The sequence below is a fragment of the Micromonospora sp. NPDC006766 genome (assembly GCF_040636055.1).
In the GTDB taxonomy this organism is placed as follows: Bacteria; Actinomycetota; Actinomycetes; order Mycobacteriales; family Micromonosporaceae; genus Micromonospora.
The window spans coordinates 1-107,611 of the sequence record NZ_JBEYIX010000005.1 but is presented as its reverse complement, the minus strand read 5'-3'; the positions used below and the strand labels follow the sequence as shown (position 1 = coordinate 107,611).

The 107,611-nt window shown below is 72.2% G+C and carries 115 protein-coding genes and 4 pseudogenes (1 of these 119 cut by a window edge); 59 read left to right on the top strand and 60 right to left on the bottom strand.

Annotation, left to right across the window (positions count from 1 at the left end; genetic code table 11):
* Both ABZ671_RS08845 and trmB read right to left on the bottom strand, forming a co-directional pair.
* A protein-coding gene (locus ABZ671_RS08845) for a DUF3516 domain-containing protein (protein WP_357853565.1) crosses the window boundary here: on the bottom strand, positions 1–1,958 show its 5' portion. 547 nt of this gene lie to the left of the window's left edge; only the first 1,958 of its 2,505 coding nucleotides appear in the window; its start codon is at positions 1,956–1,958; the stop codon falls past the left edge of the window.
* 91 nt (positions 1,959–2,049) lie between these two features.
* Positions 2,050–2,766 carry a tRNA (guanosine(46)-N7)-methyltransferase TrmB gene (gene trmB / locus ABZ671_RS08840; protein ID WP_357853562.1) on the bottom strand — a complete coding sequence of 239 codons (717 nt, stop codon included), beginning with the start codon at positions 2,764–2,766 and terminating at the stop codon, positions 2,050–2,052.
* 123 nt (positions 2,767–2,889) lie between these two features.
* Here trmB and ABZ671_RS08835 point away from each other — a divergent pair, with 123 nt between their 5' ends.
* Together ABZ671_RS08835 and ABZ671_RS08830 are read left to right on the top strand one after the other, a co-directional pair.
* Positions 2,890–3,483 (top strand): hypothetical protein, encoded by a 594-nt coding sequence (locus ABZ671_RS08835; protein ID WP_357853559.1) that lies wholly within the window; start codon positions 2,890–2,892, stop codon positions 3,481–3,483.
* Between the two features lie 8 nt (positions 3,484–3,491).
* On the top strand, positions 3,492–4,205 hold the full coding sequence (locus ABZ671_RS08830) for a class F sortase (RefSeq protein ID WP_357853556.1): 714 nt from the start codon (positions 3,492–3,494) through the stop codon (positions 4,203–4,205).
* 84 nt (positions 4,206–4,289) lie between these two features.
* Here the strand turns inward: ABZ671_RS08830 and ABZ671_RS08825 are convergent, their stop codons facing one another.
* Both ABZ671_RS08825 and ABZ671_RS08820 read right to left on the bottom strand, forming a co-directional pair.
* On the bottom strand, positions 4,290–4,610 hold the full coding sequence (locus tag ABZ671_RS08825; RefSeq protein ID WP_357853553.1) for an antibiotic biosynthesis monooxygenase: 321 nt from the start codon (positions 4,608–4,610) through the stop codon (positions 4,290–4,292).
* 74 nt (positions 4,611–4,684) lie between these two features.
* Positions 4,685–4,921, bottom strand: a complete 237-nt coding sequence (locus tag ABZ671_RS08820) for a hypothetical protein (protein WP_357853550.1) — start codon at positions 4,919–4,921, stop codon at positions 4,685–4,687.
* 10 nt (positions 4,922–4,931) lie between these two features.
* Here ABZ671_RS08820 and ABZ671_RS08815 point away from each other — a divergent pair, with 10 nt between their 5' ends.
* Positions 4,932–5,798 carry an ABC transporter permease gene (locus tag ABZ671_RS08815; protein WP_357853547.1) on the top strand — a complete coding sequence of 289 codons (867 nt, stop codon included), beginning with the start codon at positions 4,932–4,934 and terminating at the stop codon, positions 5,796–5,798.
* Between the two features lie 153 nt (positions 5,799–5,951).
* On the opposite strand, the gene ABZ671_RS08810 is transcribed toward ABZ671_RS08815, so the two are convergent.
* Both ABZ671_RS08810 and ABZ671_RS08805 read right to left on the bottom strand, forming a co-directional pair.
* Complete coding sequence (locus ABZ671_RS08810; RefSeq protein WP_357853544.1) at positions 5,952–6,749, bottom strand: exodeoxyribonuclease III; 798 nt, start codon at positions 6,747–6,749, stop codon at positions 5,952–5,954.
* Between the two features lie 92 nt (positions 6,750–6,841).
* Positions 6,842–7,762, bottom strand: a complete 921-nt coding sequence (locus ABZ671_RS08805; protein ID WP_357853541.1) for a PAC2 family protein — start codon at positions 7,760–7,762, stop codon at positions 6,842–6,844.
* A gap of 404 nt (positions 7,763–8,166) precedes the next feature.
* Here ABZ671_RS08805 and ABZ671_RS08800 point away from each other — a divergent pair, with 404 nt between their 5' ends.
* The gene (locus ABZ671_RS08800) at positions 8,167–9,108 is read left to right on the top strand and encodes a peptidase M23 (protein ID WP_357853538.1); all 942 of its coding nucleotides are present in this window, start codon (positions 8,167–8,169) and stop codon (positions 9,106–9,108) included.
* A 129-nt stretch (positions 9,109–9,237) separates the two neighbouring features.
* Here the strand turns inward: ABZ671_RS08800 and ABZ671_RS08795 are convergent, their stop codons facing one another.
* Positions 9,238–10,107, bottom strand: coding sequence for a GDSL-type esterase/lipase family protein (locus ABZ671_RS08795; RefSeq protein ID WP_357853535.1), 870 nt, complete (start codon positions 10,105–10,107; stop codon positions 9,238–9,240).
* Between the two features lie 107 nt (positions 10,108–10,214).
* Complete coding sequence (locus tag ABZ671_RS08790) at positions 10,215–10,808, bottom strand: antibiotic biosynthesis monooxygenase (protein ID WP_357853532.1); 594 nt, start codon at positions 10,806–10,808, stop codon at positions 10,215–10,217.
* A 196-nt stretch (positions 10,809–11,004) separates the two neighbouring features.
* On the opposite strand from ABZ671_RS08790, the gene ABZ671_RS08785 reads away from it, so the two are divergent.
* Positions 11,005–11,268 (top strand): DUF6343 family protein, encoded by a 264-nt coding sequence (locus tag ABZ671_RS08785; protein WP_357853529.1) that lies wholly within the window; start codon positions 11,005–11,007, stop codon positions 11,266–11,268.
* 15 nt (positions 11,269–11,283) lie between these two features.
* Positions 11,284–12,696: an NADP-dependent succinic semialdehyde dehydrogenase gene (locus ABZ671_RS08780; RefSeq protein ID WP_357853526.1), complete on the top strand. Its 1,413-nt coding sequence runs from the start codon at positions 11,284–11,286 to the stop codon at positions 12,694–12,696.
* A 57-nt stretch (positions 12,697–12,753) separates the two neighbouring features.
* Here the strand turns inward: ABZ671_RS08780 and ABZ671_RS08775 are convergent, their stop codons facing one another.
* The 11 genes and pseudogenes from ABZ671_RS08775 to ABZ671_RS08725 form a co-directional block, all read right to left on the bottom strand.
* Positions 12,754–13,281 carry a GNAT family N-acetyltransferase gene (locus ABZ671_RS08775; RefSeq protein WP_357853523.1) on the bottom strand — a complete coding sequence of 176 codons (528 nt, stop codon included), beginning with the start codon at positions 13,279–13,281 and terminating at the stop codon, positions 12,754–12,756.
* Between the two features lie 101 nt (positions 13,282–13,382).
* Positions 13,383–13,889, bottom strand: coding sequence for a hypothetical protein (locus ABZ671_RS08770; protein ID WP_357853845.1), 507 nt, complete (start codon positions 13,887–13,889; stop codon positions 13,383–13,385).
* Positions 13,890–14,100: 211 nt separating this feature from the next.
* Positions 14,101–14,418: pseudogene (locus tag ABZ671_RS08765) on the bottom strand (serine hydrolase); the annotation flags it as partial.
* On the bottom strand, positions 14,357–14,773 hold the full coding sequence (locus ABZ671_RS08760) for a hypothetical protein (protein WP_357853520.1): 417 nt from the start codon (positions 14,771–14,773) through the stop codon (positions 14,357–14,359). The pseudogene ABZ671_RS08765 and the gene ABZ671_RS08760, both read right to left, overlap by 62 nt.
* A gap of 83 nt (positions 14,774–14,856) precedes the next feature.
* Positions 14,857–15,459 carry an HAD family phosphatase gene (locus tag ABZ671_RS08755; RefSeq protein ID WP_357853517.1) on the bottom strand — a complete coding sequence of 201 codons (603 nt, stop codon included), beginning with the start codon at positions 15,457–15,459 and terminating at the stop codon, positions 14,857–14,859.
* 56 nt (positions 15,460–15,515) lie between these two features.
* The gene (locus ABZ671_RS08750) at positions 15,516–16,037 is read right to left on the bottom strand and encodes a hypothetical protein (protein WP_357853515.1); all 522 of its coding nucleotides are present in this window, start codon (positions 16,035–16,037) and stop codon (positions 15,516–15,518) included.
* Complete coding sequence (locus ABZ671_RS08745) at positions 16,034–16,609, bottom strand: hypothetical protein (RefSeq protein WP_357853513.1); 576 nt, start codon at positions 16,607–16,609, stop codon at positions 16,034–16,036. The genes ABZ671_RS08750 and ABZ671_RS08745 overlap by 4 nt, the downstream gene beginning before the upstream one ends.
* Before the next feature lie 640 nt (positions 16,610–17,249).
* Positions 17,250–17,570 carry a multidrug efflux SMR transporter gene (locus ABZ671_RS08740; RefSeq protein ID WP_357853510.1) on the bottom strand — a complete coding sequence of 107 codons (321 nt, stop codon included), beginning with the start codon at positions 17,568–17,570 and terminating at the stop codon, positions 17,250–17,252.
* Between the two features lie 72 nt (positions 17,571–17,642).
* The gene (locus ABZ671_RS08735; protein WP_357853507.1) at positions 17,643–18,206 is read right to left on the bottom strand and encodes a putative immunity protein; all 564 of its coding nucleotides are present in this window, start codon (positions 18,204–18,206) and stop codon (positions 17,643–17,645) included.
* An 11-nt stretch (positions 18,207–18,217) separates the two neighbouring features.
* Positions 18,218–18,409: a DUF397 domain-containing protein gene (locus tag ABZ671_RS08730; protein ID WP_357853827.1), complete on the bottom strand. Its 192-nt coding sequence runs from the start codon at positions 18,407–18,409 to the stop codon at positions 18,218–18,220.
* On the bottom strand, positions 18,406–18,654 hold the full coding sequence (locus ABZ671_RS08725) for a Scr1 family TA system antitoxin-like transcriptional regulator (protein WP_357853504.1): 249 nt from the start codon (positions 18,652–18,654) through the stop codon (positions 18,406–18,408). Before ABZ671_RS08725 ends, ABZ671_RS08730 begins: the two co-directional genes overlap by 4 nt.
* A gap of 315 nt (positions 18,655–18,969) precedes the next feature.
* Between ABZ671_RS08725 and ABZ671_RS08720 the strand changes: the two genes are divergently transcribed.
* Positions 18,970–19,245 carry a flavin reductase gene (locus ABZ671_RS08720; RefSeq protein ID WP_357853501.1) on the top strand — a complete coding sequence of 92 codons (276 nt, stop codon included), beginning with the start codon at positions 18,970–18,972 and terminating at the stop codon, positions 19,243–19,245.
* 172 nt (positions 19,246–19,417) lie between these two features.
* Here ABZ671_RS08720 and ABZ671_RS08715 read toward each other — a convergent pair whose 3' ends face one another.
* Positions 19,418–22,027, bottom strand: a complete 2,610-nt coding sequence (locus tag ABZ671_RS08715) for a glycoside hydrolase family 9 protein (protein ID WP_357853499.1) — start codon at positions 22,025–22,027, stop codon at positions 19,418–19,420.
* 211 nt (positions 22,028–22,238) lie between these two features.
* Between ABZ671_RS08715 and ABZ671_RS08710 the strand changes: the two genes are divergently transcribed.
* On the top strand, positions 22,239–22,964 hold the full coding sequence (locus ABZ671_RS08710) for a protein phosphatase 2C domain-containing protein (RefSeq protein WP_357853496.1): 726 nt from the start codon (positions 22,239–22,241) through the stop codon (positions 22,962–22,964).
* A gap of 7 nt (positions 22,965–22,971) precedes the next feature.
* Here the strand turns inward: ABZ671_RS08710 and hrpB are convergent, their stop codons facing one another.
* Complete coding sequence (hrpB, locus tag ABZ671_RS08705) at positions 22,972–25,635, bottom strand: ATP-dependent helicase HrpB (protein ID WP_357853493.1); 2,664 nt, start codon at positions 25,633–25,635, stop codon at positions 22,972–22,974.
* A gap of 93 nt (positions 25,636–25,728) precedes the next feature.
* Here hrpB and ABZ671_RS08700 point away from each other — a divergent pair, with 93 nt between their 5' ends.
* Both ABZ671_RS08700 and ABZ671_RS08695 read left to right on the top strand, forming a co-directional pair.
* Positions 25,729–26,613 (top strand): polysaccharide deacetylase family protein, encoded by an 885-nt coding sequence (locus ABZ671_RS08700; RefSeq protein ID WP_357853490.1) that lies wholly within the window; start codon positions 25,729–25,731, stop codon positions 26,611–26,613.
* A 2-nt stretch (positions 26,614–26,615) separates the two neighbouring features.
* The gene (locus ABZ671_RS08695) at positions 26,616–26,957 is read left to right on the top strand and encodes a PadR family transcriptional regulator (RefSeq protein WP_357853824.1); all 342 of its coding nucleotides are present in this window, start codon (positions 26,616–26,618) and stop codon (positions 26,955–26,957) included.
* Positions 26,958–27,113: 156 nt separating this feature from the next.
* On the opposite strand, the gene ABZ671_RS08690 is transcribed toward ABZ671_RS08695, so the two are convergent.
* Positions 27,114–27,938, bottom strand: coding sequence for a SigB/SigF/SigG family RNA polymerase sigma factor (locus ABZ671_RS08690; protein WP_357853487.1), 825 nt, complete (start codon positions 27,936–27,938; stop codon positions 27,114–27,116).
* A 333-nt stretch (positions 27,939–28,271) separates the two neighbouring features.
* Between ABZ671_RS08690 and ABZ671_RS08685 the strand changes: the two genes are divergently transcribed.
* Together ABZ671_RS08685 and ABZ671_RS08680 are read left to right on the top strand one after the other, a co-directional pair.
* Positions 28,272–28,979, top strand: coding sequence for a hypothetical protein (locus ABZ671_RS08685; RefSeq protein WP_357853484.1), 708 nt, complete (start codon positions 28,272–28,274; stop codon positions 28,977–28,979).
* Positions 28,980–29,107: 128 nt separating this feature from the next.
* Complete coding sequence (locus tag ABZ671_RS08680; protein WP_357853481.1) at positions 29,108–29,236, top strand: hypothetical protein; 129 nt, start codon at positions 29,108–29,110, stop codon at positions 29,234–29,236.
* A gap of 52 nt (positions 29,237–29,288) precedes the next feature.
* Here ABZ671_RS08680 and ABZ671_RS08675 read toward each other — a convergent pair whose 3' ends face one another.
* The 3 genes from ABZ671_RS08675 to ABZ671_RS08665 form a co-directional block, all read right to left on the bottom strand.
* Positions 29,289–30,275: a pirin family protein gene (locus tag ABZ671_RS08675; RefSeq protein ID WP_357853478.1), complete on the bottom strand. Its 987-nt coding sequence runs from the start codon at positions 30,273–30,275 to the stop codon at positions 29,289–29,291.
* Positions 30,276–30,285: 10 nt separating this feature from the next.
* The gene (locus ABZ671_RS08670; protein WP_357853475.1) at positions 30,286–30,768 is read right to left on the bottom strand and encodes a MarR family transcriptional regulator; all 483 of its coding nucleotides are present in this window, start codon (positions 30,766–30,768) and stop codon (positions 30,286–30,288) included.
* 118 nt (positions 30,769–30,886) lie between these two features.
* Positions 30,887–31,468, bottom strand: a complete 582-nt coding sequence (locus tag ABZ671_RS08665) for a general stress protein (RefSeq protein WP_357853473.1) — start codon at positions 31,466–31,468, stop codon at positions 30,887–30,889.
* A 114-nt stretch (positions 31,469–31,582) separates the two neighbouring features.
* Between ABZ671_RS08665 and ABZ671_RS08660 the strand changes: the two genes are divergently transcribed.
* Positions 31,583–32,557 (top strand): FAD-dependent oxidoreductase, encoded by a 975-nt coding sequence (locus ABZ671_RS08660; protein ID WP_357853470.1) that lies wholly within the window; start codon positions 31,583–31,585, stop codon positions 32,555–32,557.
* A gap of 47 nt (positions 32,558–32,604) precedes the next feature.
* Here ABZ671_RS08660 and ABZ671_RS08655 read toward each other — a convergent pair whose 3' ends face one another.
* Both ABZ671_RS08655 and ABZ671_RS08650 read right to left on the bottom strand, forming a co-directional pair.
* On the bottom strand, positions 32,605–33,282 hold the full coding sequence (locus ABZ671_RS08655; protein WP_357853466.1) for an HAD family hydrolase: 678 nt from the start codon (positions 33,280–33,282) through the stop codon (positions 32,605–32,607).
* 41 nt (positions 33,283–33,323) lie between these two features.
* The gene (locus ABZ671_RS08650; protein WP_357853463.1) at positions 33,324–35,465 is read right to left on the bottom strand and encodes a SpoIIE family protein phosphatase; all 2,142 of its coding nucleotides are present in this window, start codon (positions 35,463–35,465) and stop codon (positions 33,324–33,326) included.
* A 130-nt stretch (positions 35,466–35,595) separates the two neighbouring features.
* Here ABZ671_RS08650 and ABZ671_RS08645 point away from each other — a divergent pair, with 130 nt between their 5' ends.
* Entirely contained in the window at positions 35,596–36,045 is a 450-nt protein-coding gene (locus ABZ671_RS08645) for a hypothetical protein (RefSeq protein ID WP_357853460.1), read from the top strand.
* Here the strand turns inward: ABZ671_RS08645 and ABZ671_RS08640 are convergent.
* The 5 genes from ABZ671_RS08640 to ABZ671_RS08620 form a co-directional block, all read right to left on the bottom strand.
* Positions 36,042–36,254 (bottom strand): hypothetical protein, encoded by a 213-nt coding sequence (locus ABZ671_RS08640; RefSeq protein WP_357853457.1) that lies wholly within the window; start codon positions 36,252–36,254, stop codon positions 36,042–36,044. The genes ABZ671_RS08645 and ABZ671_RS08640 overlap by 4 nt on opposite strands.
* A gap of 84 nt (positions 36,255–36,338) precedes the next feature.
* Entirely contained in the window at positions 36,339–36,599 is a 261-nt protein-coding gene (locus ABZ671_RS08635) for a hypothetical protein (RefSeq protein WP_357853453.1), read from the bottom strand.
* 55 nt (positions 36,600–36,654) lie between these two features.
* Entirely contained in the window at positions 36,655–37,116 is a 462-nt protein-coding gene (locus ABZ671_RS08630; protein WP_357853450.1) for an SRPBCC family protein, read from the bottom strand.
* Positions 37,117–37,167: 51 nt separating this feature from the next.
* Positions 37,168–37,584 carry a DUF2795 domain-containing protein gene (locus tag ABZ671_RS08625; protein WP_357853821.1) on the bottom strand — a complete coding sequence of 139 codons (417 nt, stop codon included), beginning with the start codon at positions 37,582–37,584 and terminating at the stop codon, positions 37,168–37,170.
* A gap of 86 nt (positions 37,585–37,670) precedes the next feature.
* Entirely contained in the window at positions 37,671–38,648 is a 978-nt protein-coding gene (locus ABZ671_RS08620; RefSeq protein ID WP_357853447.1) for a YihY/virulence factor BrkB family protein, read from the bottom strand.
* Positions 38,649–38,791: 143 nt separating this feature from the next.
* Between ABZ671_RS08620 and ABZ671_RS08615 the strand changes: the two genes are divergently transcribed.
* A complete protein-coding gene (locus ABZ671_RS08615; RefSeq protein WP_357853444.1) occupies positions 38,792–39,211 on the top strand; it encodes a ChaB family protein in 420 nt (139 codons plus the stop codon).
* A gap of 49 nt (positions 39,212–39,260) precedes the next feature.
* Here the strand turns inward: ABZ671_RS08615 and ABZ671_RS08610 are convergent, their stop codons facing one another.
* Both ABZ671_RS08610 and ABZ671_RS08605 read right to left on the bottom strand, forming a co-directional pair.
* The gene (locus ABZ671_RS08610) at positions 39,261–40,694 is read right to left on the bottom strand and encodes an aldehyde dehydrogenase family protein (RefSeq protein ID WP_357853441.1); all 1,434 of its coding nucleotides are present in this window, start codon (positions 40,692–40,694) and stop codon (positions 39,261–39,263) included.
* A 74-nt stretch (positions 40,695–40,768) separates the two neighbouring features.
* The gene (locus tag ABZ671_RS08605) at positions 40,769–41,548 is read right to left on the bottom strand and encodes a polyprenol monophosphomannose synthase (protein WP_357853438.1); all 780 of its coding nucleotides are present in this window, start codon (positions 41,546–41,548) and stop codon (positions 40,769–40,771) included.
* 296 nt (positions 41,549–41,844) lie between these two features.
* Here ABZ671_RS08605 and ABZ671_RS08600 point away from each other — a divergent pair, with 296 nt between their 5' ends.
* From ABZ671_RS08600 to ABZ671_RS08565, 8 genes are read left to right on the top strand one after another with little or no spacing between them, the layout of a single operon-like run.
* Positions 41,845–43,434: an HAD-IIIA family hydrolase gene (locus ABZ671_RS08600; RefSeq protein ID WP_357853818.1), complete on the top strand. Its 1,590-nt coding sequence runs from the start codon at positions 41,845–41,847 to the stop codon at positions 43,432–43,434.
* Positions 43,431–44,405 (top strand): glycosyltransferase family 1 protein, encoded by a 975-nt coding sequence (locus tag ABZ671_RS08595; RefSeq protein WP_357853435.1) that lies wholly within the window; start codon positions 43,431–43,433, stop codon positions 44,403–44,405. The genes ABZ671_RS08600 and ABZ671_RS08595 overlap by 4 nt, the downstream gene beginning before the upstream one ends.
* Complete coding sequence (locus ABZ671_RS08590; protein ID WP_357853432.1) at positions 44,390–45,607, top strand: glycosyltransferase; 1,218 nt, start codon at positions 44,390–44,392, stop codon at positions 45,605–45,607. Before ABZ671_RS08595 ends, ABZ671_RS08590 begins: the two co-directional genes overlap by 16 nt.
* The gene (locus ABZ671_RS08585) at positions 45,607–46,296 is read left to right on the top strand and encodes an SIS domain-containing protein (protein WP_357853429.1); all 690 of its coding nucleotides are present in this window, start codon (positions 45,607–45,609) and stop codon (positions 46,294–46,296) included. Before ABZ671_RS08590 ends, ABZ671_RS08585 begins: the two co-directional genes overlap by 1 nt.
* An 11-nt stretch (positions 46,297–46,307) precedes the next feature.
* Positions 46,308–47,741, top strand: a complete 1,434-nt coding sequence (locus ABZ671_RS08580) for a PfkB family carbohydrate kinase (protein ID WP_357853426.1) — start codon at positions 46,308–46,310, stop codon at positions 47,739–47,741.
* On the top strand, positions 47,738–48,436 hold the full coding sequence (locus ABZ671_RS08575; protein WP_357853423.1) for an SDR family oxidoreductase: 699 nt from the start codon (positions 47,738–47,740) through the stop codon (positions 48,434–48,436). Before ABZ671_RS08580 ends, ABZ671_RS08575 begins: the two co-directional genes overlap by 4 nt.
* Positions 48,433–49,335, top strand: coding sequence for a glycosyltransferase family 9 protein (locus tag ABZ671_RS08570; RefSeq protein ID WP_357853420.1), 903 nt, complete (start codon positions 48,433–48,435; stop codon positions 49,333–49,335). Before ABZ671_RS08575 ends, ABZ671_RS08570 begins: the two co-directional genes overlap by 4 nt.
* Complete coding sequence (locus tag ABZ671_RS08565; protein ID WP_357853417.1) at positions 49,319–50,305, top strand: DNA topoisomerase IB; 987 nt, start codon at positions 49,319–49,321, stop codon at positions 50,303–50,305. The genes ABZ671_RS08570 and ABZ671_RS08565 overlap by 17 nt, the downstream gene beginning before the upstream one ends.
* A gap of 101 nt (positions 50,306–50,406) precedes the next feature.
* On the opposite strand, the gene ABZ671_RS08560 is transcribed toward ABZ671_RS08565, so the two are convergent.
* Together ABZ671_RS08560 and ABZ671_RS08555 are read right to left on the bottom strand one after the other, a co-directional pair.
* Positions 50,407–51,438 carry a helix-turn-helix domain-containing protein gene (locus ABZ671_RS08560; protein ID WP_357853414.1) on the bottom strand — a complete coding sequence of 344 codons (1,032 nt, stop codon included), beginning with the start codon at positions 51,436–51,438 and terminating at the stop codon, positions 50,407–50,409.
* Between the two features lie 48 nt (positions 51,439–51,486).
* Positions 51,487–51,990: a hypothetical protein gene (locus ABZ671_RS08555; protein ID WP_357853411.1), complete on the bottom strand. Its 504-nt coding sequence runs from the start codon at positions 51,988–51,990 to the stop codon at positions 51,487–51,489.
* A 22-nt stretch (positions 51,991–52,012) separates the two neighbouring features.
* Here ABZ671_RS08555 and ABZ671_RS08550 point away from each other — a divergent pair, with 22 nt between their 5' ends.
* Positions 52,013–52,765 (top strand): class I SAM-dependent methyltransferase, encoded by a 753-nt coding sequence (locus ABZ671_RS08550; RefSeq protein ID WP_357853409.1) that lies wholly within the window; start codon positions 52,013–52,015, stop codon positions 52,763–52,765.
* Positions 52,766–52,787: 22 nt separating this feature from the next.
* Positions 52,788–53,609: a hypothetical protein gene (locus tag ABZ671_RS08545; RefSeq protein WP_357853406.1), complete on the top strand. Its 822-nt coding sequence runs from the start codon at positions 52,788–52,790 to the stop codon at positions 53,607–53,609.
* A gap of 424 nt (positions 53,610–54,033) precedes the next feature.
* On the opposite strand, the gene ABZ671_RS08540 is transcribed toward ABZ671_RS08545, so the two are convergent.
* Complete coding sequence (locus tag ABZ671_RS08540; RefSeq protein WP_357853403.1) at positions 54,034–54,984, bottom strand: TIGR03557 family F420-dependent LLM class oxidoreductase; 951 nt, start codon at positions 54,982–54,984, stop codon at positions 54,034–54,036.
* Between the two features lie 91 nt (positions 54,985–55,075).
* Positions 55,076–55,198: a hypothetical protein gene (locus ABZ671_RS08535; RefSeq protein WP_357853400.1), complete on the bottom strand. Its 123-nt coding sequence runs from the start codon at positions 55,196–55,198 to the stop codon at positions 55,076–55,078.
* Between the two features lie 141 nt (positions 55,199–55,339).
* Between ABZ671_RS08535 and ABZ671_RS08530 the strand changes: the two genes are divergently transcribed.
* A complete protein-coding gene (locus ABZ671_RS08530; RefSeq protein WP_357853397.1) occupies positions 55,340–56,842 on the top strand; it encodes a glycoside hydrolase family 3 N-terminal domain-containing protein in 1,503 nt (500 codons plus the stop codon).
* A 33-nt stretch (positions 56,843–56,875) separates the two neighbouring features.
* Here ABZ671_RS08530 and ABZ671_RS08525 read toward each other — a convergent pair whose 3' ends face one another.
* Complete coding sequence (locus tag ABZ671_RS08525) at positions 56,876–57,163, bottom strand: GNAT family N-acetyltransferase (RefSeq protein ID WP_357853394.1); 288 nt, start codon at positions 57,161–57,163, stop codon at positions 56,876–56,878.
* 89 nt (positions 57,164–57,252) lie between these two features.
* On the opposite strand from ABZ671_RS08525, the gene ABZ671_RS08520 reads away from it, so the two are divergent.
* The 5 genes and pseudogenes from ABZ671_RS08520 (at position 57,253) to ABZ671_RS08500 (ending at position 60,281) form a co-directional block, all read left to right on the top strand.
* On the top strand, positions 57,253–58,449 hold the full coding sequence (locus ABZ671_RS08520) for a mechanosensitive ion channel domain-containing protein (protein WP_357853391.1): 1,197 nt from the start codon (positions 57,253–57,255) through the stop codon (positions 58,447–58,449).
* A gap of 220 nt (positions 58,450–58,669) precedes the next feature.
* Positions 58,670–59,104: a phage holin family protein gene (locus tag ABZ671_RS08515; RefSeq protein ID WP_357853388.1), complete on the top strand. Its 435-nt coding sequence runs from the start codon at positions 58,670–58,672 to the stop codon at positions 59,102–59,104.
* Positions 59,101–59,325: pseudogene (locus tag ABZ671_RS08510) on the top strand (DUF3618 domain-containing protein); the annotation flags it as partial. The gene ABZ671_RS08515 and the pseudogene ABZ671_RS08510, both read left to right, overlap by 4 nt.
* A 197-nt stretch (positions 59,326–59,522) precedes the next feature.
* A complete protein-coding gene (locus tag ABZ671_RS08505) occupies positions 59,523–59,795 on the top strand; it encodes a DUF4235 domain-containing protein (protein ID WP_357853385.1) in 273 nt (90 codons plus the stop codon).
* A gap of 282 nt (positions 59,796–60,077) precedes the next feature.
* Positions 60,078–60,281 carry a cold-shock protein gene (locus ABZ671_RS08500; RefSeq protein ID WP_091424054.1) on the top strand — a complete coding sequence of 68 codons (204 nt, stop codon included), beginning with the start codon at positions 60,078–60,080 and terminating at the stop codon, positions 60,279–60,281.
* 88 nt (positions 60,282–60,369) lie between these two features.
* Here ABZ671_RS08500 and ABZ671_RS08495 read toward each other — a convergent pair whose 3' ends face one another.
* Positions 60,370–60,567, bottom strand: a complete 198-nt coding sequence (locus ABZ671_RS08495) for a hypothetical protein (RefSeq protein ID WP_357853382.1) — start codon at positions 60,565–60,567, stop codon at positions 60,370–60,372.
* Positions 60,568–60,658: 91 nt separating this feature from the next.
* Positions 60,659–61,642 carry an aldo/keto reductase gene (locus tag ABZ671_RS08490; protein WP_357853380.1) on the bottom strand — a complete coding sequence of 328 codons (984 nt, stop codon included), beginning with the start codon at positions 61,640–61,642 and terminating at the stop codon, positions 60,659–60,661.
* Between the two features lie 235 nt (positions 61,643–61,877).
* Here ABZ671_RS08490 and ABZ671_RS08485 point away from each other — a divergent pair, with 235 nt between their 5' ends.
* On the top strand, positions 61,878–62,687 hold the full coding sequence (locus ABZ671_RS08485; protein ID WP_357853377.1) for an RNA-guided endonuclease TnpB family protein: 810 nt from the start codon (positions 61,878–61,880) through the stop codon (positions 62,685–62,687).
* Positions 62,688–62,813: 126 nt separating this feature from the next.
* A complete protein-coding gene (locus ABZ671_RS08480) occupies positions 62,814–63,839 on the top strand; it encodes an adenosine deaminase (protein WP_357853374.1) in 1,026 nt (341 codons plus the stop codon).
* A 261-nt stretch (positions 63,840–64,100) separates the two neighbouring features.
* Here ABZ671_RS08480 and ABZ671_RS08475 read toward each other — a convergent pair whose 3' ends face one another.
* Positions 64,101–65,489 carry a HAMP domain-containing sensor histidine kinase gene (locus ABZ671_RS08475; RefSeq protein ID WP_357853371.1) on the bottom strand — a complete coding sequence of 463 codons (1,389 nt, stop codon included), beginning with the start codon at positions 65,487–65,489 and terminating at the stop codon, positions 64,101–64,103.
* A gap of 29 nt (positions 65,490–65,518) precedes the next feature.
* Complete coding sequence (locus ABZ671_RS08470) at positions 65,519–66,208, bottom strand: response regulator transcription factor (protein ID WP_357853368.1); 690 nt, start codon at positions 66,206–66,208, stop codon at positions 65,519–65,521.
* A 73-nt stretch (positions 66,209–66,281) separates the two neighbouring features.
* Between ABZ671_RS08470 and ABZ671_RS08465 the strand changes: the two genes are divergently transcribed.
* Positions 66,282–67,205 carry an ADP-ribosylglycohydrolase family protein gene (locus tag ABZ671_RS08465; protein ID WP_357853366.1) on the top strand — a complete coding sequence of 308 codons (924 nt, stop codon included), beginning with the start codon at positions 66,282–66,284 and terminating at the stop codon, positions 67,203–67,205.
* 171 nt (positions 67,206–67,376) lie between these two features.
* Here ABZ671_RS08465 and ABZ671_RS08460 read toward each other — a convergent pair whose 3' ends face one another.
* From ABZ671_RS08460 to ABZ671_RS08450, 3 genes are read right to left on the bottom strand one after another with little or no spacing between them, the layout of a single operon-like run.
* A complete protein-coding gene (locus tag ABZ671_RS08460; protein ID WP_357853363.1) occupies positions 67,377–67,541 on the bottom strand; it encodes a hypothetical protein in 165 nt (54 codons plus the stop codon).
* Positions 67,538–68,965 carry an AAA family ATPase gene (locus tag ABZ671_RS08455; protein WP_357853360.1) on the bottom strand — a complete coding sequence of 476 codons (1,428 nt, stop codon included), beginning with the start codon at positions 68,963–68,965 and terminating at the stop codon, positions 67,538–67,540. Before ABZ671_RS08455 ends, ABZ671_RS08460 begins: the two co-directional genes overlap by 4 nt.
* A gap of 32 nt (positions 68,966–68,997) precedes the next feature.
* The gene (locus ABZ671_RS08450) at positions 68,998–70,068 is read right to left on the bottom strand and encodes an N-6 DNA methylase (RefSeq protein WP_357853357.1); all 1,071 of its coding nucleotides are present in this window, start codon (positions 70,066–70,068) and stop codon (positions 68,998–69,000) included.
* A gap of 247 nt (positions 70,069–70,315) precedes the next feature.
* On the opposite strand from ABZ671_RS08450, the gene ABZ671_RS08445 reads away from it, so the two are divergent.
* Positions 70,316–71,200 (top strand): restriction endonuclease, encoded by an 885-nt coding sequence (locus ABZ671_RS08445; protein ID WP_357853814.1) that lies wholly within the window; start codon positions 70,316–70,318, stop codon positions 71,198–71,200.
* Here the strand turns inward: ABZ671_RS08445 and ABZ671_RS08440 are convergent.
* A pseudogene (locus ABZ671_RS08440) lies at positions 71,201–71,508 on the bottom strand (hypothetical protein).
* A 256-nt stretch (positions 71,509–71,764) separates the two neighbouring features.
* On the bottom strand, positions 71,765–72,052 hold the full coding sequence (locus tag ABZ671_RS08435; RefSeq protein WP_357853354.1) for a hypothetical protein: 288 nt from the start codon (positions 72,050–72,052) through the stop codon (positions 71,765–71,767).
* 222 nt (positions 72,053–72,274) lie between these two features.
* Here ABZ671_RS08435 and ABZ671_RS08430 point away from each other — a divergent pair, with 222 nt between their 5' ends.
* The 4 genes and pseudogenes from ABZ671_RS08430 (at position 72,275) to ABZ671_RS08415 (ending at position 74,255) form a co-directional block, all read left to right on the top strand.
* Positions 72,275–73,075, top strand: a complete 801-nt coding sequence (locus tag ABZ671_RS08430; RefSeq protein ID WP_357853351.1) for a GntR family transcriptional regulator — start codon at positions 72,275–72,277, stop codon at positions 73,073–73,075.
* Positions 73,076–73,083: 8 nt separating this feature from the next.
* Positions 73,084–73,665 (top strand): annotated as a pseudogene (locus tag ABZ671_RS08425) (2'-5' RNA ligase family protein); the annotation flags it as partial.
* Between the two features lie 75 nt (positions 73,666–73,740).
* Positions 73,741–73,974, top strand: a complete 234-nt coding sequence (locus ABZ671_RS08420; protein WP_357853811.1) for a winged helix-turn-helix domain-containing protein — start codon at positions 73,741–73,743, stop codon at positions 73,972–73,974.
* 32 nt (positions 73,975–74,006) lie between these two features.
* On the top strand, positions 74,007–74,255 hold the full coding sequence (locus ABZ671_RS08415; RefSeq protein WP_357853348.1) for a winged helix-turn-helix domain-containing protein: 249 nt from the start codon (positions 74,007–74,009) through the stop codon (positions 74,253–74,255).
* Positions 74,256–74,511: 256 nt separating this feature from the next.
* Here ABZ671_RS08415 and ABZ671_RS08410 read toward each other — a convergent pair whose 3' ends face one another.
* Together ABZ671_RS08410 and ABZ671_RS08405 are read right to left on the bottom strand one after the other, a co-directional pair.
* On the bottom strand, positions 74,512–74,931 hold the full coding sequence (locus ABZ671_RS08410; RefSeq protein WP_357853344.1) for a type II toxin-antitoxin system VapC family toxin: 420 nt from the start codon (positions 74,929–74,931) through the stop codon (positions 74,512–74,514).
* Positions 74,921–75,190: a type II toxin-antitoxin system prevent-host-death family antitoxin gene (locus ABZ671_RS08405; protein ID WP_357853341.1), complete on the bottom strand. Its 270-nt coding sequence runs from the start codon at positions 75,188–75,190 to the stop codon at positions 74,921–74,923. Before ABZ671_RS08405 ends, ABZ671_RS08410 begins: the two co-directional genes overlap by 11 nt.
* A 129-nt stretch (positions 75,191–75,319) precedes the next feature.
* Between ABZ671_RS08405 and thrS the strand changes: the two genes are divergently transcribed.
* Both thrS and ABZ671_RS08395 read left to right on the top strand, forming a co-directional pair.
* The gene (gene thrS / locus ABZ671_RS08400) at positions 75,320–77,332 is read left to right on the top strand and encodes a threonine--tRNA ligase (RefSeq protein WP_357853338.1); all 2,013 of its coding nucleotides are present in this window, start codon (positions 75,320–75,322) and stop codon (positions 77,330–77,332) included.
* A gap of 81 nt (positions 77,333–77,413) precedes the next feature.
* On the top strand, positions 77,414–77,971 hold the full coding sequence (locus ABZ671_RS08395) for an HIT domain-containing protein (RefSeq protein WP_357853335.1): 558 nt from the start codon (positions 77,414–77,416) through the stop codon (positions 77,969–77,971).
* Between the two features lie 36 nt (positions 77,972–78,007).
* Here the strand turns inward: ABZ671_RS08395 and ABZ671_RS08390 are convergent, their stop codons facing one another.
* The gene (locus tag ABZ671_RS08390) at positions 78,008–78,544 is read right to left on the bottom strand and encodes a hypothetical protein (RefSeq protein WP_357853332.1); all 537 of its coding nucleotides are present in this window, start codon (positions 78,542–78,544) and stop codon (positions 78,008–78,010) included.
* Between the two features lie 83 nt (positions 78,545–78,627).
* On the opposite strand from ABZ671_RS08390, the gene ABZ671_RS08385 reads away from it, so the two are divergent.
* On the top strand, positions 78,628–79,260 hold the full coding sequence (locus ABZ671_RS08385) for a hypothetical protein (protein WP_357853329.1): 633 nt from the start codon (positions 78,628–78,630) through the stop codon (positions 79,258–79,260).
* A 150-nt stretch (positions 79,261–79,410) separates the two neighbouring features.
* On the opposite strand, the gene ABZ671_RS08380 is transcribed toward ABZ671_RS08385, so the two are convergent.
* A complete protein-coding gene (locus ABZ671_RS08380) occupies positions 79,411–81,573 on the bottom strand; it encodes an elongation factor G-like protein EF-G2 (RefSeq protein WP_357853327.1) in 2,163 nt (720 codons plus the stop codon).
* 248 nt (positions 81,574–81,821) lie between these two features.
* Here ABZ671_RS08380 and pgsA point away from each other — a divergent pair, with 248 nt between their 5' ends.
* From pgsA to ABZ671_RS08340, 8 genes are all read left to right on the top strand, one after another.
* Complete coding sequence (gene pgsA / locus ABZ671_RS08375; RefSeq protein WP_357853324.1) at positions 81,822–82,442, top strand: phosphatidylinositol phosphate synthase; 621 nt, start codon at positions 81,822–81,824, stop codon at positions 82,440–82,442.
* Positions 82,439–83,374 (top strand): phosphatidylinositol mannoside acyltransferase, encoded by a 936-nt coding sequence (locus ABZ671_RS08370; RefSeq protein WP_357853321.1) that lies wholly within the window; start codon positions 82,439–82,441, stop codon positions 83,372–83,374. The genes pgsA and ABZ671_RS08370 overlap by 4 nt, the downstream gene beginning before the upstream one ends.
* 13 nt (positions 83,375–83,387) lie before the next feature.
* Positions 83,388–84,548, top strand: a complete 1,161-nt coding sequence (locus ABZ671_RS08365) for a glycosyltransferase family 4 protein (protein ID WP_357853318.1) — start codon at positions 83,388–83,390, stop codon at positions 84,546–84,548.
* A gap of 8 nt (positions 84,549–84,556) precedes the next feature.
* Positions 84,557–85,060 (top strand): hypothetical protein, encoded by a 504-nt coding sequence (locus ABZ671_RS08360; protein WP_357853315.1) that lies wholly within the window; start codon positions 84,557–84,559, stop codon positions 85,058–85,060.
* A gap of 149 nt (positions 85,061–85,209) precedes the next feature.
* Positions 85,210–86,121, top strand: a complete 912-nt coding sequence (pdxS, locus tag ABZ671_RS08355) for a pyridoxal 5'-phosphate synthase lyase subunit PdxS (RefSeq protein ID WP_357853312.1) — start codon at positions 85,210–85,212, stop codon at positions 86,119–86,121.
* A gap of 74 nt (positions 86,122–86,195) precedes the next feature.
* Positions 86,196–86,801 (top strand): pyridoxal 5'-phosphate synthase glutaminase subunit PdxT, encoded by a 606-nt coding sequence (gene pdxT, locus ABZ671_RS08350; protein WP_357853309.1) that lies wholly within the window; start codon positions 86,196–86,198, stop codon positions 86,799–86,801.
* Between the two features lie 226 nt (positions 86,802–87,027).
* The gene (locus ABZ671_RS08345; RefSeq protein WP_357853306.1) at positions 87,028–87,777 is read left to right on the top strand and encodes a YebC/PmpR family DNA-binding transcriptional regulator; all 750 of its coding nucleotides are present in this window, start codon (positions 87,028–87,030) and stop codon (positions 87,775–87,777) included.
* Between the two features lie 7 nt (positions 87,778–87,784).
* On the top strand, positions 87,785–88,117 hold the full coding sequence (locus tag ABZ671_RS08340; RefSeq protein WP_357853303.1) for a hypothetical protein: 333 nt from the start codon (positions 87,785–87,787) through the stop codon (positions 88,115–88,117).
* Positions 88,118–88,144: 27 nt separating this feature from the next.
* On the opposite strand, the gene ABZ671_RS08335 is transcribed toward ABZ671_RS08340, so the two are convergent.
* The 4 genes from ABZ671_RS08335 to ABZ671_RS08320 all read right to left on the bottom strand — a co-directional run bounded on the left by ABZ671_RS08335 (position 88,145) and on the right by ABZ671_RS08320 (position 92,160).
* Positions 88,145–89,206, bottom strand: coding sequence for an ABC transporter permease (locus ABZ671_RS08335; RefSeq protein WP_357853300.1), 1,062 nt, complete (start codon positions 89,204–89,206; stop codon positions 88,145–88,147).
* The gene (locus tag ABZ671_RS08330; RefSeq protein ID WP_357853297.1) at positions 89,203–90,102 is read right to left on the bottom strand and encodes an ATP-binding cassette domain-containing protein; all 900 of its coding nucleotides are present in this window, start codon (positions 90,100–90,102) and stop codon (positions 89,203–89,205) included. The genes ABZ671_RS08335 and ABZ671_RS08330 overlap by 4 nt, the downstream gene beginning before the upstream one ends.
* Positions 90,103–90,184: 82 nt before the next feature.
* Positions 90,185–90,889 carry a response regulator transcription factor gene (locus ABZ671_RS08325; protein WP_357853295.1) on the bottom strand — a complete coding sequence of 235 codons (705 nt, stop codon included), beginning with the start codon at positions 90,887–90,889 and terminating at the stop codon, positions 90,185–90,187.
* The gene (locus ABZ671_RS08320) at positions 90,886–92,160 is read right to left on the bottom strand and encodes a sensor histidine kinase (protein WP_357853292.1); all 1,275 of its coding nucleotides are present in this window, start codon (positions 92,158–92,160) and stop codon (positions 90,886–90,888) included. The genes ABZ671_RS08325 and ABZ671_RS08320 overlap by 4 nt, the downstream gene beginning before the upstream one ends.
* A gap of 96 nt (positions 92,161–92,256) precedes the next feature.
* On the opposite strand from ABZ671_RS08320, the gene ABZ671_RS08315 reads away from it, so the two are divergent.
* Positions 92,257–92,820, top strand: a complete 564-nt coding sequence (locus ABZ671_RS08315) for a GNAT family N-acetyltransferase (RefSeq protein ID WP_357853289.1) — start codon at positions 92,257–92,259, stop codon at positions 92,818–92,820.
* 51 nt (positions 92,821–92,871) lie between these two features.
* Here ABZ671_RS08315 and ABZ671_RS08310 read toward each other — a convergent pair whose 3' ends face one another.
* Both ABZ671_RS08310 and ABZ671_RS08305 read right to left on the bottom strand, forming a co-directional pair.
* Positions 92,872–93,816: a permease prefix domain 1-containing protein gene (locus ABZ671_RS08310; protein WP_357853285.1), complete on the bottom strand. Its 945-nt coding sequence runs from the start codon at positions 93,814–93,816 to the stop codon at positions 92,872–92,874.
* The gene (locus ABZ671_RS08305) at positions 93,813–94,154 is read right to left on the bottom strand and encodes a PadR family transcriptional regulator (protein WP_357853282.1); all 342 of its coding nucleotides are present in this window, start codon (positions 94,152–94,154) and stop codon (positions 93,813–93,815) included. Before ABZ671_RS08305 ends, ABZ671_RS08310 begins: the two co-directional genes overlap by 4 nt.
* Positions 94,155–94,386: 232 nt before the next feature.
* Here ABZ671_RS08305 and dnaE point away from each other — a divergent pair, with 232 nt between their 5' ends.
* Positions 94,387–97,920 (top strand): DNA polymerase III subunit alpha, encoded by a 3,534-nt coding sequence (gene dnaE / locus ABZ671_RS08300; protein WP_357853279.1) that lies wholly within the window; start codon positions 94,387–94,389, stop codon positions 97,918–97,920.
* A 356-nt stretch (positions 97,921–98,276) separates the two neighbouring features.
* Here the strand turns inward: dnaE and ABZ671_RS08295 are convergent, their stop codons facing one another.
* Positions 98,277–99,143, bottom strand: coding sequence for an SPFH domain-containing protein (locus ABZ671_RS08295; protein WP_357853276.1), 867 nt, complete (start codon positions 99,141–99,143; stop codon positions 98,277–98,279).
* 194 nt (positions 99,144–99,337) lie between these two features.
* Between ABZ671_RS08295 and ABZ671_RS08290 the strand changes: the two genes are divergently transcribed.
* Positions 99,338–100,381 (top strand): aminotransferase class V-fold PLP-dependent enzyme, encoded by a 1,044-nt coding sequence (locus ABZ671_RS08290; RefSeq protein WP_357853273.1) that lies wholly within the window; start codon positions 99,338–99,340, stop codon positions 100,379–100,381.
* Here ABZ671_RS08290 and ABZ671_RS08285 read toward each other — a convergent pair.
* Positions 100,378–101,292: a TetR/AcrR family transcriptional regulator C-terminal domain-containing protein gene (locus tag ABZ671_RS08285; protein WP_357853271.1), complete on the bottom strand. Its 915-nt coding sequence runs from the start codon at positions 101,290–101,292 to the stop codon at positions 100,378–100,380. The genes ABZ671_RS08290 and ABZ671_RS08285 overlap by 4 nt on opposite strands.
* Before the next feature lie 162 nt (positions 101,293–101,454).
* Between ABZ671_RS08285 and ABZ671_RS08280 the strand changes: the two genes are divergently transcribed.
* The 6 genes from ABZ671_RS08280 (at position 101,455) to ABZ671_RS08255 (ending at position 107,507) form a co-directional block, all read left to right on the top strand.
* Positions 101,455–102,657 (top strand): FAD-dependent monooxygenase, encoded by a 1,203-nt coding sequence (locus tag ABZ671_RS08280; protein ID WP_357853268.1) that lies wholly within the window; start codon positions 101,455–101,457, stop codon positions 102,655–102,657.
* Positions 102,658–102,885: 228 nt separating this feature from the next.
* Entirely contained in the window at positions 102,886–103,647 is a 762-nt protein-coding gene (locus ABZ671_RS08275) for an ABC transporter ATP-binding protein (protein ID WP_357853265.1), read from the top strand.
* Positions 103,634–104,326: an ABC transporter ATP-binding protein gene (locus tag ABZ671_RS08270; RefSeq protein WP_357853262.1), complete on the top strand. Its 693-nt coding sequence runs from the start codon at positions 103,634–103,636 to the stop codon at positions 104,324–104,326. Before ABZ671_RS08275 ends, ABZ671_RS08270 begins: the two co-directional genes overlap by 14 nt.
* Positions 104,327–104,372: 46 nt before the next feature.
* Positions 104,373–105,626, top strand: coding sequence for an ABC transporter substrate-binding protein (locus ABZ671_RS08265; protein WP_357853260.1), 1,254 nt, complete (start codon positions 104,373–104,375; stop codon positions 105,624–105,626).
* Between the two features lie 7 nt (positions 105,627–105,633).
* Positions 105,634–106,515 carry a branched-chain amino acid ABC transporter permease gene (locus ABZ671_RS08260; protein WP_357853257.1) on the top strand — a complete coding sequence of 294 codons (882 nt, stop codon included), beginning with the start codon at positions 105,634–105,636 and terminating at the stop codon, positions 106,513–106,515.
* Entirely contained in the window at positions 106,512–107,507 is a 996-nt protein-coding gene (locus tag ABZ671_RS08255) for a branched-chain amino acid ABC transporter permease (protein WP_357853254.1), read from the top strand. The genes ABZ671_RS08260 and ABZ671_RS08255 overlap by 4 nt, the downstream gene beginning before the upstream one ends.
* Positions 107,508–107,611: the final 104 nt, after the last annotated feature.

Sequence of the window (107,611 nt, the reverse complement as noted above, 5' to 3'; positions counted from 1 at the left end):
TTGTACGCGTCGGCGAGGTAGCGCAGCACGAGCCCCTCGGACCGGGACAGGCCGTAGAACTGCACGTACTCGGGGAAGGTCATGGCCCGCTCGTACATGTCGCGGACCACAGACTTGGGGGAGAGCTGGTGGTCGGCGACCCACGGGTGGCCCTGCCGGTACATCTCGTACGCCGACTCCAGCAGCTCCGCGAGGGGCTTGGGCCAGGTCACCTCGTCGAGCAGTTCGAGGCGGGCCTCGTACTCGATGCCCTCGGCCTTCATCGCGGCGACCGCCTCGCCGCGGGCCTTGAACTGCTGCGCGGAGAGCACCTGGCGCGGGTCGTCGAGGATCGACTCGATCACGCTCAGCACGTCGAGGGCGTACGCCGGGGACTCCCGGTCGAGCAGCTCGATGGTGGCCAGGGCGAGCGGCGACAGCGGCTGGTTGAGCGCGAAGTCGAGCTGGAGGTCGACGGTGAGCCGGATCCGTCGGCCCTGCTCGTCCGGCTCGGGCAGCTCCTCGACCACGCCGCCGGCGCGGAGCGCCCGGTAGATGGCGATGGCCCGGCGGATGTGCCGCCGCTGGGCGGCCCGGTCCTCGTGGTTGTCGGTGAGCAGGTGCCGCATCGAGGCGAACGCGTCGCCGGGCCGGCCGATGACGTTGAGCAGCATCGAGTGGCTGACCTGGAAGCTGGAGGTCAACGGCTCCGGTTCGGCCTCGATGAGCCGGTCGAAGGTGGGCCTGCCCCAGCCGATCGAGCCTTCCGGTGGCTTCTTCCGCACCACCTTGCGGCGCTTCTTCGGGTCGTCGCCAGCCTTGGCGAGGGCCTTCTCGTTGTCGATGACGTGCTCGGGGGCCTGCACGACGACCCGGCCGAGGGTGTCGAAGCCGGCCCGCCCGGCCCGCCCGGCGATCTGGTGGAACTCGCGGGCCTTGAGCAGTCGGGTGCGGATGCCGTCGTACTTCGACAGGCCGGTGAAGAGCACCGTGCGGATCGGCACGTTGATGCCGACGCCGAGCGTGTCGGTGCCGCAGATGACCTTGAGCAGCCCGGCCTGGGCGAGGGTCTCCACCAGGCGGCGGTATTTGGGGAGCATGCCGGCGTGGTGTACGCCGATGCCGTGCCGCACCAGCCGGGAGAGCGTCTTGCCGAAGCCGGAGGTGAAGCGGAAGTTGCCGATCGCCTGCGCGATCAGGTCCTTCTCGGCCCGGGTGCAGACGTTGACGCTCATCAGCGCCTGGGCGCGTTCCAGCGCGGCGGCCTGGGTGAAGTGCACCACGTACACCGGGGCCTGCTTGGTTTCCAGCAGCTCTTCGAGGGTCTCGTGCAGCGGGGTCATCGCGTACGAGAAGAGCAGCGGGACCGGTCGCTCGGCCGAGCGGACGACGGCGGTCGGCCGCCCGGTACGCCGGGCCAGGTCGTCGACGAAGCGCGTGGTGTCACCTAGGGTGGCGGACATCAGGATGAACTGCGCCTGCGGCAGCTCGATGATCGGCACCTGCCAGGCCCAGCCTCGGTCGGGCTCGGCATAGAAGTGGAACTCGTCCATGATCACCTGGCCGACGTCGGCCCGGGCGCCCTCGCGCAGCGCCAGGTTGGCCAGGATCTCGGCGGTGCAGCAGATGATCGGAGCATCGGCGTTGACGCTGGCGTCGCCGGTGAGCATGCCGACGTTCTCCGCGCCGAAGACCTCACAGAGCGTGAAGAACTTCTCCGAGACCAGGGCCTTGATCGGGGCGGTGTAGAAGGTGGTGCGGTCGTCGGCCAGGGCGGCGAAGTGCGCGGCGATGGCGACCAGGCTCTTGCCGGAGCCGGTCGGCGTATTCATGATCACGTTCGCCCCGGAGACGATCTCGATGACCGCCTCCTCCTGGTGGGGGTAGAGGTCGAGGCCGCGCTCGGACGCCCAGCCGGCGAACGTCTCGTAGAGGATGTCGGGGTCGGCGGTCTTCGGCAGCGCGGCGGTGAGGGTCATAGCCCGTCCATGGTGCCTTGATCATGGCCCTTAGCGCCAGCCGGGTTGCCCGCCCCGGTGTTAGTAGGGGGCCCCTGTACAACGCCAGGCGTTAACAGGGGGCCCCTCCTTTCACGAAAATGAGGTCGAAGATGTCGCGGCCGGCGATGAGGGCGCGGCGCTCGAACTTGGTCACCGGGCGGTGCTCGGGGCGGGGTGCGTATCCGCTGTGCACGTCGACCAGCTCCGGGTCGGCGGTCAGCGTCTCCCGCATCGACTCGGCGTACTCGGCCCAGTCGGTGGCGCAGTGCAGCGTCCCGCCGGGGGCCAGCCGGCTGCGCAGCAACGCCACGTGAGCCGGCTGGATGATCCGGCGCTTGTGGTGGCGGGCCTTCGGCCACGGGTCGGGGAAGAACACGTGCACCGCGTCCAGCGACCCCTCCGGCATCGCCCGGACCAGGTCCAACGCGTCGCCCTTGGCCACCCGCACGTTGGTCAGCCCGCCCCCGTCGACGAACGCGAGCAGGTTGGCGATTCCGGGCGTATGCACCTCTACCGCCAGATAGTGTCGATCTGGGTCGGCCGCCGCCATTTCGGCGGTGGCATCGCCCATACCGGAACCGATCTCCAGCACCAGCGGGGCCCGTCGCCCGAACAGCGCCGCCGGATCGAACGGCCCGTCGAGGTCGGCGATCTCCAGGCCGTACGCGGGCCAGAGCCGGGCCAGCGCTTCGCGCTGCCGGTCGGACATCCGGCCGCGACGCGGATGAAAGGTGCGGATGCGGGCGGCGTGGGCCGGCGGCGTGGCGTTCTGGTCGGTGGCGGTCACAGCGACCCGAGCGTACGCGACCGGTGCCGCGGAACGATGTGAGGTGCGACCGAGGGTGGGAGGATTCACCCGTACGGCAGGACGGGTGGCCAACCGCCCGACCGCCGGAGCCCGGGAGGGGGCATGGTGTCAGTCACGCGACGCGCGGCGCTGCTGATCGCCGCCACCTGCGCCGTCCCGCTGCTGGCGGCGGCGCCCGCCCTGGCCGGCCCGACCGCCGCCCCGCCGCACGTCGCCGAGCCGGGTGCGGGCCCGGCGGATCATGGCCCGCCGGATCAGGGCCAGCGCCCGGTCGAGCTGGTCTTCGTCGAGGTCACCCCGAGCACCGTGGAAGCCGGTTTCCTGGTCGGCATCCGGGCCAGCTGCCGGGACAACTCGGTGCCGGCGATCGTGATCTCCGATGCCTTCGGTCGGGTCCAGGTGCAGCCGCAGCACGGGCTGCTCACCGCCTCGCCGATGGTCAACGAGCGCACCCGACCCGGCAACTATCGGGTCAAGCTGGAGTGCCCGAGCGGGCAGACCGCCTCGACGATGCTCCAGGTAGTCAAGGTGGTGAAGCCCAGCCGCGGGCCGGCGACCGGCTTCGGCGGGACCGCCGGCACCGGCTACGGCAAACTTTTGGTGCCGTTCGGGCTGGCCCTGACCGTGGCCGGTGCCGTGGTCGGCGTGGCGGCGGCGCGTCGGCCCCGTACCGTCCGCGGCGTCGCCCGCCGCTGAGCCCCGCCATGGCCGCCCGACCCGCCTACCGAGTGCCCGCCCGGGCGGCCCGCGCCCGAGGTCGCCCCTCCTGGTCGATTCCGCTCGCCGTGGTGCTGGTGCTGATCGGGGTCTTCGCCACCGGGGCCGGGCTGGGTCGGACCGCCGGGCCGCTCGACTGGGTGGACACGACCGGGTCGACGTCAGAGGCGACCGGGTCAACGTCCGGCATGGCTGGGTCGACGTCCGGCACGGCCGACCCGGCCGGGGGTCGGCAGCCGGCGAGCCGCCCGGTGAGCCTCTCCGTGCCGGCGATCAACGTGTCCGCGCCGATCATCCCGGTCGGCCAGGCGAAGGACGGCTCGGTGGATGTTCCGCCGTTGAGCCAGCACGGCCAGACCGGCTGGTACGACCTCGGCCCCGTCCCCGGCGAACCAGGCCGGGCGATCATCGTCGGGCACGTCGACACCAAGAGCGGCCCGGCGGTCTTCTACCGGCTGCGGGAACTGAAGCCGGGGGACCGGATCGAGGTGACCCGGGCGGACCGGACCGTCGTGGCCTTCACGGTCGACACCGTCGAGTACTTCGACAAGGCCAAGTTCCCCGCCGACCGGGTGTACGGCGACGACGGCCCGCCCGGGCTGCGCCTGATCACCTGCGGCGGCGACTGGGTCGGCGGCCGAACCGGCTACCAGGACAACGTGATCGCCTTCGCCTCCCTGGCCACCACCGCCGCACCGTGACGCCCCGGCGCTTTCAGCGATCTTGGAGAGTTGTCGTTCGCAACGAACAGCAACTCTCCAAGATCCAGGAGTGACCGGAGCGGGTCAGCCCTTGCCGAGCACCTGCTGGACCACCTCGAACTCCAGCAGCGTGGCCCCGGTGGCGACCGGCTTACGCGGCTGGCCGCCCTCGCCGCCGGCGTGTGCCGCGCGGGACGACCCCTGCGCCCACGCCTGGTAGGCATCCTCCGACTCCCACTTCGTGTAAACGAAGTAGCGGGTCTCTCCGCCGACTGGACGAAGTAACTCGAAGCCGAGGAAGCCGGGCGAGTTCTCCACCGCCCCGGCCCGGGCGGCGAACCGCTTCTCCAGCTCCTCGCCGACGCCCGGCGGGACGTCGATCGCGTTGATCTTCACGACTGCCATGGCTTCACCCTAACCAGCCGTCCGCGCTGTGCAGGCCAGCTGGCTGAGGGATCGGGTGGCATCAGCCTGCGGCGCTACGGCGTCTGGCCGGCATGGTCGACGATGGTCACGTGCAAGGTCACCCCGCGTCGGAATTGCTGGACAGCGTTCTCGGCCTTCGGTACGACCTGCCAGCCGAGGAACTGGTAGGTCTGCGGCTCGAAGATGAGGTCGTACCGGTCGATGTCCCCGGCGAGGGACCTGCTCGGCCAGGACGGCCTCCACCGCCTGGCCTCGGCGCTCCCGACCCGCGACATCGTCGTGCTGGCCAACGCTACGAACGTGGGAGTGCCGGTCGAACACGCGCCCGACGGCCGGGTTGATCCCGCGACGCTCGCCAGCTTCGAGCAGCGGAGCGTTGCCGTCGGCGGGGCTGAGACGATCCGGCTGGTCACCGGTCGGGCCGCCACCACCGCAGAGCTCGCCACCCTGGCCAACGGCGGCGCGGTCGTCTTCAACGACACCCTGATGACGGGCGACCACGTCACGCTGGCGGCCGACACCCAACCGGCGGCACCGCTGCCCGCTGTGGTGGCCGCCCACGGGGAATACTTCGTCAACCTGCCCGGACTGGTCGTCACGGCGGCGACGGCGCAGCGGCTCGGGCTGGCCGTCGCGCCCGGGGCGGTGGTCGTCGACACCCATCGCACCCCGAGCCCAACGGAGCTCGCCGTCGCCAACGACGTACTGCTCCGCGCCCAACTGACCGCCGCTCACCCGCCGGCTGAGCCGATCACCGCCGCCGTAGCGGCCGCCAGGGCAGACACCGGCAGAACCACCACCATGTTCTACCTACTTGCCGGGGTCAGCGCGATGGTGGCCCTCGTCGCCAGCACCGTCGCGGTTGCGCTGGCCGCCACCGAACTGAGCGGTGATCTCGCCACCATGAGTGCGGTCGGCGCCGCCCCCCGGATCCGCCGGCGGATCACCATAGCTCAAGCCCTGCTCATCGTCGGGCCTGGCGCGCTCCTCGGCCTGCTCGCCGGCATCGGGCCCGCGGCCGGCTTCATCGGCCACAGCACCGAGACACACTGGCAAACCCCATGGGCCGCGCTACTACTCGTCACCACCGTTCCGCCGGCACTCGCCACACTCATCGCCGGGATCCTCGCCCGCGGCGGCCCGCCCCTCACCCGACGCACCACCTAAACGACGTGGCGAATCACCCGCCCCCGCCCAGCCTGGCCGATCATGGAGGTGTGGCACCTAACAAAAGGTGCAAATGCTGCTTCTTGGGCGCCACAACTCCATGATCGGCGCAGTGGAGGGCGAGGCCAGCGACTTGCACGCTGGAGGGCCGGGTTAGAACGCCTCGACGACCGGTACCAGGTCGGCGTCCACCACGATCGGGGCGTGGTCCGAGGGGCCTTTGCCCTTGCGCGCCTCCCGGTCCACGTACGCGGAGCGGACCGCGCGGGCGAACGGCGCGGACGCGTACACCAGGTCGATTCGCATGCCCTTGTTCTGGTGGAACATGCCGGCCCGGTAGTCCCAGTAGGTGTAGGGGTGTGGGCCCTTCATCGGGGTGGGCACGACGTCGCTGAGCCCCAGGTCGCGCAGGGCGGCCAGGGCGGTCCGCTCGGCCGGGGTGACGTGGGTGGAGTTGGCGAAGAGCGCCGGGTCCCAGACGTCGGCGTCGGTCGGGGCGACGTTGAAGTCCCCGCAGACCGCCAGCGGCGACCCGGTGGCCAGTTCCGGCTCGAGCGCGTCCCGCAGCGCCGCCAGCCAGGCGAGCTTGTACGTGTAGTGCGGGTCGTCGGGGGCGCGGCCGTTGGGCACGTACACCGACCAGACCCGCAGCCCGTCGCAGGTGGCGGAGATCGCCCGTGCCTCGGGCAGGGGGAAGCCCGGCTCACCGGGGAACCCGACCGTCACGTCGGCCAGCCCGACCCGGGACAGCACGGCCACCCCGTTCCACCGGCCGTCGCTGTGGCTGGCGACCTCGTAGCCCAGTGCGCCCACCTCGGCGACCGGGAACGCCCCGTCGGGGCACTTGATCTCCTGCAGGCACACGACGTCGGGCTTCGTGGTGGCCAGCCAGTCGAGCAGCCGGGGCAGGCGGGCCTTCACCGAGTTGACGTTCCAGGTCGCCAGGCGCATGCCCTTAGCCTGCCCCATCGCCGGCCGTCCCGCCGGACCGCCGTCCCGGGTGTCGCACGGCGGCGAGCCCGGGCGGCGAGCCGCAGGGACGGTCAGCGTTCCGGGGTGTCGCCCGGATGACTCTGCTCGGCGAGGAAGCGTTCCAGCTCGGCGCCCAGTTCGTCGGCGGTGGGTAGCGGGCCCGTCTCGCCGGCGAGCAGGTTCTTCTCGCCGCGCCCACGGGCGAACGCGTCGTACTGCTCCTCCAATGCCTGAACCAGGGTGGCCGCCTCCTCGGTCTGGGCGACCTGACGGTCGATCTCGACCCGGACCACCTCGGCGGCGGAGCGCAGGCCGTCCCGGGGCAGCAGCAGCCCGGTGCTGCGGGACACCGCGGCGAGCAGCGCCTCGGCGGCGGCCGGGTACTCGGCCTGGGCGACGTAGTGCGGCACGTGCGCGGCGAAGCCGAGGGCGTCGCGACCCTGCTCGCCGAGGCGGTACTCCAGCAGATGGCCGACGCTGCCGGGCACCTGGACCCGCTGGAGCCACGGCTCGTGCCCGGCGATCAGCTCGCGTCGGGTCGCGTGCGCGGTGACGCCGCTGGGTCGGGTGTGCGGCACCGCCATCGGGATCGAGTTGAGGCCGACGGTGAGCCGTACGCCGAGGCGGGTGGCCAGGGCTGCGACGGCGGCCACGAAGCGCTCCCACTGCAGGTCCGGCTCCGGTCCGGTGAGCAGCAAAAACGGTGTCTCGTCGTCGTCGTGCAGCAGGTGCAGCTCCAGCGCCGGGGCCTCGTAGTCGGCCCAGTGGTCCTCGGCGAAGGTCATCACCGGCCGCCGGGAGCGGTAGTCGAAGACCTGGTCGACGTCGAAGCGGGCGATCAGCCGCGCCTCGAGGGAGGTGAGCAACTGCTCCCGTGCCAGCCGCGTGGCGCTGCCGGCGTCAACGAAGCCGGTGAGCGCCTGGATCAGCACCGGTTGACCGAGGTCGGGCAGATCGTCGGTGAGTTCGTAGAGCTCGTGTGGGTCGAGCACCGGTGGAGACCTCCCTGGGAGCGCGCGTACGGGATCGGCCGTGCGATACGGCCATCCCGTCCGGGCCAACGTACCGGCCGTCGTGGTCCATTCCGTTACGGGCCAGGGGATGATCACGATTCGGCCAAGCCGAGCACGCCGGCCGGTTCGGTCCACCAATTGGGCGACCCTGGCGCTAGACCGAAAGTATGAGCTTGTCGATCAGCGGTCCGCGTCCGGAGGGTTGCGATGTTCCTGCCTTGACGGCTGCGGCTCCACGTCAACCGGAGGTTCGACCGCTTCGCGAGGTCTCGCCCGCCCTCTTCCGGGCCGTGGCGCGGCGTCCGGCCTGAAGGGTGAAAACTGTGGTCAGGCCCACGTGATCACCCTCGGTAATCGGCGTTTGAGCTGCCTAGCCTCGTCGAATGCGTAACGACGGCACCCTCGACGACCAGCAGGGCCTCGGCGGATCGGCTGACCGTTCGGACGATACCTGCTCCACCGTTCGGTCGGCCGGGTCTTCTGAGTCGGCCACCGCCCGACGCTTCTCCCTCGAATCCCTCCGTACCCGCCTCGGCGGCCTCACAAACCCCCTCGCCGCCCGGCCCGGTCGCAGCAGGATGGCGGTCGCCACCGGCGCGGTCTGCTGCCTCGGCCTGATCGGGGTCAGCCAGGTCGCCGCCGGCGCGACCGACGGCTCGACGACCCCGGTGACGGCGCAGGAGATCGCCCAGCGAGCCGCCGCCGACGCCGCCACCCGCAGCCTGGACCGGCAGGCACCCGCCCCGACCACTCCCGCCGACACCGCGACCACCGGCGCGGACGTCCCCCCGTCGCCGACCGCTGAGCCCACCCCGACCGCGAAGCCGAAGCCGAAGCCGAAGCCGAAGCCGAAGCCGAAGCCCAAGCCCAAGCCCAAGCCGACGCGGATCGCCCCGGTGGCCGGGCTGGACCAGGCCCAGATGGACAACGCCACGGCCATCGTGCGGGCCGGCCGGGACATGGGCGTGCCGCGTCGTGGCCTGATCATCGCGGTGGCCACCGCTATGCAGGAGAGCAACCTCTACAACTACGCCAGCGGGGTGCTGCCCGAGTCGCAGAACTACCCGCACCAGGCCATCGGCTGGGACCACGACTCGGTCGGGCTGTTCCAGCAGCGACCCAGCAGTGGCTGGGGCGCGGTGCGCGACCTGATGAACCCGGCGTACGCCACCCGGCAGTTCCTCAACGTCCTGGTGCAGATCCCCGGCTGGCAGAACATGGCGCTCACCGACGCCGCCCAGGCCGTGCAGGTTTCCGCGTTCCCCTGGGCGTACGCCCAGCACGAGTGGCAGGCCACCCAGGTCGTAGACGCGATCCTCGCCTGACAGCCCCGCCCGGTCGACGCCCCGCTTGGTCGATCATGAGGTTGGCCTGGCGATTCATCCCTTTCGTCCGGGCCAACCTCGTGATCATCGAAACGGGCCGGTGGGCCGGGTGAGCCGGGTGGGGGTTGGTCAGTCGGTGGGCCAGCCGGCGGCGGCCCAGGTCGCCTCGGCGAGCCGGTTCTGGCCGGCGACAGCGGGGTGGAACCAGTCGAGCGAGTTCACGTCGTCCAGGCTGAACCGGGCCCGGTGCGCCGCGCCGCCGTCCCAGCGGCAGCGCGACCCGTACGCCCGGCAGGCGGCGCGAAGCTGCTCGTCGTAGGCGTCGATCCGCTCCCGGAAGCGGCCCCGCCGGGCCACGGCGGCCGGCGCGGTCGAGGTCGCGTCGGCCAGCAGGGCCGGGCAGACGCCGTGCGACCAGGCGCGTACCGCCCGGGGCTCGGTGTGCCCGAGTTCCCACAGTCGATACAGATCGGGGATGCTCACCACCAGCACCCGCGCCTTCGGCCGGCCCTCCCGCAGCACCCGCAGGCCGGCGTCGACCTGCTCGCGGAACGTGGCCACCGGGGTCATCGCATCGATGTCCGCGCGGCAGGCGTCGTTCGCGCCGATCAGCACCGTGACGTAGTCGGCCTTGTCGCGTACCGCCGCGCGGGCCTGCTCGGCGAGCCCGGCCGCGCGGGCCCCGGGCGTCGCCCGGTCGTACGCCCGCAGCTTCGGGGCCTGCTCGCGCAGCCGACGGTAGTGGCTGCGGACGCGGACGCTGTCCCCGGTCGACCAGGAGTTGCGCTCGCAGCTCACCAACACCAGGCAGGAGCCGAAGCCGGTGGTGATCGAGTCGCCCAGCGCGGTCATCACGGCCGGGCCGCCGGGGCGCGCGGAGCCCGAGGGCTGGGGAGTCGCGGAGCGCGACGGGCGGGGGGTCGCCGAGCCCTCGCCGTCACAGGCCAGCGCGACCAGCGCCACCAGGCAGGCCAGCGCGGCGACTCCACGTCGAGGCATTCCGTCCCCCGTCCGGCGGCACGAAGCAGCGCGTCGACCCTACGCGGGCCGACCGCGACGACAGGGACTGCTGTCGGTTATCCGGCATCGACAACAGTCGTTAACATTCAGGATGCTACGCGCCGCCAGGGCGCCGGCTGGCCGTGCAGCCACCAGTGCAGCGCCCGGGTGATCCGGGGCAGCACCAGATAGGTCATCAACGGGGTCAGGCAGAGCGTCATCAGCAGCGTCCGGACCGCCAGCGGCACGTCGGCGATGAACCTCGCGGTGAGCAGGGTCGCGGTGAGGCTCAGCGGAAAGAACGCCAGCCAGATCGTCACGGCCTGCTTCCACCGGGGCGGCGTCGGACCGGCCGGCACAGTCTCCACCACGTGGTCCACCGGCGGGTCGAACCAGCCCTCGATGCCGGTACGACGCTCGACCCGGGTGTGCTCGACCATGCCCTGCGCCGAGGTCAGCCACCAGTGCCGCTGCGGCGACTCCTCCCAACGGCGCAACGTGTCGTCGTCGGTGAACCGGTACATCACGTGCCACTCAGGCGAACCCGCCGAGCTGCGCACGAACCCCGCACCCAGGAAGCCGGGGAAGGTCTCGGCCAGCGCCGTGCCAGCCCGCATCCAGGCCACCATCTCGTCGGTGCGCGCGGGATCGGCGCGTCGGGCGACGGCGACGGTCACCGGCGCCGCGTGCGTCATGGTCATGCCACCATCCTCCCTATCGCCGGCGGTGCGGCGCACCGACCTGTAACGCACCCCACCAGGCCGTCGCATTCGCCCGAGGCCGCTCCGGTGGCCGGGATCACCGTCCGTACCCGCCCCCTGCCCCGTCGGCGCCCGCCGTCGATGGTTCGGCAACCGCAGCCGGTTAGCCCCGCCCGTGCGGGGGTAGCCCGAAGGAATGACGCGATCACAGCCCCGTCGCGCCCGTGGCACGGTCGGCCACGCGTACAGCGCGCTCAACCTGCGGCTCGCGCTCGCCCTGTTCGGGTTGGTCACCATGACCGGCTTCGCGGTGGTCGCCTTCGCAGTGCACCTGGCCTGGCTGGGCGTCGTCTGCGCGATCCTCGCCGCGGTGGCCGTGGTCGACCTGGTCATCATCCAGCGCCGCCGCGCCGCCCGCCGTCGGGAGGAGCCGGGCGTGCGGCACTCACTGTTCGAGTGACAGGAGTACGACGACATGCCCATCGCCACCACCAATCCCGTCACCGGACAGGTGCTCAAGACGTACGACCCGATGTCGGACGAGCAGATCGACGTCGCCATCGAAGGGGCTGACCTGGCCTTCCGGCAGTTGCGCGGCACCACCGTGGCGCAGCGTGGCCGATGGCTCATCGCGGCGGCCGACCTGCTGGAGGCCGAGCGGGACGAGACCGCGCGGATGATGACCCTCGAGATGGGCAAGACGTACGCGGCGGCCAGGGCCGAGGTGACCAAGTGCGCGACGGCCTGCCGCTTCTACGCCGCCAAGGCGGAACGGATGCTCGCCGACGAGCCGGCCGACGCGGGCGCGGTCAAGGCGAAGAAGGCGTTCGTCCGGTACCAGCCGATCGGGCCGGTGCTCGCGGTGATGCCGTGGAACTTCCCGCTCTGGCAGGTCATGCGGTTCGCCGCGCCAGCCCTGATGGCCGGCAACACCGGCCTGCTCAAGCACGCCTCCAACGTGCCGCAGACCGCCCTCTACCTGGAAGACCTGTTCCGCCGGGCCGGCTTCCCCGAGGGCGCGTTCACCACGCTGCTGGTCGGCTCGGAGGCCGTCGACCGGATCCTGAGCGATCCGCGGGTCCGCGCGGCCACCCTCACCGGCAGCGAGCCCGCCGGCCGCTCGATCGCCCAGATCGCCGGCCGGGAACTCAAGAAGACCGTGCTGGAACTGGGCGGCAGCGACCCGTTCGTGGTGATGCCCTCGGCCGACCTGGACCGGGCCGCCGAGGTGGCCACCACCGCCCGCTGCCAGAACAACGGCCAGTCCTGCATCGCCGCCAAGCGGTTCATCATCCACACCGACGTCTTCGACGCGTTCGCCGGGAAGTTCGCCGCGCGGATGTCCGCGCTCACCGTCGGCGACCCGATGGACGGCGGCACCGACGTCGGCCCGCTGGCCAGCGAACGGGGCCGCGCCGAGGTGCACGCGCAGGTCCAGGACGCGGCGGACAACGGCGCGACGATCCTCTGCGGCGGGGAACTGCCCACCGGCGACGGGTGGTTCTATCCGCCGACCGTGGTCACCGACCTGCGACCCGGGATGCGGATGTGGGCCGAGGAGGTCTTCGGCCCCGTCGCCGGCCTCTACCGGGCGTCCTCCTATGAGGAGGCGATCGAGATCGCCAACGGCACCAGCTTCGGCCTCGGCTCGAACGCCTGGACCACCGACCCGGCCGAGCAGGAGCGCTTCGCCACCGACCTGGACGCCGGCAGCGTCTTCATCAACGGCATGACCACCTCCTTCCCGGAGCTGCCGTTCGGCGGCGTGAAAAATTCTGGCTACGGTCGCGAGCTGTCCGCCGTGGGCATGCGGGAGTTCTGCAACACCAAGACCGTCTGGGTCGGCGAGGGAGAGGCCGGTGCCGGCGCCGGCGCGCACGCCGAGTAGAGAGCTGTTAGTAGGGGGACCCTGCTCTACCTGAGGCGTTAACAGGGGGCCCCTCCTTCAAAGCCGGCGCTCGAGCACCTGGCCGGGCCACGGGTCGCGGCCGGGGCGCTGCACGGTGAACGGATCGGTCACCGTGAAGCCGCAGCCCTCGTAGAAGCGGACCAGGGCCCGGTCGTCGCCGCCGTAGCAGTCCACCCGCAGCAGGCCCAGGCCGCGGTCGCGGGCCAGCTCCTCCGCGTACCCCAGCAGCCGCGCCCCGATCCGGTGGCCGGCGTACGCCCGGTCGGTGACCAGCAGGTTGACGTACAGCTCCGGCTCCGTGGCCGGCGGCACGTAGTCGGTCGCCGCGCCGACCACCAGGGCGCCCACGGCGAGGTCCCCGAGCATTGCCAGGTACAGGCCGCCGCCGGTGGCCCACGCGTCGGCCTGCGCGATCCGGCGCGGGTCGGCCGAGGCGGGCTCGGTGCCCCACTGGCCGGTACGACCGCGCTCGGCCAGCCACGCGGTGGCCGTGTCGAGCAGCCGCAGCACGGTGGCGGCGTCCTCCGGCCCGCCCGGTCGGATGAGGGTCGACTGGTCCGTCATGCCGCCATGGTGCTACACCGCCGCGGCCGGGCGATCATCGGCCGTCACCGGTCGTTCGGCTGCCCGGTTCGCCAGGGCCCACCTCGTCAGCGCCGGGGCGATCAGGCCGACGCCCACGGAAAGCGCGCCGAGCGCCAGCCAACCCGGCACTCCGCCGCCGAGCACAGCAGGAGCGGGACCGCAGGGACGGTGGGCAGGCCGGCGGTGGCCGCGTAGAGCGGCGTGGCCGCCCCCAGCACCAGGCCGGCCCGCCGCAGCTTGCGGGCCGCCGGGGCGGCCGTCTCCGCGCCGCCACCGCGAGGACACCGGAACGAGCCGACCAGCAGGTACGCCGCCGCCACGACCGCCTGGCACACCTGCAGGATCGCGCGGAGTGTACGCGGGTCCCGACGATCGGCCAGCCCGCCGAGCGGAACGCTGGCGCTGAGCCCGACCAGGCCGGCGACGGTGAGCCCGGCGCCGACCGAGGCGGGGGAGAGCCCGACGTCGCGGGTCAGGTAGAGGGCGGCCTCGGCAAGCCAGAGCCCCGAGCCGACAGTGTTCGCCAGGGTGGCCAGGGAAAGAGTGCGCAGCTGCCCGGGAGGCGGGATCAGCCAGGCACCGCGCATCAGCGCGCGGTAGGCACGGCTGTGGAGACCTCGGTGAGCAGCTCGGCGACCCGCCCCAGTGCGAGGCGATGACGAGTTCCCGGTCTGGGTCGACCCAGAGCAGGTGCCGGCCGTGCCAGCTCCCGCCGGCCCGGTACAGCTCGCCGAGCAGGGCCAGGTCGGTGGCGGAGATCCACAGCCCGCCGCCCCAGTGCGCGCCGCCGCTGACCACCGGCACCGGGACGCTGTCGATCTCGACTACCGAGTCCGCGTACCCGTGCCAGGACCAGGACGACGAGGCGCCGAGCGGGTCGAGCAGCGCCTCGCGGAGCACCTCGCCGAGCGGCCGGCGGAACAGCAGGGTCAGCGCGAGGCAAAGCAGGTTGATCCGTACGTCGTTGTAGGCCCAGCCGGTGCCGGGCGGTCCCTCGCGCTCGAAGCCCTCGCGGCGGCTCTGCGCGTCCACCCCGGTCGGCTTGCCCCACAGCTCACCGGTCCAGCCGCTGGTCTGCTGGAACAGGTGCTCCCAGGTGATCCCCTCGACCCGCAACGCGGTGAGGAACGGGTGGTCGACCGTGGGTGAGCGCCGGCGCGGCCGGGTCGAGCAGCTCCCGGTCGAAGGCCACCCCGGCGAGGGTGGCGACCACCGCCTTGGTGCCGCTGAACAGCATCTCCGGGACGGCCGGGTCACCCCAGGTGGCCACGACCTCGCCGTGGTGACGGACCACGCCGCTCGCCCCGGTGCCGGTCAGCAGTGGGCCGATCACCTCGCGGTGTGACTCGTCGGCGACCTGCGCGTCCCAATACCGGGCGATGTCCTGGATGCCCTCGGTCACCCGCTCGGCCTGCCTGGCCACGGCGGCCCGCACCGCGTCAAGATCGATGACAGTCCCGTTGGCGCTCATGCCACCGACCCTAGGCAGGGCTGGTCAGCACGGTGGTCCCGCGCGACGCGACGCCGGTCACATCGGAGCGTCCGCGCCCCGCTTCACGCCGCTGCGGCGCGCTCCCACGGTGCCGGTACGCGGACCGACGCCATGCCAGCCGCCGTCGCGGCCCGGACCCCCAGGTCGGTGTCCTCGAAGACCAGGCAGTCCGCCGGGGCTACGCCGAGCCGGCGGGCAGCGAGCAGAAACGCCTCCGGGTCGGGCTTGGGCCGGGTGTAGTCCTCGGCGCAGACCAGCGTCTCGAACCGGTCGAGCAGACCCAGCGTGTCGAGCGAGACGGTGACCGACTCCCGGGTGCCGCCGGAGACCACCGCGAACGGGATCTGGCCGTGGAAGTTCTCGATGTGCGCCAGCACCTCCGGCACGGCGGTCACCTCGGGCAGCGACCGCTGGTAAAGCTCCTCCTGCCGCTGCACGACGAGGCCGATCGGCATGGACAGCCCGTGCCGTTCGTTGAGCGCGGCGACAATGTCGGCGATCGGCCGGCCGCCCCAGGCGTAGAACAACTCCTCGGGGAACTCGCAGCCCCACTCGTCCAGCGCCGAGCACCAGGCGGCGTAGTGCAGCGGCATCGAGTCGACGATGGTGCCGTCGCAGTCGAACAGGTACGCGCGGAAGTCGCCGGAGGGCAGGGGCAGGCTCATCGGTGCAGGCTATAGCCCCGGCTGAACTGCGGCGGCTGGGGTGGTGCCCGCTTCGCCTAGGTGGGACGCGCGCGGCCGGGGCGTGGTCCTCCGTACAGGTGCACCCGGTCGTCCCGGTCGCGTGCCCATTCGGCGTCGTGGAAGAGATCGGGTCGGGCCGGCGCGTGGGCGATGTGCACGGTCCACTGCTCGTACCACCAGCGGGCGGCGCACTGGCAGCCGGTGAATCGAAAGTTCGCCCGCCAGCGGCACAGCTGGCCCGGGGCGAGCGAGAACAGCCGGGTACCGATCCGCCGGACGGGGAACGAGGCGTCGCTCGGCAGCCGGTCGACCACCGTCGTGTCGTCACGCCACTCCACCCACAGCCCGGCGTCGCGGGCCGCCGCCGGGTCCTCCCGGAGCTGGTCCGCCGGTCGGTAGCCGGTGGCTTCGTCGAGTAGCACCTCGTGCACCGCGATGCCGTTGGTCGGCAGCGGCGGCAGTGTGTACGTCAGGGGGAGCCGGCCGCGGACGGTGGCCGCGGCGGCGTCACGGCTGGTCCAGCGGAGGCGAATGCGCTGGACGACCAGGCTGCTCATTCGTCTACCCTTCCGGCGAGCAGGCGTTCGGTGGCCAGGCAGGAGACGAGGCAGCGCTCCTTCGCGTTCCCGATCAGCCGGGCCGTCCAGCCGGTGAAACCGCCGTCGCCCACCTCCAGCGCGCCGTCGTGCAGAGTGAGCCGCAGCGCGCAGCCGACGTAGTAGCCGCGCCCGCGCTGCCGCTCCGGCTCGTCGAGCAGCGGTACCCCGTCGACGGCCAGGGCCGGCCGCACGGTGTCGGCCAGCCGCTCGCCGACCACCGGGTCGAGAACTGTGACGTGCAGCCGGGGCGCGGCCGACGGAGCCAGCTCGGCGAGGACCGTCCGCCACCAGGCCAGGTGCCGGGTCAGCAGCCGCGCCTCGGTACGCCCCGACCCCGCGTCCCGGGCACTGGACACCAGCGTGAAGAGCCGGAAGTGCGCGGACGCGCCGGGGCCGAAATCCTGCGCCCGGAGTACCCGGTGTACGGCTGCGAGGTGCGCCTCGCCGGTGTGCCCCTGCCGTTGCCGGCGCGCCGCCGACTCGACGGCGAGGGCGTTCGTCGGGTCGCTCACCACCTCGGTGCCGCGCATGGTGGTGACGATCCGGTTCTGGCGCGACCTCCAGCCGACTGAGCCGTCGCGGGTCCACCTCGGACGGCCGAACGAAGCGATCGTCCCGCCAGCGCCGCAGCACGTCCGTCGGGCGCACCACCCCGGCGCGGTCGCGGGCCACCGCCAGCAGCAGCGTCCGCAGGTCGGCGGCGGGCAGCCCGGCCAGTGCGGTCCTTGTCCCCGCCGGCAGCGCCGCCCACACCCGACGCTCCGCGCCGGACAGCTCGCCGGATTCCATGCCCGCCACCATCGCGTAAGCGCCACGCGGCGTCCACCGGATTCGGTACGGCACAGAAAGGGTTACCGTGGGTGATAGTCGTGCTCGGATGCCTGTGGTTACTCTTCGTGATGGCGGTGCGGCTGCCGCTGCGCCGGACTGCTGCCGCCCCAGTCGGCTGACCAGGGGAAAGTCGTGCAGTGGGTGTCGCGTGGACCCTCCATCGCCCGCCCTTTGCTTTGCGGCCATATAAGCAGCAGCAACCGTGCGTGGCTGTTGCGTGGGTGGCTGCAAAGCAAAGGGCGCGGGGCGAGGGGGGCGGGGCGGGCTTGCTGTCACGCAAAGTGAGTGTCATCGGTGGGCTGCGGTCGCCGCCGCGTGCCCGAGCCGCTCGGCGGCGGGTCAGTGGGCGCCGTCGAGGTTGAGGACGACCACGCCGGCGATGACCAGGGCGGCGCCCATCACCTTGGCGACGCTGAGCGGTTCACCCAGGAAGGCGGCGCCGATCGCCATGATCGCGGCGGTGCCGAGCCCGGACCAGATCGCGTACGCGACGCCGACCGGGATCTCCTTCACCGCCAGGGCGAGCAGCCCGAACGACGACACGTACGCGACTGCCAGCCCGAGCGTCGGCCAGAGCCGGGTGAAACCGTCGGTCGACTTGAGCAGGCTGGTGCCGATCACCTCCGCGGTGATCGCGCCCAGCAGAAACAGGTACGCCACGGCTCTCCTTCGCGACGGGACGCAGCACCCGGTCTGGCCGGCGATCTCGACCATCCCCAAAAGGCGACGAACCTATCCGCTGGCACCACAAGGACATTCAGAAACGACTGCGGAGGGCCTCATCCAGATCGCGGACAGCTCACCGACGCGCCCTCCACCGGCTGGTGCCACAGGGTAGCGGCTGAGTACGTCGACGACCGCTGGCGTGGTGCGCCGGCGAGCTTTCTCGATGTGATCAGCGCCGACCTCTCGATCATCGCCCGCCATGAGCTCGGCCGCTCTCGCCGCGTAGGCCGCTGCCCCCAGAATGTGCTTCACCTGATGAGCGTCGGCCAGGGGATGCAGGTACGCAGCGGATGCCGCGCACATCGCTGCTCGCGCCGCATTGGCTGCGGCCTCGGTGTCTGCCTGTCGGGCCGCCTTGTGCGCCGCCCACCCGGTGTCGCGCAGCGACTTCCCGCGTTCGCCACCTCGTGCGAACGTCCATGCGGCGTCGACCGCGTCGCGGGGCCGCGAGTCGGCCGGGTGTGCCCTCTCGAAGATCTCCAGGACTTCCTGCGCGCTCTCGGCGGCATAACTGGTGACCTCACGAAGGTCCTGCTTGCTCAGAACGATCCCGCTGGTGTCGTTCGCCACGGGTGCCGTTCTCACCTGGCGGCGGGGGCCCGGACGATCTCGACGAACGACTGCCAGGCGGTCGGGGTGAAGCGCAGCGTGCCACCGGTGCGGTCCTTGGAGTCGCGGACCAGGACCACGCCGGGGAGGTTGTCGGCGACCTCGACGCAGTCGCCGCCGTTGGAGCTGCTGCGGGTGCTGGTGCGCCAGTGGGCGCCGGTCAGGTCAGCCATGGTCGCGCCTTCAGGAGTTGGATCGTCTGGTCGCGCGGCAGCGCGATCGACCTCAAAGTGTCCCAGACCTGCCAGAGCGGAGCAACGTTCTTTGTCGTCCGCCCGGCGGCCTGATCATCGATGTAGGCCACGTCGTCGTCGTCGACGGTGGCGATGACGAACGGGCCGGCCTGCCCGGGGTGGAAGCCGGCCCGCAGCGGCAGTACGTGCAGCAGCACCCGGGGGCGCTGCGCCATGGCGACCAAGTGGTCGAGCTGCGGATGCAGGCCTTGGACACTGCCGCCCGGTGCCGGGGATGCGGCACCCGCCCCGGCGTCACCCAGCGGGCGGCGGTCTTCGGGTCCACCCCGACCCGTTCGGCGAGGGACTCCGCCGTGTGCTCGTATCGCGACGCGCGGCAGCCTTTCGGTCAGCGGAACCGCAGTCGTGGCCCCGATGCCGGCGGTGGGACCGCGGGCCGGCCGGCCAACGGCGTCCGGGCGGCCCTTCCAACGACAAGGAGGTCCGCCCGTGCTGTTTTCGCGGCAGGGTCGACCCCTCGAGGCGGCGCGGTGAGCCGGCCGGGGCGACCGCACGTACCCATGCGGCCGTTGTGGCGGTGTCGGGCGTGCGGCGCGGAGTGGCCGTGCCAACCCGCGCGGCTGGCGCTGCTGGTCGAGTATCGCGACGAGCGGACCGCGCTGCTGGTCTACCTCGGCACCCTCATGCAGGAGGCGGGGGACCAACTCGCCCAGATCGACGGCCACGTTCGCCCGCCCGGCCTGACCGACCGCTTCCTCACCTGGGCCCGCGCCCGCGGCCAGGACCCGCGCAACTTCCCGGAGTGATCGCCCTCGAACACGGAAGTAGTGGCCTCCACGCTGACGGGAGGCCACTACTTCCTGCCCTGTGCACGATCTTGCCCAGTGAGGGCTGGCCGAAGCGGCAAGTTCGGGGAAGATGCTGGGGCCGCGCCGGTGGTGGCGGCAACTTCCCCGAAGTTGCCGCCACCACCGCCCCTCAGGAGATCGTGCAGGACTTTCCGTTGAGGGTGATCAGGGTGGGGGTGGGGTTGGGGCCGCCGGAGGTCGAGCCGATCAGGCCGAAGGTGATCTCGGCCCCGGGGGCGATCCTGGCGTTCCACGACTCGTTCGTCGCGGTGACCGTGGCACCGGTCTGGCTGACCTGCGCCGACCAGTGGCTCTGCACCTTCTGGTCGCCGGCGAACGCCCACCGCACGCTCCAGCCGTTCAACGCCGACTTGCCGGTGTTGCGCACGGTGACCTGGGTGTTGAAGCCGTCCGGCCAGCTGCCGTGGGTGGTGTACGTGACGGCGCAGGTCGGGGCCGGCACCGCCGCCGCGTCACGCTGGTCGGCGAGGAACGATGCCAGCCACGCCAGCGCCGAGTTCCAGTTGATCGCCACCTCGTTGGTCGAGTACGAGTTGATGTCGTCGACGTAGCAGAACATCGGCTGGCAGCCGGCCAGCAGGCCGGCCGCGTACGGGTCCTGGAGGGCGGCGTTCGGGCCGCCGGCCAGGGAGCCGGCCGGCGGGTGCGGCAGGTCCGGGTTGAGCTGGTGGCCGAAGATCCGGGTGTGCTGGTTCTGCGCCGTGTGCGAGCCCCAGCCGGTCACGTACGAGATGTTCAGCGCGTTGCGGCCGAGCAGGTAGTCGGCGGACTGCACCGCCCCGTCCCGGTACTTCGCGTCGCGGGTCAGGTCGAACGCGGTGGCGAGCACGACCGCGTTGTTGATGATGTTGCTGTTGCCGCCCCATACGTACGCGTCGGCGCCGCCGGGCAGCGGCAGCCCGTACGCCTGGCCACGCAGGGTGGCCAGGTAGCGGTCGGCGGCGGTGGTCACCGAGGCGCGGATCCGGGCCAGCTCGGCGGACGGCAGCGCGTTCGGCACGGTGGCCAGGTCGAGCCGGCCCAGCATGGCGACGCTCTGCCAGCCGAAGGCGCCCCCGGCGTCGAAGACGTCGGCGGTGTGCAGCGGCGACGCGGTGAGGTCGTTCAGGTACGCCTTCTCCCCGGTGGTCAGCCACAGCTCGACGGCCGCCCAGTAGAACTCGTCGGTGACGTTGGTGTCGTCGTACGCCCCGCCGCCGTTGCCGTCGGCCGCGGACGCGTAGATCGTCGGGTGGGCCTTGGCCGCCGCGTACGCGGTCTTCGCGGCGGTGCCGCAGCGGGCCGCGAAGGCGGCGTCGTACGGGGCGAACAGCCGGGCGCACTGGGCGGCGACGGCGGCCAGGTTGAGGGTGGCCGCGGTGGACGGCGGGTGCAGCTCACGCGGCTCCGGGTCGGCCTGCGGGGCGAGCGGCAGCCCGGTCCAGTTCCGGTCGTGGATCTTGTGGTGGGCCATCCCGGCGAGGGGCTTGCCGGCCGGCACCTGCATCCGCAGCAGGAACTCCAGCTCCCAGCGGGCCTCGTCGAGGATGTCCGGGACGTGGTTGCCCCGCTCGGGCACGCGCAGCGTCGCGTCGCCCAGCGCCGCGCCGCCGGCCGCCGTCTCTGCGGTCTTGGTCCGCTCGAAGGCGCTCAGCAGCTGATGGGTGGCGATGCCGCCGTTGACCACGTACTTGCCGTGGTCGCCGGCGTCGTACCAGCCGCCGCGCACATCCAGAGAGTAGTCGCAGACGCCGGGCTGGCAGGGCACGCTGGTGTCGCCCCGGTTGGGGGCCACGCCGAGGTGCCCGGCCGGGCGGGCGTACTGGGCGCCGATCAGGTTGCCGTCGATCGCGATGCCGCTGCGCTGGGCGTAGAAGAACTGGAGCGAGTCGACGCGCAGCCGGTCGTAGAGGGTGCCGGAGATGTCGAAGGGGTGGCTGGTCTCGCCGTCGACGGCGAGGGTGTAGCCGGTGCCCGGGGTGCGGAACGACGAGAAGTCGACGGTCTGCACGTTCTGGCCGGACGCCGGGTCGACCCCGCGTGGGGTGGTCCGGCCGCTGGCCACCACGGTGCCGGCCGCGGACGTGAGCTGCCAGGTCAGCGGGTCGGTGGCGTCGGTGACCACGGTGGCGTTCTTCGGGCCCCCGGGCAGGTAGCCGACCTGGTTGACCCGTACCCGTGGCCCGGTGTCCGGCTCGTACGGCGGGGCCTGCTCGCCGCCGCGCAGCGAGACGTTGCCCAGGCAGATGGTCTGTGCCTGCGGGCTGCCGCCGACCTGGAAGATGAGCTGGGCGGCGGGGTCGTCGGCCGGGGCGGTGAACGTGGTGTCGACGTGCCGCGCGGTGGCGGTCGCGGTGGCGTTGACGCTGCCGTACGTGGTGTAGGGGTCGTGCCCGAGCTGGAGCACTGCCGTGATGGCCGTCCCGGGGGTGGCCGAGACGTCGAACGAGAGCTCGTATTCGGCGCCGGCGATCAGCGGCACCGCGTCCTGGCCGATGCCGGCGTCCCAGAGGTTGCCCAGGCCGCCGGGAACGGTGGTGCAGAGCCGGCCGTCGACGACCTTGAGGTCGCCGGTGCCGTAGGAGAACCAGGGGCTGGTGCCGGCGCTGAAATCGCCGTTGCGGATCTGTTCGGGGGCGTCGGGGGGTACTGCGGCGTGGGCGGTGCCGGCGGTGGCGCCGGTGAGGAGGAGGGCGGTGGCCGCGGCGAGCGCCGTGCGGCGACGTCGGTATGGGCTCACGGGAGGCTTCCTTCCGTGTGGCAGCGGTGGTGGCGGTGGCAAGAGCTGGGAGCGCTCCCAATTGGGGAGATGTTTCCAGCGCGCGCCCTCGCTGTCAATCGATCCGGAGTAATGAGATGCGGCGCGCCCGACAGTGAGATTCGCCGCGCCACGCGGCATGGTCCTGATCTCCTAGAGACAACTGCACCCTTCGCCTGGCAGGCTGCCACCCATGACCCTGAAGCTTCGTTCCGTGGGAGCGAGCGACCGTGGGCTGATCCGCAGTGGAAACCAGGACGCCCAGCACGACGGCACCTGGCTGGTCGCCGTCGCCGACGGCATGGGCGGCATGGCCGCCGGTGACCTGGCCAGCCGGATCGCCATCGACGCGGTCGCACCGCTGGACGTCGAGACCCCCGAGGACGCGTTGGTCGCCGCACTGCAGGGTGGCATCGAGTTGGCCACCGCGCGGATCCGGCAGGCCGTCGCGGAGGACCCGGAACGACAGGGCATGGGCACCACCCTGACCGCGCTGCTCTTCGCCCGTACCGGCAGCTGCCTGGCCCTGGCTCACGTCGGCGACTCCCGCGCCTACCTGTTCCGTCAGGGCGTGCTCAAGCAGGTCACCCGGGACGACACCTTCGTGCAGATGCTGGTCGACCAGGGTGTGATCAGCCCGGAGGAGGCGAGCAGCCACCCCCGGCGGGCGGTGGTGACCCAGGCGTTGCAGGGCGACGAGGTCTCCCCGGCGTACGCGACGATGGTGCCGCGGGCCGGTGACCGCTGGCTGCTGTGCAGCGACGGCCTCTCCAACGTGGTCCGCGCGGAGACCCTCGCCGAGGTGCTCGCCGAGCACGCCGACCGGCAGGCGTGCACGGCCCGGCTCATCGACCTGGCGCTGCGGGCCGGCGGCCCGGACAACGTGACCGTGGTGATCGCCGACGTGGTGGAGGAGTAGCCCGACGTCAGTGGCGGCGCCGCGCGGCGTGCCGGGTTGGCTCGGCGGTGGTCGGATCCTCCGGCCACGGGTGCCGCGGATAGCGCCCGCGCAGCTCTGCCCGCACCTGCGGGTAGCCCACCTGCCAGAACGAGGCTAGGTCGGCGGTGACCGCCACCGGCCGGCCGGCGGGGGAGAGCAGGTGCAGCAGCACCGGCACCCGGCCGTCGGCGATGCGCGGCGCGTCCCGCCAGCCGAAGGTCTCCTGGAGCTTGACCGCGAGCACCGGGGCGGCCGGGTCGGCGTAGTCCACCCGGATCCGGGAGCCGCTGGGCACGGCGAGCCGTTCCGGCGCCAGCTCGTCGAGCCGGGCCGCCTGCCGCCAGTCCAGCAGCCGGCGCAGCGTCGCCGCGACGTCGATCCGGCCCAGGTCGGCCCGGCGCCGGGCGCGGGCCAGCTCCGGGCCGAGCCAGTCGGGCGCGGCGGCGAGCAGCGCCGGGTCGGAGACGTCGGGCCAGGCGTCGCCGAGCGCGTGGCGGCAGAAGGCCAGCCGCCGGCGCAGCGCGATCGCCTCCGGGGTCCAGGTCAGCAGGCCCAGCCCGGCCTGGCGCAGCCCGGTCAGCACCGCCTCGGCGAGCAGCGCCGGGTCCGGCGCGGCGAGGGGTCGGTCGACCAGTTCGATCGCGCCGAGCCGGATCACCTCGCGGGCCACCACGTCCCCGCCGAGCCAGCCGACCTCGCGTTCGGTGCGCAGCAGCGGGCCGCCGGCCTCTCGCGCGGTCGCCTCGTCCACTGGTGCGGCGAGTCGGACCCGGGCGGTCGGCGCCCCGGGGGAGCGGTCGGCCACCGCGACCGCCAGCCACACCGACCCGGCCAGCCCCGACCCGGCGGCCAGCTCCGCGGCCGTCCCGCCCGCCATCAGATACCCCGACCCCCCGCCCCGCCGCACCCGCGCCAACCGCTCCGGATACGCCAACCCCACCACGATCCCCGCGGCAAGGTCATCGCTCAGCCCCGCCGGCTGCCCGCGATCTTGCACCTTGGGTCGGCGCTCTGCAGCTTCCGCACCGTTTGTCGCGGCAGTATCTGCAAGATCGCGGGGAGGAGGGGTGGGGGTGGGGAGGGTGGTGTGGAGGCGGCGGGTTTCGGTGCGCCAGCGGGCGGTGGCGGCGGGGTCGGTGTTGGTGCGCAGGCGGCGCCAAAGGGTGGGGAGGTCGTCGCCGGCACGGGTGAGGGTTTCCTCGGCCAGCAGGGCGACGACCTCGGCGGCCCGGTTGGCGCCGACCCGCTCCGCCCCGTCGATCAGCGCCCGCGCCAGCCGGGGATGCGCCCCGACTGCCGCGATGGCCCGCCCCCGGGCGGTGATCCGGCCGGCCGCGTCTACCGCGCCGAGCGTGGTCAGGGTCTCCCGGGCGACCGTGAGGGCGGCCGGCGGTGGCGGATCGGGCAGCGCCAGCCCGACGCCGTCCGGGTCGCCCCAGGCGGCCAGCTCCAGCGCGAACCCGGTGAGGTCGGCGGTGGCGATCTCGGGCTCGGGCTGCGGGGCGAGGTGGCTGTGGGCCGCTTCCGACCAGCATCGGTAGACCGCGCCGGGGGCCTCCCGGCCGGCCCGGCCGGCCCGCTGGGTCGCCGCCGCCCGGGACACCGGCACGGTGACCAGCGCGCCCAGCCCCCGGGCCAGGTCGGTACGGGGCACCCGGCTCAACCCGGCGTCCACCACCACGCGCACCCCCGGCACGGTCAGGCTGCTCTCCGCCACCGCGGTGGTCAGCACGACCCGCCGCTCGACCGTTGCCGGCCCCAGCTCGGTGCCCGACGCGGACGGTCGAGTCGAGCTGACGGGCGTGTCAGCCCCGACCGGTCGCAGCCGCAGCGCGGCGTCCTGCGCCGCGGCCGGCAGCCGGCCGTGCAGCGGCAGCACGGCGACGATGTCGCGCAGGTCGGCCAGGCGGGCGGCGACCGCTGCGATCTCGCCGGCCCCGGGCAGGAAGACCAGCAGGTCCCCGTCTCGTTCGCGCAGTGCCCGGCGGACCGTGGCGGCCACATGGTCGAGCAGCGCCGGGGCGATCCGTCCCGCGCCCGGCGCGGCGATCGGCCGGGGCGGCGGCGCCCAGACCCGGGCCACCGGGTGCAGGGCCGCCTCGGCCCGGACCACCGGCGCGGGCCGGTCGGGCCCGCCCAGCAGTGCGGCGAACCGGTCGGCCGGCGGGGTGGCGGACATCGCCAGCAGCCACAGGTCCGGCCGGAGCGTGGCCCGGGCCTCCACGGTGAAGGCCAGCGCCAGGTCCGCGTCGAGCTGCCGCTCGTGGCACTCGTCGAGCAGCACCGCGCCGACCCCGGGCAGCTCGGGGTCGTGTTGCAGCCGCCGCACCAGCAGGCCGGTGGTGACCACCTCGACGCGGGTGTCCGGCCCGACGCGGCGCTCGCCGCGAACGGCGTACCCGATCCGGCCGCCCACGCGCTCGCCGAGCAGGGCGGCCATCCGGTGGGCGGCGGCCCGGGCGGCCATCCGGCGGGGCTGGGCGACCACCACCCGCCCGGCGACCTCGTCAGCCACCGCCAGCGGCGCGAGGGTGGTCTTGCCGGTGCCGGGGGGCGCCACCAGGACCGCCGTGCCGGCCGCGCCCAGCGCCTCGGTCAGCGTCGGCAGAACCGCCCGGACCGGCAGGTCGAGGGCCACGTCGGAGAGCACAGTCCTAATCTCTCACCCGGCACTCCCGCCGCTGATCGGGGGCGCGAGTCGCGGCGGGCCACTATACACGCGTAACACGTATATAGTGACGCGGTGACTAAAGTTCCCTCGTCGAACGACTTCACGGCGGCATCAAACCAGGCTGGGTCAAAGCCGGAGCCGGCGCCGGCGGCAGGACCTCCCGCCGAGGGCGGGCGACGGCGGCGCGACCTGATCCGGATGTCGTTGGCGGCCGGGCTCGGCGCGGCCGCCGGCGTGGCGGGGGTCACCGGCGTGGAGCGTTTCAACGAGCGTTATCCGCTCCCTTTTTACCGCGGCTACGCGGCCACCGTCCACAGTGGCCGACGGACGGAGCCGCGGCACCGTGAGGTGGCGGTCACCTGGGGGGTCAACACCACCAAGAAGCTGGTCGCGTTGACCTTCGACGACGGACCCATGCCGAACTGGACTCCGCAGGTGCACGCCATCCTGGCCGAGCACCGGGTCCGGGCAACCTTCTTTCTCATCGGGGAACGGGCGCTGGCGCACCGCGATCTGCTCGCGGGGCAGCTCGGCGAGCACGAGATGGGTAACCACACCTGGGCTCATCGGGATCTCGGGCGGATGGAGTACGCCGACGCGTACGAGGCCATCGAGCGGGGCGCACGGGCGATCGCCACCGTGACCGGCACGGAACCGACCCTGCTGCGCCCGCCGTACGGGCATCTCGGCGGCAGCGCGTTGCTGGCCGCAGCCGACTTCGGCGCCTCGGTGGTGCTGTGGAACCGGCAGATGGTGGAGACCGACTACCGGAACGACCAGGCGGGTCTGGTCGACTACATCGTCGGATCGTGCACCCCGGGAACGATCATGCTCGCTCACGACACGGGCGCCGACGAGCGACTGGTCGCCATCAAGGGGCTGCCCGACATGATCAAAGGGTTGCGCGCCCGGGGCTTTGAGTTCGTCACGGTCAGCGAGCTGCTCGGGGAACGGTGAGCATGCTTCGGGCCCCGAGCTACTTCGTCCTGGCCGCACTCCTCGACGGCCCACTGCACGGTTACGTGATCATCAAGCGGGTCGGCGCCCTCTCCGACAACTCGGTCCGGCTCGCCGCCGGCACGCTCTACGCGATCCTCGACCGGCTGGCCGAGGCGGCGCTCATCGAGGTCGTGAAGGAGGAGATCGTCAACGGGCGGGCCCGCCGCTGCTATGCCCTGACACCGCAGGGTCGGGCCACGGTGCTGGCCGAGGCGGGACGCCTCGCCGCGGCGGCGACCATCGTCACCGACCCAGCGCTGCGGCAACGCGCGCTCGCCCGCACGGCGATGAGCCTCGCGTGACCGACGTCCCCCCGGCGCTACCGCACGGTAATGCGTGTCTACCTCCGGTCGTACGCGCGGCAGCAGAGCCGACTCTGAGGGCGTGGCCCCCTGCTCGTCCTGCCCGCGAACGGGACCGCGGCCGGGCCCGCGGGCCCGGCCGCCGTTGCCCGTCCGTCAGTACGGTTCGTCGAGCTGCCCGCGCAGCTTGGTCAGCGCCCGGGCCAGCAGCCGGGACACGTGCATCTGCGACACGCCGATCCGCTCGGCGATCTGCGTCTGGGTCAGGTTGCCGTGGAAGCGCAGCGTGAGGATCTTCTGCTCCCGCTCGTCGAGCGTGGCCAGCGCCGGACCGAGGGCGACGCGCAGCTCGGCCAGCTCGAACTCGCCGTCCTCGCCACCGAGCAGGTCGCCCAGCTCGGTGGCGCGGTCGCCGTCGCCGGTCGGTGTGGACAGCGACACCGCGTTGTACGCGCGGGCACCCTCCAGGCCTTCCAGGACCTCTTCTTCGGTGAGGTTGAGGTGGGCCGCGATGTCGGCGACGGTCGGCGAGCGGCCGAGGGTCTGCAGCAGCGCGCCGTTGGCGTCGGAGATGGCCAGCCGCAGCTCCTGGAGACGCCGGGGCACCCGGATGTCCCAGGTGCGGTCGCGGAAGTGCCGCTTGAGCTCGCCGATGATGGTCGGGATGGCGTAACCGGCGAAGTCGACACCCCGGGAGGGGTCGAACTTGTCGATCGCCTTGATCAGGCCGATCGCGGCGGTCTGCGCCAGGTCGTCGGTGGGCTCGCCCCGACCGCTGTAGCGGTGGGCGAGATGGTTCGCGAGCGGCAGCCAGGCCTCGATCGCCTGGTCGCGCAGTGCGGGGCGCGACGGATGGTTGGCGGGCAGCGCGGCCATCGCGTTGAGCAGATCGGCGGCGCTGTCGGTGAGCGCCTGCCGGTCAAGCTTCTCAGAGGTGGACGGCGGCGTGGTCCGCTGCTCGCTGATCGTGTGCGCGGTCATGGCGTAGTCCTCCCTGCACCTCGTCGGCGGAAAAGGATGTGACGTTTCGGTTTAGAGCTGCTTCGACCGTTCGGAAGCCACCCTAACCCGATCAGCCATCGAAACTCTAGCCGAACGTATGAGGGATTTAAGTGACCCAAGAGATAAATCGGGGTGATTCCGGGCTGATTGCCTCTTCCGTCTGGTCCGGTTCGGGTGGCTGGTCGGCCACGTGTTGTTGACCATCCGGGTCGACGGGAAGGTCGACGGCTCTCTCACATTGTCGGCTTTCAGTCGTTGTCCCGCTGACGGGACTGCCCGTAGCGTGCGGGTGTACTCGACTACGGAGGCGCCGTGCTCGATCCCGCCGTACCGCAACTCGTCGTCAACGCCCGGGTGCTCCAGTTCAGCTGGCTCCCGGCGGAGCCCGACGCGGCCGCGGCGCTCGTGCCCACGGGGCTGCGGCCCCACCCCGACCGTCAGGTGTTCCTCTGCCAGTACGTGGTGGACGACGAGTCGCAGACCTCCGGCTTCGGCGCGTACTCCCTCACCTACCTCGGCCTCGCCCTCGACGACATCGACCCGCCGCCGGTGGGGGACACCCCCGGGGGCTGGTGGACCCACTACCTCGCGTCCAGCCCGCTGGTGCGCGCGTACGCCATCGCCCGAGGCGTCCCGGCGGCGCTCGGCGAGACCCGGCTCGAGCTGCGGGGCGAGCAGTTGACCGCGGAGACCCGCACGGACGGGCAGCCGATCATCCGGACCGTGTCCCGCGTCGGGCACACCGGCAGCCAGGTGCGCGGCGGGCACCACCGGTACCTGACGGTCTGGAACGGAAAAACACTCAGCGCCGACTACCCGTACGTGGCGGAACCGGTGACCCCGTTCGAGGTCGAGTCGGTCGAGTTCCTCGCCCCGGAGCACTCGGTCTACGCGCTGCGTCCCGCCAACCCGCTCGTGATCTGCGGGGGCTTCTATTCGCCGCGGGTGTCGTTCGCGTACCCGCCGGGGCCGGGCGCGCTCGACGGGCTCGGCGAGGTTTCGCGTCGCCCGAACGGGTAATTCCACCTCCGAGGTCGCAACGTCCTCCCGGCCGAGCCCCGGACGGCGTACGCCCATCACTTCTGGTCGGCGGAGCCCTTCGCGTGGGCGCTGCCGGATTCCCAGCCGCACCAGGAGGAGGCCACCGCATGCCCGCCGAGACGACGAACGCCGTGACCGAGTACCGCGACCAGGCGGTGGAGGGGGAACGGGGTGCGCTGGTGGCGGTCCTGTTGATGGTGATCCTCGGGGTGGCCGGCATCTTCGCCGTCTCCTGACCGCCGACGGGCGCCCCGGCAGAGCCCGGGACGCCCGCTGGGTGCGGTCCGGTCAGGGCCGGGTGCCCTCGCCGCCGGTGTGCGGCAGCCGCCCGGCCGGGATCACGCCGAGCCGGCCGGCCTGGTAATCCTCGAACGCCTGGATCAGCTCGTCCCGGGTGTTCATCACGAACGGGCCGTAGTGCGCCACCGGCTCCCGGATCGGCTGCCCGCCCAGGATGAAGAGCTCCAGCGCGGGCGTGTTGCCGTCCTGCCGGGCGTTCGCGGTGACCCGCAGCGCGTCACCCGGGCCGTGCACGGCCAACTGGCCGAGGTGCACCGGGCGGCGCTCGGTGCCCACCGTGCCCCGGCCGGCCAGCACGTAGACCAGCGCGTTGAAATCCGGCCGCCAGGGCAGGCTCAGCTCGGCGCCGGGCTGCAGCGTCACGTGGGCGATGGTGATCGGCGTGTGGGTCGAGCCCGGGCCCTGGTGGCCGGCGATCTCCCCGGCGATCACCCGGATCAGCGCGCCGCCGTCGGGCGTGGTCAGCAGCGCCGCCTGCCGGCCGCGGATGTCCTGGTAGCGCGGCGGGTTCATCTTCGCCACCCGAGGCAGGTTGACCCAGAGCTGGAGGCCGTGGAAGAGGCCGCCGCTCATCACCAGCTGCTCCGGCGGGGCCTCGATGTGCAGAAGGCCGGCACCGGCCGTCATCCACTGGGTGTCGCCGTCGGTGATGGTGCCGCCGCCGCCGTGCGAGTCCTGGTGGTCCATGATCCCGTCGATGATGTAGGTCACCGTCTCGAAGCCGCGGTGCGGGTGCCAGCTCGTCCCCTTCGGCTCGCCCGGGGCGTAGTCGACCTCGCCCATCTGGTCGAGGTGGATGAACGGGTCCAGCTCGGTCAGCGGCACGCCGGCGAAGGCCCGGCGGACCGGGAACCCCTCGCCCTCGTAGCCGCTCGGCGCGGTGGTCAGCCGGCGGACCGGGCGGAAGGCGGTGGACTCGGCCAGCTTCGGCAGGCGAGGCAGGACGAGTACGTCGTCGACGGTGATGGCGGGCATCGCGGGCTCCTTACTTGTCGGCCGGGGTGGACGCCGCGTCGCGGTCGGCGCGCAGGCGCCGGCCGAGCCGCTCGAAGACCCGGGTGAGGCAGGCGACCTCGGCGTCGTCGAGGTCGTCCATCAGGTGGGCGTGCACGGAGCGCAGGTGGTGCGGCGCGGCCTCGCGTAGCGCGAGCAGGCCGGCGGCGGTCAGCACGGCCTCGCTGCCGCGTCGGTCCTGCGGGCAGGACTGCCGGGCGACCAGGCCCCGCTTCTGCATCGAGGCGATCTGGTACGTCAGTCGGCTCGGCGAGAAGACCAGCCGGCCGGCCAGCTCGCCCATCCGCAGCCGCTGCCCGGGCGCCTCGGAGAGCAGCACCAGCACGTGGTAGTCGGCGAAGCTCAGCGCGCTGGCCGCGCGCAGGTCCTCCTCTAGCTGCGTGAAGAGCCGCTGGCTCGACTCGATGTACGCGCGCCAGCAGGCCATCCGCTCGCTGTCCAGACTCTCCGTCACGGCTACGAGAGTAGCACTATTTCAAATTTGAACAGAGGCTTGCGGGGCCGGCGGTGAGCGGCGTAACAGAGATAGCTGTCACCTGTAATTGGAATTTGAAGCGATCGTGTGACGCCGGCTACCGGGCGATCGAGCCGGGCTGGGACACGTGCAGTCGGCCGAGCAACTGCCGGGCCTGGTCGGCCAGCTCGGCCTCCACGGTCACCGCGTACTGGCCGGCCCGCAGCGAACTGGACGAGGTGAAGTCCCGTCGGCCCCCGGTCATCGCGTGGACCACCGCGCCGAACACGGCACCCCAGATCGCACCGATCACCAACCCCAACACGATCGCCGCGAGCCAGCTGCCCGCGGTGAAGATGCCGAACAGCAGCCCGATGAAGAGCCCGAACCAGGCCCCCGCCCCCGCGCCCACCAGGGCGGCCCGGCCGGCGGTCATCCGGCCCATGATCGTCTCGACCAGGGTGAGGTCGGTGCCGACGATCGAGGTTCGTTCCACCGGGAAGCGGTTGTCGGCCAGATAGTCCACCACCCGCTGGGCCGACGGATAGTCCGGGTACGACCCGATCGTGACGATCGGCGGGCCGGTCTGGGGTCCATGTCCGTCTTCGCTCGGCTTCGCGGGACGACCGCCCGGACCGGACGGGAGATTGTCGCTACCGGGCATCCCGGGCAGCCAGGCCGGCCTCGAGGGTCTGGTCATGCGCCTCCTCCTTCGTCAACCGCGGGCGTTCCCCGGGGAAAGGAGTGGTAACTCCCGCGGCGCGCCGGACGGCGGCCGAGCCGCGCCGGTCGCCTCGGCGCTTACGATCACCGGATGGCGGCGGACCGGGCGGGTGTGGTGGTGGTCGGCGCGGGCATCGCCGGGGTGGCGTGCGCCGGTGAGCTGGTCCGCGCCGGCATCCCGGTCCACCTGCGGGAACGAGCCCGGGTGACCGGCGGCCGGATGGCCAGCAAGCGGTTCGACGGCCGCCCCGCCGATCTCGGCGCGGCGTATCTCACCGTCGACGATCCCGACTTCGCCGCGGTGGTCGAGGGCTGGCGGGCCGCCGGCCTGGCCCGCGAGTGGACCGACACCTTGATCGCGTACGGGCCGGCGGGGCGCCGCGAAGCCACCGGCCCGATGCGCTGGGCCGCCCCGCGCGGGCTCCGCTCGCTCGTCGAGCACCTGGCGCGGGACCTTCCTGTCACGCACGACCGCCTGGTGATGACGGTGGCACCGGGTCCACGGGTGGACGGCCTCGCCTGCGAGGCCGCTGTGCTGGCCATGCCCGGCCCGCAGGCGGCCCTGCTGCTCGACCCCGCGCTGATCGCCGCCACCGCCGCAGTGGAGGGGCAGCGCTGGTCGTCGGCGCTGACCGGGCTGCTGCGTTTCCCGACCCGGCGCTGGCCGGACTTCCGGGGCGCTTTCGTCAACGCGCACCCCCTGCTGAGCCTGGTCTGCGACGACGGCGATCGGCGGGGCGACGGGGCGCCCGTGCTGGTCGCCCACACCACCCCCGAGTTCGCCGCGGGACACCTGCTCCAGCCCACCGCCGCCGGCCCGGCGATCGAGCAGGCGGTCCGCGACCTGCTCGGCCTGCCCGAACCGGCCGAGCTGGTGCACGTGCACCGCTGGACATACGCCAAGCCTGCCGCCGCCAGCGGGGGCGACGCGACGTACCACCTGGACGACGACGGGATCGGTATCGCCGGGGACGCGTTCGGGCGGCCCCGGGTGCAGAGCGCCTGGCGCTCCGGCCGGGATCTCGGCCGGGCCCTGGTCGCCCGCCTGCTCGCCGGACGCCGCTGACCAGTGCCACCGCACCCGGTCAGCCTCCGGTCGGCCCCGGCGGCGGGTCAACCCAGCGCGGCGATCGCGCTTTCGCCGAGGGCGTCCAGCAGCGCGCCGGGGTCGTCGTAGATCGCGACCGCACCGGCACCGGCAAGCTCCGCCCGGCTGGTGCCGCCGCAGGTCAGCCCGATGCAGGGAATGTCCAGCCTGCCGGCCGCCGCGACGTCCCAGACCGAGTCGCCGACGAAGACCACCCGCTCGGCGGCCAGCCCGGACCGCTCCAGCGCGGCGACCAGGATGTCCGGTGCCGGCTTGCTGCGCTGCGCGTCCGCCGACGAGGTGGCCGTGTCGATCACGTCGTCCGCGTCGAGGGCGGCCCGCAGGGCGGCCAGCTCACGTTCGGCCGCCGAACTGGCCAGCACCACCCGCAGCCCACGCGCCGCGCAGGCGCGCAGCAACTCCGCCGCGCGCGGCAGCGGCATCAGCCGCTCCCAGTACTCGGCGTAGCGAGCGTCGTGCACGTCGCGCAGCTGTTTGTCGGCGTCCCGGTTCCGCTCCGGCCCGAGCAGGTGGTCGAGGAGCTTGTCCGAGCCCATCCCGATGGATCGGTGGATCCGCGCCATCGGCACCCGGTGGTCGGCCTGGCGTAGCGCCTCCCACCAGCTCACCGTGTGCAGGTAGGTGGTGTCGACCAGGGTGCCGTCCACGTCGAAGAGGACACCGCTGCGGTTGTCGGTAGGCATGGTTCCACTTCTACCCGAACGCGCCGGCGTCGATGCCCGGCCTACGCCGGCGGGATGAGAATCTCGAACCAGACCGTCGAGCCGCGCACCGTGGGGTCGGTGCCCCAGGCGTCGCTCAGCTCCTCGATCAGCCCCAGGCCGCGCCCGCGGCTGCTCAGGGGGTCGGTCTGCGCCCGGGTCACCTGGCCCCGGGTGCCGGAGTCGGCGACCGAGACCAGCAGCCGCTCGGCGCTCAGGTCGATCTCCACCCGGGCGGCGGTGCCGGCGTGTAGCAACGCATTGGTGGTCAGCTCGCTGGTGCACAGCACCGCGGCGCCGATCATCCCCTCGGGCACCTGCCACTCGGTGAGCTGGGTGGTCATCCAGTGGCGTACCCGGCTCGGCGCGGTCGGCTCCGCCGGCACCTTCATGCTGGCCGAGCGGCTCGGCTTGACCGCGTGCTCCACGGCCAGCACCGCCACGTCGTCCTCCGTCGCGCCGGCCACGGCGGCGGTGGCCGCCGCGCAGAGCGCCCGGGGATCGCCGCTGGTCGCGGCCGTGACCGCCGCGCCCAGCCCGGCCAGCCCGGCGGACAGGTCCTGCCAGCGCCGCTCCACCAGCCCGTCGCTGTACAGCAACAGGGTGTCGCCGGGGTGGAACGGCACGGTGGTGGTGTGTGGGCGGTAGCCGAGCCCCAGCGGCGGCCCGGTGCGCAGCTCGACGTACTCGGCCGTGGGTTTGCCCTCGGCTCGGCAGCGCCGGATCAGCGGGGCGGGGTGCCCGGCGTTGGCCAGCGTGATCCGCTCCTGGTCGATCTCGATCACTCCGAAGACCACGGTGACGAAGAGTTCCGGTGTGCCGCCCTCGGTGCCGAGGCTGGCGACCAGCCGGTCCAGACCGGCAAGAACGGCGTCCGGGCGGGGATCGGTGAGCGCCAGCGCGCGCAGCGCCGCGCGTACCTGCCCCATCCGGGCGGCGGCCTGCATGTCATGCCCGGCCACATCACCGAGGACCACGCCGAGCGCGCCGGTGGGCAGCACGAAAGCGTCGTAGAAGTCGCCGCCGGCGGCGTTGCCGTCCACGCCCGGGTCGTACCGGGCGGCGATGCGCAGCCGGGGCAGGTCGGGCAGCTGCTCGGGGAGCATGCTGCGTTGCAGCAGTTGAGCGGTGCCGTGCTGGGTCTCGAAGCGGCGGGCCCGCTCCGCGGCCTGGCCGACCAGCTCTGCCGAGGCGGCGAGCAGCGCGCGTTCCGCCGGTGACCAGGAGTGGGTCGCCTGGTAGCCGACGGTCAGCGCGCCGCGGATCACCGCCGAGCGCAGCGGCAGGGCGGCCAGCGATCGGATCTTGTGGTCGTGCCGGTCCGTAGCGGAATCCCGCAGCGGTTGCCCATCGGCGGCGAAGACGGGCACGCCGCTTCGGGCGGTCACCGCCATGGGGAGGGGCGAGTCGGCCGGCACCCGTCGCCACAACGGCGGGAGCCGTTCGTCGGCCTCGTCCAGCAGTTCGCCGCGAATGCGGCGGACCATGCGCCAGGCCGACCCTTCGTCGACCCCGAAGGTGACCCGGTCGGCGTCGAAGGCGTCGAGGCAGTAGCGCAGGGTGATCCGGGCGACGTCGTCGAGGGTGAGCGTGCCGGCAAGCGCGGCGGCGAAGTCGCTCAGGCCCGCCAACTGCCGGGTGACCTGGCTGGTCTGCGCGGCCACGCTGAGCACGCCGATGGTCCGGCCGGCGCTGTCCCGGACGGGCGAGAAGCCGCGGGTGAAAGTGGCCGGCTCGGTGGGCCCGGTCTGGTGCCGGTCGACCGGCAGCACCGCCTCTCGCTCCAGGAACGGCTCGCCCCGCCGATACGCCCGCTCGATCACCTCGCCGGCGCCCGGCTCGTACCAGACGTCGGCGAAGACCTCCGCCGCCGGCCGCCCGAGCGCCCGCGGGTGCCGCGCCCCGATCAGCGCGGCGTACCCCTCGTTGTAGATGAGGACCAGGTCGTCGCCGTAGAGCAGGGCCATCGGCACGGGCGAGGCGAGCACCAGGTCGACCACGGCGCGGACGGCCGGATCCCACTTTTCGGGGGCGCCGAGCGGCGTGTCGGCCCACCGGAGGGCCGACAGGGCGGTTGCCGTGCTGGACGCGGCCGCGCCCGGGCCGGTGGGCACTCCCGAGGTGGGTGCTGATGGCGTGGGTACCCGCCCGACCATGCCTGGCATGACGGCAGCCTATCCGGAGCGTGGCGAAAAGGTTTCGGTCAGCCGGGGCGAGGCGGGGTCAACGGGGAATGACCTGCCCGTCAGGGGGCAGAAGTCAGAAGGCAATCGCCGACCCGGTGGAGGACACGCGATGGCGCGACAGGCGAACGGACCGGACGAGGCGCACCGCCGGCCGGCGGGCGTGAGTGACGCTACGGTGGCGGCGCTCGGCAAGCTCAGCGAGGCCCTGGAGACGGTGGAACGGGCTCGTGGGCACCTCTATGCGCTGCACCAGCTGATCGGCCACGCCGATCTGATGCTCGACGGCGCGGTGGGACTGTTCCGCTGCGCCGGCCACCAGGAGATCGCGGACGTGATCGGTCGGGACCTGATCGGCCGCAACGTGATCGCCGGCCGCTGGACCTTCCAGATCGTCGAAGATTTCGACGACGGGTACTACGCGCTCTTCCGGGAGCTGGACCGCCGGGCCCGCGACGAGCTGGCCGGCGGTCGGCGCCACCTCTACGAGGCGGAGATGAAAGAACACCGGCGCAGCCCCGGACGGCCGGGGCACGAGGCGCGCCCCGGCACCGACGGTTAATCGCCGCAGGAGGCGTCCGCCGCCTGGCGGCGGCGGGCGTCGTCGGCAATGATCACGGTCGCCACCATGAGGGCCACCACGAGGCTGAACAGCCAGGAGGCGTCGGAGACCAGCTTGGCGGCGACGGGCGCCTGGACGGCGGCGAGCAGGAAACCCAGCCAGGCCAGGCGGCGCTGACGCGGGGTGAGGAAACCGGAGCCCTGTTGCATCCCGGAAGTGTTACGCGGGCTCCGGGCATCGCCGTCCCCCGTTCGGGCGATTTTAACTCGGCTGTCTGTTTCCGGGGCGCCGGCTCACGCGTCCGGGCCGGTCCGGCCGGTGGTGGACGGCCGGTACGCCCGGTCCGCGTCGGTCATCTCCCGCCGTTCGGCCTCCGGGCCGGCGCCACGGTCCACCGCCTCGGGTCCGTGGCCGAACGCGGACTCCTCACCGGCGTCGTTGCCGGTGACGTCGTCGGCCTGCCCGTCAACGGTGGACCGGGCGAGCGCCCGGTCCAATTCGTGCAGGGGTATGCGGGTCTCGTCGCGCCACACGTGGCGATCGTTGTCGGTCATGCCTCGGCGGTACCCGGTCGTGGTGATCGCAAACGGCTATCGGCGGCTCGGGACATCAGGGGGTCGGCCGGTCGATCGTGCCCCGCCAGGCACCGGTCTCCTGCCCGCGCCGCTCGATGAACTGCTTGAACTGCTTGAGGTCGTTCTTGGCGCGGCGGTCCACCATGCCGAGCTTGTCGCCGGTTTGCTCGACCACACCCTGCGGCTCGAACTCCAGTTGCAGGGTGACCCGGGTGTGCCGGTCGTCGAGGCGGTGGAAGGTCACCACGCCGGCCTGCCGGCTCCCCCCGGTCGACCGCCAGGCGACCCGCTCGTCCGGCAACTGCTCGGTGATCTCGGCATCGAACTCGCGCCGCACGCCGGCGATCTCGACGGTCCAGTGCGTCATCGTGTCGGAGAGCTGCCGGACCTCCTGGACGCCCTGCATGAAGTGCGGAAACTCCTCGAACTGCGTCCACTGGTCGTAGACGGTGCGGATCGGAACGGAAACATCCACGTATTCGACAACATCACTCATCGCGACCCCTCCTCTCCGCTGGTGTCGGTTCCGGATCGCGGGTCGATCCGGTCACCAGCGCGTGGTCTCGTTCTTGTGCCCCAGCGCGGCCCACACCTCGGAAATCGTCTGGTAGCGGGTGCCGTCGGGCAGGCTTTCCAGGGCGGCGACGACATCGGCCGGCGCCTGGTTCTCCCGCGCGTTGGCCACCAACGTCTCGCGGTCCCCGGGCAGGGCGACCATGGTGATGAACCGGCCGAGGCGACTGCGTGCCTCGACGTCGTCCATGCTCATCCCCTGCGGGTTGCCGCCGCGGCTCGCGCCGGCCGTCAGCGTCTTCGGCTCCGGCTGGTCCTCACCCGCCGGCTCGGGCTGGCGGGACTCCTCGACGCGCGAGCCGCCGGCGCCCGGCCCCTGCACGAGGCCTTCGACGTCCTGGGCCATGTTGTCGTCGACCCTGGGTGAGTGCTTGCTGTTGCCTCGTTCCATGCCGTCAGACATGCCCGAGGGGATCGGAGGTAAACCGGGGCCGAGCGGCCGGGCCGGTCAGCAGGCCACGAACCGGCCGAAGCCGCTCACACCTGAGCCGGGGCGCGGGGCGGCAGCACCGGCTCGCCCGGGTCCCCGGCGCCGGTCTGCATCACCCGCCCGCGCTGAACTTCGGCGTCGACCTGCACGCCCAGCATGAGCGCGCAGTTGGACAGGTAGAGCCAGACCAGAAAGGCGATGACCGCGCCGAGGCTGCCGTACGTCACGTCGTAGGAGCCGAAGTTGGCGACGTAGAGGCCGAAAGCGGCGGAGGCGAGCACCCAGGACAGCAGGGCGAGGGCACCGCCCGGAGTGAGCCAGCGGAACCGGGGCTGCCGGACGTTCGGGGCGATCCAGAACAGCAGGGACAGCAGCGTCATCGCCACCAGCGCCAGCAGCGGCCATTTCGCCACCGTCCACACCGTGCGCGCCAGCCCGCCGGCATGCAGCCGGTCGCCGACCGCGTCGGTGACCGGGCCGCTGACGATCAGCCCGGTGGCGACCACGGCGAGCAGCAGCAGCGACAGCGCGGCCAGGCCGATCTGCAGCGGGCGCAGCTGGTAGAACGGCCGCCCCTCCCGTACCCCGTAGATCGCGTTGGACGCCCGGGTGAACGCGCCGATGAACCCGGACGCCGACCAGAGCGCGCCGAGCAGGCCGAAGCTGAGCAGCGCCTTGGCCGGCCCCCGCTGCTCCACCACCCCGCGGACGGCGCCGACGAAGGCGTCGTTGCCGACCACCGAGCCGGCGCCGATCTCCCGGGCCAGGTCGATCACCGTGTCGACGGTCCGCTCACCGTCGGACACCAGCCCGACCAGCGCCACCACCACGACGGTGGCGGGAAAGAGCGCCAGCACCCCGTAGTAGGTCAGCGCCGCCGCCCAGTCGGCGCAGTTGTCCGTGACGAAGTTCCGTCCGCTGCGGGCGAGCACCCCGCGCCAGGTGGACCAGCTCAGCTGGCGTACCCGCCGGGGGAGCGGGGCCTGTTGCCGGCCGGTGACCGCCGGCTTTGTCGTCGCCGCCATGACCGCCTCCTCGACGCCGGTGCGCACCTGTCGCGCGTGGCCCGGCGGTACCCGGCCGGAGGAATCGACAAACCGGGTGCCGGTTTGCCGCCGGGACGTGGGGGAACGGTCATAGGAAGCCATCGAGATGTCAGGAGGACGAGATGCCCGGGCGCGAGGTGCTGCCCAGTACGCTGCGACGCTCCCCGGAGAAGGCGCAACGGACCTGGGCGAAGACGCACGATTCGGCCGTGGAGACGTACGGCGAGGGACAGCGGGCGCACCGCACCGCGTTCGCCGCCCTGAAGCACGAGTACGAGAAGGTGGGCGATCACTGGGAGTCGAAGGGACGCAAGGGCCCGAGCGACCGGCAGGCCGCCGGGGGTGGCCCGGAGCGGCGGGCGCCCACGGCGGGCGGCGTGGACGCCAACGCGCCGAAGGAGCATCTGATGGAGGTCGCCAAGAAGCTGGACGTGCCGGGCCGGTCCCGGATGACCAAGCCGGAACTGGTGAAGGCGATCCAGAAGGCGAACCTCCGCCAGACGACCGAGACCCGCGAGAAGGCCAAGGCCCGCGGTCGCTGACCCGCAGGCACGCAAGGTGGCTGCCCAATGCGGGCAGCCACCCTTTCGGCTACCAGTGGCCGCCGCCCGGGGCCTCGATGTGCACGGCTTTCACCGTGCTGAACTCGTCGAGCAGCTCCGGGCCGTACCCGAAGCCCTGGCCGCTGCCGCGGCGTGGCTGCGCGGCACCGCCCGGCGCGCCCCCGAAGACCGCGTTGATCTTGACGGTGCCCACCGGCAGCTCCCGCCAGGCCCGGTGGGCGTGGCTCATCGAGCCGGTCAGCACAGTGGCGGCCAGCCCGTACGGGGAGTCGGCCGCGCACCGCAGCCCCTCGGTGAACGAGTCGACCACGACCACCGGGGCGACCGGCCCGAAGGTCTCCTCCCGGACCAGGGTCATCTCGTGCCGGCAGTCGGCGACCACGGTCGCCGGGTAGAAGGCGCCCGGGCCGTTCGGGATCTCCCCGCCGGTTCGGATCCGCGCCCCCTCGGCCTCCGCCGAGGTGACCTGCCCGTGCACGTGATCCCGGTGCCGCCGGTCGACCAGCGGCCCGAGCTGCGTGCCTGGCTCCCGCCCCGCGCCCAGCCGCAGCGCCTCGGCCCGCTCGACGAGCGCGTCGACGAAGTCCTCCGCCACATCCCGGTGCACGTAGATCCGTTCCACCGCGACGCAGATTTGCCCGGCGTTGGCGAAACAACCCAGCGCCGCCTGCTCCGCCGCCCAGACCGGGTCGACGTCGGCGTCGACCACCAGCGGGTCGCTGCCGCCGTTCTCCAGCAGCAGCTTCGCGCCGGTGCGGGCGGTGGCGGCGGCGATCGCCCGGCCGGTGGCGGTGGAGCCGACGTGGGCCACCACGTCCACGGCCTGCCCGGCCAGCGCCGCGCCCACCTCGCCGCCGCCGACGAGCAGCGACAGCACGCCGGCGGGCAGCGCGGAGTCCAGGGCCCGGGCCAGCAGCCACCCGGTGGCGGGGGTGCGCTCACTCGGCTTGTAAAGCACCACGTTGCCGGTGACCAGGGCCGCGCCGAGCAGCCCGCAGGAGACCGCCACCGGGTCGTTCCAGGGGGTGATCGCGGCGGCCACGCCGCGCGGTTCGGGGGCCATGAAGTCGAGGGCTCCGTGGCCGCCGTGCAGCGTCCGCGCACCGCGCACCGGGCCCAGCTCCGCGTACTGCCGGAGGGTGCCGATGCCGGCCGCCACGCCGCCACGCGCGTCGTCCAGCGGCTTGCCCATCTCTGCCGTGGTGGCCTGGGCCAGCTCCTCGGCGACCGCCGCCACCGCGTCCGCCGCCCGGTGCAGCGCCGCCGCCCGTTCGGCCGGGGCGGTCGCGGCCCACTCCGCGGCCACGCCCCGGGCGGCCTCGACCGCCTTGGCCACCTCGTCCGCCGTCGCCACCGGCGCGGTGGTCACCGGCGAGCCGTCGGCCGGATCGGGTACGACCAGCTCACCTCCCGCGCCCCCGGCGCCCCACACCCCACCGATGAGCTGCGCAACCGTGTACATGCGGCGGTGGATGCCCCGGCCCGGGCGAGGCAAACGCGTTTCGCCCGGTAACCGGCCGGGTAGCCGGATCGGATCTACCGCTGACTCGGCCTCTCCAGGTTGCGGTGCCGGTTGCGCAGCTTGAACGGCATCAGCGCACTCTCGATCTTGGTGGCGGTGGTCATCTTCGAGTCGCCCTCCCGGCGTTCCTCGAAACGGATCGGCACCTCCAGGATGGTGTGTCCCAGCTTGGTGGCGAGGTAGTGCATCTCCACCTGGAAGCTGTACCCGTTGGACTGCACCCGCTCCAGCCCGATGTCGCGCAACGCCTCCGCCCGCCAGATCTTGAAGCCGGCGGTCAGGTCCCGGATCCGTACCCGCAGCAGAGTGTGCACGTAGAGGTTGGCCCAGCCGCTGAGCGCCCGCCGGTACAGCGGCCAACTCTCGTCGAGCTCGCCGCCGGGCACATAACGTGAGCCGATGACCACGCTGGCCTGAGTGGCGAGTAGCGCGCCGAGCATGCCGGGCAGCGCCTCCGCCGGGTGGGACAGATCCGCGTCCATCTGCGCGACAAAATCCGCACCGTCGTCGAGCGCCCGGCTGATCCCGTCCACATACGCCCGGCCGAGCCCCTCCTTGCCCGGGCGGTGCGCCACCAGCACCCGGCCCGGGTGCTCGATGGCCAGCTTGTCGGCCACCTCGCCGGTGCCGTCCGGGGAGTTGTCGTCCGCGACGAGCACCTTCAGCCCGGGCAGCGGCAGGGCGAGGAGTCGCTCGACCAGCACCGGAAGGTTGCCCGCCTCGTTGTAGGTCGGAACGACGACGGTCAGGCGTGCGTCGCGCCACGGAGAGGGCAACTGCACGGGTTCGATCATCACGGACATCCTCGGTCGGCCGACAGGGTTCACCTGAGAGGGTAGCCAGTCGCCCCGTCAGTCCCGTGCAGGCGTCCGCCCGGGGGATTCCGAGCCGGGCCGGTCGGTTAGCTTCTCGGGGGTGGTGGGTATCGCCGGACCGGGTCGGCGCAGCGGCGTCCCCGCCGAAGTTGATGTTTACTCCTCGGGGGGTCGGGAACCCGCCGCCCGTGCGACGGGACCACGAGCGGGATCAGTGCAGGTCAGCCCGGGTTGACCCGGTTGCTGACCGATTCCCGTCCGGCCTGTACGACGCGGTGCTGCTCGACCGCGACGGCACGCTGATCGAGGACGTGCCCTACAACGGCGACCCGGAGAAGGTTCGACCCGTGCCCGGCGCGCGGGAGGCCCTGGACCGGCTGCGCGCGGCCGGCCTGCGTCTGGCGGTGGTCAGCAACCAGTCCGGCCTCGCCCGGGGCTGCTTCACCGCCGACCAACTACGCCGGGTCAACGCGCGGGTGGAACAGCTGCTCGGACCGTTCGACAGCTGGCAGATCTGCCCGCACGGCGAGCCGGACCGGTGCACCTGCCGCAAACCGGCCCCGGGCCTCGTGCACGCCGCGGCCCGGGCGCTGGGCACCACGCCGACCCGGTGCGTGCTGGTCGGCGACATCGGCGCCGACATGATCGCCGCCGCCGCGGCCGGCGCTGCCGGCATCCTGGTGCCCACCCCGGCTACCCGGCCGGCGGAGGTGGCCGCCGCGCCCACGGTCGCCGGCGACCTGCCGGGCGCGGTCACGGAGATCCTGCGCCGGATCCGCCTGGTGGCTGCCCCGGCCGCCCCGCGCCGGAGCGGCACGGTGCTGGTGGCGCGCAGCGACGCCGCCGGGGACGTGCTGGTCACCGGCCCCGCCATCCGGGCGGTCGCCGCCGGCGCGCAGCGGGTGGTGCTGCTCTGCGGGCCGCGCGGCCGGGCCGCGGCCGAACTGCTGCCCGGCGTCGACGAGATCGTCGAGTGGCCGCTGCCCTGGATCGACGCCCCGGCCGGCGCGGCCGACCCGGCGGATCTGCGCCGGCTCACCGACCGGCTCGCCGCGCTCGGCGCGCAGGAGGCAGTCGTCTTCACCTCGTTCCACCAGTCGGCGTTGCCCCTCGCCCTGTTGCTGCGGCTGGCCGGGACCCCTCGAATCAGCGCGATCAGCGACGACTATCCGGGTGCCCTGCTCGACGTCCGGCACCGCGTACCGGTCGGGGTGCCGGAACCGGAGCGCGCGCTCTCCCTCGCCGCGGCGGCCGGCTACGCGCTGCCCGCCGACGACGAGCCGGGCCTGCGGCTGCGCGCCGACCGGCTGCCGCCCGCCCCAGCCGGGCTCGGGGCACCGGGCTACGTCGTGCTGCACCCGGGTTCCTCGGTGGAGACCCGGGCCTGCCCGCCCGAGCTGGCCACCCGGATCGTCCGGGTGCTCAGCGCCGCCGGCTACCGGGTGGTGGTGACCGGCGGGCCCGACGAACGGGAGTTGACCGCCCGGGTCGCTGCCGCCGGCGGCCTCGACCTGGGCGGGTGCACCGGGCTCGGCGAACTCGCCGCGGTGATCGTCCGGGCCGGCGCGCTGGTGGTCGGCAACACCGGGCCGGCGCACCTGGCCGCCGCGCTCGGGGTTCCGGTGGTCAGCCTGTTCGCCCCCACCGTCCCGTTCGGACAGTGGGGGCCGTACCGGGTGCCGACCGTTCGGCTCGGCGATGCCGGGGCCGCCTGCCGCGACACCCGGGCCACCCGCTGCCCGGTCCCCGGCCACCCCTGCCTCTCCGCCGTCGAGCCGGGGCGGGTGCTGGAGGCGCTGCGGCTGCTCGGCGTATCCGCCGACGCGCCGGAGCCCCTGGCCGCAGTCGTCGGGGTGGTGCGATGAACGTGCTGCTCTGGCACGTGCACGGGTCCTGGACCACGTCCTTCGTGCACGGCAAACACCGCTACCTGGTGCCGGTCACCCCGGACCGGGGCCCGTACGGCCTGGGCCGGGCGCGCACCTACCCGTGGCCGGACAACGCCGTCGAGGTGACCCCGCAGGAGGTGGGCCGGGCCGAGGTGGACGTGGTGCTGCTGCAGCGCCCCGAGGAGTTCGACCTGGCCTGCGAGTGGCTGGGCCGCCGGGTGGGCCGGGACGTGCCGGCGATCTACGTCGAGCACAACACCCCGAAGGGTGACGTGCCGAACACCCGGCACCCGATGGCCGACCGCGACGACCTGCTGCTCACCCACGTCACCGGATTCAACGAGCTGTTCTGGGACAACGGCCGGACCCGCACCGCCGTGGTCGAGCACGGGGTGGTCGCCCCGGCCGTCGAATGGACCGGCGAGCTGGACCGGCTCGCCGTCGTCATCAACGAGCCGGTACGTCGCTGGCGGGTCACCGGTACCGACCTGCTGCCCCGCTTCGCCGAGATCGCCCCGCTGGACGTCTACGGCCTGGGCGTGGCCGGGCTGGCCGACCGGCTCGGGCTGCCGCCGGAGCGGCTGACCAGCCACGACGACGTGCCGCAGCACGCCATGCACGCCGAACTGGCCCGGCGGCGGGCGTACCTGCACCTGTGCCGGTGGACCTCGCTCGGGCTGAGCCTGATCGAGGCGATGACCATCGGCATGCCGGTGGTGGCGCTGGCCACCACCGAGGCCGTGGCGGCGGTGCCGCCGTCCGCCGGTGCCCTCTCCACCCGGGTCGACGTGCTGCTGGAGGCGGCCCGCGGCCTCGTCGGCGACCCGGTGGCGGCACGCCGTGCGGGCGCCGCGGCCCGGGCCGCGGCCCGAGACCGCTACGGCCTGGAGCGCTTTCTCGCCGACTGGGACCGGCTGCTGGAGGAGGAAGTATGCGCGTCGCGATGATCTCGGAGCACGCCAGCCCGCTCGCTGTCCTCGGCGGGGAGGACGCCGGCGGCCAGAACACGCATGTCGCGGAGCTTTCCGCCGCGCTCGCCGCCGCCGGCCACGACGTCCGCGTCTACACCCGGCGCGACGCCGTGGACCTGCCGGTGGCGGTCCGCGCCCCGGACCGATACGACGTGGTGCACGTGCCTGCCGGGCCGGCCGAGCCGGTCGCCAAGGACGACCTGCTGCCCTACATGCCCGCGTTCGGGGAGTGGCTCGCCGACCGGTGGCGGGTCGGCGACTGGCAGCCCGAGGTGGTGCACGCCCACTTCTGGATGAGCGGCCTGGCCGCCCTCGCCGCCGGCCGACGGACCGGGGTGCCGGTGGTGCAGACGTACCACGCGCTCGGCACGGTCAAGCGACGCCACCAGGGTGCCCAGGACACCAGCCCGCCGGACCGGATCGGACACGAGCGGGAACTGGGCCGCTCGGTCGACCGGGTGGTGGCCCAGTGCCAGGACGAGGTCGCCGAACTGGTGCGGATGGGAGTGCCACGCTCCCGGATCACCGTCGTCCCGTCCGGGGTGAACCTGGCCACCTTCGCCCCGCTCGGCCCGGTCGCCGAGCGGGACGGAGACCGGCCGCGCGTCCTCACCGTCGGCCGGCTGGTGGAACGCAAAGGCTTCCAGGACGTCATCCGGGCCACCGCGCTGGTCCCCGACGCCGAGTGCGTGGTGGTGGGCGGGCCGCCGGCCGGGTTGCTGGAGACCGACGCGTACGCGCTGCGGCTGCGGGCGCTCGCCGAGGCCCACGGGGTCGCCGACCGGGTCAAGCTGATCGGCGCGGTGCCCCGCGAGGAGATGGGGCGCTGGTACCGCTCCGCGGACGTGCTGGTCGCCGCGCCCTGGTACGAGCCGTTCGGGCTCACTCCCCTCGAAGCGATGGCGTGCGGCGTACCGGTGATCGGCACCGCCGTCGGCGGCCTGATCGACACGGTGGTGCCCGGGCGGACCGGCGACCTGGTGCCGGCCCGGGACCCGGCGGCGCTCGGGGCCGCGATCCGCCGGCTGTTCGGCGACCGGATCCGCCGCTTCGCGTACGCCACGGCGGCGCTGGAACGGGCCCGCACCCGCTACTCCTGGTCGACCACGGCGGATCGGCTCGCCGCGATGTACGGCGAGGTGGTCGCCGTGGGTCGGCCCACCCGGGTGGTCGCCTGATGGCGGCGCCCGGGCCGGCTGTGGGTGGGACGGTGCTGGAGGACCACCTGACCCTGCTGGCCGCCGCGCTGCTGCCGTTGCGCGAATCGGAGCAGCTGCTGGCCCGCTGGGGCGGGGAGTTGGCGCACCGGCTGGCGGCCGGTGGGCGGCTGCTGGTGGCCGGCAACGGCGGGAGCGCCGCCGAAGCTCAGCATCTCACCGCCGAACTGGTCGGCAAGCTCCGCGCCGACCGGGCGCCGCTCTCCGCGATCGCGCTGCACGCGGAGACCTCCGCGCTGACCGCCATCGGCAACGACTACGGCTTCCCGGAGGTCTTCGCGCGCCAGGTCCGCGCCCACGGCCGCCCCGACGACATTCTCCTGCTGATGTCCACCAGCGGCGCCAGCGGCAACCTGCTCGCCGCCGTCCGGGCCGGACGCGAAACCGGGCTGCGCTGCTGGGGTTTCACCGGCCCGGCGCCCAACCCGCTCGCCGACGCCTGCCACGAGAGCCTCGTCATCGACTCGCCGGAGAGCCAGGTGGTGCAGGAGTTGCACCTGGTCGCCACCCACGTGCTCTGCGAGTACGTCGACCGGGCCCTGCCGGCGGCGCTCACCGCGGCCGCGGTGGGGCCGGCGCCGGCCGGCCCGGTGCGTACCGGCGTCGAGGTGGTGCTCGGGGACGGTGCCAACCAGGTGCAGGCCCGATGAGGAGGTCGAGCGTGAGGGGACCCGTGGTGGTGCTCGGCGACACCCTGCTGGACCGGGACGTCGAGGGCGTGGTGAATCGGCTCTGCCCGGACTCCCCGGTGCCGGTGCTCGACGAGACCACGTACGCCGACCGGCCGGGCGGCGCGGGCCTGGCCGCCGCCTTCGCCGCCGCCGGGGACACCGAGGTCGCGCTGGTTACCGCTATCGCCGACGACGCGGGCGGGGCCCGACTCAGCACGCTGCTCGCCGCCGCCGGCGTGCAGCTGTACGCGCTGCCGCTGGCCGGTGCCACCCCCGAGAAGGTCCGGCTGCGGGCGCGGGGGCGGGTGCTGCTGCGCCACGACCGGGGCGGCCCGGCCAGCCCGCCCGGTGAGCCGAGCGAGGCGGTGCTGCGCCTGCTCGCCGACGCCGCCGCGGTGCTGGTCAGCGACTACGGCCGGGGCGTGGCCGAGCAGCCGGCGCTGCGGGCCGCGCTCGCCGCCACCCGCGCGCCGGTGGTCTGGGATCCGCATCCACGTGGCCCGGCCGCGGTGCCCGGGGTACGCCTGGCCACCCCGAACGAACCCGAGGCACGTGAGCTGGCCAAGGCGCGGCCGGGCGAGTCGCGGCTGGTCACCGCGTCCCGAAGCGCCCAGGTGCTGCGCCGCCGCTGGCGGGCCGGCGCGGTGGCGGTGACCCTGGGCGGGGACGGCGCGCTGCTCTGCCACGCCGGCTCCGCCCCGCTGGTGGTGCCCGCCCCGGCCAGCGCAGAGGGGGACACCTGCGGGGCCGGGGACCGGTTCGCCGCGGCGGCCACCCTCGCCCTGGCCCGGGGCGCGCTGGTCTCCGAGGCGGTGCAGGAGGCGGTCGCCGAGGCATCCGCGTACGTGTCCGGCGGGGGCGTGGCGGCCGCGCTGCCCGCCCCGGTCCGGGACGCCTCGCCGTCGGTGGTCAGCGGCGGCGGCGAGCGGATCGGCGCGGTCGCCGCCGGCGCGCTGGTCGCCGAGGTACGCGCGGCCGGCGGCACGGTCGTCGCCACCGGCGGCTGCTTCGACCTGCTGCACGCCGGGCACGTGGCGACGCTGGAGGCGGCCCGGCAGCTCGGCGACTGCCTCGTCGTCTGCCTCAACTCCGACACCAGCGTGACCGGGTTGAAGGGACCGCAGCGACCGGTCGTGCCGCAGGGCGATCGCAGCCGGCTGCTCGCCGCGCTGAGCTGCGTGGACGCCGTGCTGATCTTCGACGAGCCCACCCCGCACGCGGCGCTGTCCTGGCTGCGTCCGGACATCTGGGTCAAGGGCGGCGACTACGCCACCGGCGGCGGCGAGCAGACCCTTCCCGAGGCGGAGATCCTGGCCCGCTGGGGTGGACACACGGTGGTCGTGCCCTACCTGGACGGCCGGTCCACCACCGACATGATCGCGGCGGCCCGGTCCCGGCGGCAACCGACGGAGGAGGCGGCATGAGCAGTCAACCCGGAGGCGGCCCCACCGTGCTGGTCACCGGCGGATCGAGCGGGCTGGGGGCCGCGGTGGTCGTCGCGGTGGCCCGCGCCGGCGGTCGCCCCCTCGTGCTGGACCGGCAGCGACCCGGCGACGGGGTGCCGTGGATCGAGTGCGACCTGGCCGACACCCGGGCCGCCGAGACGGCCACCCGGGACCTGGCGGAACGCTCCGGCGGCCTGGACGCCGTGGTCACCGCCGCCGGCGTGGACGTGCCGGGGAAACTGGCCGACGTCCCGGGCGAGACCTGGGAGCGGGTCGTGACGGTCGACCTGTTCGCCACGGCCGCGGTGATCCGCGCCGCCCTGCCCTTCCTGGAGGCGTCCCGGGGGAGCATCGTCACCATCGCCTCCACGCTGGGCGTCAAGGCGGTCAGCGACGCCACCGCCTACTGCGCGGCGAAGTTCGGGGTGGTCGGCTTCACCCGGGCGCTCGCCGCCGAACTGGCCGGCACGGTCGGCGTCACCCTGCTGATCCCGGGCGGCATGCGTACCGCCTTCTTCGACACCCGCGACGAGCGGTACCGCCCCGGCCCGGACGCCGTGCTCAACGAACCCGCCGACACCGCCGCCGCCGTCATGTTCGCCCTCTCCCAGCCACCCGGCTGCGCGGTACGCGAGATGGTGGTCTGCGCCGAGCAGGAGTCGTCGTACCCATGATCCTGGTGTTGCGGGCGCTCGGGGTCGGCGACCTGGCGACGGCGGTGCCGGCGCTGCGCGGCCTGCGGGCCGGCTTCCCCGGCCGGGAGTTGGTGCTGGCCGCGCCGGCCTGGCTCGCGCCGCTGGCCGACCTGGTCGGTGTGGTCGACCGGGTGCTGCCCACCGACGGGCTGGCCGATCGGCCGTCCTGGATGGTGCCGCCGCCCGAGGTGGCGGTCAACCTGCACGGGCAGGGGCCGCTATCGCACCGGATGCTCGCCGCTACCCGCCCCGGCGTGCTGTTCGCCTTCGCCAATCCAGACGCGGGGCACGCCGCCGGCCCGGCGTGGGACAACGACGAGCATGAGGTCCGCCGCTGGTGCCGGCTGCTGCACTGGTACGGCCTGCCGGCCGACCCGGCCGACCTGGCGCTGCGACGCCCGCCCGAGGTCGGGGTCCCGGCCGGCGCGACCGTGCTGCACCCGGGCAGCAAGATCCACGCGAAGCGCTGGCCGGCGGAGCGGTTCGCGGCGCTCGCCCGGGCGCTGACCGACCGGGGGCACCGGGTGGTGCTCACCGGCACCGCCGACGAACGGGACCTCGCCGGCCGGGTCGCCCGGGCGGCCGGCCTGCCGCCGGACGCCGTGCTCGCCGGCCGGACCGGCCTGGCCGACCTGGCCGCGCTGGTCGCCGACGCCCGGCTGGTGGTCAGTGGCGACACCGGGGTGGCCCACCTGGCCACCGGGTACGGCACCGCCTCGGTGGTGCTCTTCGGCCCGGTGCCGCCGGCCCGCTGGGGGCCGCCGGTGGACCGACCCCGGCACCGCGTGCTCGGCCCGACGTTGGCGGCCATCGGGGTCGACGAGGTGCTGGCCGCCGTGGACGAGGCGGTGCGGGTCTCCGGTGCGGTTGCGGCGTAGTGATCCGGGTCGGCCGGGGTACGGACGCCGGCGGCGCGGCAAGGGCTGGAGCTTCGTCGACTCGTCGGGTGAGCCGATCCGCGACGCCGACGAGCTGACCCGGCTGCGCGAACTGGTCATCCCCCCGGCCTGGCGGGACGTCTGGATCTCGCCGTACTCGAACGGGCACATCCAGGCCATCGGCATCGACGCGGCCGGGCGTAGGCAGTACCTCTACCACCCGCGGTGGCGCCAGACGCGGGACGAGGCCAAGTTCGACCACGTGGTGGAGGTGGCCCACCGGCTGCCCGTGCTGCGCGACCGGGTCGACCACGATCTGGCGCTGCGCGGGTTGCGGCGGGACCGGGTCCTCGCCACCGTCGCCCGGCTGCTCGACATGGGCATGTTCCGGGTCGGCAACGACCAGTACGCCACCGGCGACGACCCCACGTTCGGCGTGTCCACGCTGCGCCCGGAGCACGCCCGCTCCCGGGGCGGCTGTGTGGTTCTCGAGTTCCCGGCGAAGGGTGGCCTCGAGCAGGTACGCCGGATCGAGGACCCCGAGCTGTGCCGGGTGCTGACCAACCTGCGCCGCCGGCGGCGGGCCGCGGAGCGGCTGTTCGGCTACTGGGACGGCCGGGGCTGGCGGGACGTGCGCAGCGATGAGGTGAACGACTACCTGCGCGACGCCAGCGGCGGGGAGATGACCGCCAAGGACTTCCGCACCTGGCACGCCACCGTGCTGGCCGCCACCGAACTGGCGACCGTCGGCGCGCAGAGGTCGGTGACCGCTCGCAGGCGGGCGGTCGCCGCGGTGATGCGTTCCGTTGCCGAACTGCTCGGCAACACGCCCACCGTGGCACGCACGTCCTACGTGGACCCACGGGTGGTGGACCTCTACCACGACGGGGTGGTGGCCGCCGTGGAGTCGCGGATGCCGCGGGAGACGGTGGAGCAGGCCGTCCTGACGCTGCTGGAGGCGGAGGCGTGACCGGCACCGGGCGATCGCCCGCGACTGACCCGTCGCGGGCGCCTCGCCGCGGCCCCCCGTTACCAGTGGGCCGCGCCCGGTCTCCCGGCCGTGGCCCGCAGTCAGTATGTCCGCTCGGAGTTGACCATGGATGCCGGAGCGTTGACGATGCGTGCCGTTTCGAGGTGCCGCGCCCGGTACGCCTGCGGCGTCTCGCCGTAGGCGGCCCGGAAGGCCCGGCTGAAGTGCGCCTTGTCCCGGAAGCCCCAGCGGCCGGCGATCAGCTGGATGGGCCGGTCCCCCAGCGCCGGATCGGCCAGATCGCGCCGGCAACGCCCCAGTCGCTCGTCCCGGATGTACGCCGCGACCGTGGACTCCTCCGCCTCGAAGATCCGGTGCAGCGACCGGACCGAGATGTGGTGCGCGTCGGCGATGAGCCGAGGACTGAGCGCCACGTCGCCCAGGTGTTGGCGGACGTGGGAACGGATCTGGTTCAGCAGTGCCCGCCGGCGTACCTCCGTGGGCACCGCGTCCTCGGAGAACAGGTGCCGTCCGAGCATGGTGGAGAGCAGGTCCAGCCCAACCCCGGCCAGCCGCTCGGCGTCCGCGGCGTGGTACTGCTCGGGATGGCCGGTGAGCTGGATGAGGTAGTTGGCCAGCAGCGCGCCGATCCCCTCGGTGCCGGACATCTGCGCGGCGAACAGCGGGGCGAGCCGGCGGTGCGGCAGCGGCAGCGCGTCGTACGGGACGAAGGCGACGATCGAACTGGCGGGCTCCCGCCCGTCGTCGTCGCCGTGGTGGCTGAGCTCCTGTGGGCGGGCGCAGTCGTAGAAGGTGAAGTCGCCGGGGCGGCAGACACCGCGCTGCCCGTCCTGGTCCGCGATGCCGGTCCCGGAAAGGGTCAGCGCGAGCAGGTAGCAGTCCGCGTCGGAGCGCTCGATCAGCTTCCGGCTCCGGACCCCGTTCAACGAGGGGTAGCGGTGGCGGATCAGCTGTATCGGCCCCAGGTCGAGGAACTCCGCCCGCGCGACGAAGTCGTCGGCGTGTTCGGTGCGGATCCGCATGAGCGCGGGCGTTTGGGCGAGCATGTCCAGCCACAGCCCGAAGCGGTCGGCGGCGGGCACCTGCTCCGTGTCGAAAATGTGTCGTTTCATCCCTTGCCCATGCCGCGGCCTCCGTGGTTCGTCGCCCTCCGACCGCGATCAGTCGTTCAGCACCTGCGCGAGCCGGTCCCGGAAGCGCCGCTCCGAGTCGCTGACCAGGTCTCCGCCGAGGCCCAGGATGCCGCCGCTGGCGGCCGCGCCCACCACCTGCTCGGCAATCTCCACCAGCCAGTGCCGGTACGCCCCGGCCTGCCCCTCGTCCACCTTGGTGGCCAGCAGGGCGCACGCCTGCCCGGCGCGGGCGAGCACGTCGTCGAGCAACGCCGGCGGGTCGGCCGGCGCGATGAGCGGCAGTTCCGCCCCGGCCTCCGGGTCGCCCACCCGGGAGACGACCTCACCGGCCACGGCGGCCACCAGTGGGCTGGCCGACTCGCGTCCGGCGGCGATGGCCGCCAGCCCGGCGGCGTTCTCGGCCATGGTGCGCCGGGTGCCGTCGGACTCGGCCGCGCTCGCCGCAGCGAGAACGGCCTGCGGCAGCCCGGCCAGCAGCCCCCACTCCTCGTCGGAGAAACCGAACCCGGTGTACGCCGGCTGCTCGATCACGATCTGGCTCCTCTCGCCCGTGATGGTCGGGTGTGGACGGGCATCGCGTCAGGGTAGTGCACGTTCGGCCGCAGGTACCCCGGCCGTTCATTGCCGAAACCGGACCGCTGCCGAGCACCAGGCCCGGTACGACGCGATCAACAGCGGCTTCAACGAGCTGCTGCTCGCCGTGGTCGGGCCGGGTGACCGGGTGCTCGACCTCGGCTGCGGCAACGGTCAGCTCACCCGGCTGGCCGCCCGGCGGTCCGGCGCCGGTCACGCCGTCGGCGTCGACCTGTCCGCGCCGATGCTGGACCGGGCCCGGGCGTCGGCGGTCGACGAGGGCGTGGCGAACGTGGAGTTCGTCCGGGGCGACACCCAGGTCCATCCGTTCCCTCCTGACGGGTTCGGCGTCGCGCTCAGCCGGTTCGGGGTGATGTTCTTCGCCGACCCGGTCGCCGCGTTCGCCAACGTCGGCCGGGCGCTGCGCCCCGGCGGCCGGCTCGCCTTCGGCTGCCTCCACGACGTGCGTCGGGGTGACCTCGGCGCGGTCCTCACCCCGCTCGCCACGCACCTGCCGCCGATCCACGCCGACGGCACCGCCGTCGGCCGGAGGCGGTCGCCACGCTGGTCGTCGGCGTCTGCCACGACCTGGTCCTCGGGCGGCTGCTCGACCCGACCGGGCCGCCCCCGGAGCCCTCGCCCGAACTGGTGGACGCCCTGGTCGCCACCCTGCTGCACGGCGTCGCAGTCGAGGACGGCTGAGCCGTCGAGCGTCCGCGTCCCGGTCGGTTGACCCGGTGGGTCACCATGCCGGCATGCCCTCGCCGACGATTCCGGCCAACGCCCCCGTACACCCGTCACCCAGCACCCGGATAGCCCGCCTCGCGGTCGTGGCGGCGCTGCTCTTGTCGCTGGTACGGGCGGCGATCGTGCTGGCCGGTGCGCCGCGCTCGTCCGGGTGGTTCATCGCGCTGGGGATGACGCCGGTCCTGCTGGCCCTGCTGCTCCTCGTGGGGGTCGGGCTGAGCTTGCTGAGGGTGTGGCGGCGGCCGGTCCGGCTGGTCGTCGTGGGGCCGGGCCGGCTCCGGGTGCCCGCCGCCCCGGCCTTCGGCTGGCTCGTCGCGGCGCAGGTCATGGTCTTCACCGCCGCGATTACGCAGTTTGGCGTCGTCGCCGTCGACCTGCTTCGCGACCCTGACGCCCCGGAACCGTTCGGCTACCTGCTGGCCGCCGGGACGTGGCTCATGGCGGCGCTGTGGCTGTTGCTGGTGGTCGCGTTCGTGGTGGCGGTCTTCGCCGGCCGCCCACGGATGGACCTCACCCCGTCCGGGATCGAGCAGCGCGACCTGCTGGGCCGGCGGCACATCGCGTGGGAGGCCCTGGCGCCGGGCACGCCGGTGCGGGAGCCCTCCGGAAATTCGCTGGTGCTCATGGTGGTCCGCCCCGAGTTGGTCGCGCGTCGTGGCCTGGTCTGGGGTCTGGCCACCAGGCCCTGGCTGGCGTTGAGCTATTTCTCGATCCATCCGTGGTTCCTGACCGACGTGCTGCGCTGGTACGTCGACCATCCGCAAGAGCGGGCGGGCATCGGCACCGAGGCCGGCAACGTTCGGCTGTGCCGGGCGTTGGGCGTGGGCTGAGGCCTGCCGGCGCGCCTGGGGCCGCGCGGCACCAGGCGCGCCGGCTGGTCGCTGTTGTCGCCGGTTAGGCAGTAACTGTGGGTGGTCGTCGTACTCATTGACGTTGTATCACCCTCCGTAATGGAGTTCGGGTGTCGCGTGTGGCTGGCTGCTGTCACGTTCAGTCGCGTGACCTGCGGAAAATCTGTCAGTCGGGGTTGGCGCGGAAGCCTCCTTCGCCCGCCTTTGCTTTGCAGCCATCTACGCAACGAAAGACGTTAGGTGACTGTTGCGTAGATGGCTGCAAAGCAAAGTCACCCTCGCACTGTTCGGGGGGCGGTGGGGACTGTGACAGACAGTGGTGGCTCGCGGTATGTGAGTCGGGGCCGGTGGGGCGACGGGTCGGGCAGGAGAGTGTCGTGGGCTGAGGCGAGGGCAGCCCCGGTCAGCGCAGTCTGGGGAACACCTCGCGCTGGTAGAGGTCGAACAGGCCCTGCCAGTGGGGGCCGGTGTTGGCCACGTAGAGCTCGTCGAAGCCGGCCCTCGCGTACCGGTCGATCATCTCCAGGTGGGCGTCCGGGCTGTTGCCGCAGACGAACGCCTCCCTCATCATCTCCGGCCGCACCAACTGCGCGGCCTGTTCGAAGTGCCGCGGCGACGCCAGCACCTGGGACAGTTCGCCGGGCAGCCCGGAGTTCGGCCACTTGTCGTACGCCAGCCGCATGCCCTCGTCCTCGCTGTCGGCGTACGCCGCCTTGAAGCCGGCCTGGCACGGCTTGTCGCCGCCGCCGTTGTCCCGGAACCGGCGGACCGCGTCGGGGTCGGGTCTGGTGCTGATGTAGCCGTCGCCGATCCGGGCGGCCAGGTCGATGGACTTCGGGCCGAAGCCGGAGACGTAGATCGGCGGGGGCGTGTCCGGACGGGTGTAGACCCGGGCGTGCTGGACGATGTAGTGCTCCCCGTAGTGGTTGACGAAGTGACCTTTCCACAGCTCGCGCATCACCTCCACCGCCTCCGCCAGCATTTCCAGCCGGAGGTCGAGCTGCGGCCAGGGGTCGCCGAGGATGTGTTCGTTCAGCGCCTCGCCGCTGCCGACGCCGAGCACGAACTGGCCGGAGTGCAGCACCGCGCTGCTGGCCGCGGCCTGGGCGATCACCGCCGGGTGGATCCGCGTGGTGGGGCAGGTGACCGCCGTGGTCACCGGTAGCGAGCAGACCTGGCTCAGCGCGCCGATCGTGGACCACACGAACGCGCTCTGGCCCTGGGCGTCGTTCCAGGGGTGGTAGTGGTCGGAGATCCAGAGCGCCGCGAAGCCGGCCTGTTCGGCGGCGCGTGCCTGCGCGAGCAGCTCCGCCGGGCCGTACTCCTCGCTGGCCAGCGCAAAACCAACCTTCATCCGTCCCCCTTGCCGCGTCCGTGGTCGGGCCGCCCGCCCGGACCACCACGTACCCGGGAAAACGCTGGCCCGAACGCCGCGTGGCGCGCGGTCAGCGGCGGAACATCGCGCGGATCGCGATCAGCAGGAACAGGCCGCCGACCACCAGGCCGAGCAGGCGTACGCCGGGGACGTCCGCGACGGAGGTGGCGTCGGCGAGCAGCGTGGGGGACATGCTCGCACTCTCGCACGGCCGGTCCGGGTACGCCAGGCGGCTAACAGTAAGGATTGTTGACTATTTCCGGGCGCGGTGTGAACATTGGCAGCACCGCCTGGGGCGGCAGGCCGTGGGGAAAAGACGGGGGTACGACAGCGTATGAGCGAGCGGATCGTGGGAGCGACCGGAGACCTGGCGGCCCTCGCCGCCGCCGTCCTGCAACCCGGATTCGTCGGCACCACCCCGCCGCACTGGGTGCGCCGGTGGCTCGGCGAAGGGCTCGGCTCGGTGGTCCTCTTCGCCCGCAACATCGTCGACCACGACCAGGTCGCCGCGCTCACCGCGGCGCTGCGGGCCGAGCGGCCCGACGTGATCGTCGCCGTTGACGAGGAGGCCGGCGACGTCACCCGGGTCGAGTGCGCCCGGGGCAGCTCGCGGCCCGGCAACTTCGCCCTCGGTGCCGTCGACGACGAAGACCTCACCGCCGAGGTCGCCCGCGACCTCGGCGTCGAGCTGGCCGGCCTGGGGATCACCCTCGACTACGCCCCGGACGCCGACGTCAACTCCAACCCGGCCAACCCCGTCATCGGGGTCCGCTCGTTCGGCGCCGACCCGGCTCTGGTGGCCCGGCACACCGCCGCCTGGGTACGCGGGCTCCAGGTCGGCGGGGTGGCCGCCTGCGCCAAGCACTTCCCCGGCCACGGTGACACCCACGTCGACTCCCACCACGACCTGCCCCGCATCGACGGCGACCGGGCCCGGCTGGACGCGGTCGAGCTGGCGCCGTTCCGGGCTGCGGTGGCCGCCGGGGTGCAGGCGGTGATGACCGGCCACCTGCTGGTGCCGGCGCTGGACCCGGAGCTGCCGGCCACCCTCAGCCCGCGCATCCTCGGCGGCCTGCTCCGCGACGAGTTGGGCTTCCAGGGCGCGGTGGTGACCGACGCGGTGGAGATGCGGGCGGTCGCCGACCGGTACGGCTTCGCCGGGGCGGCGGTTCGCGCCCTCGCCGCCGGGGCGGACGCCATCTGTGTGGGCGGGGAGCGGGCCACCGAGGCGGACGCGGTCGAGCTGCGCGACGCCATCGTCGCGGCGGTGATCGCCGGCCAGCTGCCCGAGGAGCGGCTGGCCGAGGCGGCGAAGCGGGTCGGTCAGCTCGCCGCCTGGACCGTCGCCGCCCGGGCGGGCCGGCCGGCGGCTGCCGCCGCGGTCGACGGCTCGGCGATCGGGCTGGCCGCCGCTCGCCGAGCGGTGCGGGTGGTCAGCGGCCGGGCCGGGTTGCTGCCGCTGGCCGGCCCGGCCCACGTGGTGGAGTTCGCCCCGCCCCGCAACATCGCGATGGGCGCGGAGACCCCGTGGGGGATCGCCGCCCCGCTGACCGAACTCGTCCCCGGTACCACCACCGTCCGCTACGCCGAGAGCGACGCCGTCGCCGATCCGGCCGCCGGGGCGGCCGACCGCCCCCTCGTGCTGGTGGTGCGGGATCTGCACCGGCACGACTGGATGCGGGACGCGGTGGCCCGGGCCCTCGCGGCCCGCCCGGACGGCGTGGTGGTCGAGCTGGGCGTCCCCGAGCTGGTCACCGGCGCGGTCCACCTGGCCACCCACGGCGCCACCCGGGCGGCCGCGTACGCCGCCGTGGAGCTGCTCACCGGCGCGCGTTGAGCCGGTCGGCCCGGTCGGGCCGCTCGGCGACGGTCACGACTCGACGACCACCAGGTCGGCGTACTCGGGGTGTCGCTGGATGAACGCGGCCACGAACGGGCATCGGGGCACCAGCCGGTCGCCGCGCTCGCGGAGCTGGTCCAGGGTGCCCCGGACCAGCGCCTCGCCGACGCCCATGCCCCGATAGCGCTCGTCCACCTCGGTGTGCGTGAAGACCAGCACGCCGTCGCGGGGCAGGTACTCGGTGAACCCGGCCAGCGCGTCGTCGACCAGGATCTCGAAGCGGCGCTTGGCGGGATCGTCCTCGACCAGAAAGCTCACCGAGCCATTCTCTCCCCGGCACGGCGGCCGATGTTTGGAAATCTTACCGGCTGGAGATTGTCCTCGTCTGTCCTGAGGGGGAGCAATTCGTGCGGAACTATCTCGGAACGGTCGTCGCCGCCCTGGTCGCGGCGGCGGCCGCCCTGCTGCTGGTCGAGGCGCTGCACCAGGCGTCCCGGCGACTCGGCCGGCGTTCGTTGCTGCTGACCGAACTCACCGAGCACGCGCACCGTCCGATCCGGGTGGCCGCGACCGTGCTCGCCGTGCAGCTCGCCGTCCGCTACAGCACCCGGTACGCCGTCGGCAGCCCCTTGCGGCAGGCCGTTCTGCACGGACTGGTGCTGGCGTTGATCGCCGCGTCCGCCTGGCTGCTCGCCGCGCTGCTGATCGTGGTGGAGGACACCGCGCTGGCCCGGTTCCGGGTGGATGTGCCGAACAACCGGCACGCCCGCCGGGTGCGTACCCAGGTGCTGCTGCTGCGCCGGCTCACCATCGCGGTGATCGTGGTGCTCGCCGTCGGCGTGCTGCTGATGACGTTCCCAGCCGTACGCGGCGTCGGCGCCGGTGTGCTGACCAGCGCCGGGTTGGTCGGTGTGGTCGCCGCCCTCGCCGCGCAGAGCCTGCTGGGCAACGTCTTCGCCGGCCTTCAACTGGCCTTCAGTGACGCGGTACGCCTCGATGACGTGGTCGTGGTCGAGGGAGAGTGGGGGCGGATCGAGGAGCTGACCCTCAGCTACGTGGTGGTGCAGATCTGGGACGACCGCCGGCTGGTCCTGCCCACCTCCTACTTCACCAGCACCCCGTTCCAGAACTGGACCCGCACGGAGGCGGCGGTCCTCGGCACCGCCGAGTTCGATCTGGACTGGGCGGTCCCGGTGCAGGCGATGCGGGAGGAACTGCGCCGGATCTGCGAGAGCACCGAACTGTGGGACGGCCGGGCCTGCGTGTTGCAGGTGACCGACGCGACCGGCGGCATGGTCAAGGCCCGGGCCCTGGTCAGCGCCGCCGACGCGGGCCGCCTCTGGGACCTGCGCTGCCTGGTCCGGGAGCAGTTGGTGGCCTGGGTACGCGACCAGCGGCCGACCGCGCTGCCCCGGATGCGCACCGAGGTGGGCGACGCCTCCGGCCCGTTGCCGTGGCAGGTGGTGCAGCCGCGCCGGGCGACGCGCCGGCGGCCCGACACCGAGGTGCCCGACGACGCGCGGGTCTTCGGCGGCAGCGACGACGGCGAGGCCCGCAGCGAGGTTTTCGTCGGCCCGGACGACTACGCCGACGCCCGTCGCTGACCCGGGTCACCCCTCGTCGTCGCCGGGCGGCGGGACATTCGCGCCGGCTGCGTTTGTTCCGCCTGTTTCCGGGGACCTGCTGGAGCACGCCCCGGTTCCGGTCCGTCGCTGGCGGCCGGGCGTCCGTCGGTGCGCGGCCGGGGCTAGCCGGTCGCCTTCCGCAGGATTGCCGGGCGGCGACTCCGGGCATACAGCGCGGGGATGAGGAGAGGAGGACAGCATGGCTGACGTCGCGAGTCGCAGCACGTCCCGGACCGGGACTGAGCCGTCCACCGCGGAACTGGTGCAGCGAGCCACCGAGCAGGTCTCCCGCCTGTTGCGGGACGAGCTGGCGCTGGCCCGGGCGGAACTGACCCGCAAGGGCAAGCACGCGGGGATCGGGATCGGTCTGTTCGGCGGCGGCGGAATGATGGCATTCTTCGGCGCCGGCGCGATGGTCGCCACGGTGATCCTGGCGCTGGCGCTGGTGCTGCCGGCGTGGGCGGCCGCGCTGGTCGTGTCGGTGGCGCTCTTCCTGCTCGCCGGGATCCTCGCGCTGATCGGCAAGCAGCAGGTCAGCCGTGCCGTCCCACCAGTGCCGGAGGCGACAGTCCGCAGCGTACGGGCGAGTGTCGACACCATCGCCGCCGCGGTGAAGGACGGGAGGCGGGGATGACCGGCAACGGGACCGGGGACGTGGAGGCGCTCCGCGAGGAGATCCGCCGGACCCGGGTCGAGCTGGGTGAGACGGTGGAGCAGTTGGCCGCCAGGGTCGACGTCAAGGCCCGGCTGCGGGAGTCCGCCGAGCAGATGAAGGGGCGGATGCGCGAGCAGGCCGGCCAGGCCGTGGCCCGGATGCGCGGCCAGGCGGGCAAGGCCCGGCAGGTTGGTGAGCAGGCGACGGGCAAGGCCCGGCAGGCTGGTGAGCAGGCGACGGGCAAGGCTCGGCACGTCGGGGAGCAGGCGGCCGGCCAGGCGCGACTGGTCCGGGCCCGGGCGACCGGGAACGGCCGGGGGGTCGAGCCCTGGGCGGTCATCGCGGTCGGCGCGGTGGCGACCGTGGTGGTGTTGCTGATCGTTCGTGGGAGGCGCAGGTGAGCAACAAGATCGGCAAGGCCGCGTACAAGCCGGTCGGCGTGGTGCTCGGCCTGGCCGCCGGTATGGTCGCCGGGGCCATCTTCCGGCAGGTCTGGCGGATGACGGCCGGCGACGGGGAGGCGCCCAGCGCCACCGACGAGGACCGGCGCTGGGGCGAGATCCTGGCCGCCGCGGCGTTGCAGGGGGCGATCTTCGCGGTCGTCCGGGCCGCAGTGGACCGGGGCGGGGCGATGAGCGTACGAAAACTCACCGGGCAGTGGCCTGACTGAACCGTCCGCGAAGCGGCCCTTTCCCCATGTGGGAAGGGCCTTTCGCATGGCCCGCGCAGCCCGGCCAGGGGACTTGCCGCATCCGTCAGGTCACATGTCGGAGAATTTCGTCGGGTAGGCTGTGCAGAGTTTTTGCGTACGTGGTTTGCTGTCTCACGCTGTTGAGAGACGCGTGGGTTGAGAGAAGTCTCCTTCACCGGGGGCCGCCTCAGGCACCGCTGCTCGAAAACGGCCAATCGGCCGCACGGCGTGCTCGGCCGCCAGTTTCAGAAGGAGATACACATGGCGCAGGGAACCGTGAAGTGGTTCAACGCTGACAAGGGCTTCGGCTTCATCACCGTCGACGGCGGGGGTGCTGACGTGTTCGTCCACTTCTCGGCCATCCAGTCCAGCGGCTACCGCACGCTGGAGGAGAACCAGCGGGTGGAGTTCGAGATCGCCCAGGGCCAGAAGGGTCCGCAGGCCGAGCAGGTCCGCCCCATCTGAGCATGGTGCCGGCCCACGCCGGCTGCCGCGTAGCCCCGCGTCCCATTGGGAGGCGGGGCTTTCCGCGTTTCCGGGGCCGTTCCCGGCCTCAGGCCCGCTGGCGCCGGGCCCGGATGCCGTAGTAGAGCGTGACGAGTCCGATCAGGACGACGACCGGGCCGACGAACGCCCAGATCCGCTGCCCGGTCATCGCGCTGCCACCCGCGTGGCCCAGCCCCTGCACTGTCCAGAGCGCGCCCAGCACGACGGCCAGCAGCCCCAGGGCGAGCCGGAACCAGCCTCTCATCGTTTCCCCTCCGCCGACGGTCACCGACTCCAGGATGCCCCCGACGGTCGGCCCCCGGCGATGGCGCGGCGACTTCACCCGCCGGCCCGGGTCACCACCGGTCGTGCACCCGCGGCCGGATCAGCTCGTCGTACGTCCGGCGGACGGCGTCCAGCTCCCTCCCGGTCAGCGACGGCAGCTCGGCCGTCGCGGCGTTGCGTCGGGCCTGCTCGGCGTCGCGGGCGCCGGGGATGACCACGGTGACGCCGGGTTGGTCGAGGATCCAGCGGAGCGCGAACTGCGTTGTCGTCCGGCCGTCGCCGACCAGCGGCGCGAGCCGGCGTACGGCGGCCAGGCCGAGGTCGTAATCGACCCCGGAGAACGTCTCGCCGACGTCGAAGGCCTCCCCGTGACGGTTGAAGTTGCGGTGGTCGTCCGCCGGGAACGTGGTGCGCTCGTCGTACCGGCCGGAGAGCAGGCCACTCGCCAGCGGCACCCGGGCGATGATGCCCACCCCGGCCGCCGACGCCGCGGGCAGCACCCGTTCGAGCGGCTTGAGCCGGACCGCGTTGAGGATGATCTGCACGCTGGCCACGCCGGGGCGGGCGATGGCGGTCAGCGCCTGGTCGCAGGTCTCGACGCTGACCCCGTACCCGGCTATGCGCCGCTGCGCGACCAGGGTGTCGAGCGCGTCGAAGACCCGGTCGTCGGCGAAGACGGCGGTCGGTGGGCAGTGCAGCTGCACCAGGTCGAGGGTGTCCACGCCGAGGTTGGCCCGGGAGCGGTCGGTCCAGGCGCGGAAGTTGTCCAGGTTGTACGCCTCCGGCGTCTGCGGCACCCGCCGGCCCATCTTGGTGGCCACGGTCAGGCCGTGCCCGGGGTGCTCGCGCAGGAACCGGCCGATCAGCCGCTCGCTGCGGCCGTCGCCGTACACGTCGGCGGTGTCCAGAAAGGTGACGCCGGCCTCGACGGCGGCGGCGAGCACCTCCGTCGCCGCGCTCTCGCTGACCTGCCCCCAGTCGGCGCCGAGCTGCCAGGTGCCGAGTCCGACGACGCCGACGTGCCGGCCGATCCGGTCGAAGCTGCGCTGTTCCATGCGGGCAGCGTAGTGAGCCGCTTGCCGGTGCGTGTGCCGGGCCGCAGTCTTTAACAAGACGTACGTACGGTTTGGAGATTGTATGTGGGACCCCGCCAGCTAGCCGCAGTTCGGCGCCGAAGTCCCGGCACACCTCGGCCATGATCTGCTGGTAGGCAGCCGAGCGTCCCCCGGCGAACGTCCCTCTGTCTGCCGTCCATCATGGTGACATAGACCCAAATGATATGATGATGGGGTGAAGCTGGCCGTGCAGGTGAAACTCCTGCCGACGCCGCAACAGGCGGCGGCGCTGGAAGCGACCCTACGCGCCTGCAACACAGCAGCATCCGACGTCGCGGTGACGGCACGGGAGATCGACTGCTACCGCAACTACGACCTGCGGCGGCACGCCTACCACGGCATCAAGGACGACTACCGGCTCGGTGCGCAGGCGGCCCAGCACGTCATCAAGAAGGTCGCCGACGCCTACAAGACGCTCGCAGGCAACCTGAAGGCCGGCAGCTACGGCAGGCCCGGCTCGAAGCGTCGCCGCGAGGTCGAAACGAACCCGATCGCGTTCCGTTGGGACGCCGCGCAGCAGGCCAAGGGCACCAAGTCCGCGAAACGGCTCCTAGCGCGCCGCCGTCGCAAGGAAGCGCGGCACGCCGCGAACGTCAACCACATCATCGCCAAGAGCATCGTGACCGAGGCTGCACGCACCGGCCGCGGGATCGCGTTCGAGAAACTGACGGGGATCCGCGACCGGGTCCGACTGAGGAAGCCCCAACGGGTCACGCTGCACTCGTGGGCGTTCCAGCACCTCGGCGCATGCCTGGTCTACAAGGCGCGTCGGGCAGGTGTACCGCTGGTCAAGGTCGACCCTCGGTACACCTCCCAGACCTGCGCGGCTTGCGGGTATCGGGACAAGCGGAACCGGCCCAACCAGGAAACCTTCCACTGTCGGTCGTGCGGGGTCGTTGCCCACGCCGACCACAATGCGGCCCGCAACATCGCCACCCGCGGTGTTCAGGACTGGGGCGCAGTCAATCGCCCGCACGCGGCCTAGCCTCGCAGCCAGCGAGGACAGCGATCCGCAAGCCCGCCCCATTCATGGGCGGGTAGTTGACGTGTACTTTCAGTTCCGCCGGAACTTCGCGGTGGCCCGCACCGGCGCCCGCGCAGAGGAGAACTTGTGACCGACCTGCCCGCGTTCATCGCCGGACTGCCCAAGGTGGAGCTGCACGTGCACCACGTCGGCTCCGCCTCGCCCCGGATCGTCGCCGAGCTGGCGGCCCGGCACGAGGGGAGCAGCCCCGTCCCGGCCGACCCGGAACGGCTCGCCGACTACTTCCAGTTCAGCGACTTCGCCCACTTCATCGAGGTTTACCTCAGCGTCGTGGACCTGATCCGCGACCCGGAGGACGTCTGGATCCTCACCCATGAGGTGGCCCGGGAGTTGGCCCGCCAGCAGGTCCGGTACGCCGAGCTGACCGTCACGCCGTACTCGCACGTGCACCGGGGGATCCCGGCGCCGGCGTTCTGCGAGGCGATCGAGGACGCCCGTAAGCGGGCCGAGGCCGATTTCGGCATCGCCCTGCGCTGGTGCTTCGACATTCCCGGCGAGGCCGGGCTGCCGGCCGCCGAGGAGACCCTGCGGATCGCGCTGGAGCAGCAACCGGCCGGGCTGATCAGCTTCGGCCTCGGCGGCCCCGAGATCGGGGTGCCGCGGCCGCAGTTCAAGCCCTACTTCGACCGGGCCCGGGCGGCCGGCCTGCGCTCGGTGCCGCACGCCGGCGAGACCACCGGCCCGGAGACGATCTGGGACGCGCTGCGCGAGCTGGGCGCGGAGCGGATCGGCCACGGCATTTCCGCCGCGCTCGACCCGGAGCTGCTCACCCACCTGGCCGAGCGGCAGATCGCGCTGGAGATCTGCCCCACCTCCAACGTCCGGACCCGGGCGGTGGCGACCCTCGACGAGCATCCGCTGCCGCAGTTGGTCGAGGCTGGGCTGCTGGTCACCATCAACTCGGACGATCCGCCGATGTTCGGCACCACCCTGAACGACGAGTATGCCGTCGCCGCCCGGCTGCTGGGCGTCGGCCCGGACGGGCTCGCCGCGCTGGCCCGCGCCGCGGTCACCGCGTCGTTCCTGGAGCCGGTGGAGCAGGCCCGGGTCAGCGGCGAGATCGACACGTACCTGGCGAGTACCCGCCGCTGACCGGGCCGGGACCGTACCGGTCGCCGGAGGCGGCCGGGTGCGGTTCAGGAGGAGTGGCGCGCGACGGGAGCGAGGTGTGGGGGGACCGAGTGCTCCCGCCGCGCGCACGGCTCCGTCGACCGAGGGTGGTGCCAGGGGCGTTTCGGCCGGCGGAACTACTGGTTTCGGTCTGATCCTGACACCCGGCCGGGCCGGCCCGGCCGCGGTTAACCCAGATCTAAGGAAGACTTGTGCCGGGCCACAGGCACGCCGGGGCGACGATCAGCGTGGGCGGGGCAGGCGGCGGCGGGTCTTCTGCTCGCGGACGTCCCGGGCCATCCGGCCGACCAGCCCGAACCGGCTGACCTGCCGGGGCGTCGCCTCGGGGTCGGCCAGCAGCATCACCACGCTGGCCCCGCCGAGCCGGGCCCGGTCGATGCTGACCGACCCGTTGGCCTGCAACGCGACCCGCCGGGCGATGTCCAGCCCGAGCCCGGTGGAGCCCTGGTCACTGGCGCCCCGGCGCAGCGCCCGATCCGGGTCGGCGATGCCCGGGCCGGCGTCGTCGACGCGGATCGCCACCCAGCCGTCCCGCCGGCTGACGGCCACCTCGAACGCCGTGCCCTGCGGGGTGTAGCGGAAGACGTTGCCGATCACCGCGTCGAGCGCGGCGGCCAGCTCGGCCCGGGCCACCGGCGCCGGGATGCGCAGCTGGGCTCCGACCACCCGGTGCGGCCGGTGCTGGTCGCCCGCGAGGGCCGACCAGAAGACCATCCGCTCCCGGACCACCTCGCTCACGTCGCACGTTGCCGGTCCGGTCTCCTGGCTGACCGCCTTGCGGGTGGTCTTGATCAGTTGGTCGACCTCGCCCTCCAGGGTGACGATGGCCTGACGGATCCGCCGGATGCCGCGCCGGCGATCCAGCTCCGCCTCGCTGAACGTCCCGATGCTGGTGTCGTCCGACTCCAACGCCTCGGCGTCCAGCCGCAGCGCGGTCAGCGGGGTGCGCAGCCGGTGCGACAGGTCCGCGACGAGTTCCCGCTCGTCGGCGCGGAGCGCGACCAGCCGCTCCGCCATCCGGTTGAACGCGTGCCCGGCCTCGGCCAGCTCCCGCGGGCCGGCCGGCTCGACCCGTACGCCGAGCTCGCCGTCGCCGACAGCGAGGGCCGCCTTGACCAGCTCGCCGGTGGCGTCCACCGCCCGCGCAGCGATCCGGTCGACCACGATCACCGCGGCCCCCATCAGCGCCGCCGCCACCGAGAACAGCAGCAGCCAGCGCCGGCCGGAACCCTCGTGCAGCACTCGGTCAGGGACGAAGACCTCCACCACGGCGACCTGGTCGCCGAGCACCACCGGGTCCAGCCGGAGCACCCCGCCGGGCACGTCGGTGACCAGCGAGCGCCGGTCGGCGCGGGCCCGGGCCAGCGCTGCCGCGTCGGCGCGGCCACCGGACCCGGCACCGCCGATGCCGTGTACGACCGGCCGCAGCGCCGGGTCGTCGGCGCTGGCCGCGATCGCACGCTCGACGACCTCCGGGGCGGTGCTGGCGGCGAGCGCGCCGGTGACCAGGGCGCTGCGCCGGGCCGCGTCGGCCAGCTTCTCCTGTCGCGACTGGTCGTCGAGGCTGAACCCGAGGGGAACGAGGAAGGCGAGCGCGACGAGACTGCACATGCCGGCCGTGAGCCAGGCCAGCGCGGTTCTCAGTCCGGCGCCACCAGCCGGAAGCCGACCCCCCGCACGGTGCGCAGGAAGCGCGGTTTCGCCGCGGACTCGCCCATTTTGCGGCGCAGCCAATACAGGTGAACGTCGATGGTCTGGTCCTCGCCGACCGAGGGCTGCCGCCATACCTCCTCCAAGAGTTCCCGCCGGGACACTACTCGGCCGGGACGCGCGGCGAGATACGCCAGCAGGTCGAATTCCTTGCGGGTCAACGCCAGGGCCTGCCCGTCCAGCACCGCGCTGCGTTCGCCCACGTCAACCCGGAGCCCGCCGACGGTGTGCACGGCAGGCGCGACAGTGCGGCTGGCCCGGCCCGCCCGGCGCAGCACGGTGGTGATCCGGGCGTCCAGGTGGGCGCCGGTGAACGGCTTGACCATGTAGTCGTCGGCCCCCGCCCGCAGCAGCCGCACCACCGACTGCTCGTCGTCGCGCGCGGTGGCGATGATGATCGGCACGTCGGTGATCCCGCGCAACATCCGCAGCGCGTCCGAGCCGTCCAGGTCGGGCAGGCCGAGGTCGAGCACGACCAGGTCGGGGGTTTCGGCGGCGACCCGGCGCAACGCGTCCAGCGCCGTGCCAACGGCGTGCACGGCGTGGCCCCGGTCGGTGAGGGACCGCAGCATCGCGCCGCGCACGACGTGATCGTCTTCGACGAGGAGGACGGTGGCCACGACAAGACGGTACTCGGTGCGGCAAGTTGATCGCGTTGCGGCAGGTGGGACAACCGGGCAAGCTGATACGACGATGACGTTCACGCTCTTCCCCGACACCCGCTTGGCGCTCGCCCGCGACAGTCTCGCCGGGCTGTCGGTCGGTGACGCCCTCGGCAGCCAGTTCTTCGTCCCCGGCCGGCACCCGGGCGACCTCGCCGCCGGCCGGCTGCCGGCCCCGCCCTGGTCGTGGACCGACGACACCGAGATGGCCTGTTCCGTGGTGGCCGCGCTGGGCGAGGCGGGACGGGTCGAACCGGATTCGCTGGCACTAGCCTTCGCCGAGCGCTGCGAGCCGTACCGCGGCTACGGCCCGGGCGCGGTGACCATCCTGCGGTTGATCCGCACCGGTACGCCGTGGCCGGTGGCCGCCGCGTCCGCGTTCGACGGGCAGGGCTCCTGCGGCAACGGCGCCGCCATGCGGGTCGCCCCGCTCGGCGCCTGGTACGCCGACTCGACCCGGCACGCCGCCGACCAGGCTCGCGCCTCCGCCGAGGTGACCCACGCCCACCCGGAGGGGATCGCCGGGGCGGTCGCGGTGGCGGTGGCCGCCTCGCTCGCCGCCCGGGCCCGGCTGGACGGGGACCGGCCCGAACCGGCCCGGCTGCTGGGCGCGGTGGCCGCCGCCCTGGACCCGGCCGGCGACGTGCACCGGGGCGTACGCCGGGCCGCCACGCTGCTCGGCCACTCCGCGGGCAGGGCCGCCGACACGCTCGGCAACGGCTCCCGGGTGACCGCGCAGGACACCGTTCCGTTCACGCTCTGGGTCGCCGCCACCCACCTGGACGACTACCCGGCCGCGATCCGGGTCTGCGTCGAGGCGGGCGGGGACGTGGACACCACGGCGGCCATCGTCGGCGGGCTGGTCGCCGCGTACACCGGCGTCGGCACACCGCGCGGGGTGCCCGACGACTGGCTCGCCGCCCGCGAGCCGTTGCCCGCCTGGCTCCCCGCCTGACCGTCCCCGCCCTCCGCAAGCTCCGCCCGCCGGGCCGCCGGCGGGCGTGGTCCTTCTGACCAGCCTCCGTGGCCTGACCTGTTCGGCCACTACGAACTTGATGACGTGAGTGAATCGCCGGGCAGCGCCGGCGGTGCAGATGTCGATATCCCGCCATCGGCATGCGGTTGGCTACGGCCAGCCCTTGACGACCTGTTCGACCTCGTTCATCAGGAGGTTCCAGCTGCTCAACCGACAGACAGGGCCGGACGGGTCGAGTGACTCCAGAAGTTGACGCCGGTGCTGGTCGAACCGCTTGCGCGCGACGAACAGGCCGGAATAGGAGCGTTGACTCATCCCACCATGTCCAACGGCAGTCGTAGCTGAGCGCCGGGCGGGGCGGCAAGGTAGGCCACGACGTCAGCCTCGGAGAAGCTCGGCTGCCCGGCGGCGGTCCGCCAGGAGTCGCGGTAGGGCAGCAGCGTCAGGGCCCTGGTGATGCTCCCATCTGGTGCCCGACGGGGTCGTACGTCGGCCAGCAGCAGGTCGGCGGGATCACAGAGAGCCACCACTCCCGGGGAATGCGTGTTCACGATGACCTGCCGGAAGGGGTTCGTGTCGCCAGGCGCATCGCGGGGGTCGACGGCAAGGTCTTGAACGAGCTGCACCATCGCGGGCAGGTTGGCGGGGTGGATGCCGTTTTCCGGCTCCTCCATGCAGATCAACCCGGTGAATCGGGGGTCCTCCAGCAGGACGCACAGCGCCAGGAACCGGAGTGTGCCTTCCGACAGGGCTCGTGCGGGGAGGCGGAGATTGCTCTTCTCCTGAAGGAAGAGTGTGAACACCTCCCGGACCTGGTCCAGCTCCACCGTGAGGCTCTTCACGCCCAGTCCGATGAGATCGGACAGGCGGCCGGCGACGCGGGCGTAGATGGCTTCTGGGTCAGCCTCTTGCTGATCCTCGGCGGGTTCATTCGCAATGCGGTAGAGCGTGACGGCCAGGTGGCGGCCATCGGCAGCCAGGGAGCGGGGATCGGCGAAACCGTCCGGGGTGCGCAGGGCAGAGGGTTCGAGAGCCAGCCTCCGCCAACTCTGCATCTCTCGCCGGGCCGCCAGAATCGTCGGGTAGTCGTTGGTGGTGACCGTGCTGAGCACGGTACGACCGGCCCGGGCGGCTGCTCGTGGCTGAGGTTTTCCTCGACTTCCGCCGTCGCCGTGGACGTTGATGACCGTGCCCGTGTCCCGATCTTCGGTGGAGAGGAAGGGACCGCCACGCCGCTCGCCGCGCACCACGTCGTTGCGGAAGCGGGCGGCGCTGTGCGGGAACCGCAGATGCTGCCCAGCTTCGCCGCGCCGGATGTGCCGCAGTTCCTCGCCGAGCAGGCTCAGCCGGCCGATGCTGCCCTCCCGCGTCGGTGCCTCGAAGCCGAGAACCACCTCGTAGCGAAGGAAGGTGGTGGCCGCCTCGGCGGGTGCCCCGAGATCGTCCTCCACCTCGGCGGGCACGATCATCTCGGCGGCGAGCTTGATCCGATGCTCGTGCTTCCGATAGCCGTCCCAGAAGAGATCACGAGGGTCGCCGCCCCGCATCCCGGATGCGCCGCGGACGCGTTGTGAAGCCTCCACCAGACTGTCGCTGGCGAGGTACGAAAGGAACTCGATGGCGTCGAAGATGTTGGACTTGCCGACGCCGTTCGCGCCAGCGATGCAGGTGAAAGGGCCGAATTCTACGGCGACGTCGAGCAGGTTCTTGAAGCCCTGCACCTCCAGCCGCGTCAGCATGGCCCGAGCCTAGTCGCCGAGGCATTCCCCACCTACGCCACCTCGGCGACCGGCGCGGCGGTGGCGCGGACGGACCGCAGGATCGCCATCATGCGGTCGACGTCCGCCTCGGCGAAGAGACCGTCCGGCCCCTGCGGCGCGATGTCGGTGAACGGGGACCCGTAGAGCAGACCCGCGTTCATGATTACCCCGTTCCCGGTCATGTGGATGAATTCCGCCCGGCCGCCGGGCGTGAGCAGCCGCAGGAACAGGGCGAGGAACAGCAGCTCGGTCTTCTTGGTCTTGACGATCCGCTGGAGGTCCTTGGACGTGCTCTCGTAGTCGAGACTGCCGGCGAACGGCGGGTTGGCCAGGATCAGCGAATGCTGCTCCGACTCGCCGCTGACGTTCTCGGCGAGCGAGTCGCGGTAGCGGATGTCCGGGTTCTCCACCCCGTGCAGCAACATGTTCATGCTGCCGATCCGCAGCATGGTCCCGTCGAAGTCGAACCCATGGAACATGCTCTCGTGGAAGTGCTGGCGCTGCGCCGCGTCGAAGAGCGCGTCCGGGTGCCACTCGCTGATGTACTCGCCAGCCGCGACGAGGAAGCCGGCGGTGCCGTAGGTCGGGTCGCAGATTTCGTCATTGGGCGTCGGCTGCATCATCTCGACCATGAGCTGGATGATGTGCCGCGAGGTGCGGAACTGGCCGTTGTGCCCCGCGGTGGCGATCTTGCCGAGCATGTACTCGTAGAGGTCGCCCTTGGTGTCCCGCTGGTCCATGTCGATGCCGTCGAGCATGTCGACCACCCGGGACAGCAGGCCCGAGTTGGGGATCGTGAAACGGGCGTCCTTCATGTGGTCCGAGTACGTCGACCCGTCACCACCGAGCGTCCGCAGGAACGGGAAGACTCGCTGCCCGACGATCTCGAACATCTCGGTCGGGGCGGCGTCCTTGAAGCGGGACCAGCGCAGGTCGTCAACCTTGCGCCACTGGTCGTCGCAGCCCTCGGGGAAGATCCGACGCTGCATTGGCTTGCCGGTGCGGCTGGCCTTGCGCTCTTCGAGGGTGTGCAGGTCGTCCAACCGCTTGATGAAGAGCAGGTAGGTGATCTGCTCGATCACCTCCAACGGGTTCGAGATGCCCCCGACTAGAAGGCGTCCCAGACGCGGTCGATCTTGTTGTTCAGCTCACCGGTGATCACGTAGCTTCGATCCCCACCCCTCGGCGCTGTTGAGTCGACCTTCGTAGGCTAGCCCTGCGCCGGGACGGTCTGGAATGGGGCGCTAGGGCACAGACTTGGCTCGAATGCCCGATCTGCGGGGGCGGTCAGAGCGGCTGAGTCCCTGCTACCGTGCGCCACCAGGATTGGTGGATGAGGTGAGAATGCAGGCCCGACCGAAGGGCGCGCCGCCTTCCCGGGAGGTCGCCGACTGGGAGGCTGCCGAGGCCAACGCCGTGGCGTGGATGAAGTGGTTCGGGCATGCGGATGCCCGTCTCACACCGCGCGGAGCCGACGGCGGCATCGACGTGATGGCCATGGCTGCCTTCGCGCAGGTCAAGTGGTACGGCAAGGCGGTAGGCCCCCAACCGTTGCGGCAGCTCTTCGGAGCGCGGGCGAACCGACCTGGCACGCTCTACTTCTTCACCAACGGCGGATACAGTCCCAAGGCCCTCGAGTACGCCGAGTCCGTCGGCATGGCAGCCTTCCTCTACTCGCCAGCGACCGGCCTGGTCACACCGGTCAGCTCCACCGCCCGATCTGTGTTCGACGGTGCCGTCGAGCGCGCCAAGCCACCGAGGCCAAGGACTCCTCGCAGCGACAACGCGACGCCGAGCACCCCACGTAGGTCGAGTCAACCTGATCCGCCCTGGGGTCAGACGAGGGTCGAGCACCTGGAATCCGATGCGACCAGCACGTTGAGCGCGTCTGACGTGGGCAACATGCTGCGATCTCTCCGGGGCAAGCGGGATGCGCGGCTGGCGGCTGAGCCAGTCGAATCGACCCCTGCCGGCACTGGCCGGGCGTTTCGCCAAAGCATCACCGAAAGCCAGCCTGATCCTTCCCCGAGCGGATGTCTGGCGGTCGCCGGCTTCTTGGGTGCAGCCTCGGTGGCCTGCTGCTACGGCAGGGTCGACAGGACCCCGCCCACGTGGCTCGTGGTGTTCGGTGCGGTGGCACTTCTCGTCGGGATTAGTGCGACCATCGCGATCGTCAGGCGACGCAAGTCAGAGAACCAAGCCCAAGGCGGCTGATCATCGCCCGCTGGATGTTCGGCGGGCCCAGCCGAGGAAGCGGTCGAAGAGTTGCCCCGGCTCGGGTCTGTCGTTGGGGTGCAGGATGCGCAGATCGCCGGCGGCGTCGTGCAGCATCCCGCCGAGGTAGACCAGGAGCGCCTGTCGACGACGCGCCAGATCCAGTTCCAGTCCGCCGTTGACAGCGCCACCCGGTCGTCGGCGTACTCGCGCCGTAGGGTGAGTCGGGCAGTCGGGCACGGCCAGGGCGCGGTGCAGGCGCGGCAGAGCCAGAGCGGCCGGATCGGCGTGTGCGGGCGGCTCACCAGCGGCCGCCGTTCGCGCGCCAGGTCTGCGCCGGGGTCAGCCAGCCGGCCCGCCCGACCTGCGGGTTCGCCACGGTCGCCTCGTTCCACCAGCGGTTGTTCGGTGGCGGCGTGGGCGGCTCGGTGGGAATCGGCGTGTGTCGGTCCGGGCAGGTGGTCCATCGCAGGCCGCACGAGCACCAGCGCCGCCCGCGCCGCCAAGTCCGCCGATGCGGGGGCGCGAGCGGTATCGGCCCCGCGTTCCGTCGCGGCCACATCCTCACCACCCCCCATCGGGTACGCGGCTCAGCGCCTCACCGCGGGTGGCCAATTGGTCGATCACGTCGTCGGGTAGGCCGCGCGAGCGCAGCACCCGCCGCCCCCACCGGTGCAGCAGGCAGGGGTACGGGGTTCGGTCGCTGCGGCACAGCGGCCCGGTGGGCCACTGCTCGGGCGCGTGTGCGAGCACCGCCCGGATGGCGAGCCGGATGTCCTCGACCGTGACGATCCACGGCATCGGCAGCTCGCCGAGCACCTTCTCCATCGCGTCCACCGGTTCATCGGTCACTGACTGCACGCTGTCTCACCTCTCGTCGGGTGCGGCACCGAGGCGGGCGGGGTCGGCCGTGCGCGCATGATCGGCCGGAGCCCGGCACCCGCCCCCGGGCCAGTCCAAGACCGGCAACCCGGTCACCTCTAGTCCTCTAGAGGACTACGGGTGGTCACGTTATGGTTGCCCCGGGCTGGGCGTCAAGTCCTCTAGAGGATTAGGCTTGGGCGGGAGGTAGTGGTGATCAGTGATCTCGGCGCGAAAGCTCCGAAGTATCAGCGCATCGCGGACGAGCTGCGCCGTGAGATCAAGGACGGGATCTATCGGCCGGGTGAACGGTTGCCTGCTGAGGCCGCGTTGCTGGAGCGGTTCCGGCTTGTCTTCCCCGGGTTGTCACTGCAGACGCTGAGAAACGCCATCGGGGTGCTCCGCGGTGAGGGCTTGGTGGAAGCGCGGCACGGGGTGGGAACCTTCGTCGCCCAGAGCCGGCGGCTACAGCGCCGTTCGCGGTTCCGGTACGGCCGAGCCCGAAACGATCATCAACTGCTCACTACTCACCTTCGCCACGAGATCACGGAAGTCGGGCGGGTCTCGCCGCCGGAACGCATCGTGTTACTGGCCGCACTTGAGCCCGGCACGGAGATGCTTGTCCGTCGCCGCACTCTCTTTGATCGGGAGACCGGCAAGCCTCAGGAGTTGGGCGCGAGCTACCTGCCGCTGTCCTTTGCCGAGGGCTCCTTGTTGGAAGCGCCGGAGGTGGTGCCGAAGGCGTTGTTCCTCTGCGTGGAGGATCTGAGCGGCAAGCGGTACGCGCACGCTCGGGATCACTGGCAATGGAGAATGCCCAGCACGGCCGAAGCGGAGGCGCTGCAGATCTCGCCGAGTAGGGGAGTACTGCACCTCGTGCATGTAGCGCGTGCGGCTGACCACACGCTGCTTGAGGTATCCGAGTCGGTGTGGCCTGCGGACTGCATCGAGATAATCGATGAATATGAACTACCCGAGGGTCCTGAGGACCTCCGGGGACTCTCGGATGTCTAGCGGGTGACATGAGCAGGGCCGGCCACGTCGACAAGATGCGTGACCACTGGTGGTGGCGGCCTGGGTGGCGGCCGGGCCGGCACTTTTACGCCTGCCACTTCAGCATGGTTCGCCATGCCTCACTCGTTCGGTTGGTCGAGGCGTACCAGGGCAGCCTCCGCGGCCTCTCGACGCTCGACCTGATCCCGTCCGGCTGGCTTCACCTCACCATGCAGGGAATCGGCTTTGTCGACGAGGTGAGGGACAGCGAGGTGGTCGAGCTGACCGGCCGGCTCCGTGATCGCCTTGTCACGCTGACCCCGCCGGTGGTGACCTTCCACCGTCCGCTTGTCCGACCTGAGGCGGTCTATCTGCCGGCTGACCCGCCCGAGCCCATCAGGGCCCTGCGCGCCGTCGTACATGGGGTCATCGCTGAAGTGCTGGGCGAAGATCGAGTCGAGCACCTACCCCGAGACGCCGCCGAGTACCGGCCACACGTCAGCATCGCCTACTCGAACGCGAGGCAGGACGTTGAACCCATCGCCGAAGTGCTCAACTGCGTCGAAGCCGGGCCCGTCCCGGTCGTGCTTGACCGTGTCGACCTGTTGCGGTTCCATCGCGATCATCGGATGTACGAGTGGACGGAAGCTGTCCCGCTTCGCATCGGCACCGACCGGGGAGAGCAGATGCCCGCCAAGCCCAAGTGGGCGCAGCTCGCGGACCTCATCCGTGAGCAGATCGCGTCCGGAGAACTCGCCCCAGGCGACAAGTTGCCGTCCACCGCGCAGCTCTGCGGCCAGCACGGTGTGTCGGCAGGGGTGGTCAACCACGCCATGATCGTGCTCAAGACCGAAGGATTGGTCGAAGGGGTGCACGGTCTCGGCGTCTTCGTCAAGGAAGCGCCGAGCGAGCAGGCCTAATCTGCTCGCCTCCATGCACGGAGGTGCCTCTCATGCCTGCCGAAGCACAGTGGGCGCAGCTAGCCGACTACCTCCGTGAGCGGATCGAGTCGGGGGAGCTTGCGCCGGGGGAGAGGCTGCCGTCGACCAAGCAGCTCGCGGAGGAGCACGGTGTGGCGTACTCCGTCGTGCGACAGGCGATGCACGACCTCTACTCGCAGGGCTGGGTGGAGGTCGTCCGCGGCGTTGGCGTGTTCGTCGCCGAGCAGTTGCCGGACGCGTCCGACAAGCCCGACCGCTAGGAGCGCGTGTTACCCCCCGGGTTCCCGAGCGGCGACGTGGCGGGGCCCGGGCGTAGGGATGCCGGCATTTCGGGGTACTGGAGTTGATCGAGCGGTCAGGGCGGGGAGCGACGGGGTCAGCGCTCGCGGCCGCCGGGCAAACCGGTGTTCGGGCCGCCTGGTGAATCGTTTGCGCCATCAGGTTCGTAGCGTCCGGGGGCCCATGTCGACGCTCACCGGACACCAGCCGAACTGAGCGGCTGTCACCACAGGCCCCCTAGGTGGGGCGTTTCACGGCGTGTACCGCGACGAGGCCGTTTAACCCCTCGAAGTCGGCTGGGTTGGTGGTGTAGAGCGGCAGGCCGTTCGTGTGGGCCACCGAAGCGATCATGAGGTCGGCGATCCTGCGGCGGGTGCCGCGGCCGGTGGCGAGCACGGCGGCGGAGATCAGGCCGAATGCTCGCGCTGCCTCGGCGTCGAAGGGCAGCGGCTCGAACGTCGCTTCGACGTGTTGGAGCACGCTCATCCGGCGTGCTCTTTCCCGAGGGTTGTCGGTGTGGTGGGGCCCGGCGGACAGTTCCGCGAGCGTGACCGCGCTGATCACCATCTCGTCGGGTAGCTCTGCCGGATTCAGACCGGCGAGGTGGATGACGATATTGGTGTCGATCAGGCCGCGAAGGGGGAGTTCACCACTCACGGTCGAGAAGATCCTGTCCGATCGCTGCGTCGAGGTCCCTACGGAACCTGCCCTCGTCGAGCATGGGCGCTGTCGCGAAGGCCGCCATGACCTCGGCTCGGGGTACAAAGGTGCGTCGCCGGATCGGGATCAGCCGACCGATCGGGGTGCCGTTGCGGGTGATCGTGAACGATTCTCCGCGCTCCACGCCGCGCATGATGCTGCCGGAGTCGTTGCGCAGCTCGCGCTGCGTGATTTCGCGAGGAGCGTGCTCAGCCACGACGACAGTCTAACCGTGTGTGCTACGAGGTGCTACAGGGCAAGCAGGCGACGGTGCGGAAAGCGGGACCGATAGCATCGCAGGGGCCGGTAACCGGCACAGATTTTCCCATCGACGACAGGAGTCACCGTGTCCGCACCCCGTACCCCCGTCGTGGCCGACCCCGTCGTCGTCGCCGCCGGGACGACGGCGGCCGACGCGGTGGCCGCGGCCGGGCTGCCCACCAACGGGCCGAAGGCGATCGTGGTGGTCCGCGACCCGCAGGGCCAGCTGCGCGACCTGGACTGGAAGCCGGCCGACGAGACCACGGTCGAGCCGGTCGCCATCGACTCGCCGGACGGGCTGAACGTGCTGCGCCACTCCACCGCGCACGTGCTGGCCCAGGCCGTGCAGGACGTCTTCCCCGAGGCGAAGCTCGGCATCGGCCCGCCGATCGAGAACGGCTTCTACTACGACTTCGGCGTTGACAAGCCGTTCCAGCCGGACGACCTGGCGAAGCTCGAAAAGCGGATGCAGGAGATCATCAAGTCCGGCCAGCGGTTCCGGCGGCGCCGGTTCAGCAGCCTGGACGAGGCGCGGGGCGAGCTCGCCGCCGAGCCGTTCAAGCTGGAGCTGATCGAGGTCAAGGGGGAGGGGCTGGACTCCTCCGAGGTGATGGAGGTGGGCGGCGGCGAGCTGACCATCTACGACAACCTCGCCGCGAACGAGGACAAGGTCTGCTGGTCCGACCTGTGCCGTGGCCCGCACCTGCCGAACACCCGGCTGATCGGCGCGTTCAAGCTGATGCGCTCGGCCGCCGCGTACTGGCGGGGGTCGGAGAAGAACCCGCAGCTGCAGCGGGTGTACGGCACCGCGTGGCCAACCCGGGACGAGCTGAAGGCGTACCTGAAGCTGTTGGAGGAGGCCGCCCGGCGCGACCACCGCAAGCTCGGCGCGGACCTGGACCTGTTCAGCTTCCCCGACGAGATCGGCTCGGGCCTGGCCGTCTTCCACCCCAAGGGTGGCGTGCTCAAGCGGGTGATGGAGGACTACGTCCGCACCCGGCACATCGAGGAGGGCTTCCAGTACGTCGGGACGCCGCACATCTCGAAGGAAGGCCTCTTCCACACCTCGGGCCACCTGCCCTACTACAAGGACACGATGTTCCCTCCGATGGAAATGGAGGGCAGCGACTACTACCTCAAGGCGATGAACTGCCCGATGCACAACCTGATCTACAGGTCGCGCGGGCGGTCCTACCGTGAGCTGCCGATGCGGCTGTTCGAGTTCGGGTCGGTCTACCGGTACGAGAAGTCCGGCGTGATCCACGGCCTGACCCGGGTGCGCGGCTTCACCCAGGACGACTCGCACTCCTACTGCACGCAGGAGCAGGCGCCGGCCGAGATCAAGCACCTGCTGGGCTTCGTGCTCAGCCTGCTGCGGGACTTCGGCATCGACGACTTCTATCTGGAGATGTCGACCCGCGACGAGTCCCGGCCCGACAAGTTCGTCGGCTCGGACTCCGACTGGGCGACCGCGACCGCGGTGCTGGAGCAGTGCGCGCGGGAGACCGGGCTCGACCTGGTGCCCGACCCGGGCGGTGCGGCGTTCTACGGCCCGAAGATCTCGGTGCAGGCCAAGGACGCCATCGGCCGCACCTGGCAGATGTCGACCATCCAGTACGACTTCAACCAGCCGAAGGGTTTCGGGCTGGAGTATCAGGCGGCCGACGGCAGCCGGCAGCAGCCGGTGATGATCCACTGCGCCAAGTTCGGGTCGATCGAGCGGTTCATCGGCGTACTCACCGAGCACTACGCCGGGGCGTTCCCGGCCTGGCTCGCCCCGGTGCAGGTGGTGGGCATCCCGATCCGCGAGGACCACACCGAATACCTTCAGGGCTTCGTCGCGACGCTGCGGGCCGAGGGGATCCGGGCCGAGGTCGACTTCGGTGACGACCGGATGCAGAAGAAGATCCGCAACGCCCAGCAGCAGAAGATCCCGTTCATGGTGATCGCCGGCGATGACGACGTGGCCGCGGGCACGGTGTCCTTCCGCTACCGGGACGGGTCGCAGCGCAACGGCGTGCCGATGGCCGAGGCGGTCGCCCACGTGCTCGACGTGGTCAACTCGCGAACCAACTCGGGGCCCTCGGCGCAGAGCTGACCGTCCGGCGGGGCGGGCCCGGGCAACCGGGCCGCCCCGCCGGCGGCTGGCGTCCGGCGGCGGTGATCGTAGGATCGGCCTGTGACTGGGGCGGATCGGCACTTCGACAGCGGCACCGACAACGGTCTGGCGGACGGCCTGGAGCGGCTCTGGACGCCGCACCGGATGACCTATATCTCCGGCGAGGACCGGCCCGCGGGCGGCTACGACAAGCCCGCCGGCTGCCCGTTCTGCCGGGCCCCCGGCCTGCCCCCGGACGAGAGCCTGGTCGTCGCCCGGGGCGAGCACGTCTTCGCGGTGCTCAACCTCTACCCGTACAACCCGGGGCACCTGCTGGTCTGCCCGTACCGGCACGTCGCCGACTACACCGAGTTGGACGCGCCGGAGACCGCCGAGCTGGCGGCGTTCACCAAAGACGCCATGCGGGTGGTCCGTCGAGTTTCCAACGCGCACGGCTTCAACCTGGGCATGAACCAGGGCGGCGTGGCCGGCGCCGGCATCGCCGCCCACCTGCACCAGCACGTGGTGCCGCGCTGGGGCGGGGACGCCAACTTCATGCCGGTCATCGGCCGGACGAAGGTGCTGCCGCAGCTGCTCGCCGACACCCGGGACCTGCTCGCCAAGGCCTGGCCGGCCTGACCGCCCGCGAAGAGTCCGGCCCGCGATCTCGGGTGCTCAGCGCCACCGGTTGCGGGCCCGGGTCGGCCGGCGGCGCGCGCCGGTGGCGCCCCGTCGGGCCGTCTCGGCCCGCGCGGCGGCGAGTTCGGCCCGGACGGCGAGCTGACGCAGCCGTCGCTCGACCATTCGGTCGCCGTGCCGGGCGATCCAGACGCAGAGGGCGGCCAACGGCAGTTCGACCAGCGCGGCCAGCAGCACCGACAGCGTCAGGTCCGGCCCAGCGGGGGTGGTGACGACGTCGAACCAGGCGTCCACCACCAGCGTGGCCGCGGTGGCGCTGGCCGCCAGCCCCACCTGCCGGTGCCCCCGGTACGCGTGCACCGCGGTCAACGCCAGCAACGCCACCAGCCCCAGGTCGAAGCCCACCCAGGCGGCCCGGTAGTGCACGGTCATCGGGTGCCGGGGCAGCGTCAGCCCCAGGTAGCCGATCCACGGCAGGGTGAGCAGTGCCAGCACCGCGAAGGTGGGTGCCACCCAGCGAGGCAGCGGTCGTACCTGCGTCGCCCGCGCGTGTCGTCTCGCCGCCGTACCCATGGTTTCTCCTGGCCGCGGTAGTGCCTCGCCGCCAAGATCGGCGAACCCCTTGGAGCGTCTCCCTCGACAGTACGATCTTCCGAATGGCCCTGCTGCATCGCGCGGAACTGCGCCCCTCCAAGCTCGACCTGCTCGCCGCCTGGCTGCCCGGCCGCCCCTGGTTCGCCGGGACTGCGGGCGCCGGCGTCACCCGGCTGGCGTCCTACCGCTTCGACGACCCGACCGGGGAGGTGGGGATCGAAACCCTGCTCGTCCGGGCCGGGGATGGCCCGGTCCTGCAGGTGCCGCTCACCTACCGGGGCGCGCCGCTGGCCGGCGCCGAAGAGTGGCTGGTCGGCACCACCGAGCACTCGGTGCTGGGCCGGCGCTGGGTGTACGACGCCTGCACCGACCCGGTCTACCCGCCCGCCCTGGCCGCCGCCGTCCTCGCCGGAGCCGGCCAGGCGGAGGAATACTTCGAGGCGGACGGGGTGCGGAACGTCCGCCCGCCGAGCATGACCGTCACCGGCGGCCGCGTCGACAGGGTCGAGCCGCCGACCGTCGGCGCTCCCCGGGAGGTGGTCGACGGCGACCCCACGCTGATCCGGACCGACCACGTCGAGCTGGCCGTCATCCGACGCCCCGCCCCCGGCGAGCCCCCCACCGCCGCCGCCCTAGCGGCCACCTGGCCCGACCAGCCGACCCCCCTCGTACTAGCCCACGCCACCCCCCACTGACCCCCCACTGACCCCCCACTGACCCCCGCTGACCCCTCCCCCTCCTCCCGCGCGGCGATCATGGAGTTGTGGCACCTTCGAAAAGTGGTCAGACCGGATGAATCGGGAGCCACAACTCCATGATCAACGCCCCACGGGGAGGCGGGCGGGTCAGGAGGGGGTGGTGTGTTCTTTGCGGGCCTGGTCGGCCAGGTGGGCGGGCATGGGGTCGTGGCGGGCGAACTTGCGGCGGAAGGTGCCGGTGCCGGCGGTCATCGAGCGCAGCTCGACCGCGTACCGGAGCAGCTCGGTGGCGGGCACCTCGGCCCGGACCAGCGTGCGCCCCTCGGCCTCCGGATCGGGTTCGGTGCCGAGCACCCGCCCGCGCCGGCCGGACAGATCGCCCATCACCGCGCCCACCGACGGGTCGGGCACCCGGATGGTCACCTCGTCGACCGGCTCCAGCAGCGTCGGCTGGCCCTTCTCGGCGGCGTCGCGCAGCGCGAGCGCGCCCGCGGTCTGGAACGCCGCGTCGGAGGAGTCGACGCTGTGCGCCTTGCCGTCGAAGAGGGTCACCCGCAGGTCCACCACCGGGCAGCCGGCGACCAGACCGCGTTCCATCTGCGCCCGGACGCCCTTCTCCACCGACGGGATGTAGTTGTGCGGCACCGCGCCGCCGACCACCTTGTCCACGAACTCGAAGCCCGCGCCGCGGGGCAGCGGTTCGACCGCGATGTCGCAGACCGCGTACTGGCCGTGGCCGCCGGACTGCTTGACGTGCCGGCCGTGGCCCTTGGCGTCGACGGTGAACGTCTCGCGCAGCGCCACCCGGACCGGCTCGGTCTCCAGCTCCACCCCGCCCGCGCGCAGCCGATCGAGCACCACGTCGGCGTGCGCCTCGCCCATGCACCACAGCACCAGCTGGTGGGTCTCGGCGTTGCGCTCCAGCCGCAGCGTCGGGTCGCCGGCCACCAGCCGGGCAAGGTTGCGCGCGAGGGCGTCCTCGTCGGCCCGGCTCTTGGCCACGATCGCCACCGGCAGCAGCGGCTCCGGCATCTCCCACGGGGCGATGAGCAGCGGCTCTTCCTTGGCGGAGATGGTGTCGCCGGTCTCCGCGCTGCCCGACTTGGTGATCGCGCAGATGTCTCCGGCGACGACGGCGGCCACCTCGCGCAGCGTCGCGCCGAGCGGGCTGTAGAGGTGGCCGACCCGCTCGTCGGCGTCGTGGTCGGGGTGGCCGCGCTCGGCCATGCCGTGCCCGGACACGTGGATCACCTGGTCGGGGCGGAGCGTGCCGGAGAAGACCCGGACCAGGGACACCCGCCCGACGTGCCGGTCGACGGTCGTCTTGACCACCTCGGCGACCAGCGGGCCGTCCGGGTCGCAGACCAGCGGCGGCCGGGGCGAGCCGTCCACCCCGGCGACCGCCGGAAGCTCGTGCTCCAGCGGCGACGGGAACGCCGACACCAGGCCGTCGAGCAGCACGTCCAGACCGACCCCGGTCTCCGCGCAGACCGGCACCACCGGGTAGAAGTGCCCCCGGGCCACCGCCTTCTCCAGGTCGGTGACGAGCACCTCGGGGTCGATCTCCTCGCCGCCGAGGTAGCGGTCCATCAGGGTCTCGTCCTCGCTCTCCGCGATGATCCCCTCGATCAGCTCGTTGCGCGCCTCGACGATGGCGGGCAGGTGCTCGGGGTCCGGCTCGCGCACGGCGGCCGGCAGCCCGGTGGAGTAGTCGAAGACCTGCCGGGCGATCAGCCCCATCAGGCCGGCGGTCGACACGCCGTCGTCGCCGAGCATCGGCAGGTGGAGCGGGAGCACGTTGTCGCCGAAGACGCGCTGGCAGAGGGCCACCGCCTCGTCGAAGTCGGCACGGGGATGGTCCAGCCGGGTCACCGCGACCGCGCGCGGCATGTCCACCGCGGCGCACTCCTCCCAGAGCGCGGCGGTCGCCGCGTCCATCCCGTCGACGGCGGAAACCACGAACAGCGCCGCGTCGGCGGCCCGCAGGCCGGCCCGCAGCTCGCCGACGAAGTCACCGTAGCCAGGAGTGTCCAGGAGGTTGACCTTGACGTCCCGGTGCAGCAGCGGGGCGCAGCACACGCTCACCGAACGCTGCTGGCGTACGGCGGCGGGGTCGTGGTCGCAGACGGTGGTGCCCTCGGTGACGGCGCCGGCGCGGCCGATCGTGCCGCTGGCCGCGAGTAACGCCTCGACCAGCGTGGTTTTGCCCGCCCCGGAGTGCCCGACCAGCACCACGTTGCGAACCCTGCCGGGCTCGGTCACCACCGGCACACCGCCGGTGACACCCTTCTCCTGATTTTTTTGCGCCATCGCGGCGCACCTCCCTCAGCCGGTGGTGGTGACCGCCGCGCGCGACGGGGAAGCGGGCCCGGGCGGGTGCCGCGGCGATATCCTCCGGTGGTCTGTGAACGACGGGCTCTCCGATGGGTGGTTGGGTGAGGTGGCTCACCTCCCACGCTCGATCTCACACCCGTTGCCGACCCCGCACAAGCCTGCTCGGCGGTTCGAGACGACCGGCTGTGCCGTCGGCCCTTGCTGGCCGTTATCGTGAGACCGCCATGGCGAAGATCTTCCAAGTGACGGCCCGAGCGGGCATGACCCGTGTCGTGGAGCCGGTCGCGCGCGGTCTGCTCCGCGCCGGCGTGTCCCCCAACGCGGTCACCGTGACCGGCACCCTCGGCGTGCTCGTCGGCGCGCTCGGCTTCGGCGCGCGCGGCCATCTGGTCGCCGGTGCGCTGATCGTCACGGTTTTCGCGCTCACCGACCTGCTCGACGGCACGATGGCCCGAATGAGCGGCGGCTCCACCAGGTTCGGGGCGTTCCTCGACTCGAGCATGGACCGGGTCGCCGACAGCGCGGTCTTCGGCGCGGTCGCCTACTGGCTGGCCACCGAGCACCAGTACGCGGGGGTGGCCGCCGCGCTGCTCTGCCTGGCCGCCGGCGGGCTGGTCTCCTACGTCAAGGCCCGCGCTGAGGGGCTCGGGATGACCGCCAACGTGGGCATCGCCGAGCGCACCGAGCGGCTGCTGATCGTCGGGGTGGGCGGCCTGCTCACCGGCCTTGGCGTCAAACCGGCGCTGCAGATCGCGCTCTGGCTGCTCGCCGCCGTCTCGATCTTCACGGTCGGGCAGCGCATGGCGCACGTGTACCGGCAGGCGCAGTCGGTCGGCCACGAGTGAACCTCACCGAGCTGGGCTACGTCGCCGGCTGGCGGCTGGCCCGCGCGCTGCCCCGGCCGGTGGTCGCCGCCGCCTTCCGGGCGGGCGCCGACCGCGCCCACCGCAAGGGCGGCCCGGGTACGGCCCGACTCCGGGCCAACCTGCGCCGGGTGGTCGGCCCGGAGCTGCCCGAGGCGGAGCTGGACGAGCTGGTCCGGGCCGGCCTGCGCTCGTACGCCCGGTACTGGATGGAGGCGTTCCGGCTGCCGTCGCGCAGCCGACGGGAGATCCTCGCCGGGTTCCGCCTCGACGGCGCGGAGCTGCTCGCCGCCGACGTCGCGTCCGGCCGGGGCGCGGTGGTCGCGCTGCCGCACGCCGGCAACTGGGACGCCGCCGGCGCCTGGGTGGCGGCCACCGGCTGGCCGATCACCACGGTTGCCGAGCGACTCAAGCCGGAGGGCGTTTACGAGCGTTTCCTCGCCTTCCGGCAGGGCCTGGGCATGGAGATTCTGCCCACCCACGGTGGCGAACGGCCCGCGTTCGACGTGCTGGTCGACCGGCTCCGGGCCGGGGCGGTGGTGCCGCTGCTGGCCGACCGGGACCTGTCCGCGCGCGGCGTGGAGGTGGACTTCTTCGGCGGACGGACCCGGATGCCGGCCGGCCCGGCGCTGCTGGCGATCCGGACCGGCGCGCCCCTCTACGTCACCACGATGTGGTACGAGCCGGACATTCCCCGCGGTGCCCTGGCCGGCCCGCTGGAGCTGCCCGACCCGGACAGCGGCCCGCTGGACGCCCGGGTCCGCGTGCTCACCCAGCGGATCGCCGATGGCCTGGCCGCAGGCATCGCCCGCCATCCCGAGGATTGGCACATGTTGCAGCGGATGTGGCTGGACCAACGGGCCGACGGTTCGGGCGCCCCGGCGCAGCCCCCGGCCACCACCGGAACGATCTGAAGGGGCGGGCGCAATGCGGATCGGCATCGTGTGCCCGTACTCCTTCGACGTCCCGGGCGGGGTGCAGAACCACGTCGTCGACCTGGCCGAGGCGTTGATCGGGTTGGGTCACCAGGTCAGCGTGCTCGCCCCGGCCGACGAGGACTCGCCGCTGCCGCCGTACGTGGTGGCCGCCGGGCGGGCGGTGCCGTTGCCGTACAACGGTTCGGTGGCCCGGATCGCGTTCGGTCCGGTTTCCACCGCCCGGGTGCGGCGCTGGATCACCCGGGGCGACTTCGACGTGCTGCACGTGCACGAGCCGCTCACGCCGAGCCTGTCGATGCTGGCCGTGCTCTGCGCCCGCGGGCCGGTGGTGGCCACCTTCCACACCGCGATGACCCGCTCCCGGGTGCTCTCCGCGGCGCAGGGGATGCTCCGGATCGTGCTGGAGCGGATCACCGCCCGGATCGCGGTCAGCGCCCTGGCCCGCAAGGTGCAGGTCGAGCACATGGACGGGGGCGCGGTGGAGATCCCCAACGGGGTGGCGGTGGCGAAGTTCGCCGGCGTCGAGCCGCTGCCCGGCTGGCCGGGGGAGTGCGGGCCGGGCACCGGCGGGACGGTGGGGTTCCTGGGCCGGTTCACCGAGCCGCGCAAGGGCTTCGCGATCCTGCGGGACGCCTTCGTCGCGCTCGCCCCGCACCGCCCGGGCCTGCGCCTGCTGGTGGCCGGGCCGGGCGACCGGGACGACCTGTACGGGCAGTTTCCGGCCGGGCTCCGGGACCGGGTCACCTTCCTCGGCCTGATCCCCGAGGCGGACAAACCTCGCATGCTGCGCAGTCTGCACTTGTATGTGGCGCCGAACACCGGTGGGGAGTCTTTCGGGATGATCCTCACCGAGGCGCTCGCCGCCGGCACCACGGTGGTGGCCAGCGACCTGGACGCGTTCCGCCGGGTGCTGGACGGCGGCCGGGCCGGGCGACTGTTTCCGACCGGCGACGCGGCGGCCCTGCGTACCGCCCTGGCCGAACTGCTGGACGACGCGGACCGGCGGGCGGCGCTGACCGCCTGCGGTGACCAGGTCGTGGCCGGTTTCGACTGGCCGATGGTGGCCCGCCGCGTGCTGGAGGTGTACGCGGCGGCGATCGAGGCCACGGACGGCCGGGTCATGGACCAGGAATGGGTGGAGCTGGGCTGACCACTACGATGCCGGGCATGCGGTGGGTCGTGGGCGCGGTCGTGGTCGTCGGGCTCGTCACGGCGTACCTGATCTGGACGGCCAACCGGGTCGAACGGCTGCAGCACCGGGCGGAGTCGGCGGCCCGGGCGCTCGACGCCCACCTGCTGCGCCGCGCGGCGGCCGCCGCCGTGCTGGCCGAACAGCGGTACGGCGTGGAGCTGTACGCGGCGGCGCGGATCGCCCTGGACGCCGTCCCGCAGGAGCGGGAGGCCGCCGAGAACGACCTCACCCACCAGCTGCGCACCGTCGAGCTGGACCCGGACGATCCGGCCTGTGAGGCGGTGATCGCGGCCAGCCGGCGGCTCGCGTTGTCCCGGCAGGTGCACACCGACCTGGTCCGGGACGCCCGCGCGGTCCGACGCCGGCCCGTGGTACGGCTGTTCCGGATGGGACGCGGGCACCAGTCGCCTCGCTATTTCGACATCGACGACCCCACCCTGACCGTCCCGGCGGACGTGCCCGCCGGCTGACCCCGCGAGGGCGGGCCACCCGTCGGTGACCAGGCGTGACGCCAGCCACAGAGCAGGCCACCGTGGGTCTGATTGGCTGTCGGACCGGCGTTGACCTGGCCGTAGCATTTTCGCAGCCACCCCCGAGCACGTCAGAGGAGCGATGACCCGTGTCGGAATCCAACAGCAACGACGCCACTTCCGTCGTCGGCACCGCCCGCGTCAAGCGGGGCATGGCCGAGATGCTCAAGGGCGGCGTGATCATGGACGTGGTCACCCCTGAGCAGGCCAAGATCGCCGAGGATGCCGGCGCGGTCGCCGTCATGGCGCTGGAGCGGGTGCCCGCCGACATCCGCGCGCAGGGCGGCGTGTCCCGGATGAGCGACCCGGACATGATCGACGGCATCATCAACGCCGTCTCCATCCCGGTGATGGCCAAGGCCCGGATCGGGCACTTCGTCGAGGCGCAGGTCCTGCAGGCGCTCGGCGTCGACTACGTCGACGAGTCCGAGGTGCTGACCCCGGCCGACTACGAGAACCACATCGACAAGTGGGCCTTCACCGTCCCCTTCGTCTGCGGCGCGACCAACCTGGGCGAGGCGCTGCGCCGGATCACCGAGGGCGCCGCCATGATCCGCTCGAAGGGCGAGGCCGGCACCGGTGACGTCTCGAACGCCACCACCCACATGCGCAAGATCCGCAAGGAGATCCGCCGGCTCCAGTCGCTGCCGACCGACGAGCTGTTCGTCGCGGCCAAGGAGCTGCAGGCGCCGTACGAGCTGGTCAAGGAGATCGCCGAGACCGGCAAGCTGCCGGTGGTGCTGTTCACCGCGGGCGGCATCGCCACCCCGGCCGACGCCGCCATGATGATGCAGCTCGGCGCCGAAGGCGTCTTCGTCGGCTCGGGCATCTTCAAGTCCGGCAACCCGGCCCAGCGGGCCGCCGCGATCGTGAAGGCCACCACCTTCCACGACGACCCGGACGTGCTGGCCAAGGTTTCCCGCGGCCTGGGCGAGGCCATGGTCGGCCTCAACGTCGACGAGATCCCGGTCCCGCACCGCCTGGCCGACCGCGGCTGGTGACGTGAAAGGAGGGGCCCCCTGTTAACGCCTCAGGTAGAGCAGGGGCCCCTTCTTCACAAGCGAGAGGAGTGCACGTGACCGCACCCGTCATCGGGGTGCTCGCCCTGCAGGGGGATGTGCGCGAGCATGTCGCCGCCCTGGCCGGCGCGGGCGCGGACGCCCGCCCGGTGCGCCGTCCGGGCGAGCTGGACGCGGTCGATGGGCTGGTCATCCCCGGCGGGGAGTCCACCACCATCAGCAAGCTCGCCGACATCTTCGAGATGCGCGAGCCGATCGACAAGCGGATCGCCGCTGGCCTGCCGGTCTATGGCTCCTGCGCCGGCATGATCATGCTGGCTGCCGAGGTCCTCGACGGCCGCCCCGATCAGCGGGGCTTCCAGGGCATCGAGATGACCGTCCGGCGCAACGCGTTCGGCCGGCAGGTCGACTCGTTCGAGGCCCCGGTCGAGATCGCCGAGGTTGAGGGCGGACCGTTCCACGCCGTGTTCATCCGGGCCCCCTGGGTCGAGCGGGTCGGCGCCGGCGTCCAGGTGCTCGGCCAGGTCACCGACGGGCCGATCGGCGACCGGATCGTCGCCGTCCGGCAGGGCAACCTGCTGGCCACCTCGTTCCACCCGGAGCTCACCGGCGACCTGCGGCTGCACCGCTACTTCGTGGAACTGGTCCGGGCCGCCGCCTGAGCGCGGCAGCCAGGTCACCCCGCCGGCGCGTCGTACCCTGCGGCACGGGTGGCGGGTGTGACATGCGGGGACGCGCTCTCGGTAGGATTGCCGCGGTTCGGCAGGGCCATCGCTCGCCGCAGCCGTCCACGCCGAGCCGACCGGCCAGCTCCATCCGTACCGGTTGAGACCGTGGGATCGGCGCGGGCAGTCGACGCAGGCGTGGATCACTTACGGAGGTAACGAGATGTCTGGCCACTCAAAGTGGGCGACCACCAAGCACAAGAAGGCCGTCATCGACGCCAAGCGTGGCAAGATGTTCGCCAAGCTGATCAAGAACGTCGAGGTGGCGGCCCGGACCGGCGGCGGCGACCCGGCCGGCAACCCGACCCTCTACGACGCCATCCAGAAGGCGAAGAAGAACTCGGTCCCGAACGACAACATCGATCGCGCGGTCAAGCGCGGCTCCGGCCTGGAGGCCGGCGGCGCCGACTACCAGACGATCATGTACGAGGGCTACGGTCCGAACGGCGTCGCGCTGCTCATCGAATGCCTGACCGACAACCGCAACCGCGCCGCCACCGAGGTGCGCACTGCGCTGACCCGCAACGGCGGCTCGTTCGCCGACGCCGGCTCGGTGTCGTACCTGTTCTCCCGCAAGGGCGTGGTGATCGTGCCCAAGGCCGGCACCACCGAGGACGACGTGATGATGGCCGTCCTCGACGCGGGTGCTGAGGAGGTCAACGACCTCGGCGAGGCGTACGAGGTGGTCTCCGAGCCGGGCGACCTGCTTCCGGTGCGCACCGCCCTGCAGGGCGCCGGCATCGAGTACGAGTCGGCCGAGTCCTCCCTCATCCCCAGCGTCACCGTGCCGCTCGACGAGGAGGGCGCGCGCAAAGTCTTCAAGCTGATCGACGTGCTTGAGGACTGCGACGACGTGCAGAATGTCTACGCCAACTTCGACATTTCCGACGAGATCATGGCGGCCGTCGGCTGAGGCGGCGGTGACCCGTGGGCGGTTCGCGCCGGGCGACGTCGTCGTCCGGCGCGAGATCCTGGTCGGTGAGGTGTGGTTCGGCTACCCGACAATCTGCGTCGAGGGCCCGTCCAATCTTCTGGAGCTCTACGTGCCGCCCGGGGCTGAGTTCGGCTTTCCCCGGCACGGCAAGCTGATGCCGCACCGCCCCGGCGAGGCGCACTCGGTGCACGAATTCTGGACCCACCCCACCCCCACCCCACCCCCACCCCCACCCCCACCCCCACCTCCCGCCGATCAAGGAGTCGTGGCAGCTGACATTTCCCCTGTACAGGGCAATTCAGGCGCCACAAGTCCATGATCGGCGGGAAGCGTTGGTGCGCGAGGGTCAGGCGATGGGTTCGCGGTGGTGCCAGGCGGCGCGCAGTGATGTGCGGCCGTTGGTGCGTAGCAACGATCCCTCGTAGACGCGGGCGCCGGCGGCTACGAAGGCGACCGCCGTGAGCAGCAGGAGGGCCAGTGACACCAGCGGCTCCCAGCCGGCCGCGTCGCCGCTGAACATCCGCAGCGGCATCGCCGTCGGCGCCGAGAACGGCAGGTACGACAGGATCCGCATCGCGGAGGCGTTGTCGTGCAGGAAGACCACCGCGAAGAACGGCAGCATCACCACGAGCTGCACCGGCAGCGACACCCCACCGATGTCCTCTTGACGGGTGACCAGCGCCCCGGCCACCGCCCACATCGCGGCGATCAGCAGGAAGCCGAGCAGGAAGAACGGCACGAACCAGCCGATCGCCGGGCCGATCAGGGTGAGCAGGCCGCCGCTGTCGGCGAGCTGCATTCCGGCCACCGTGGCGACGGCGATCAGCGTGATCTGCCCGAGCGCCAGCAGGCACGCCGCCACGATCTTGCCGGCCAGCAGCGCCCGCACGGGCACCGCGGCCACCAGGATCTCCACGATCCGGGTCTGCTTCTCCTCGGTCACGCTCTGCGCGATCTGCACGCCGAACAGTTGGGATGTGGTGAAGAAGACGAACGCGAAGGCGAACGGCACGAGGAAGGCGATCACCGGATCCAGCGCGTCCGGGTTCAGCAGCCGGACGGCAGGGGCGCTGCTCAATGCCTTCACCACGTCGTCCGGGGCTTCGTTCATGGCCAGCACGGTCGGCCCGGCGACCACCGCGGCGTCCACGTCACCGGCCCGGACCGCCCGCTCGGCGGCGGCGTCGTCGGCGACCGCCCGGACGTCGAGGCCGGCCTGGCGCAGCGGGGCGGCGACGGACTCGGTCGCCGCGACGGTCGTGGATCCACCGGCCAGCAGCGCCGGCAGGGCCGTGGCGGCTACGGCGATCAGCAGGAAGAAGAGGGTGGTGATCAGGAATGTGCGGTCCCGCAGCTTGACGCGCAGCTCGCGGCCGGCGATCAGCCGGATGGCCTGGTAGGTGTTCACTGGGCGACCTCTCGGAAGATCTCGGCGAGGGACGGGGTGATCGGCCGGAAGACGCGGACCGGGCCGCGGGCCAGCGCCTCGTGCAGCACCCGCTGGTCGTCGGCGTCGGCGTCGGCGGCCAGGTCGAAGACCGCGCGGGGGCCGTCGAGGTCGATCAGCGTCAGCCCTGGCTGGTCCCGCAGCCAGCCCGCGTCGCCGTCGACGACCAGCTCGAACCGGGGCAGGGTGTACGCCGCCCGCAGTTCCTCCCGGCCGCCGGCCGCCCGGATGGTGCCGTCCGCGATGATCACCAGGTCGTCGCAGAGCCGTTCGACGACGTCGAGCTGGTGGCTGGAGAAGAGCACCGGTACGCCGGCGCGGGCCCGCTCCCGAAGTACGGAGACGACGGTGTCCACCGCCATCGGGTCGAGCCCGGAGAACGGCTCGTCCAGCACGAGGACCTCCGGGTCGTGCACCAGCGCCGCGGCGATCTGGGCCCGCTGCTGGTTGCCCAGCGACAGCGTCTCCAGCAGGTCGTCGCCGCGTTCGGCGAGCCCGACCCGCTCCAGCAGGGCGTCGGTGTTGCGTCGCGCCGCACCGAGGTCGAGCCCGTGCAGGCGTCCCAGGTGAACGACCTGTTCCCGGATGGTCATCTTCGGATAGAGACCGCGTTCCTCCGGCATGTAGCCGAACCGTCGCCGTTCCTGCCGGGTCAACCGGGAGCCGTTCCAGAGGACCTGGCCGGCGTCCGGGGCGAGCACGCCGAGGATGATTCGCATGGTGGTGGTCTTGCCGGCGCCGTTGCCGCCGACGAAGCCGGTCATCCGTCCGGCCGCCACCTCGAAGGAGATGTCTTTGAGCACCTGGCGGTCGCCGAAGCTGCGATCGACACCGTCCAGGCGGAGCGTGCTGGTCATGAAAGTGGACGTTAGTTGCTCCGGGCCGGGACGCCGTCCGTCCGGCGGCTGATCATGGCGGTCCGCCGTGCGGCGGACCCGTTCAGCAGCCCGGCTGGACGATGCCGTGCTCGTACGCGAAGATCACCGCCTGCACCCGGTCCCGCAGGTCGAGTTTGGCCAGCACTTTGCTGACGTGGGTCTTCACCGTGGCCTCGCCGAGGTGCAGCGTGGCGGCGATCTCGGCGTTGCTGGCACCCCGGGCGAGCAACTCCAGGACCTCGTGCTCCCGCTGGGTCAGCGCTGCGGGCGGCGAACCCGCAGGCCGCCGGGCGAGGCCGCCGGCCGGTCCGCCGGGCCGGGCGAAGGCGGCGATGACCCGCCGGGTGAGCACCGGCGCGATCAGCCCGTCGCCCCGGGCCACCACTCGCACCGCGTCGATGAGGTCCTCCGGGGTGCCGTTCTTGAGCAGGAACCCGCTCGCCCCGGCGCTCAGCGCGGCGAACAGGTAGTCGTCCCGGTCGAAGGTGGTCAGGACCAGCACCGCCGGGCCGTCCGGCCCGCCCTCGGCGGTGATCCGGCTGGTGGCCGCCAAGCCGTCGAGGACGGGCATCTGGACGTCCATCAGCACGACGTCCGGCCGGGTCGCCCGGGCCATGGTCACCGCCCGCTCGCCGTCGGCGGCCTCGCCCACCACCTCGATGTCGTCCTCCACCTCGAGGATGACGCGGAACCCGGTGCGGACCAGGTGCTGGTCGTCGGCGAGCAGCACCCGGATGGGCCGGCGACTGTCCACCACACCGCTCATTGGTTCACCGTCTCTGGAGCGAGTGGGATCCGGGCGCGGACCCGGAAACCGCCCTCGGGGCGGGGGCCGGCCTCCAGCACACCCTCGTGGGCGGCCACCCGCTCCCGCATGCCGATGAGGCCGAGCCCACCGCCGCCCGGCGGCGTGGTGGGTCGCCCGTCGTCACTCACGTCGACCTCGATTTCCCTTGCCAAGTACCGGATTCGCACGTCCAGCACGGTAGCGCCGGCATGTTTCACCGTGTTCGTCACCGCCTCCTGCACGATCCGGTACGCCGCCTGAGACACCGAGCGGGGCAGCGGCGCGGGATCCCCGTACACCCCGACGGTGGCCGTCAGACCGGCCTCGCGGGCGTTCTCGACCAGCTCCGTGACCTGCTCCACGCCGGCGGCGGTCGACCGGACGGTCTCGGCGCGGCCCGGGTCGCGCAGCACACCGAGCATCCGGCGCAGCTCGTCGACGGCGGTCCGCGCGGTCTGCTCGATCGCGGCCAGCGCGGTGCGGGCCTTGCCGGGGTCCCGGTCGAACACCCGTCGGCAGGCCGCCGCCTGGACACCCATCACCGAGACGTGGTGGGCGACGACGTCGTGCAGCTCACGGGCGATGCGCACCCGTTCGCCGATCACCGCCCGCTCGGCCGCCTCGGCCCGGGACCGGCGCAGCTCCTCGGCCTGCGTACGGAGCTCGTGCTCGCGTCGGGCGGCCAGCCAGGACAGCTCGCCGAAGTAGTAGGCGAAGCCGAAGAAGAGCAGGTTGAACAGTACGCCGTTGATGACCGCGGCCAGCACCGGCGGCACCGGCCCGGCCGCGTCGGTGAAGTGCGCCGCCGACAACTTGTTGATCTGCAGCGTCAGGGAAAGGCCGAGCCAGGCGAACATCGCCACGATCACGCCGATCCGCACCCGGCTGGCCGTACGCCGGTCCGGCCCCCAGGCACCAAGCGTGTAGAGCGCGGCGAACAGCGCGCCGGACGGCAGGTTGGTCAGCGGAATGGCGCGGACCTGCCCGGCGATGAACGCCACCGAGATGACCACGGTGACGGCCACCGGCCACCGGCGTCGCCACATCAGGGGCACGGCGACCGCGAGCGACCACCAGATCTGCTCCGCCAGGGACGGCGGCGGGCCGAACGGGAAGGCGCCGGTGCTGCGGGCGAGGGCGAGTTCGAACAGGGCCAGGACGGTCACGGCGAGTGCGACGCAGGCATCGGCGCGCCGCTGGCCAGCGGTCGGCGCCGGGCGGCGCCACGGGACGTCGAGTGCGGTGCTCACCGCCAGACCATGCCATCCGTCAGCCGGCGGCGAGGCACCGGGCCGCCGTCGGGAAATTCGGCTGATCGGTTCGCCGGGCCGCCGTACCCTGCCGGGATGCTCGTACCCGACCTGCCGCTGCGTACCGACCGCCTGCTGCTGCGCGCGTTCACCTCCGCCGACCTCGACGCCCTGCACGCGTACCGGTCCCGGCCGGAGGTCACCCGCTTCCTCTACCACGACCCGTACGACGAGGCCGCCGCCCGGACGGCGCTGGAGCGCGCGCGTGGGCGTACCGCGCTGCGCGAGCCGGGCGACGCGCTGAACCTGGCGATCGTGCTGCCGGAGACCGGTGAGCTGGTGGGCGACGTGCTGCTGTTCTGGACCAGCGCCGAGCACCGGCAGGGCGAGATCGGATACGTGCTGCACCCCGACCACGTCGGCCGGGGGTACGTCACCGAGGCGGCCCGGGAGCTGCTGCGACTCGGCTTCGACGGCCTCGGCCTGCACCGGATCGTCGGTCGCCTGGACGCCCGCAACGCCGCCTCGGCCCGGGTGCTGGAGCGGCTCGGCATGCGCCGCGAGGCGCACCTGTTGGAGAACGAGTTCGTCAAGGGCGAGTGGACCGACGAGGTGGTCTACGCCCTGCTGGACCGGGAGTGGCGGGCCGCAGCGATCTGATCGCGGCGACGCGCCGGCCCGGCGCCCCCGTGGCGCCGGGCCGGGGCCGACTCAGGCGGCGTGCCGCCGCGCCTTCACGACGACGTCGATGAAGCCCCAGACGACGATGACGGCGGTCAGCACGACGGCCGCCCGGGCCACGTCCTGGGTGCCGCCCTCGCGCAGCCACTCGAACCGCTGGACGAGGTCCGGGTTGAGCAGCCGGTCGGTGAGCAGCAGCCAGGCGAGCGGCACAGCGAACGCGAGGTCGAGCACGGCCCTGACCGCGATCAGCGGCCAGGTCCACCTGCGGGCCCGGTACTTCGCGAGCTCCAGACCGATGCTGGCGACCAGCACCGCCAGCAGCACCGGCAGCCAGGAGCCCCACAGCGCCGGGTCGATGATCGGCAGCCGGGAACCGTCGCCCGAGAGCCAGGGCTGGAAGTGCTGCCACGGGAAGCACGCGATGAAAAACACCAGCAAGGCGATCGAGAAGCAGGTGTCGACCAAGCTCACCTGTCGCTCCTGCGGAGCCTCCGGCAGCTGGTCGACGCTCCACTCGGGCAGGTTCAGCGGCGTGTTGGTGCGTTCGAGCACGGCGAAGACGACGGTGACCCAGAAGACGATCTGCACCGCGGCCTCGAACGCGGTGGTGATCCCGACGCTGATTCCCGCGTCGAGATCGCCACCGACCGTCGCCTTGACCGCACCGGTCACGACACCCGCGAGGGCGGGGATGAAGCTGAGCAGCAGCCGGAGCAGCCGCCACCAGATCAGGTAGTAGCGCGGGCCGATGAGCTGCAACCGGCGGTCGGTGTAGCGGGCGGCGAGCTGCTCGGGATTGCCCAGCTCGGTGAGCACCTCGCGCTCCGCGGTGCCCCGCTCCTGCCCGGCTTCGGTGCGCCCGTCGATCATGTCCTCGATGGAGGCGCGCAGCTCGGCCGCGATCTCGGTGCGGCGCTGCGTCGGGACCGCCCGAAGGGTGGCGGCGACGTAGCGGTCGGTCAGGGAACTCATCGGTCCACTCCTTCGACGAGGCTGGTGACGGAGGTCTGCACGGCGGCGAGGTCGTCGAGGAGGCTGGCCAGCAGTGCTTCGCCGGCGTCGCTGGTGCGGTAGAACTTGCGCGGCCGGCTCTCCTCGGTGTTCCACTCGCTGGTCAGCAGGCCCTGCTCCTCCAGCCGCCGGAGCAGGGGATAGAGCGTGTTCGCGTCGACCGGGAAGCCGTGGGCGTTCAGCCGTTGCAGCAGCGCGTAGCCGTAGTCCGTCCGACGCAGGGCCAGCAGGCTCGCCACCACGACGGTGCCGCGCCGCAATTCCTGGAGATGGGTCCGCAGGATCTCCTCGATTGCCATGCCTCACACCATACTGTGTGCCACACACTATTGTCGAGACGCACTGTATCGTGTGTCGGGCAATACTGGGTGGCATCGGTGCTCGGAGGGGAGTGTTCCGGCCCGCGACGAGGAGCCGGGCGAGACGGAGACCACCTCCGGCGCGGACGGTGGAGCCGGCCGGACGGCCTGGGTAGGGTAAGTGCCGGTCGGCTCCGACCATCAAGATCCAACCGCCGGGGGGCGTCGCCGCATGGCTGATTCGTTCGCGCATCTGCACGTGCACACCGAGTACTCGATGCTCGACGGCGCGGCCCGGCTGAAGGACCTGTTCGCCGAGGTCAGCCGGCAGGGGATGTCGGCGGTGGCGATGACCGACCACGGCAACATGCACGGCGCGAACGACTTCTACAAGCAGGCCATGGCCGCCGGGGTCACGCCGATCCTGGGCGTCGAGGCGTACGTCGCGCCGGAGTCGCGCTTCCACAAGCAGCGGGTCAAGTGGGGTCGTCCGGAGCAGAAGAGCGACGACGTCTCCGGTAACGGCGCGATCACCCACATGACCATGTGGGCGCAGAACAAGAACGGCCTGCACAACCTCTTCAAGCTCAACTCGCGCGCCTCCATCGAGGGCCACTACATCAAGTGGCCCCGGATGGACATGGAGTTGATCGCCGAGTACGCCGACGGGATCATGGCCACCACCGGCTGCCCGTCCGGGGCGGTGCAGACCCGGCTGCGGCTGGGCCAGTTCGACGAGGCGCTCAAGGTCGCCGCGAGCTATCAGGAGATCTTCGGCAAGGAAAACTACTTCCTGGAAGTCATGGACCACGGCCTGGACATTGAGAAGCGGGTCCGGGACGGGCTGGTCGAGATCGGCCGGAAGCTCGACCTCCCGCCGGTGGTCACCAACGACTCGCACTACACCCGCGAGGACCAGGCCGAGGCGCACGACGTGCTGCTCTGCGTGCAGACCGCCAGCAACATCTCCGACCCGAACCGGTTCCGGCTCGAGGGCGGGGGCTACTACATCAAGTCGGCCGAGCAGATGCGCGCGGTCGACACCTCCGAGCTGTGGCTTCAGGGCTGCCGCAACACCCTGCTGGTCGCCGAGAAGGTCGACCCGACCGGGATGTTCGAGTTCCACAACCTGATGCCACGGTTCCCGATCCCCGAGGGGGAGACCGAGGAGTCCTGGTTCCGCAAGGAGACGTTCAAGGGGCTGGATCGCCGTTTCCCGAACGGCATCCCGGAGGGGCACGTCGCCCAGGCGGAGTACGAGCTGGGCGTCATCATCCAGATGGGCTTCCCGTCGTACTTCCTCGTGGTCGCGGATTTCATCCAGTGGGCCAAGAGTCAGGGCATCGCCGTCGGCCCGGGCCGCGGCTCGGCCGCCGGCTCGCTGGTCGCGTACGCCCTGGGCATCACCGACCTGGACCCGATCCCGCACGGCCTGATCTTCGAGCGGTTCCTCAACCCCGAGCGCGTGTCGATGCCCGATGTCGACATCGACTTCGACGAGCGTCGGCGCGGTGAGGTGATCCGGTACGTCACCGACAAGTGGGGCGAGGACAAGGTCGCCCAGATCGCCACCTTCGGCACGATCAAGGCGAAGGCCGCGATCAAGGACTCGGCCCGGGTGCTCGGCTACCCGTACGCGGTCGGTGACCGGATCACCAAGGCGATGCCCCCGGCGGTGATGGGCAAGGACATCCCGCTGTCGGGCATCTTCGACCCGAAGCACCCCCGCTACGCGGAGGCCGGCGAAATCCGTGGCCTCTACGAGTCGGAGCCGGACGTCAAGAAGGTCATCGACACCGCGCGCGGCATCGAGGGGCTGATCCGGCAGACCGGCGTGCACGCCGCCGGCGTCATCATGTCCGCCGAGCCGATCATCGACCACATCCCGCTGATGCGGCGGGACGCCGACGGCGCCATCATCACCCAGTTCGACTACCCGACGTGCGAGTCGCTCGGGTTGTTGAAGATGGACTTCCTCGGCCTGCGCAACCTGACGATCATCGACGACGCGGTCAAGAACATCCAGCTCAACCACGGCAAGGAGCTGGACCTGCTGGCCCTGCCGCTGGATGACAAGGCCGCCTACGAGCTGCTGGCCCGGGGCGACACGCTCGGCGTGTTCCAGCTCGACGGCGGCCCGATGCGCTCGCTGCTGCGGCTGATGAAGCCGGACAACTTCGAGGACATCTCCGCCGTCCTGGCGCTCTACCGGCCCGGCCCGATGGGCGTCGACTCGCACACCAACTACGCGCTGCGCAAGAACAACCTCCAGGAGATCACGCCGATCCACCCGGAGTTGGAGGAGCCGCTGCGGGAGATCCTCGCCCCGACGTACGGCCTGATCGTCTACCAGGAGCAGGTGCAGCGCGCCGCGCAGATTCTCGCCGGTTACAGCCTCGGCCAGGCCGACCTGCTGCGCCGGGCGATGGGCAAGAAGAAGAAGGAGATCCTCGACAAGGAGTTCGTCCCGTTCCGGGACGGCTGCCGCGAGCGCGGCTACTCCGACGAGGCGATCCAGGCGGTGTGGGACGTGCTCGTCCCGTTCGCCGGCTACGCGTTCAACAAGGCCCACTCCGCCGCGTACGGGCTGGTGTCGTACTGGACGGCGTACCTGAAGGCGCACTACCCGGCCGAGTACATGGCCGCGCTGCTCACCTCCGTCGGCGACGACAAGGACAAGATGGCGCTCTACCTGTCGGAGTGCCGGCGGATGGGCATCCAGGTGCTGCCGCCCGACGTGAACACCTCGGCCGGGCCGTTCACCCCGGTCGGCAAGGACATCCGCTTCGGCCTTGCCGCCATCCGCAACGTCGGCGCGAACGTGGTCACCTCGATCATGCGCTGCCGCGACGAGAAGGGCGCCTACGCCGACTTCTACGACTTCCTGTCCAAGGTGGATGCGGTGGTCTGCAACAAGAAGACCATCGAATCCCTGATCAAGGCCGGGGCGTTCGACTCGCTTCGCCACCCGCGTAAGGGCCTGCTCGCCGTGCACGCCGACGCCATCGACGCGTACGCCGACGTCAAGCGCAAGGAGGCGGTCGGCCAGTACGACCTCTTCGGCGCCGGGTTCGGCGACGTCGAGGCGGCCACCAGCACCACCGTGATGCCGACCATCGGCGAGGGGGAGTGGGACAAGCGGGACAAGCTCGCCTTCGAACGCGAGATGCTCGGCCTGTACGTCTCCGACCATCCGCTGTTCGGCCTGGAGCATGTGCTCGGCGCGGCGGCCGACACGACCATCGCCGCCCTCTCCGAGGAGGGGACCGTGCCTGACGGTGCGGTGGTCACCCTGGCCGGCATCCTCTCCGGGGTGCAGCGCCGGGTCACCAAGCAGGGCCGGGCCTGGGCCTCGGCCACCCTGGAGGACCTGGCCGGCGGCGTGGAAACGCTGTTCTTCCCCAACACGTACGAGGTGATCGGCCAGTACATCGCCGAGGACGCCATCGTGGTGGTCAAGGGCCGGGTCGACCGGCGCGACGACACCCCGCGCATCATGGCGATGGACATGCAGATGCCCGACATCAGCAGCAACCCGGCGAACAAGCCGATCACCCTGACCATCCCGGTGCACCGGTTGACTCCGCCGCTGGCCGAGCGGCTGAAGGAGACCCTGGTGCTGCACCCCGGGGACACCGAGGTGCACGTCAAGCTCCACCGGGGTGGCAAGGTCGAGACGTGGCGGCTCGGGCTGTTCCGGGTGGCCCCCACCACCGCGCTGATGGGCGACCTGAAGAGCGTCCTCGGCCCGGCCAACGTGAGCTGACCTACCCCGGATGCCCGGCCTGACCAGGGGATATCACTCTGAGTAAACCTGCTCGTCATCTCGGATCCCTACGCTTCCCCGACGGCGTGCCGCTCGGTGCGCGCCATCGGAAGAGGCAATCCGAGGAGTAGAAGATGAGTCAGATTCTTGTCGCTGTCGCGGTGAACGTCGTCAGTGCCGCGTTGATCGCGTTCATCACCGCCGCCGTTCGCCGGCTGCTGACGCCGGCGGTGGCCTAACCGCACGCCGCACCGCTGGGTCGACGCGACCCGGAGAGGCGGAGACCGGCGCGGGAACGGGCACCGCGTGCGCCCGTTCCCGCCTGAGCCGGTCGTGGGCTCAGACCGGCCGGTCGGTCACTTGCCGGTGCCGGTGACGATGCCCGGGTTGATGCACAGGCCCGGCGTGCTGCCGTTCTTCTCGGCGATCTCCAGGCAGCGGGTCACCTTGTCCACCTTGGCGTTGGTCTCGGTGATCTGCTTCTGGATCTCGGCGTTGCGGCGATCCTGTTCCAGGTTGCGGGTCTGGGCGAGCTTGTCCTGGAACGCCTTGATGTTGCCCTCGGTCTTCTCGTCGTGGTTGACCCGGGTGATGGTGACCGACAGGATGTCGACGTCCGCGGCCAGCCGACCCTCGGCGTTGGTCTTGATGCTCGTCGCGAACGGCTTGAGGTCGACGTTCAGGCTGCCGGTCTTCGCGTCGATCCGCTCCAACGGGTTGTAGCTGGCGAAGGCGTCGTTCACGGCGCTGTCGAGCTGGACGCCGACCCGCTGCCCGCGGAAGCTGACGAAGTCGCCCTTGTAGTCCATGAACTGATGCGGGGCGTTCTCGGGCCGGACCTGCCACTCGATCAGCACCTCGACGCACGCGTCGGCGAGGGTGCCGGTACGCACCCGGACGCAGTTGTTGCTGCCGATGTGGTCGTACTTCTGCCGCCCGGCGTCCCACTCGCCGACCCGCTGCCACGGCGCGGTCCACTTCAGGCCGGAGCCGGTGACCTTACCGGTCGGTTTGCCGAAGCTGGTGACGATGCCGACCGAGCGGATCGGCACCGTGTGGGCGCTCGACCCGATGGTGAGCAGGAGCGTGGCGACCAGAGCGCCGACCGCCGCCAGGGTGCCCTGCCGCCGCACGGCGCGACGCGGCGGGCTCAACAGTGCGACGGCGGCGGCGACGGCCGCGACGAGGGCGGTGACGATCGCGAGAGTGAAGCCGGACGGCATGTGCGCGGCACCTTTCACGGGGATGGTGTGCTGAGTCGATCATCAAGGTAGTCGCCCGGGACAAGGTGCTGGCGGGCCGGCTCGGGCAGTATCGACGCACGTCCACGACCGAGTTGCTCCGCGTCCGGGAGTGAGAGCCGCCGACCGCGAATTGGCCGCCTCGGCACCCGTCGATGATCGTTACTGTCGGTGGCATGGATCTGGAACAGGCACGGAAGCTGTGGCAGCCGGAGCCCGGCTGGCTGAACACCGCCAGCTACGGGCTGCCGCCCGAGCCGGGCTGGACGGCGCTGCAGGACGCCCTGGCCGACTGGCGGGTGGGGCGAATCTCGTGGGAGGGCTGGGGTGAGGCGGCCGAGCGGGCCCGGACCGCGTTCGCCGGGCTGGTCGGGGTGGCCCCGGTGGACGTGGCGATCGGCAGCAACGCGTCGCAGCTGCTCGCTCCGGTGGCCGCCGGGCTGCCGGCGGGAGCCACGGTGGTCGTGCCGGAGGTGGAGTTCACCTCCAACCTGTTCCCCTGGCTGGTGCAGCGGGAGCGCGGGGTGCGGGTCCGCACCGTCCCGCTCGCCGGGCTGGTCGACGCGATCGACGCCGACACCGACCTCGTCGCGTTCAGCCTCGTGCAGTCCTCCGACGGGAGCGTCGCCCCGTACGAGGAGATCGTCGCGGCGGCCCGGGCGCACGGTGCCCTCGTCTCGGTGGACGCCACCCAGGCGTGCGGCTGGCTGCCCTTCGCCGCAGGGCTGGCGGACGCGGTGGTGGTGTCGGCGTACAAGTGGCTGATGGCGCCGCGCGGCGCGGCCTTCGCCTACCTGGCCCCGGCACTGCGCGAGCGGCTGCGCCCCGACGCCGCCGGCTGGTACGCGGGCGAGAACGTGCACGCCTCCTACTACGGGCCGCCGCTGCGGCTGGCCGACGACGCCCGGCGCTTCGACATCTCGCCGGCCTGGTTCAGCTACGTCGGGGCCGCGCCCGCCCTGGAACTGCTCGCCGAGGTCGGGCTGCCCGCCGTGCGCGAACACGATGTGGCGCTGGCCAACCGGTTCCTCGCCGGGCTGGGCCGGCCACCGGGCGACAGCGCGATCGTGACGGTGGAGGTGCCCGACGCGGCCGAGAAGCTGGCCCGGGCCGGGGTGCGGGCGGCGGTGCGCGCCGGCCGGGTCCGCGCCTCGTTCCACCTCTACACCACGGAGGAGGACGTCGACCGGGCGCTGGACGCGCTGACGAGCGACGACTAGGCGTTCTTCTCGATCATCACGGCGTAGCCGTCCAGCAGCCGGTGCAGGCCGAACTCGAAGACGGTGTCCAGGTTCAGGTCGACCTCCTCGTTCAGCGCCGCCAGGGTCGGGTACCGGCCGCTGGTCATCATCTGGTGGAACGTCGCCTCGTGCGTCTCCATCCACTGCTCGTCGGTGAGGCCGGTGTCCTGCTCGGCGTGCGCCTGCGCCTCCAGGCCGGTGGCGATGCCCCGGACGTACGCCATCAGCGTCAGCGCCGCGTGCCAGCGCAGCTGGGTGTCCAGACCGAGACCGGCCGTGGCGCGCAGCGCCCACTCGCTGTGCGCCATGCCGTTCGGCAGCGGCTGCGGGCGGGACATCGAGATGACGTGCGGCAGCCAGCGGTGCCGTAGGTAGATCGCCCACTGGGCGCGGGCGAGCAGCTCCAGGCGGGCCCGCCAGCCGGCCGGCGGCACGGCCGGCAGTGGCGCGTCGGCCAGCGCCGTGTCGGCCATCGCCAGCACCAGGTCGTCCCGGCCGCGCACGTGCCGGTACAGCGACATGGTGGCCACGCCCAGGTCGGCGGCGAGCTGCCGCATCGAGACCGCGGCCAGGCCGCCCGCGTCGGCCAGGGCGATCGCGGTACGCACCAGCCGTTCCCGGCTCAGCTCCGGCCCGTCGGCGCTCTGGCGGGCCCGGGGCACCGCCGCGCGGGACGGGGCGACCACCGTGCCGGCCCCCGACCGGGTCAGCACCAGCCCCTCGTCGCGTAACAGGGCGAGGACCTTGGTGGCGGTGGCGATGGCCACCCCGTGCTCGCGGGTGAGCTGCCGGGCTGACGGCACCGGGTCGCCCGGGCGCAGCTCCCCGACCGCGATGCGGCGGCGGATTTCCCCGGCGATCCGCCGGTACGGCGGCTCCGACCCGGCCACGGACTCACCTCCGGCGTACTAGTACGAGGTGCCGCAGACGGCCCTCGCCGGGGCAGCGTACTAGGTCAGGACGGGCACGTGTTCCACCGTGGACCTACCGTTCCTTCCGAACCCGACGCGGACCGGGATCGACGGTGTACGCATGACCTTGGGAGCGCTGTGATGGACGACAGGACCGTGCTCATCTCCGGTGCCGGTGTGGCCGGCCCCGCCCTCGCCTTCTGGCTGCGCCGGTACGGCTTCGCCGTCACCGTCGTGGAACGGTCGCCCGGGCTGCGCCCCGGCGGGCAGGCGGTCGACGTGCGGGGGACCGCCCGCGAGGTGCTCGACCGGATGGGGCTGACCGGCCGGGTACGCGCCGAGGGCGTCCACGAGCAGGGCATGGCGTACGTGGACGCGCGGGGCGCGGTGACCTGCCGGCTGCCGGTGCACGCGTTCGACGGCGAGGGCATCGTCGCCGACCTCGAGATCGAGCGCGGCGACCTGGCCCGGCTGCTCTACGAGGAGACCCGCGCCGACGTGGAGTACGTCTTCGAGGACTCGATCGAGACGCTGACCCAGACCGACGACGGGGTGCGGCTCACCTTCGCCCGCTCTGCCCCGCGCACCGTCGCCCTGGTGGTGGGGGCCGACGGGTCGCACTCCCGGACCCGGGCGCTCGCGTTCGGCCCCGAGTCGGCGTACGTCCGGCCGCTCGGGGCCTATCTGGCGCACTTCAGCACCCCGTACCCGGACCGGACGGGCTGGTTCCAGCTGCACAACGCCCCGGGCGGCCGGGTGGTGGGGACCCGCCCGACCCGGCACGGCCGGACCAACGCCCTGTTCAGCTTCACCTCGTCGACGTTGGACGTGGACCGCCGGGACCGGGCTGCCCAGCAGCGCCTGCTCGCCGAGCGCTTCGCCGACGTCGGTTGGCGGGCGGCCGAACTGCTGGCCGCCATGGCCGACGCGCCGGACTTCTACTTCGACCGGTACGGGCAGGTGCGGATGGACAGCTGGTACGCGGGGCGGGTGGCCCTGCTCGGCGACGCCGCCTGGTGCCCGTCCCCGCTGACCGGGCAGGGCACCAGCCTGTCCCTGGTCGGGGCGTACGTGCTCGCCGGTGAACTGGCCGCCGCCGACGGCGACCACGCGGTCGCGTACCGCCGCTACGAGGAGGCGCTGCGGGCGCACGTGGCGCGGGGGCAGGAACTGCCCGGCGGCGCCGGGATCTCCGGTTTCCTGCCGGCCACCCGCACGGCGATCAGGCTGCGCGACGTGTCCATGCGGGCGATGACCTCCCGTCCGCTGCGCGGGCTCGCCACCCGGCTGTTCTTCAGCAAGGCCGACGGCCTGACCCTGCCCGAGTACGCCGCCGCCCGGTGACGGTGGCCCCCCACATGTAGACCCTCGACGATGCCCCTCGAGCCCGGTGAAGGGAGGCGGGCGGGTGCGGTCCGGTGGGGACAGCGCCCGTCCGACGCGGGGCGAAAGTGTGGGGAATCGACATAGCTCGACTGCTACGGCACGCCGTAGGTTGCCTGCACGCGACGCCTCCTGTGGCCCCGGTCACCGGCCCGGCCGTCGCCCCGGAAACCTACGGAGGGTGTGGCGATGGCCGGGCAAGCACTCCTGTCAGCCCGTGGGCTGACCCGGGACTTCCGGGGCTTCCGGGCGGTCGACGGTGTCGACCTCGACGTGGCGCCGGGGACCGTGCACGCCCTCGTCGGCCCGAACGGCGCCGGCAAGACCACCTTGTTCAACCTGCTCACCGGCTTCCTGGCACCCACCGCCGGGCGGATCGAGCTGGCCGGGCGGGACGTGACCGGGCTGCCGCCGGAGCGGGTCGCCCGGCTCGGCGTGGCCCGCTCCTTCCAGATCACCAGCCTCTTCCCGCAGCTCTCCGCGCGGGAACATGTGGCGCTGGCCCTCCAGTCGCCCAGCGGGCTGGGCTGGCGGTTCTGGCGCTCGGCCAAGCTGATGCGCCGCTACCGGGACCGGGCCGACGAACTGCTGGCCATGGTCGACCTCGCCGAGCTGGCCGAGGCGCCGGCCGAGGCCCTCGCGTACGGGCGCAAGCGGGCCCTGGAGCTGGCCATCGCCCTCGCCCTCGACCCGCAGGTGCTGCTGCTCGACGAGCCCACCGCCGGCATGGGTCTGGAGGACGTCGACCGCACCGTCGACCTGATCGCCACGGTCCGCCAGGGCCGGACCGTGGTCATGGTCGAGCACAACATGAGCGTCGTCGGCCGGCTCGCCGACACCGTCACCGTCCTGCAGGCCGGCAAGGTCCTGGTCGAGGGGCCGTACGAGCGGGTCCGGGCCGACGAGCGGGTCATCACCGCCTACCTGGGAGCCAGCGATGCTGCGCATTGACAACCTCTCCGCCTGGTACGGCGAGGCGCGGGTGCTGCGGGAGGTGAGCCTGGAGGTGGCCGCCGGCGAGGTGGTCACCCTGGTCGGCCGCAACGGCGCCGGCAAGTCCACCCTGCTGCGCTGCGTGATGGGGCTGCACCCCGGCCAGCGCGGCACGGTCACCCTGGACGGCGCGGATCTCACCCGGCAGCCGGCGCACAAGCGGGCGCGGCTCGGGCTCGGCTGGGTCCCCGACGACCGCGGCGCGTACGCCACCCTCAGCGTCACCGAGAACCTCACCCTGCCGCCCCGAATCGGCCCCGACCCGTGGCCGCTGGAGCGGGTCTACGAGGCGTTCCCCGCCCTCTACCACCGGCGCGACTCGGCGGCCACCACGCTCTCCGGCGGCGAGCAGCAGATGCTCGCGCTGGCCCGGGTGCTGCGGATGGGCGCCCGGCTGCTGCTCTGCGACGAGCCCACCGAAGGGCTGTCGCCGCTGCTCGTGCAGCAGGTCGGTGACCTGCTGCGGGAGGCCAAGCAACACGGCGTGACCGTCCTGCTGGTCGAGCAGAACCTGCACTTCGCCACCGGCGTCGCCGACCGGCACTACCTGCTGGCCGAGGGACGCGTCGCGGAGGCGATGGACAACTCCGAGGTGCGCTCGCGGGAGCGCGAGCTGCTGGCGTACCTCGGCATCTGAAACGACGGCTGACCCGCGCAAACCGCGCGGTACGGGAGGGATCGAGATGCGTAGGAGCGTGGGTGTGGCCGCCGCCTCGGCGGCGGTGGCGGCGCTGGTCACCGGCTGCGGCGGCGGTGGTCCGCGGTCTGGCGGCGACCAGAAGGTGACCGACGGCAAGATCGTGCTGGGCGTCCTCAACGACCAGTCCGGCGCCTACTCGGAGCTGTCCGGGAAGAACTCGGTCAAGGCCGTGGAAATGGCCGTCGCCGACTTCAAGGCAAAGTACGGCGACAAGGCGATCACCAAGAACATCTCGGTGGAGACCGCCGACCATCAGAACAAGCCGGAGGTGGCCGACAGCAGGGCCCGGGAGATGTACGACCGCAAGGGCGTGGACATCATCCTCGACGTGCCGACCTCCTCGGCCGCCCTCAAGGTCGCCGACGTGGCCAAGGAGAAGAAGAGGCTCTACTTCAACATCGGCGCGGCCACCACCGACCTGACCGGCAAGAGCTGCAACAAGTACACGTTCCACTACGCGTACGACACCTACATGCTGGCCCACGGCACGGGCACGGTGACCACCGAGCAGATCGGCAAGAACTGGTACATCCTCTACCCGAACTACGCCTTCGGGCAGGACATGGAGAAGAACTTCTCCGCGGCCATCACCGCCGCCGGCGGCTCGGTGGTCGGCAAGGACGGCGCTCCGTTCCCAAACACCAGCGGCGACTACTCGTCGTACCTGCTCAAGGCCCCGACGCTGAACCCGAAGCCACAGGTGCTCGGCACGATGCAGGCCGGCGCGGAGCTGGTCAACGTGGTCAAGCAGTACAACGAGTTCAAGCTGCGGGACAAGGGCATCGGGCTGGCCGTGGGCCTGATGACCATCACCGACATCCACTCGCTCACCCCGGCCGCGCTCGACGGCACCACCTACACCGACTCCTGGTACTGGAACTTCGACCAGCAGAACCGGGAGTGGGCCGACCGGTTCCAGAAGGAGACGGGCACCCGGCCGTCCTTCGCGCACGCGGCCAACTACTCCGCCGCCACGCAGTACCTGGAGGCGGCGCAGGTCGCCGGCACCGACGACGCGGACACCGTGATCAAGGGCCTCGAAGGCAAGGAGGTCAACGACCTCTTCCTGCGCAACGGCAAGATCCGCGCCGAGGACCACCGGGTGATCCACGACGCGTACCTGGCCCAGGTGAAGCCGGAGGCCGAGGTGACCGAGCCGTGGGACTACGTCAAGGTCCTCAAGACCATCCCTGCCGGGGAGGCGTTCCGCGCCCCGTCGGCCGACTGCCAGATGTGACGACTCGATGTCTGGCTTCGCGCAGAACACGTTCAACGGGTTGGTGGGCGGGGCGTTCTACGCCCTGCTCGCCCTCGGGCTCGCGGTCATCTTCGGCCTGCTCCGGGTGGTGAACTTCGCCCACGGCGCCTTCTACATGCTCGGCGCGTTCGGGGCGTACGTGCTGCTCGCCGAGGCGGGCGTGCCGTTCTGGGCGGCGCTGGTGATCGTGCCGGTCGCGCTGGGGCTGCTCGGCATGATCCTGGAACGGGCGGTGATCCACCGGCTGACCCGGCTCGACCCGCTCTACAACTTCCTGCTCACCTTCGGCCTGACGCTGATCCTGCAGGACCTGGTCCGGTCCCGGTACGGCGCGCAGTCCAGCCCGTACGCCACCCCCGCCGAGCTGACCGGGACGGTCGACTTCGGGCTGTTCGACTTTCCCACGTACCGGGTGTTCATCCTCGGCTTCACCGTGCTGCTCTGCGGGGCGGTGTGGTGGGTGCTGGGGCGTACCCGGGTCGGCATGGTGGTCCGGGCGGCCACCGAGCGGCCCGAGCTGACCCGGGCCTTCGGCATCGACGTAGGCAGGTGGATCACCCCGGTCTTCGGGTTCGGGATCGCCCTGGCCGGGCTGGCCGGGGTGCTCGCCGCGCCGATGCGCGCGGTGAACCCGCTGATGGGCGCCGACCTGATCATCGTGGTCTTCGCGGTGGTGGTGATCGGTGGGCTCGGCTCGATCTTCGGCTCGGTCGCCGCCGGCTTCGGCATTGGCCTGATCCAGGCGTGGGGCGAGGCGTACCTGTCGGACTTTCCGATCGTGTCGCAGACCGTCGTGTTCGTGGTGATGGCCGCGGTGCTGCTCTGGCGCCCGGCCGGCCTGTTCGGCCGCGAGGAGGCACCCGCATGAGCAGCTCCGTCGACACGGCTCGCCCGGCACCCCCGTCGGGGCTGCTCACCGTCGCCCGGGCACCCGGCTGGGTCCGGTACGTGCTGCTCGCGATCGGTCTGCTCGGGGCGCTCTGGCTGCCCAACGGGCTGTATCCGGCGGTCGCGGTGGACATCCTGTGCTGGGCGCTCTTCGCCGTCTCGGTGGACCTGCTGCTCGGCTTCACCGGGCTGCTGTCCTTCGGTCACGCCGCCTTCTGGGGCACCTCGGCGTACGTCACCGGCCTGGTGGCGATCCACGCCGGTCTGCCGTTCCCGGCCGCCGTGCTGGCCGGGGCTCTGGCCGCCGCGCTGCTCGCGCTGCCGATCGGCTACCTCGCGGTCAAACGGACCGGGATCTACTTCGCGATGGTCACCCTGGCCTTCGCGCAGCTGGTCTACTACGTGGCCAACGATCGACGATCAATCACCGGGGGTGAGAACGGCCTCCAGGGGGTGACCCGCTCCTTCTTCGGGGTCGACCTGACCGACGACTACTACTTCTACTACGCGGTGCTGCCGATCGTGCTGCTCGGGCTCGCCGCCGCCTGGCGGATCGTCCACTCGCCGTTCGGCCGGGTGCTGGTCGGCATCCGGGACAACCCGGCGCGGGCCCGTGCGCTCGGCTACCCGGTCCACCGCTACAAGCTGACCGCGTTCGTCCTCTCCGGCTTCCTCGCCGGGCTCGGTGGCGGACTCTTCGCCGTCGGCCACCGGTTCGTCTCCCTCGACGTGCTGCACTGGACCACCTCCGGCAAGGCGGTCATCGTGGTGGTGCTCGGCGGCATCGGCACGCTTTGGGGCGGGGTGCTCGGGGCGGCGCTGGTGGTGCGCCTGGAGGACTGGCTGTCGTTCTCCGGCTTCGAGGCCATCGGGCTGGTGACCGGCGGCATCTTCGTCCTGGTCGTGCTGCTGTTCCGCCGGGGGATCTGGGGGAGTGTCGCTGCTCTGGCGCTGCGGTTCCGTCGTCGTTGACGGTTGGAGGGCTGGTTGCTCTGGGTGGGCTGGTTGCTGTTGGGGGCTGGGGGCGAGGGTGACCGGCTCCGGGCGGTCAGGCTTGATCCCTGCGCCGGTCACCC

What these genes read in the sequence shown, in the direction of transcription:
- ABZ671_RS08835 (WP_357853559.1), top strand. Translation starts at nt 2,890, where the DNA reads ATGGTGTCAGTCACGCGACGCGCGGCGCTGCTGATCGCCGCCACCTGC.
- ABZ671_RS08830 (WP_357853556.1), top strand. Translation starts at nt 3,492, where the DNA reads ATGGCCGCCCGACCCGCCTACCGAGTGCCCGCCCGGGCGGCCCGCGCC.
- ABZ671_RS08825 (WP_357853553.1), bottom strand. Translation starts at nt 4,610, where the DNA reads ATGGCAGTCGTGAAGATCAACGCGATCGACGTCCCGCCGGGCGTCGGC.
- ABZ671_RS08810 (WP_357853544.1), bottom strand. Translation starts at nt 6,749, where the DNA reads ATGCGCCTGGCGACCTGGAACGTCAACTCGGTGAAGGCCCGCCTGCCC.
- ABZ671_RS08800 (WP_357853538.1), top strand. Translation starts at nt 8,167, where the DNA reads ATGCGTAACGACGGCACCCTCGACGACCAGCAGGGCCTCGGCGGATCG.
- ABZ671_RS08795 (WP_357853535.1), bottom strand. Translation starts at nt 10,107, where the DNA reads ATGCCTCGACGTGGAGTCGCCGCGCTGGCCTGCCTGGTGGCGCTGGTC.
- ABZ671_RS08790 (WP_357853532.1), bottom strand. Translation starts at nt 10,808, where the DNA reads ATGACCATGACGCACGCGGCGCCGGTGACCGTCGCCGTCGCCCGACGC.
- ABZ671_RS08785 (WP_357853529.1), top strand. Translation starts at nt 11,005, where the DNA reads ATGACGCGATCACAGCCCCGTCGCGCCCGTGGCACGGTCGGCCACGCG.
- ABZ671_RS08780 (WP_357853526.1), top strand. Translation starts at nt 11,284, where the DNA reads ATGCCCATCGCCACCACCAATCCCGTCACCGGACAGGTGCTCAAGACG.
- ABZ671_RS08775 (WP_357853523.1), bottom strand. Translation starts at nt 13,281, where the DNA reads ATGACGGACCAGTCGACCCTCATCCGACCGGGCGGGCCGGAGGACGCC.
- ABZ671_RS08770 (WP_357853845.1), bottom strand. Translation starts at nt 13,889, where the DNA reads ATGCGCGGTGCCTGGCTGATCCCGCCTCCCGGGCAGCTGCGCACTCTT.
- ABZ671_RS08760 (WP_357853520.1), bottom strand. Translation starts at nt 14,773, where the DNA reads ATGAGCGCCAACGGGACTGTCATCGATCTTGACGCGGTGCGGGCCGCC.
- ABZ671_RS08755 (WP_357853517.1), bottom strand. Translation starts at nt 15,459, where the DNA reads ATGAGCCTGCCCCTGCCCTCCGGCGACTTCCGCGCGTACCTGTTCGAC.
- ABZ671_RS08750 (WP_357853515.1), bottom strand. Translation starts at nt 16,037, where the DNA reads ATGAGCAGCCTGGTCGTCCAGCGCATTCGCCTCCGCTGGACCAGCCGT.
- ABZ671_RS08745 (WP_357853513.1), bottom strand. Translation starts at nt 16,609, where the DNA reads ATGCGCGGCACCGAGGTGGTGAGCGACCCGACGAACGCCCTCGCCGTC.
- ABZ671_RS08725 (WP_357853504.1), bottom strand. Translation starts at nt 18,654, where the DNA reads ATGGCGCAGCGCCCCCGGGTGCTGCTGCACGTACTGCCGCTGCGGGCC.
- ABZ671_RS08710 (WP_357853496.1), top strand. Translation starts at nt 22,239, where the DNA reads ATGACCCTGAAGCTTCGTTCCGTGGGAGCGAGCGACCGTGGGCTGATC.
- ABZ671_RS08695 (WP_357853824.1), top strand. Translation starts at nt 26,616, where the DNA reads ATGCTTCGGGCCCCGAGCTACTTCGTCCTGGCCGCACTCCTCGACGGC.
- ABZ671_RS08690 (WP_357853487.1), bottom strand. Translation starts at nt 27,938, where the DNA reads ATGACCGCGCACACGATCAGCGAGCAGCGGACCACGCCGCCGTCCACC.
- ABZ671_RS08680 (WP_357853481.1), top strand. Translation starts at nt 29,108, where the DNA reads ATGCCCGCCGAGACGACGAACGCCGTGACCGAGTACCGCGACCAGGCG.
- ABZ671_RS08675 (WP_357853478.1), bottom strand. Translation starts at nt 30,275, where the DNA reads ATGCCCGCCATCACCGTCGACGACGTACTCGTCCTGCCTCGCCTGCCG.
- ABZ671_RS08665 (WP_357853473.1), bottom strand. Translation starts at nt 31,468, where the DNA reads ATGACCAGACCCTCGAGGCCGGCCTGGCTGCCCGGGATGCCCGGTAGC.
- ABZ671_RS08660 (WP_357853470.1), top strand. Translation starts at nt 31,583, where the DNA reads ATGGCGGCGGACCGGGCGGGTGTGGTGGTGGTCGGCGCGGGCATCGCC.
- ABZ671_RS08655 (WP_357853466.1), bottom strand. Translation starts at nt 33,282, where the DNA reads ATGCCTACCGACAACCGCAGCGGTGTCCTCTTCGACGTGGACGGCACC.
- ABZ671_RS08650 (WP_357853463.1), bottom strand. Translation starts at nt 35,465, where the DNA reads ATGCCAGGCATGGTCGGGCGGGTACCCACGCCATCAGCACCCACCTCG.
- ABZ671_RS08645 (WP_357853460.1), top strand. Translation starts at nt 35,596, where the DNA reads ATGGCGCGACAGGCGAACGGACCGGACGAGGCGCACCGCCGGCCGGCG.
- ABZ671_RS08640 (WP_357853457.1), bottom strand. Translation starts at nt 36,254, where the DNA reads ATGCAACAGGGCTCCGGTTTCCTCACCCCGCGTCAGCGCCGCCTGGCC.
- ABZ671_RS08635 (WP_357853453.1), bottom strand. Translation starts at nt 36,599, where the DNA reads ATGACCGACAACGATCGCCACGTGTGGCGCGACGAGACCCGCATACCC.
- ABZ671_RS08630 (WP_357853450.1), bottom strand. Translation starts at nt 37,116, where the DNA reads ATGAGTGATGTTGTCGAATACGTGGATGTTTCCGTTCCGATCCGCACC.
- ABZ671_RS08625 (WP_357853821.1), bottom strand. Translation starts at nt 37,584, where the DNA reads ATGGAACGAGGCAACAGCAAGCACTCACCCAGGGTCGACGACAACATG.
- ABZ671_RS08620 (WP_357853447.1), bottom strand. Translation starts at nt 38,648, where the DNA reads ATGGCGGCGACGACAAAGCCGGCGGTCACCGGCCGGCAACAGGCCCCG.
- ABZ671_RS08615 (WP_357853444.1), top strand. Translation starts at nt 38,792, where the DNA reads ATGCCCGGGCGCGAGGTGCTGCCCAGTACGCTGCGACGCTCCCCGGAG.
- ABZ671_RS08610 (WP_357853441.1), bottom strand. Translation starts at nt 40,694, where the DNA reads ATGTACACGGTTGCGCAGCTCATCGGTGGGGTGTGGGGCGCCGGGGGC.
- ABZ671_RS08605 (WP_357853438.1), bottom strand. Translation starts at nt 41,548, where the DNA reads ATGATCGAACCCGTGCAGTTGCCCTCTCCGTGGCGCGACGCACGCCTG.
- ABZ671_RS08595 (WP_357853435.1), top strand. Translation starts at nt 43,431, where the DNA reads ATGAACGTGCTGCTCTGGCACGTGCACGGGTCCTGGACCACGTCCTTC.
- ABZ671_RS08590 (WP_357853432.1), top strand. Translation starts at nt 44,390, where the DNA reads ATGCGCGTCGCGATGATCTCGGAGCACGCCAGCCCGCTCGCTGTCCTC.
- ABZ671_RS08585 (WP_357853429.1), top strand. Translation starts at nt 45,607, where the DNA reads ATGGCGGCGCCCGGGCCGGCTGTGGGTGGGACGGTGCTGGAGGACCAC.
- ABZ671_RS08575 (WP_357853423.1), top strand. Translation starts at nt 47,738, where the DNA reads ATGAGCAGTCAACCCGGAGGCGGCCCCACCGTGCTGGTCACCGGCGGA.
- ABZ671_RS08570 (WP_357853420.1), top strand. Translation starts at nt 48,433, where the DNA reads ATGATCCTGGTGTTGCGGGCGCTCGGGGTCGGCGACCTGGCGACGGCG.
- ABZ671_RS08560 (WP_357853414.1), bottom strand. Translation starts at nt 51,438, where the DNA reads ATGAAACGACACATTTTCGACACGGAGCAGGTGCCCGCCGCCGACCGC.
- ABZ671_RS08550 (WP_357853409.1), top strand. Translation starts at nt 52,013, where the DNA reads ATGGTCGGGTGTGGACGGGCATCGCGTCAGGGTAGTGCACGTTCGGCC.
- ABZ671_RS08545 (WP_357853406.1), top strand. Translation starts at nt 52,788, where the DNA reads ATGCCCTCGCCGACGATTCCGGCCAACGCCCCCGTACACCCGTCACCC.
- ABZ671_RS08540 (WP_357853403.1), bottom strand. Translation starts at nt 54,984, where the DNA reads ATGAAGGTTGGTTTTGCGCTGGCCAGCGAGGAGTACGGCCCGGCGGAG.
- ABZ671_RS08535 (WP_357853400.1), bottom strand. Translation starts at nt 55,198, where the DNA reads ATGTCCCCCACGCTGCTCGCCGACGCCACCTCCGTCGCGGACGTCCCC.
- ABZ671_RS08530 (WP_357853397.1), top strand. Translation starts at nt 55,340, where the DNA reads ATGAGCGAGCGGATCGTGGGAGCGACCGGAGACCTGGCGGCCCTCGCC.
- ABZ671_RS08515 (WP_357853388.1), top strand. Translation starts at nt 58,670, where the DNA reads ATGGCTGACGTCGCGAGTCGCAGCACGTCCCGGACCGGGACTGAGCCG.
- ABZ671_RS08500 (WP_091424054.1), top strand. Translation starts at nt 60,078, where the DNA reads ATGGCGCAGGGAACCGTGAAGTGGTTCAACGCTGACAAGGGCTTCGGC.
- ABZ671_RS08495 (WP_357853382.1), bottom strand. Translation starts at nt 60,567, where the DNA reads ATGAGAGGCTGGTTCCGGCTCGCCCTGGGGCTGCTGGCCGTCGTGCTG.
- ABZ671_RS08490 (WP_357853380.1), bottom strand. Translation starts at nt 61,642, where the DNA reads ATGGAACAGCGCAGCTTCGACCGGATCGGCCGGCACGTCGGCGTCGTC.
- ABZ671_RS08475 (WP_357853371.1), bottom strand. Translation starts at nt 65,489, where the DNA reads ATGTGCAGTCTCGTCGCGCTCGCCTTCCTCGTTCCCCTCGGGTTCAGC.
- ABZ671_RS08465 (WP_357853366.1), top strand. Translation starts at nt 66,282, where the DNA reads ATGACGTTCACGCTCTTCCCCGACACCCGCTTGGCGCTCGCCCGCGAC.
- ABZ671_RS08460 (WP_357853363.1), bottom strand. Translation starts at nt 67,541, where the DNA reads ATGAGTCAACGCTCCTATTCCGGCCTGTTCGTCGCGCGCAAGCGGTTC.
- ABZ671_RS08455 (WP_357853360.1), bottom strand. Translation starts at nt 68,965, where the DNA reads ATGCTGACGCGGCTGGAGGTGCAGGGCTTCAAGAACCTGCTCGACGTC.
- ABZ671_RS08420 (WP_357853811.1), top strand. Translation starts at nt 73,741, where the DNA reads ATGCCCGCCAAGCCCAAGTGGGCGCAGCTCGCGGACCTCATCCGTGAG.
- ABZ671_RS08415 (WP_357853348.1), top strand. Translation starts at nt 74,007, where the DNA reads ATGCCTGCCGAAGCACAGTGGGCGCAGCTAGCCGACTACCTCCGTGAG.
- ABZ671_RS08390 (WP_357853332.1), bottom strand. Translation starts at nt 78,544, where the DNA reads ATGGGTACGGCGGCGAGACGACACGCGCGGGCGACGCAGGTACGACCG.
- ABZ671_RS08385 (WP_357853329.1), top strand. Translation starts at nt 78,628, where the DNA reads ATGGCCCTGCTGCATCGCGCGGAACTGCGCCCCTCCAAGCTCGACCTG.
- ABZ671_RS08380 (WP_357853327.1), bottom strand. Translation starts at nt 81,573, where the DNA reads ATGGCGCAAAAAAATCAGGAGAAGGGTGTCACCGGCGGTGTGCCGGTG.
- pgsA (WP_357853324.1), top strand. Translation starts at nt 81,822, where the DNA reads ATGGCGAAGATCTTCCAAGTGACGGCCCGAGCGGGCATGACCCGTGTC.
- ABZ671_RS08365 (WP_357853318.1), top strand. Translation starts at nt 83,388, where the DNA reads ATGCGGATCGGCATCGTGTGCCCGTACTCCTTCGACGTCCCGGGCGGG.
- ABZ671_RS08360 (WP_357853315.1), top strand. Translation starts at nt 84,557, where the DNA reads ATGCCGGGCATGCGGTGGGTCGTGGGCGCGGTCGTGGTCGTCGGGCTC.
- ABZ671_RS08345 (WP_357853306.1), top strand. Translation starts at nt 87,028, where the DNA reads ATGTCTGGCCACTCAAAGTGGGCGACCACCAAGCACAAGAAGGCCGTC.
- ABZ671_RS08330 (WP_357853297.1), bottom strand. Translation starts at nt 90,102, where the DNA reads ATGACCAGCACGCTCCGCCTGGACGGTGTCGATCGCAGCTTCGGCGAC.
- ABZ671_RS08325 (WP_357853295.1), bottom strand. Translation starts at nt 90,889, where the DNA reads ATGAGCGGTGTGGTGGACAGTCGCCGGCCCATCCGGGTGCTGCTCGCC.
- ABZ671_RS08315 (WP_357853289.1), top strand. Translation starts at nt 92,257, where the DNA reads ATGCTCGTACCCGACCTGCCGCTGCGTACCGACCGCCTGCTGCTGCGC.
- ABZ671_RS08310 (WP_357853285.1), bottom strand. Translation starts at nt 93,816, where the DNA reads ATGAGTTCCCTGACCGACCGCTACGTCGCCGCCACCCTTCGGGCGGTC.
- ABZ671_RS08305 (WP_357853282.1), bottom strand. Translation starts at nt 94,154, where the DNA reads ATGGCAATCGAGGAGATCCTGCGGACCCATCTCCAGGAATTGCGGCGC.
- dnaE (WP_357853279.1), top strand. Translation starts at nt 94,387, where the DNA reads ATGGCTGATTCGTTCGCGCATCTGCACGTGCACACCGAGTACTCGATG.
- ABZ671_RS08295 (WP_357853276.1), bottom strand. Translation starts at nt 99,143, where the DNA reads ATGCCGTCCGGCTTCACTCTCGCGATCGTCACCGCCCTCGTCGCGGCC.
- ABZ671_RS08290 (WP_357853273.1), top strand. Translation starts at nt 99,338, where the DNA reads ATGGATCTGGAACAGGCACGGAAGCTGTGGCAGCCGGAGCCCGGCTGG.
- ABZ671_RS08280 (WP_357853268.1), top strand. Translation starts at nt 101,455, where the DNA reads ATGGACGACAGGACCGTGCTCATCTCCGGTGCCGGTGTGGCCGGCCCC.
- ABZ671_RS08275 (WP_357853265.1), top strand. Translation starts at nt 102,886, where the DNA reads ATGGCCGGGCAAGCACTCCTGTCAGCCCGTGGGCTGACCCGGGACTTC.
- ABZ671_RS08270 (WP_357853262.1), top strand. Translation starts at nt 103,634, where the DNA reads ATGCTGCGCATTGACAACCTCTCCGCCTGGTACGGCGAGGCGCGGGTG.
- ABZ671_RS08265 (WP_357853260.1), top strand. Translation starts at nt 104,373, where the DNA reads ATGCGTAGGAGCGTGGGTGTGGCCGCCGCCTCGGCGGCGGTGGCGGCG.
- ABZ671_RS08260 (WP_357853257.1), top strand. Translation starts at nt 105,634, where the DNA reads ATGTCTGGCTTCGCGCAGAACACGTTCAACGGGTTGGTGGGCGGGGCG.
- ABZ671_RS08255 (WP_357853254.1), top strand. Translation starts at nt 106,512, where the DNA reads ATGAGCAGCTCCGTCGACACGGCTCGCCCGGCACCCCCGTCGGGGCTG.